Consider the following 111,812-nt stretch of genomic DNA (forward strand, 5'->3'; position numbering starts at 1 on the left):
GGGCGTGAGAAAGGGCGGAATATCCTCGCTCTTTCGGACAGTTTCGGTATCGAAGTCATATTTCCAGCCATAGGAGACGGTCCTGCGCTTGCCTTCGAAGCCGTGAAAATCAAAAGCCTTGAACGGCAGCTCTACCAACTTACTCTGAAGGGCCTGCTGCAGCTCGTCGGGGACGACATTCGGCTCGTAGCGAAATCCGCTCGGAAAAGGCGGCTCGATCGGACCGAAGAGATCATGCTGTTTCGTCACGTCCGTTCCCCGAGCTGGCTGTCCTCAAGGACCGCTGGGCGTTTTACCATTCTCGACCAATAACGCCAGAGCGCGACGGCGGTCAGGGTTGTTCCGGAGGACCCCTTTTAGGGCATCCGGAATCAGAGGTGCAGTAAAGGTTCAATGGCGTCTCTAAGTCGGAGATGGTTAGGCATTTTGTGGGCCTTCCTGCTGATGGAACTATCGCCCATTGTCGTGGTTTATAAAAATCAAAAATCAGCTGGGGGAGAAAGGTATGCGCTTTATACCGACTATGCTTCATGGCTTCGCCGATTATATCGTCGGCCTTTTAGTTATCGGTCTTCCGTTTTTCCTTGGTCTACAAGACACGCCTTGCACCGTCCTCGTCGTGCTGGGTGTCATTGTCATCCTTTACAGCCTTGCCACCGACTATGAGTTGGGGGCCGTGCGCTTTTTGAGAATCCGTTTTCACCTGCTGCTGGATGGCCTGTTCGGCGCGGCAATGCTGATCTCACCCTGGCTGTTTAACTTTCCTGTCGATAGCCGCTGGCCGGTCTACGTTATTGGCGTCCTAGCTCTCGTCTTGACGATGACCACCCAAATCCGCGCGGAAGGCACCGCGACGACAAACTGAACTACTGATACATCAGGAGAGATTCAATGAAGGCATTATGCTGGCATGGCAAAGGTGACATCCGGTGCGACAGCGTTCCGGATCCAAAGATCGAAGACGGGCGTGACGTTATCATCAAGATGACCGCTTGTGCGATTTGTGGTTCTGATCTGCACCTCATGGACGGTTACATCCCATTCATGGAAAAGGGCGATGTGCTCGGCCACGAGTTTATGGGCGAGGTTGTCGAGGTCGGTCGAGACAACAAGAAACTCAAGGTTGGCGACCGCGTTGTGGTGCCGTTCACCATCTGCTGCGGTGAATGCCAGCAATGCCTCAAGGGCAATTTGTCGGTCTGCGAGCGGACCAATCGCAATGCTGATAATGCAACGAAAGCGTTTGGTTACCCGACCGCCGGGCTCTTCGGATATTCGCACCTGACCGGTGCTTATGCCGGCGGACAGGCAGAATATGTGCGCGTTCCCTATGCCGACGTTTCGCCGATCGTGATCCCCAACGGCCTAACTGACGAGCAGGCGCTGTTCCTCGGCGACATTTTCCCGACTGGATGGATGGCGGCAGCCAATTGCGAGATCGAACCGACAGACATCGTCGCCATCTGGGGCTGCGGTCCGGTCGGACAGTTTTGTATCAAGAGCGCGCTGATGCAGGGTGCAGCTCGTGTGATTGCTATCGACAACGTGCCGGAGCGTCTGGCGTTAGCTCAGGCCGCAGGAGCCGAGGTCATCAACTTCGACGAAGTCGATGACAATATCCTGGACATTCTCAAGGACATGACTGGTGGCCACGGCGCCGACAAATGCATTGATGCCGTCGGCGCGGAGTCCCATGCAACAGCGTCTTTCGACGCCATCGTCGACAAGGTTAAGGCAGCAACCCTGCTTGGTACGGACAGACCCCACGCTTTGCGCACGGCGATCATGGCCTGCCGCCCTGGTGGGATCGTTTCCGTCCCCGGCGTCTATGGCGGCTTCCTCGACAAAATCCCGTTTGGCGCGGCGATGAACAAAGGCCTGACGATCCGAACCGGCCAGACCCACGTCAACCGTTACTCGCTCGATCTGCTTCGCCGCATCGAGGAAGGGGAAATCGATCCAAGTTTCATCATTACGCATCGTGCAAAGCTCGAAGATGGGCCTGCACTCTATGAGACCTTCCGTGACAAGAAGGACAACTGCATCAAGGTGGTCCTGACGGCGTAAAATGATGGACGCTGATGCCAAAGCCCTCAAGGAAGCATGTCGCCGCTTCGAAGCCAAGTATGGCATCGAGGCTTTCCTCGATGTCATTGCCGCGATCATGCAGGACCGCCTCGGCGACCACGGCCTGAAGATCGAATTCTTTGACGACGAAATCGGAGGTCATAATGAAGAACCGGGCAGAAGTGGTGGTGATCACCGGAGCGTCCAGCGGGATCGGGCAAGCCACCGCTGAAGCCTTCGCGCGGACCGGCGCCAGGCTCGTGATTGCCGCTCGTAATGCGGCAGCACTTCAAGCTGTTGCAAAGACGTGCCGCGGGTTGGGCGCCGATGTCCTCGTCGTACCAACTGATGTTATTAACGCCGATCAGGTCAAGGCACTCGCCGAGGCGGCGTTGAGCTTCGGGGCGATCGACGTCTGGGTCAGCAATGTCGGCGTCGGTGCTGTCGGTAAATTCCAGGATACGCCGATCGAAGCGCATGAGCAGGTGATCCGCGCCAATCTCATCGGACATATGAACGACGCCCACGCCGTGCTGCCGATCTTCCTAAAGCAGGATCGCGGGATATTCATCAATATGATTTCGCTCGGCGGATTTGCAGCGGCACCCTATGCCACTGCCTACAGCGCCAGCAAATTCGGGCTGAAAGGATTTTCCGAAGCGCTGAGGGGAGAGCTTGCGGAGCACCCGAACATTCATATCTGCGATATCTACCCCGCGTTCATCGATACGCCGGGGATCAGCCATGGGGCTAACTATACCGGCCGTCAGCTCTCGGCCCCACCGCCGGTTTACGATGCGCGTAAGGTCGCCGACGCTGTTATCAGGGTGTCCCGGCATCCAAGAGCGACAACCACAGTCGGCGCAACCGCCGACCTGATACGCTTCGGACATTTCTTCGCTCCGAGCTTGAGCGCGCGGTTCATGAACTGGTTCATGACGACCTACTTCAAGCAAGCCGAGACAATGCCTGTCACCGACGGAAATCTCTACGCTCCTTCGTTGCGGCCTGGCGGGATCGATGGCGGGTTGCGTTCTGGCAAACAGCGACTGGCACTAGGCGCGGTGGCTGCCACCGCAGCCGTAGCTCTCGGTCTCTTCACTCTGGCTAACGCATACAGTCGCAAACGCCGTCGTGACCGATGGCGATAGATACGGGTAGTCCCGCACGATCAAATTAACCCCCAGATCGCCTAAACGGCTGCTTACTCAAGGCGAATGCATGACGACCTACGCGCCTCTCGACATCCTGAAGCCCATCGATGACGGCATCTGGATCGTCGACAGCGGACCGCTCCATGCTGCCGGAGGCATACCCTTGCCCGTTCGCATGACGGTCATGCAGTTGGAAGACGGTGGTATCGTGCTCCATTCGCCGACCCGCTACGATCCCGGTCTGCGGGAAAAGATCGAGAGCCTTGGACCCATCCGGCATATTGTGGCGCCGAACAGTGCACACTGGAGTTTTGTCAAGGACTGGAAAACTCGCGTCCCCGACGCGCTGACTTGGGCAGCGCCCGGCTTGAGGCAGCGCCGCCAGGTCAAAAAAGCTCGCATTGCGTGGCATGGCGACCTCGGAGCCAAATCCCTGGCGCATTTTGCGCCGGACATCGATCAGATCGAGGTGCCGGGGATCGGTGGTTTTTGTGAGGTCTGTTTTTTCCACCGGAAAAGCCAGAGCCTCGTCGTGACGGATCTCATCCAGAATCTTGATGATCATCATCAGTCTTCCTTAATGCGCCTGTTTTCGAAGGTTATCGGTGCTCGCGACCGCGCGCCGATTTACTTGAGGGCGGTCGTGCGCCTGAAGGGCGAGCCGGCAAAGGCAGCAGCTCGGCAACTCGTGGCACTTGAACCGAAACGGGTGATTTTCAGTCATGGTCGATATTTCGATCGCGATGCTCCCACGCGCCTCCGCAAATCGCTTGACTGGTTGATCTAAGCGGCAGGAACCAGTTGTGGCCCTATCGCCACGATGTCACTGAGCAGGAGGCGGGGGCGCTTGCCGTCGCCACAGCGACTCAAGTCTCACAAACTACTTTTTCTGACTTTGGGGCATCCGCCATTGCAAGGTAGGCGCCACTCAGCATGACGATTATGCCGACGACGTCTAGTAGAGTCACTTTTTCGTCAAAGAACGCTGCTCCCAGCGCCACAGCGATTACAGGCGATACGAAGGCGTAGCTGCCCGCTCTTGACGCGCCGACATCTCGCAGAAGCCGCATGTAGGTTGTATATCCAATCAGCGAACCGAAGATAACCAGGAAAAACCAGCTCATCCAGGCGATCGGTCCCCAATTCCGTGAGAGCGCCGAAAGCGCGCCGGGCTCGAAGATCAGCGCGATGACGAACAGACCGAGACCTCCTATGAAGGTGGTCACCCCTGCCAGCAGCAGTGCTGGATATGCGCGAAGCAGGGGCCGAGCCAAAACCGATCCGTATCCATAGGTAAAGGCGGCTGACGCAACAGCCAGACCACCGGCCAGGCTTGCACCTCGAAAAGCTTCGGGCTGAGGTGCCACACCTGAGGGTGTCGCGGGCCAGAACAACACCACCAAGCCTGCGACCCCGAATGCTATTGCGAGGATACGGCGCATATCGAGCGTCTCTTCACGCAGCAACAAGGCGAAGCAAAGGAGAGCGATCGGTGTCAGCGACATCTCCAGGACGGCGGCGGTGCCGGTTTCGATATATTGCATGCCCCAAAACAGCGGACCGTAGCAAAGAGTTATCATCAGGATGCTGACAGCCCCAAGGCGGAACGCGTCCTTGATCTGGAAACGCGCTGTCTCTCCTTTTGCCAACGCATAAAGCAGGAGCAAGGCGCCCGCTGCCGTAAAGCGGGTCCCTGCGAACATCAAAGGCGGGACAATTTCGATACCCGCCTTCGTGCCAATCCACGTGCTTCCCCAAATGATGCACAGCATCAGGAAACGCAGCTGATTTCTGTTTGGAGCGTAGAGCATGTCGTATCCGATCGAGTAACGGGTAATATCACGTTATGCCGTTACAACTCGCTCTTGCCCAAAACGTTCCCCGATACGATATTGGGAACCATGGAGACCGAGAAGACGATCGACGACATCAACTTGCTGGGCGGCCACGTAGCCCTGGACTTTGTCAACACTGTCGACAGCCGCGGGGACAGGTGGGGGCCGGACTATCTGACCTCCTTTCGCGACCTAGCGGATTGGGCGCTCAGGGTCGATCTGATCGATCAGCGGGAACACGGCTTTCTGCTTCAGCAAACAAAGGCGAGCCCAGCAGCGGCTGAAGTCGAGCTTGAGAATGCTAAAGCCTTGAGAGAAACCCTACATCGGATCTTCAGCGCAGAGGAACGGGATAGTAGTCCTCGCGAGAGCGATCTCGACTTTCTCAGCGACGCGTTTGCCGATGCGGCTGCACGACGGAGACTGCGGAACGGGAGAGATGGCGTTATCTGGACCTATGGACCGTCGGCGGCCGTGGCCGACATCGCAGGCCGGATCGCGTTGGTGGCAGCAGAACTCCTCACGTCCCGGCATCAGCGTCGTCCCGTCCGGGTTTGCCAGGGGCGAAACTGCGGCTGGCTGTTCCTGGATCTTTCTCGCGGTGGCCACCGTCGATGGTGTTCGGACAAAACCTGCGGGTCGGCCGCCAGAGTGAGAAAGTTCAGGGCGGAGCGTGTCTAGCGAGCGAACTGGTTTGAGGACGTCTCCGTGATCAACGTCGCGGAGAGTTAAAGCCGGCCTAATGCGCTCGGTTGTATTGGTATTTAAAGATCGCACCGGACTGCGGTGCTTTACGTCGGGCCTCCGTTGACATCCCGTCAAATGCCGTGGTGACGAACAGTGTCCCGTCTTCTGAAAGATCGCAACTCGCCACATTCGGAACAGGCAGTTTCGATATCGCCCAAGCGCTCCCCACGGTGAGAGTAGATCTCGACGCGGGCGCCGCCGAAGACTGCGACCAGTAGGTTTCCACCCGGATCCATACAGAGGCCATCCGGATTCCAATCTTCGTGTCTGACGAATACCCGTTTGTTCGACGCCGTGCCAGTTTTGACATCGTAGTCATATTTCCAGATCGTCCTACGGCTTGTGTCGGCGTGATACATAGTGGTACCGTCGGAGTTCCAGGCCTTGCCATTGGCATTTGCGTAGCCACCCTCGACTTCCTCCAGACGATCGTTCCGAAGGACGTAAAGTGCCGCAGTCTCGCTCGGCTCGTCGGCGGTGTTGATGGTCCCGACCCATAGCCGCCCGGCCGGGTCCAGCTTCCCATCGTTCAAACGGTGGCCACTCGGAAGATCGAGAAGGGCGATCGGTATCTCCTTGTCGCTCTCTGGATCGTAGTCGTAAACTCCGTCACTAAGACCAACCAGGAGGTGGCCATCCTGCTGCGGAAAGGCGAAACTCACCTCCCTGGAAACCGGCCATGACGAATGGACCTCGTCAGGTAAGCGATAGGCGTGAACTGTCTGCCCGGCGATATCGACCCAGTAGAGTGTCAAGTTTCGGCTGCGCCAGTAGGCGCCTTCGCCGAGCTGGCTAAGCGGCAGGTCCGCGTCAAGAAGTTCGACGGTCATGTGCAGTTCTCCTGTATCGAGAATATTGCGTGGAGGAGTGCAAGGTGGCTCAGCCCCTGCGGCATGTTACCGAGGCCGGAGCCTGTCGCCGGATCAATCTGTTCGTTGAGGATCCCAAAATTGTTTCCGAGCGGTTTCAGGAGTTCGCCGAGTTTTTCCTTGGCGCGGTCCACCTCGCCGAGAAAAGCATAGGCCTCGACCAGCCAGCAAGAACAGGCGACGAACGCCCCCTCTTCCTGCGCCGCGCCCGAGTAGCGATAGACCAGCGGCCCGACCGCGAGTTCTTGCTCGATCGCCTGGCGAGTCAGAAGCATGCGGTCGTCGCGGTCAAACCCGAACCGTGTGGCAAGCAGCAAAGAGGCGTCCAGTCTGTCCGTGCCTGCATAGAATGAGTCGCCTGCTTCTCGTCCGACCAGCAGTTTTCGTCAATCCAATCGCGAATATCATCGCGCTCCTTCGACCAAGCGTCTTGATGCTGGCCCTCGATGTGCCCCTCCTCTGCCAGCTTTACCGCCCTGTCCAACGCCAGCCAGCACCCAATTTTTGAGATTGTGTAATGCTGCTGATCCTCCAGTTCCCAAATCCCGGAATCTTTCAAGTGCCACCGCTCGACCACCTGATCCGCCAGCCGCGCAAGCAGCTTCGATGCTGCCGGATCGAGAACATGACCCATCTTTGCGAACAGCGACGCCGTCTCCAGGAAATCGCCGTAACAACTCAGCTGGACCTGCTGCTTTGCGCGGTTGCCCCGCCTTACTGGGGTGGAGCCAAGATAGCCCGGAACTTGGATCGCCTCTTCATCCGGCACCTCGTTTCCGCGCAAGGTGTAGACGACCTTCGGTTCGGGGCCATCGGCCTCGATCGTCCGGACGAGCCAGCCGAATGCAGCGATCGGCTCGGACAGGGCGCCTGCGCGCAGCAACGCCTTGATCGTGTATGCAGCGTCCCTCACCCAGGCGAAGCGGTAGTCGTAATTCTTGTCGCCGCCGATCCGTTCGGGAAGGCCCGCGGTCGCAGCGGCAGCGATCGCTCCTGTTTCCGAGAACAGCAAAAATTTAAGCGAGAGAGCACATCGAACCAGATCCTTGGCGAAAGGTCCGTCGTAGGTAAGCTGTGCCGCCCACCGTCGCCATTCCTCGTCGCTGAGGTCAATACGGGCGTCGATGTCCGAAAGGCGCGGGATGGCGAGCGGTGCCTGATCGGCGACAAGCAGCGCAATGCATGTCCGTTCTCCGCTTCTTGAAACATATTTCGCTTCGGTCTTGTCGTCGCTGTCGAGCGTGATCTCTACCCAGTCGTCGTGACAGAGCGTTGTTGTCAGATCGCCGATGTAGCGGATTTTTGCATTCGGGTGGTCAGCCCGACTTACTTCGCCTCGGGCGCAGATTGGATTGAGCCTGATCTGAAACTCGACCGATCCCGACAGACCCTCTATCCGGCGCGCGAGCTCGCACCATGGAAGCCTCCCGGAAACACCGCTGTTCAGGGACTCCGTGACCCGGGCTCGCCCTTTTTCCGTGATGAATGTCGTCTCAAGAACGTTACTGTTCTCTCGGTACTGTCGCTCGATCTCAAATGGCTCCGCAGGGGTGATCGAGAAGCGTCCGCCGTCGCAGTCGTGCATCCGGTTGAAGAGCGGCGGTGAATCCATCTCCGGCGCACACCACCAGTCGATGGACCCGTCCGCTCCGATCAGCGCGACCGAGCGCCCATCACCGACAGCCGCATAATGTTCGAGGGGAAGAAAACCATGGGTGCGTTCGGGGACGAGGTGATGAAGCATTGACGACCAATTTGACTGCCCTCGCGAAACGAGAGGGGTGGAGGCGAGTAGATGTGTTGAGCAGAAAGCACAGCCGCCCACTGTTGTTCCTGGCCGAGCTAGAAAAACATCCGCGTGGAACCCGGAGCGCTCTTAACGGTTACTGCCCCGACCCCGAAAGGAGAGACATGATGGAAAACACTCGCCACCCTACTCCCCCATATCCTGAACAGCAGCAGGAGCCACCGGGCAAGACAGCCGAAATGAAGCCTGTGCCCGACCATGGCGAGAAGTCCTACAAGGGCGACGGCAAGCTCACCGGCAAAGTCGCCCTCATCACCGGCGCCGACTCCGGGATTGGCAAGGCCGTCGCCATTGCTTTTGCGCGCGAAGGAGCCGACATCGTCATCTCCTACCTCAGTGAGGACGATGACGCTCGCGACACCGCAAAATGGGTTGAGGATGCCGGGCGCAAGGCCCTGGTAGCTCCCGGTGACATCAAATCCGAAGAATACTGCAAGGATCTTGTACAGCGCGCCGTCGACGAGCTCGGCGGGATCGATATCCTCGTCAACAACGCGGCGTTCCAGCGGACCTACGCCGATATCGCCGACATCACGGCCGAGGAGTGGGACGAAACCTTCCGCACCAACATCTACGCACCGTTCTTCCTGTCAAAGGCAGCTGCTCCCCACATGAAGCCAGGCAGCTCGATCATCAACACGACCTCGATCCAGTCGCGGCAGCCCTCGCCGCAGCTTCTGGCTTATGCATCCACCAAGGGTGCAGTTTCAAACTTCACCGCAGGCTTGGCTGAGATGCTGGCGGAGAAAGGTATCCGCGTGAATGCCGTTGCGCCCGGGCCGATCTGGACGCCTCTCATACCTTCGACAATGCCCGCGGAAAAAGCTGCCAAGTTTGGGGAAAATACGCTCATAGGCCGGGCAGGACAACCAGCAGAACTGGCGGGTGCTTACGTCCTGCTCGCTTCCGATCTCGGGAGCTATATGACGGGAGCCGTCATCCCCGTGACCGGCGGAGAGATCATGATTTGACGCAAACGTGGCCGCCGATCTCTGGCGGCGGCCAGCGTAAATAGCGGTTCTGGAAGAGCGCGCCATGCTTTAGCAAATAATCATAAAGACATAAGAACCTCTATTCCACCGTGCACGATTGTTCGCGAGCGTGAACACCTTGAGTTGGTGATTTGCAATGGCGGTCCGCAAGACCTTGTTCGTCGTATCGACCGTCACCGCTCTAGTCACGAGATCGAATTTACCGAAGAATGTTACGGTCACGATCACTTCAGCGTTCTATTGCGTACTATGCCAGGCGAGTAAGAAGCCTTCACCAAGCAGGTGAAGGCATTCGGAATGTGATGGATCTATCGCAAAGAGCTGCCGGCGTGGTGGAATGATCCGCGTCGGCCCCTGTCGGCATGGAACTACTTGCCGAACCATCCGATTTGATCGCGTCGGTGTCAGATGAACTCGAAGGGCGGGTCACTTATAGCCCGATCTGCCTGAAATCGCACTGCGACGGCTTCTTGTCCGGGCGCCAGCGCAGAAGCTTGGTTCCGTGCCGGAAGCGGCGGCCGGTGATCTGATCGAATTTGACTTCAACCACCAGTTCGGGTCTGAGCGGTTCCCAGTCGGAAGATCGGTCTGTGGTCCAACGGCTCGGTCCGCCGGGAGCCTTGCCGCTGAACCCGGGGCCACCCCTCAGTGCTTCAAGTCTCGCCGTCAGATCAGGCTTTTCGGTATCCGCAATCGCGGACGTGAAACCGACGTGATCTAGTTGGCCGTCATCGGTGTAAAGGCCGAGCAACAGCGAACCAACCAGCCTACTGTCTCTCTCATACCGAAACCCGCCGACGACACAGTCCGCGGTTCGCAGCCGCTTGACCTTGATCATCGCCCGCTCTCCGGAACGATATGCTCCATCGATCAGTTTACAGACCACGCCATCGGTATCTCCGCCCGATCCGGATAGCCATGTCTCCGCCTCGCGCAGGTCCCTGGTCGCTGGCGATATGGTAAATTGCTTAGGATCGGCGTGGATCCTGTCAAAGAGGGCTTCCAGGCGCTCGCGGCGATAGGCGAGATCCTTGTCCAGGATTTGCGTGCCGTCCGTGTCGACGAGCATGTCGAACGCGATGAGTCTGCCTGGGGTCTCTCGCGACAGTTTGCGGATCCGACTTTCAGCTGGATGTAAGCGCATCTGCAGGGCGTCGAAAGAAAGCTTCCCCGCCACTTCGATGACCAATTCCCCGTCAATCACGAAGTCAGGCGCCGGAAGATCGGCGAGCAACGCCATCATTTCCGGGAAATAGCGGCCGAGCGGTTTTCCGGATTTGGCTCGAAGATCCACCGAAGAGCCGTTCCTGAACGCAATACACCTGAAGCCATCCCATTTCGGCTCGTACTGCCAGCCTTCTCCGGACGGCAGAGCGTTGGCCAATTTGGCTTCCATCGGCTCGGTCCCGATGGACAGGCCATATGATGCTGCAGGTGATTGATTGGGCGCGTTGGACACGGCCATTGCTACCAGAGCCTCTTGGAGTGGGCGTCCCGTGTGGCCACATGTACCAGCACCGCAGTCGACAGAAGGATGGTGGAGACCAGAGCGGCTATCGATAGCAGTCCGCCGTTAGTGATTCGAGCGCCCGCTTTCAAACCGGCAATTCCGCTGAATATCAGCGAAACCTTTGCACGCTGGCGTTGATTTAAAAAACGTGCTTTACGAGCGCCGTCCGGCACAGCAACCTCACGATGGCTCATCGTTTCTTTTCCAGATCGGCCTCGACTTTCTCTCTGCTCTTAGGGATTGCAGCGACGAAGGTGCTTGCGCGGCCCTTTGAAACTACAACGTCGCCTTGCACGCCATCTTTGGATAGGTCAGCTTCGTCAAGGTTGAGCGATTTCCTTTCCGCACGGTGATTCGCGACCATCGGGGTCGGAAACGCCGTTTCTGCATGGGGTTTACGATCATTCATAGCGAAATCTCCTTCCGCTCCGCTAACCCGGAATGGGCTCAAGAGTTCCTCGCCGCCTGTGTTCGCCAGAGATCCGATCGAGAAGCCGCAAACCGGTTAGGAAAAAAAAGCCCGAGCGCATCGCTCATTCCATTTTCCCAAGACGCGGGCCGCCAAGCAACAGGCGAGGCGGAGATGCCGTTCAGGAAGCACCGACGTTAAACGGCGGCGTGCGCAACGGGAAATATATTAGCTAGCCACCGGGGAAGGCGTCGCGTCAGGTTGATGGAAGGGTGACAGCAGCGCGTTCTTCGGAAATGGAACCAACGCCTCGTTCGGAAGTTCAAAAAGCTGGAAGGAACTGGATGGGAAAAACATGCGGCTCACAACGACCGTGCTCCGAGTAATTGCCGGCCCTGTCTTCGCCTCATCAGCGCTGGGTGTTCCGCTTTCCCTGGTACCGGCAGCATTACAGGAACAAGATGTGTAACCGCAGCAATTCTCTTTGACGGCTTAAGATCATGGAAGCTGATGCCAGAGCGCTCAAGGAAGCTTGTCGCGATTTCGGACCCCGGTATGGCGTTGAAACTTTCCTCGACGTGATGGCAGGCATAATGCAGGGTCGTCTACGCGATCACGGCCTTGCTGTACACTTCAATGGCACTGACGGAGGCGCGCCATCCCTCCGGCTGCCAGATGTCAACGAGTCGAAAGCTCTGATACCTGATAAAGGCGCATGAGGATGAGTTCTCGCGCCTGCGGCTCAGATCAACGCCTTGAAGCGAAACACATTACCAGGGCGCAACGCCTGAACGCGCTCCTGCGACTTCTTCCGCGCTACCACACCGATCGAAGATGGAATGCGAAAGCCGCCAACGCTATCGTAAGGGGGCTGCAGATCATGCTTCCAAAAGGCGCGGCGCACGGCTGCCGCGTTTTCAGCAGAACCATTGCATCCGGCGAACGTACCGTCGGCTTACGGTTCCTCCTGCCGGATGGAGCGCCAAGGGGTGCCTATGTGCACCTCCATGGCGGCGCATGGGTGCTCGGCAATGCCCGCCTCGATGACGGGATAACATCCCGTGTCGCTAAAGAATGCCAGGTCATCGCTGTCGCTGTCGATTTTCATAACGCCCTCGACGATCGCGTCGATCTCGCCATAGACGACTGTGAGGTAGCTCTGAATTGGGTGATCCGCAGCCTTTCAGATCTGGGTGTCGAACGGATCGTTCTGGGGGGCGAATCATCCGGCTCTCACCTTGCTGCCCAAGCCTTGCTCCGATTGCGCGACCGGGGGCTGGTTGATGCATTCTCGGGATTTATTTCTACCTGCGGTGCGTTTGATTTCAAAGGATCGGAAAGCTTGAGGAACGCGGATAGCCGCTCCCTCATCCTGGACGCGCCCGCTGCTCTTCGAAATCTTCAAAGGCTGCGTCCCAGCTTGTCCTGGAACGAGCGAGATGGGCCATTGTACGCGCAGTTGGAAGGCCTTCCGCCAGCTCTGTTTATTGCGGGCGAGCTTGATCCTATAGTCGATGACAGCATCCAGATGTTTCGCAGATGGGAAGATGCAAACGGAAACGCGTCGCTAAACATCGTTCCCGCCGGGCCGCATGGCTTCAATCGGCTTCCGACCGCCATCGCGAAGATCACCAATGCTTACGCAAGAGAATGGCTCATCGGCAGACTTTCAGCCTTGCATTGACGTTGCCGGGTTCGGCCTTCGTTCGAAACGTTCGGACGCCAACGCATGCGGAAAAACTTGAATGAAGGAACGTCTGGCTTGCAGGAAACTTTGAGGAGGTTGGAGCGATCATGACGGCACATCCGAAAGAAAAACCCTCGATCAAACCATACACCGGCCCGGCCGGTGGGTGGGGTTCGGCAAAATCAGTCGCCGGGATCCTGCTCCGGGAGCACATCCCGGCGAGGGGCGCCGCCTTGCTGGACAAGCAAAACAAGGCAGAAGGTTATATGTGCGTGAGTTGCGCGTGGGCGAAGCCCGCCAAGACGCATCCCCTCGAATTCTGTGAGAACGGCGCCAAGGCCACGGCCTGGGAAGTGACAAACCGCAGGGCGGATGCTGAATTCTTTGCCTCGCACACGTTGACGGAACTCGAAGCGTGGCGCGATCATGATCTTGAGGAACAGGGCCGGTTGACCCAGCCGATGCGATGGAACGCGGAAACGGACAAGTACGAGTCGGTCGAGTGGGACGCTGCTTTCGCCGAGATCGGTAAAGAACTTCAGGCCCTTACGCCACATCAAGTTGATTTTTATACGTCGGGTCGCGCCTCGCTCGAGGCAGCCTACATGTATCAGCTCTTTGCAAGACTGTACGGCACTAATAACCTACCCGACTGCTCGAACATGTGTCACGAAAGCACGTCGGTGGCTCTACCGGAAAGCATCGGTGCATCGGTGGGAACGGCCGTGCTTTCGGACTTTCAGAATACCGACTGCATATTTTATATCGCCCAGAATGTCGGTACCTCTTCGCCCCGGCTACTTCATGATCTGCAGGATGCGGTGAACCGCGGCGTCCCGATCGTAACGTTCAACCTCCTGCGCGAACGGGGCCTTGAACGGTTCAAGAACCCCCAGGCACCAACGGAAATGTTGTCCTCGAAGGAAACACTGATCTCGTCGGAATATTACCAGGTGAAGAATGGCGGCGATATCGCAGCGCTCTTCGGCGTGTGCAAGGCGTTGATCGAGGCGGACGACGCGCTCAAAGCGTCGGGTGCGAGCAAAGTCGCGGGAGACGACGGGGTACCGGATGACCCATCGGAGGCCGGAACGATTGCTTTTGCCGCATCGATTGCGGCGGCTGACAAGAAGCATGTCCTCGACCACGATTTCATCGAGGAGCATACCACTGGTTTCCAAGAGTTTGCCAATGCGGCCCGATCCTACAGCTGGGATGAGCTTGAGCGGGTTTCCGGTCTCACACGCGAGCAGATGAAGCAGGCGGCACAAACCTATGCGAAGGCTAAGGCTGTTCTGATTGCCTACGGCATGGGCGTCACACAGCATGTAATGGGTGTAGATAACATCCACATGATCGCCAACCTGGCGCTGCTTCGTGGAAATATCGGCAAACCCGGCGCCAATATCTGTTCGATCCGAGGGCATTCCAACGTGCAAGGCCAGCGAACGGTCGGAATAACCGAAAAGCCCGGCCTGGCACCGCTCGACAAGCTTTCTGAACTTTACAAGTTCGAACCGCCGCGCTGGACGGGCCGATCAACGGTTGATACCTGCAAGGCAGTACTAGAAGGCGAAGCGCGCGCCTTCATCGGCCTTGGCGGCAATTTTCTTCGTGCCGTGCCCGAGACAGAGGCAATGGAGGCTGCGTGGCGCAAGTTACGCTTGACGGTGCAGATCGCCACTAAACCGAACCGCAGCCATGTGCTCCACGGGGAGATCGCCTACCTTCTTCCCTGCCTGGGAAGACTGGAGATTGACAGTCAGGCTACCGGCCCACAGGCTGTATCGATCGAAAGCTCGGTCGCACATTTCCATGGCTCGCGCGGCAAAGCCACGCCAGCAAGCAACCATCTTAGATCCGAGCCTGCGATCATTGCCGGATTGGCGAAAGCCACCTTGAACCGGGGTGACGTCCCATGGGACGATTGGGTAGACGACTATAGCCGAATCAGAGACGCGATCGAGCGCACCTATCCGGAAACGTTCAGCGACTTCAACAGGCGCCTCTTCCAGCCAGGGGGATTCGCTCGCCCCCTGCCGGCACGAGAGCGGAAGTGGGTCACGCAGACGGGCAAAGCAAACTTCCTGACGCCGGATCGGCTGTTTCCGGAATTTGCGATCGACGGCACGCAGGAAGACGTCCTGCATTTGGCAACGCTACGGTCAAACGATCAGTTCAACACCACCATCTACGGCTACAGCGATCGCTTTCGCGGCGTCAACGGCACTCGCAAAGTCGTCTTCATGAACCGCGAAGACATCGCTCGCCTCGGCTTTGCCAACGGCGACAGCGTCGATCTGCGAACAGCCATCGATCAATCCACAGAACGTCAGATCGGCGCGCTCAGGATTATCGAATACGACATTCCAAAAGGCTGCTGTGCGGCCTACTATCCCGAAACCAATCCGCTGTTCCCGTTGGGTCATCACGATGCCAAGTCGAAGACGCCGTCCTACAAGCTCCTTCCGGTCTTCATCACAAGGTCACAGCGGCAGCCGAAGGACTGATCCGGCACGGGAAGCTTCGTATGGGCAGTGTTCAAGGTAACCTCTTGTCAGTTATGATCGTGGGCGGCGCCCTGGCGATCACGGTGGGCGCTCTCGTAGGTTGGTCGCGGGAAGGTCGCACGTACCGTCTTGACCCACCTCTGTCGGCCGAGTTCGAGAAGATCCGTTTGATGCCCAATGACATCAGCGGAGCGCCGCCAGAGGTTTATTTCAAACTCGGTAAGCCCTACGAAAACACGGCTTACGATCTGAGTCAGGGCAAGCGGCTGTATTCCTGGTTTGGATGTGCAGCATGCCATGGCGACGGTCGGGGTGGCGCCGGCCCGCCTTTTCTGGACGGATGGTGGCTTTATGGCCCTGAGATGGTCTCGGTCGTAGCCTCGATCCGTGATGGCAGGCCGCACGGAATGCCTGCCTTTCGAGACAAGATGACGATCGACGAGATCTGGCAGCTCGCCGGCTATGTGAGAACGATCGGCGCCTATTCGGCAAAAACGACTGCACCCAGTCGCAATGACGACAAGAACACCCGGCCGGCGGAGAACCGCGCACCGGCCGCCACTCTGTTCGATGAGGGACCCGCCGGCGCGCACCTTGATCAGGGGCCATCGCCTTGACGCGCCCTCCGATCATCGGCCTGTCTCTTGCGTCTCTCTGCCTCTCAGGCTGTACGGGTTCGCAATCTGCGCTTGACGCAGCCGGCGCATCGGCGTCCGCCCTGAAACAGCTCATCATTCTCATTGTCATTGTGTGCGCTGCTGTCTGGCTTCTGGTGATGCTGGTACTGGCATGGTCCCTGCTACGATCGCGTGACGGACGCGGAACTGCTGGCAACGATCGGACGGCGCGCAAGGTTGTCGCCGCAGCCGTGGCGGCCACCGTTTTCATCATCGCTGGTCTGACGATCGCAAGTTTTTATACGACGCGCCAGATCGGTCCATCCTCCAAGGCGGCACTGACTGTGAGTGTCCGTGGGCAGCAATGGTGGTGGCAGTTCGTCTATCCGGCCAGTGGGTCCGAGGCAGGGTTCCAGACGGCCAACGAGCTCCACATCCCTGTCGGAAAGGACGTGACGCTGCGGCTGGAAAGCGTGGACGTCATTCATTCGTTCTGGGTCCCCAGCCTGGCGGGAAAACTGGATCTGATCCCAGGTCGAACGAATGAACTGACGTTGCATGCTGACCGTCCGGGTGTCTATCGGGGCCAGTGCGCGGAATATTGCGGACTGCAGCATAGCCATATGGCCCTGCTGGTCGTAGCAGAAGATGAAGAAAATTATAAGCGTTGGTTGCAGGGGCAGCAACGTGAGCGGTTGCCGCCGCCGGATACGGAGATCGCAGCCGGCGAAGCAGTGTTCCTGAGCAAGCCCTGTGCGGCCTGTCATACAGTCCGCGGCACATCGGCGGCCGGGACAACCGGACCCGACCTGACACATGTCGGCAGCAGGGAAACCATTGGAGCAGGGCTGTTGCCGAACACTCGTGGGTCCCTCGCTGCCTGGATCGCCGACCCGCAGACCCTCAAGCCGGGAAATAACATGCCGGTCGTCCCGCTTTCCGCCGAAGAGCTGAAACAGGTCTCCGCCTATCTAGAAAGCCTCAAATGAGCGCCAGTCCTCGTCCACCGACCGATCTTGATTTAAGCGATGAGACGATCGACCTCAAGCTCGATCATATCTGGAAAACACCTGCTGGCCTGTGGGGCGCGCTTTCAACGGTCGATCACAAGATTATCGGCCGGCGTTACATCGCAACCGCTTTTGTTTTTCTTCTCCTGGGGGGCGTGCTGGCTTTGGCGATGCGCCTCCAGCTGTCGACGCCCGAAGCGCGCTATATCAGCCCCGATCGCTACAACCAGATCTTCACGATGCACGGCACTAATATGATGTTTCTGTTCGCCGTTCCGGTCATGGAGGCGATGGGAGTCTATCTGGTGCCGTTGATGCTCGGCACGCGCAACATCGCCTTTCCACGCTTGAATGCCTTTTCGTACTGGATGTTTCTGGCTGGGGGCGTGCTGTTATGGATTGCGTTTGCGCTGGATGTGGGCCCGGATGCTGGTTGGTTTGCTTATGTCCCGCTGGCCGGACCCCAATACGGTGCGGGCAAGCGGGCCGACATTTGGGCGCAGATGATTACGTTCACCGAGGTTTCGGCTCTCGCTGTCTCCGTCGAGATCGTGGTGACGGTTTTTAAGCAACGTGCGCCCGGGATGTCGCTCGATCGCATTCCGCTCTTCGTCTGGTCGATGCTGGTGACCTCCTTCCTCGTGATCATGGCGATGCCGGCAATCATGTTTGCCAGCAGCACCCTGATCCTCGACCGCCTCGTCGGCACCCACTTCTTCAATCCCGCCGAAGGGGGTGATGTCCTCTTGTGGCAGCACCTGTTCTGGTTTTTCGGCCATCCGGAGGTCTACATCATCTTTCTTCCGGCTGTGGGAATGGTGTCGACGATGATTTCGACTTTTGCCCGCAGGCCTGTCTTCGGTTACCTGGCTCTGGTAATGGCACTGATATCGACGGGCGTTCTCGCCTTTGGTCTCTGGGTGCATCACATGTTCGTCGTCGGCCTACCACGACTGGGCGAGAGCTTTTTTACTGCTTCCAGCATGGCGATTGCAGTCCCGGCCGGCATTCAGATTTTCTGCTGGCTTGCAACACTCTGGGGAGGAAAACCGGTCCTCAAGACTCCAATGCTTTTCATCATCGGCTTCATCATTACTTTCGTCCTGGGTGGCCTGACAGGTGTGATGGTGGCGTCGGTGCCATTCGATACGCAGGTGCACGACACCTACTTCGTCGTCGCCCACTTCCATTATGTTCTCGTCGGCGGCGCAGTGTTTCCGCTGCTGGCGGCGATCTATTACTGGTTCCCAAAGTTCTCCGGGCGGATGATGAGCGAGAGGGTCGGGCGCTGGGTATTCGGACTGATTTTCACCGGTTTCCACCTGACCTTTTTTCCAATGCATCTCCTCGGTCTCTTCGGTATGCCGCGTCGTATCTATACCTATCAGCCTGAGATGCCTTGGGCTGGCCTGAACCTGTTCGTGAGCTTTAGCTCCCTCATTCTCGCTGCAGGCTTTCTACTGTTTTTCATTGACGTTCTCCGCAGTGCGCGCTCCGGCGCTATCGCCGATGAGAACCCCTGGAGCGCATCGACGCTGGAATGGGCAACCACGTCGCCTCCCTGCTCGTATAATTTTCGGCGCATCCCGGTTGTGGTCGATCGCGAACCACTGTGGTCGGGTTCTTCAGATCTGCCGGTCGTGAGCGGAATGCGGCTCGACCGACGGGAGCTGATCGTTAGCAGCGTCGTTGAGGCGCAGCCCGAGGCGCGGGAGTCTTCGCCGACCAATTCGATCTGGCCGCTGATCGCAGCGATCGCGACGTCGGTTATGCTGATATGGTCGATGTTCTCGCCATGGGCGGTCGTTTGGGGTTCAATTCCGATCGCCATCGCCCTGACCGGTTGGTTTTGGCCCAAGGGCGACCCGGAGGATGAGTCATGAAAGAGCGCCTGGTCCTCGATGTTTCGCACCTGCCATTGCACGGCTCCGGCACCGCTAGCCCGACCTGGTGGGGAACACTGGCGTTTATGTTGATCGAGGGCACCGGCTTTGCTCTCGGAATTGTCGTCTATCTTTACCTGATGAGCATCGCCGGCATCTGGCCGATCAATGCGCCGGCGCCTGATCTGCTGCCTGGCACTCTTCTGACCGCTCTGCTCACTGTCAGTGTCATACCAAACGTGCTGGTGGCAGGCTGGGCTAAACGCAGAGAGCTAAAAAAGGTCCAGATCGGCCTGATCGTGATGGCGTTGTTCGGCATTGCGCCTTTGGTACTGCGGATTTTCGAATTCCCGGCCATGCACGTGATGTGGGACACTAATGCCTATGGTTCGATCACATGGGTTTTGCTGGGACTACATACCACCCACATCCTGACCGACCTGATCGACACCCTGGTCCTGATGTGTCTGATGTTCACGCGGCACGCCGACAATCCCAGGCGCTATGGCGACGTCGGGGACAACGCCATGTACTGGAACTTCGTCGTCGTAACGTGGGTTCCGCTCTATCTCTGTCTCTATTGGGTGCCGCGTCTATGAAATATTCGATCGCAGTCGCTGGGGGACTGGTTTTCGCGCCACTCGCTTGGGCCATCAGTACACAGCTTGGCCAAGTTCTTCCCTATGTCGATTGCCGGGCGGGAAGGCCATGGTCGGTGGCGGCCACTGTGCTTCTGGCGCTGTTGGCGATCGTCGGTGCTCTGGCGCCTTTGGCGGCACGTGGTAATGCGCAATCGAGAACAGATGGATTCATCAGAACGATCAGCCTTCTTGCGGGATCCGCATTTGCGTTTGCCTTGGCGATGCAGGCCACGGCCACCTTAATGATAAACCCTTGTCAACAATGATCCGAACGTCCGGTGGCGGAGACAAAAAATGAGCGGTGAAGGGTTTCCCATCAAAGTTGGAGTGCTGTCACTAATCACGACGCTCGGGCTCGCGGCAGGCATCCTCACCTATCAGGTTCGAGATCGCCATCAAAGGACAGAAGTCGCAAGTTTACTTGCTAGCGGCGATCCCGCCCGGGCACCGGACATTTTCCGGCGATACGGCTGCACGGGATGCCATACGATTCCTGGCATTGCCGGAGCCGATGGCAAAGTTGGCGGTCCGCTGGTCAATATGCGCGAGCGCGTCTACATAGCGGGAATCGCAAACAATGACGCGGAGGCACTTGTCCACTGGATTGTGTTGCCAAGTGCGTTCGATCCCAAAACAGCGATGCCTGACACAGGCATTTCCGAGGCGGAGGCCCGGGATCTGGTTGCCTTCCTATATCAGCAGTGACTACGGCTTGGGCGTGGCCCGAGCCGGAAGGGTTTTGATATAGGCCGCAATCGCCTCTCGGTCGCTTGCAGGGAGTTTGGCGGTATTGGTAGCAACATCCGCCATCGACGACCCGACGCGCCCGTGATCAGGGGTATTGCCGCTGGTCAAAACCTCGACAATGTCGGCCTGAGACCAATCCCCAAGACGGGCGGGCGTAATGTTCGGAACGAAGCCTGTTCCTTCAGGATCCTCACCACCGGCATATCGCGTTGCCTGCTTGATCGCTCCAAAGACATTGCGAGACGAATGACATTCCGCGCAATGCGCGACGCTCTCGGCGAGATAGGCGCCGCGATCGTGCACGGCATCGCCATCCAGCACGGCTTCGGACTTTCCCTCGTCAAAAAATAGCAGCTTCCAGAAGCCGACGAACCGCCGGATGCGGAAGAGTGCGACGAGGTCGTGGGGCGGCGCGCGGCCCGTCACTGCTGGTAGCGTCTTCAAATAGGCAAACAGGTCCCGAACATCATCCACGGTCATTCCGGTGTAGCTTGGATAGGGAAAGACCGGATAATAATGCTGTCCGTTGGGAGAGACGCCTCCGATCAGCGCGTTGCCGAGATCAGCGGCGGTCCACGAACCAATTCCGTCCTTCGCATCTTGCGAGATATTGGGCGGGCGGAACGTGCCGAACGGCGAGGCGAGCGCAAGGCCGCCGCCAAGTTGCAACCGATTCTTTTGCCCTGGGGTCGCATGGCACGATGAGCAATCTCCGGCGGCGAATACCAGCTCTCCTCGAGCAGGGTCTCCCGGGCTTTCAAATGCTGGATCGTTCGGCTGGAAAGGCATATTCGGCGTGGTCACAACCCAAGCACCAGCGGCTGCGAACGCCGAAAAGCCTAGCGCGATTCCGACCAACATCCTACGAGCCCGCATCAACCAATGTACCTCTGTTTTTGATTGAACCTCAAAGAACTACTAGTCGGACTGACTGTGCGATGCCCGAAAGCTTTCGATCTGCTCGGGCTCCTGCTCGTCAAGCTTTGTCAGTTCATTTCTCGCATCGCCATGCACGTGCAGCAACTCGTCGAGCTTCGCGTGGATGGCCTGCGTATCCCGATGTTCCGCGCGCTGGATGAAGAGCGTCATCATCCAGGTGATAAGCGTGGCGAGACCGTGCCATTCCAATGTCTCCGGACTGAAGACAAGCCAGGAGATGCCGTACAGCACGACAATGGCGAAGGCGACGGGGCTAGCTGTCCAGCTACCTAAATTTGTCAACCAGGCGCGCCATCCCATCCGTTGTTTCCTCTACAATAGCCTGAAAACCCTCGTTGACTGAGGTCGGTTCCCGTAGACGGCACATTTTGTCGAGGCCTTCTCTTTTTACTTCATGGGGCCTAGTCGGACTCTTGCCGACGACCAACCAGCGGTCTGGGCCGACAACTAGCCAATGGAACATTTTGGTCGAGCCCCAGTTCATCGTCATTATACGACGAGGGCTCCGTCATGACCTTCCAGCTAGAACCCTACTGCGGTAACGCTCCTACACCTGAAGCCCTGATGGCGGATTGGAACTTGGATCCGGTTTTGCTCTCCGGAATCGTTCTCGTGGCGGTCTGGACTTGGCCTCTGGCCAGGGCCGAGCGCCGGCTGGGCCAGTGGACATTGTTCATCGGTCTTTGTGCCGTCGCCTTCGTCTCGCCACTATGTGGCCTGAGCTCCGCCCTTTTCTCGGCGCGGGCCTTCCATCATATTGTCTTGATATCGTTTGCTGCGCCCCTTGGATGGCGCTTTTTCTTTAAGCCCTCTGGTGTTCTGGATCGGCTCCCTCCAACGGCCGCGTTCGTCCTACACACCTTGGTGATTTGGCTCTGGCACTTGCCTCTTACCTACAGCTGGGCTCTTTCCGGCAGCTTTGCTTACTGGACGATGGAGGTCCCTCTCCTTCTGTCTGCCCTATGGCTATGGCGGGAAATTCTCGACCCCAAGCGGGCCGCTGGCGGTGCGCTCGCGGTTTGCGGCGCCACGATATTGCAGATGACCATACTTGGGGCTTTCCTGACACTTGCTCCACGCCCTCTGTTCAGCCCGCATTTTCTGACCGCCGACATTTACGGTCTTTCGCCCCTCGAGGATCAACAGCTGGCGGGCCTCTTGATGTGGGTCCCGGCATCACTCCCCTATGTCGTAGCGTTCCTTCTCAGGATCGGTCAGACGATCACGGCCTCGTCTCGCGAGGCGGCTGGTTGAAAAGATGCTTTCTCAGGTTCCGCAACCGCCTTCTGATCCCTAACGCTCCGTGTGAAAGGTGGTCTTGAAAGGTCTGAACCGCAGTCACGCGTTTTTTTTCATAGATATAGCGCGGCGATCAGCATGAGACGCTCACTTAGATTGCCGCTACGCACATAGAACCAAGGATATATATTCGCGATCGTGGGGATCCTATTATGGAGCCAACGCCCGTCCACGGGCGTGTTATGACGGAAGCTCATTAGAGTGATCCGCTCGAGCGGTTAATCTCTATGGCCGGAATAATACATACGAAACAAGAATGGCGATCCCGAGGGCAACGTCTTGAGCGCAGCTAAGATACAAATGTCACACCAACGCATGCTGAGCGATAAGCTCCGCGCGGATTCGAGGAATCGTGTCCGCTTCGTCTCGGCGGAGAGCTGCCATGATGCCCGCTGCCTGACCGGTCGCGAAAGCCGTGCCCATCACCCGGATCGAACCGTAGGCCGCAGGATCCGCCCCAGCCACCCGGCCCGACAGGAAGAGGTTGCTAAACCCCGACGCCTTCAGCGCGCCGGGCGGGACATCGGCGAAGCCTTCGCCGCCGAGTTCAACGAACCGCGCCTTTCCCGGCGCCTCATGCACTTCCATCGTAAGCGCTGTTTTCAGGCCACGGCTTTGAGATCGTGCGTTGCGGCATAGGCCCAAGGCAGCAGGTCGTCGATCTGGCTATTTGGATGATTGTTGACGATCTTGGTGAGGACGTCTGAGAGATAGGCCAGTGGCTCGACATTGTTGAGCTTTGCCGTCTCGATGAGCGAGGCGATGGTCGCCCAGTGTTCGGCCGCGGCGTCAGAACCGGCAAATAGCGCATTCTTGCGATTGAGGGCAATTGGCCTGATTGACCGTTCGACGACGTTGGAATCGATCTCGATCCGGCCATCGTCGATAAAGCGGGTCAAGCCGTCCCAGCGTGACAAGGCATAGCGGATTGCTTCGGCGAGCTTTGTCTTCTGGCTGATGTAGCCGAGTTGTTCACGCAGCCAGGGAACGAGGCTGTCGGTAATCGGACGACTTTTTTCCTGACGGGCGACACGACGCTCCTCTTGGGTCCGGCCACGTATCCCTTCTTCGATCCTGTAAAGTTCGCCGATGCGTCGCAGCGCCTCGCTGGCGATGGGTGCCGGACCGGCCGCAGCCAGCTCATAGAAGCGGCGTCGAACGTGGGACCAGCAGAAGGCTAGCGACACGGTGTTCTTTGCCGCGAGCGGGCGATATCCACTGTAGCCGTCTACCTGCAGGATGCCGACGAAGCCGTCGAGATGGGTCATCGGTCGTTCGCCTTTGCGATCTGGCGCGTAGACATAGGTGACACCGGGCGGGTCATCGCCCAGCCACGGCCGGTCATCTCGTGCATAAGCCCAAAGCTGGCCGGTCTTGGTTTTGCCACGTCCCGGATCGAGCACCGGGGCCGTCGTCTCGTCGGCGAAGAGCTTGGACGATGACTTCAGATGATCGAGCAGCCGCTGATGGACCGGGCGTAGATGCCAGGCGGCGCGACCGACCCAGTCGGCGAGCGTCGAACGGTCGAGGTCGATGCCCTGACGCTTGTAGATTTGCGCCTGGCGATACAGCGGCAGGTGGTCAGCATATTTAGATACCAGCACCTGGGCGACGGTTGCCTCTGTCGGGATGCCGCCCTCGATCAGCCTTGCCGGGGCCGGAGTCTGGACTACGACTTCTTCACAGGCCCGGCAGGCATACTTCGGGCGGCGCAGCACGAGCACCCGGAATTGGGCGGGCACAAGATCGAGCTTCTCGCTGACATCCTCGCCGATCCGATGCAGGTCGTTGCGGCAGCAGGGGCAGGCATGGTCATCGATATCGACCACGATCTCGACGCGCGGCAGATGCGCTGGCAGTGAACCCCGGTTCGTACGTCGTTTAGCGACCTGCGCCTGGCGCAGAGCAGTCGAGCCTTGTTCCTTCTCTTCCAGCCCGGCAGCCTCGATCTGTTCGGCCTCTTCAAGCCCAAGCAGAAGCTGGTCCTCTGGAAGCGTCTCTGCCCGTCGACCAAAGCGGTGACGCTGTAATTCCTTGATGATCTGCCGCAGGCGGGCATTCTCCGCCTCACGCGAAAGCACCATTGCTTTCAGCGCGTTCAGGTCATCCGGAAGCTCGTCTGCCGTCATCGTCATGGATCGAGAACAGCATATTTTGCCGCTCGGAGCGAGACGATGAATGGCTCTGATTCAATTGGTCGCGCCCGTTATCCGGCCTTTATCGGCGTGCGCGTTTCGCTCGGCGCATGCACGCGTTTCCAGTCCAATCCTTCGAACAGAGCCGAGAACTGGGCGGCCGTCAGATGCATCACACCGTCTTGCATTCGAGGCCAATGGAACTCGCCATCCTCGATCCGCTTGGCGACCAGGCACACGCCGCTGCCGTCCCAGAAGACCAGCTTGATCCGGTCCGTTCGTTTGGCCCGGAACACGTAGATCGTGCCCGAGAACGGGTCGGCACCCATCTGGGCCTTTACCAGTGCCGCCAATCCTTCAGCACCTTTGCGGAAGTCGACAGGCTTGGTGGCGATCATCGCTTTTTCCGCACCGGACGGGCCAATCACGACTGAGCCTTCAACGCCTGGATGACGGCGGCAATGGTTGCAGCATCGGTGCCAGAGGCAATGCGCAGCCAGGCTCCATCAATCCGCAATTCAATGGCCGCCTCCGGAGAAGTTCTTCTTGGCAACGTGCTTGCCGCGCCTTCTTCGGCTCCGAATTCTCGGGCGACACGACGACTGCTGGTGCAAACATTGGTGCTTGCTCCGGCACCGACAACACATCAAGCGGCTTTCGGGCGAGCCGTCGCCATGTGAACAACTGCTGCGGCGTCAATCCATGCCGCCGCGCCACAGAGCACACCGTGACGCCGGGCTCGCAACTCTCCGCAATGATCTGCGCCTTCTGATCGTCGCTCCATTCGCGGCGACGGCCATTGCCTGTGAACACCTCAAACCGGCGTATCGGCTCATCCTTGGATTTAAGCGTAAGTTCTGAAATCGACATATGTCCAAGCCCTCTTTCGAGGTTGAACATCAATGATCAAGCGATGATCCGGAAGGTGGGGTCAGGACAGCGCTTACCTTCCATCGGCCGGGCGGCGCGGCCGATGCCGTCCGGACGGCGGCGGCCCGTTTCGAGTGCCGCGCCGGTCATGTCCTCAACGGATTTCGGGCGGCGTGTCTCGCGGATACCGATCTGCGGGCCGGTGGCGATTATATAGGCGTTCTCGAAACCCGGCATCTGCCTGAGCTGGCCGAGATTGCGCCAGGCCTCGCGCCGTGCCTGCTGTTCGGCCGCACCGAGAGGGGGCGGCCGTGTTCGCCGCCCGCGAGTTGAGTTAAGACCCTAGCTGTGCGGACAAATGACGACTTCACGCTGCCCCGTCTAAGGAAGAGCCGTCATTTGTTTTCAATTCGGCACCAGCGTTGTCACCTGCATTATCAATTCATGAGCCGTGGCGCAGCCATTCCGATACTCTTTCCCTGACCCGGACGCGTTGCGCTTCCCACCGTGGCATTAGAAAACCAGCATCGCGACAGCAGCAATCGCCATGACCGCGGTTGCACCCCAGCCGCAGACGCGCATGAGCATCGGCGCCGTGAACTCCTTCATCTGCTTTTTACTGCTGACGATCACCATCATCGCGACCATGATCGGCACCGCGACGAAGCCATTGACGAGCGCGCTCCAGAACAATGCTTTGACCGGGTCAAGCGGCACGAATTCGAGGCCAAGCCCGAATAAGGTAGCCGCTGATATGACAGCATAAAAGCCGATGGCCTCCCACGGTTTGTGACCGAGACCGACTTTCCAGTCCTGGGTTTCGGCAAAAGCGTAGGCGGCCGAGCCGGCCAGCACGGGAATGGAGAGCAATCCCGTCCCGACAATCCCGACGCTGAAGACCACGAAGGCGAAGTTGCCTGCGATCGGCTTCAATGCCTCCGCTACGTCCGCAGCTGAGTTGATGTCGGTCTTGCCGGAGGCGTGCAGGGTTGCGGCGGCGCACATCATGATCGCAATCGCCACCAGATTGGAGACCGCCATGCCGGCGAACGTGTCAAGCGAAATGCGGTTGAGTTCTTTCGGAGCTTGGCGGGGAGCGTCCTCCAATGGCTCAGCCGCGTCCTTCCGATCGATCTCCTCGACCTCCTGGCTCGACTGCCAGAAGAACAGGTACGGGCTGATCGTCGTTCCGAGAATGGCGACGACGACCGTAAAACTGTTGCCATCCAGCGAGAAGTTCGGCCAGACAAATCCCTTGAGGGCAGCGAGCCAGTCGATCTTGACGACGAACAGCACAGCCACATAGGCAAACAGTACCAGCGTCAACCATTTGAGGATATTGGCGTAGCGCTCGTAGGGCACGAACATCTGCAGGCCGAGAGAAACCACCGCGACGGAGATCGTGATCGGGAGGCTTGGAACACCGGTCGCCAATTCAACGGAGGCACCCATCGCTGCGAGATTGGCGCCGATGTTGATACAGTTGGCAACAAACAGGAAACACACCAGCAGCACGACGAGAGGCTTCGGCCAGATCGCGCCCATGTTGACCGCAAGGCCGGATCCCGTCACTCGTCCGATCCTGGCGCTCACCAGCTGGATTGCCGACATCAACGGATAGGTCAGCAGCATCGTCCAAAGCATGTTGAAGCCGAACTGGGCTCCGGCCTGCGAATAGGTCGCGATACCACTCGGATCGTCATCGGCGGCACCAGTGATCAAACCAGGTCCAAGTTGCTTGAGGACCGAGCCAGACGTCGGCCGTGGCGTTGGATGTTCAGAAGTGAGCGGGCTAATCGAACCGTCGAGAGGGGCACTCATCTCAATGACCTAACGGCTTGCGCCAAGGACCCACGCGATGGCAGCCGTCACCGCCACGGCAGTGAGCGGGTTTTCCCGGATCCAGCCGCGCACGCTGTTCGGAACGCTGACATTTGAGTGGCTTTCATGCGAGCTTGCTTTGACGCGCTCGGCCTCTTCGACGTCCGCTCGCCCTGCCGGAACTGATGTGATCGTATGGGAGACCGGGTCAGAGGCGGGAAACGTGTCCTCCAGCGCCTGATCGAGGTCGCCCTTTGCCTCTTCATCCCGTTGACGGGCTTTTTCCAGTTCGTATGCCTGCACTGCCGGAGACGATTTTGGATCAGGTGACATCGGGTCCTCCACTGGATGGCGAAAAGTAACGCCGTCCCTGGTCTTGTAGTTCCGTCTGCCCGAGCCGGCGTCCGGCGACGTACAATCATCCCCCTGGAATGCCGGTCGCGTTGGAGTGAATTTGGCTGCCGAGAGCGTTTTACTTGAGATAGTGCGTTATGCTGCGCAGATCGTCGACGAAGCGGGCTCGCTCGGCGTCGCGGTCCTGGTGATCGTGGATGCGCAGCAAGAAGGACGGATGGATTGTCACCAGCAGATGCAGGCCCGACGACGTTTTCAAGATATGGCCCCGCTCTTTATTAAGGCCGACCGAACGGCCCATCAGGGAATAAAGGGCGGTCGCGCCGAGAGCGACGACGAGATCGGGACGCAGTACGTCGAGTTCGCCGCCGAGCCACCAGGCGCATCGTTGCACCTCGCCGGCCGACGGCTTGGCGTGGATGCGCCGCTTTCCCCTGGGTTCGAACTTGAAGTGCTTCACCGCGTTCGTCACGTAGCACAGCGATCGATCGACGCCGGCCTCGTGAAGACACTCGTCCAGCAGCTTGCCGGCGGGGCCGACGAATGGCCTGCCGGCAATGTCCTCGCGGTCTCCCGGTTGCTCGCCGACGAGCATGACGCGCGCGGCTTGCGCGCCGTCACCGAATACAGTCTGAGTAGCATTCTTATAGAGGTCGCACCGCTCGCAGCTTTCTGACTCCTGCCGGAGAGCCGAAAGTCGGCGAGCTTCGGCATGTGGTTGAACAAAGGCGGGCGGGACGCGGGATGCTGCTTGAGCCGGTGCCATCATTCCTCCTCGCCGGGGTACTGCGAACCTTTGAGCAGACCGGCCAGATGGGCTGTGTTGCGCGCCAGCATGGAGATCATCGTCTCGACTTCCTCCGGCGTTTTCTTGAGGTCGACGAAGTTTGTCGATCCCATCGCTTCGCCGACCCAATAGGCGACTGCATTGGCAGGAATGGTGAAGCCGACGTCGTTGAGCGCCTGGTACACTTCCGCGGAGACGTGATGGGCGCCGTCCTCGTTGCCGACGACAGCGACGGCCGCGACCTTGCCGTACGACACCATGCGACCCTGGTCATCCGTCTCTTCCAGGAACGCATCCATGCGCTCCAAAGCGCGCTTGCAGACGCTCGACGGCTGGCCAAGCCAAATCGGCGTGCCAACCAAAAGAATATCGGCGGCCAGCACCTTCTCTCGGATTTCCGGCCAGGCATCCCCGTCGCCTTCATCCGACGTCACGCCTGCTTTGATGTCGTGGTCGGCCAGCCGGATGATTTCGGTCTCGACGCCATGCTTCTCGAACTCCTTCGAGATAAGGTCCAGCAGCTTTCCCGTCGAGGACACCTCCGACGACGAGGAGGATTTGAGGGTGCTGTTAAAGGCGAGTGCTTTGATGGCCATAGGTGTCTCCTGTCTGTGGGTCGCGGGTGAGGCTGCTTTTAGCGAAGAGCTTCACGGCTTGGTCTCGTGGGGATAAAGCCTCGGGTCGATTGTCCGTTCCTCAGGTGGTCGCTATCGACAAAAATTCCTCCGTCTTCATCAGATTCAGTTGAACTGAAAAGCGGTCGCCGAGCAGGTCTACGGCAGCGTCGTGCGTCTCATCGGCGCCGCTGCAGACGGCGTCGGTCAGGACGATCACATGAAAACCGAGATCGATCGCCCCGAGCACGGTTGCCAGCACGCAGACATCGGTCTCACCGCCTGTGACGACGACGGTTCCGACGCCTTCTTGCCGCAGGTGCGCGTTCAACACGCCGTTTACCCAAGGCGAGTAGGTCATCTTGTCGAAAACGCGGGCGGGTGGCACGAGGGCCTGCAACGCCGGCGAAAGATCAAGCATTTCCTGCGGCAGATGCTCGCCGGTCATCATCCACCATTTCTGATAGTAGTCCTTCCGGCGCCGACCACATCGTCGGGGCGTTTTGGCGGAATGAAGCGGGTGAAAATCGTCCGCTCGGCATGGCGGCCCGAAACCTCGAGAAGCTGAGGAAGGACCCGTGCCATCCAGGGAACATACCAAGGCGTGTCTTCCGCAAACATTCGTTGAGCATCGACACAGATATGTCGCCAGTTGCCAAGCTCCATCATATTTCCTCCGGTCGATATCGGCTCCCATGAGTTAACGTTCGCGCGTTGGTCAGTCGGGTACGTTTTCCTTGAGCTCCTTGAGCCAAACGCGCGAATTTCCGACCGACGGCGCCCGCCAGTCGCCTCGCGGCGAGAGCGAACCGCCCGAGGTGACCTTTGGTCCGTTCGGCGACGCAGAGCGTTTGAACTGGCTGATCGTAAAGAATCGGAAGAGGAAGACTTCCAGCCATGTCTTGATCGTCGGCAGATCGAAATCGCGCTTCTTGGCTTCCGGAAAATACGCCGGCCATTCGCCGGTCTCGCGAGCATGCCAGGCGTTGTGTGCGAGGTAGGCGACCTTTGAAGGCTTCAGGCCGAAACGGGTGATGTAGTAGAGAAAGAAGTCATGCAGATCATAGGGGCCGATCTTGTCCTCCGTGTTTTGGATCCGGCCCTGCTCATCGGCGGGGACAAGTTCGGGCGAAATCACCGTATCAAGAATGCTGCCGAGCGTCTTGCCCGTCTCCTGATCGAAGAGTTCCGACTTGATGACCCAGCGGACGAGATGCTGGATCAACGTCTTCGAGACCGACGCGTTGACATTGTAGTGGCTCATCTGATCGCCGACGCCGTAGGTCGACCAGCCAATGGCAATCTCCGAGAGATCACCTGTCCCGAGCACCAAAGCCCCGCGCTGGTTGGCGGCCCGGAACAGAAAATCGGTGCGAAGCCCTGCCTGGACGTTCTCGAAGGTGACATCGTAGACAGGCTCGCCTTCAGCGTAGGGATGCTTGAGATCCTTCAACAGCTGCGTGGCGAGCGGTTCGATGTCGATTTCTTCCGCGGTGATGCCGAGGCTGCGCATCAACGCCCAGGCGTTGGACTTTGTCGCATCGCCTGTCGCAAAACCTGGCATGGTGAAACCGAGAATGCCCGAGCGGGGCCATTCCAGCCGGTCGAAAGCACGCGCTGCAACGAGAAGGGCATGGGTCGAGTCCAGGCCGCCCGACACACCGATGCATAGCCGCTTGATGCCGGTGCTCTTCAGCCGTTTCATCAGACCCTGGACTTGAATATTAAAGGTCTCGTAGCAATCCTGATCGAGCCGCCAGGGGTCAGCCGGGACGAAGGGGTAACGGGCGACCGGGCGCGCAAGGTCCATTCGGCGGTGCGGTGTCTCGAACTCAAACGCGATCTGACGAAAGGTCTTCGTCGCGAGATTCAGCGTGGCGGCATCGTTGAAGGTGCCTGTGCGCATCCGTTCCAGCCGGAGCCGTTCGAGATCGATGTCGGCGATGCACATCTGTGAGCCGTTGGGGAAGCGCTCAGTCTCGGCCAGCAAATCGCCGAGCTCGTAAATGCAAGCCTGCCCGTCCCAGGCGAGATCGGTGGTCGATTCACCAGGGCCGGCGGCCGAATAGAGATAGGCTGACCACGTACGTGCCGACTGAGCCGAGCAGAGGAGCTTGCGGACATCGGCCTTTCCGACCGTGATGTTGCTCGCCGACAGATTGGCCAGGATGAGCGCGCCGGCCAGCGCGCCGAAATCGCTCGGCGGCGCTGGCGCCCAGAGATCCTCGCAGATCTCGACATGGAAGATGAAGTCGGCGACAGTCTTTGCAGCGAACTGTAGATCGATACCGAAAGGCACAACCTGACCCGCGACCGAAATCTCGGCGTCCTGCACGGTGCGGCCGGATGCAAACCAGCGCTTTTCGTAGAACTCGCGGTAATTGGGCAGATGCGTCTTAGGCACGACGCCGAGGACCCGTCCTGCGTGGATAACGACCGCGCAATTGAAGAGCCGACTTTCGTGCCGCAGCGGCGCGCCGACCAGCAGGACCGGGCTGACGTTTTTGCTGGCCGAGACGATCGAGTCGATGGCTGTCTCGACGGCGTCGAGCAAGACATCCTGACCGAGCAGATCGTCGATGGCGTAGCCCGAGATGCAAAGTTCAGGGAAAACCATAAGGGCAACATGCCGCTCGTGGCCCTCGCGAGCGAGCGTGAGGATCGCCGCAGCGTTGAACTCGGGATCGGCGACCTCGCACTCCGGCGTGCAGGTGGCGCAGCGAACGAAACCATGGCGGTACGGCGAGTGAAACTCCATGCGCTATCCTTCGAGCAGCAATACAAATCCGAATGTCGAGGCGAAACTTCTGACGTTACCAACAGTTCCCGGAACCCTACCTTGCCCGCGAAGTTAAGCTGCCCATATCCCAGAGGGAACCCCATGCCATATCTCATCGAAATCCTTCTGCCTGTGACAAAGACATTCGAGCGTAAAACGCTCGACGCTATCCGCGGGGAACTGACCGAGGCGTTCGGCGGCGTGACGACCCACGCGCACGCGCCTGCGGAAGGATTGTGGAAGGAAGGCGGCGACACAGAGCGCGACCGCATCGTGGTCGTCGAAGTCATGACGGAGGAGGTGGACCGTTCGTGGTGGGCCGACTATCGGAAAAGACTGGAAAAACAGCTTTCCCAAGAAGAGATCGTCGTGCGCTTGACGCATTTCCACCGTTTGTAGCAGTACGGGAGCGGCAACAGTGATCATCGGCTATCATGCATCTCATGAGCAGTTTCCGCCGAGCGAACTGCTGCTTTATGTGAGACAGGCGGAAGACGCAGGCTTTCAAGCAATCATGACGTCCGATCACATCACGCCGTGGAGCGAGCGGCAGGGAAACTCGGGAAACAACTGGGCCTGGCTCGGCGCTGCCCTGGCAACAACGTCCCTGCCCTTCGGCAGCCTCGCTATCCCCTGCGGATGGCGTTATCACCCCGTCGTGCTTGCGCATATGGTTGCGACGATCGCCGAGATGTTTCCCGACAGGCTACGGTGGATCGCCGCCGGAAGCGGCGAGGCCATGAATGAGCACGTTGTCGGAAGGGGCTGGCCCGTCAAGCCGGAGCGCAATGATCGCCTAATCGCAGGCTGCGAGATCATACGCCGACTGCTCAAAGGAGAAAGCGTTACGGACGCCAATCCGTGGTTTGCGACGGAAGCCGCTAGGCTGTGGACGCTTCCGTCTCGGCCACCGGCTATACTTGGCGCTGCTCTATCTCCGGAAACGGCCGGTTGGATGGGATCGTGGGCCGATGGCTTGATTACAGTGCACAAGCCGAAAGACGAACTGAGCGAGATGGTCGCCCGGTTCGAGTTTGGCGGCGGCTCGGACAAGCCGATAGCGGTTCAGCTTCAGATCAGCTGGGGACGAACAGAAGACGAAGCGCGTCACGCAGCATGGGACCAGTGGCGGGTCGCGGCTGCCGATCTCGACTGCCTCGCGAATCTGAGAACGCCAGCCGAATTCGATCGGGAGACTGCCGAGGTCGAGCCTCAGGAGATGGATAACGTCATCCCCCTGGTGACATCAGGGCAAACCCTCCTCGATCTTATCGCCGATTGTAGAGGCTGCGGCGTCGACGAAATATACATCCATAACGTCTCGCGTGATCAGACCGGCTTCATGCGCTTCATGGCGCGCGAAGTTCTGCCGGCAGCTGCCACGACGCAGTGACCATTGATGCGATGAAAAGAAGGATCGGCGAATGGATACTACCTTGCTGATTGGCTACCTAGCGTCTGTGTGTTCCGTGACCAGCTTCCTGCCGCAGGTCTGGAAAGTCATAAAAACAGGCGATACCGCCGCGATCTCGGCGCGGATGTACATGCTGACGGTGTTCGGCTTCGCCTTGTGGTCTGTCTTTGGCATCCTGCGCGGCGAGTGGCCAATCATTCTGACCAATTCGATCTGCTTTTGCCTGTCAGGTTACATCCTCATCCGAAAGCTCCGCGCGAATGCGGAGGGCTAGATTGCAAGTTGAATTCGATTTCGAGTATCTCAAGAGATGGAGCGGTCCATGAAACTGCTTGACATGCGGCTTGGAGATTTGCTTTCCCAAATCGGGCAGTCGAAGCCTTCTATCAGCGGCAGCACCGCGTCGCTAATCGCGGGCAGGTTGGGCATCGCCATGATAAGAATGGCTCTGGCGGTATCGAGCGAGCATGGCACCAACAACGACCTGGTCATTGAAAGGCTGGATTCGATCTCTGCTCGCTTGATCGAAGCGGCAGAACAGGACCGCGCAGCGGCACTGTCGTTCATCGAAGCTCTCCGGGAGGAGGCTACCCCTGTTGATCGTCGTCGCGCAATCACTGGTGCGACGCTTGAGCCGCTGTCCGCAGCTCATGTTCTGATCGAACTGCTCGAGCACGCAGTTGACGCAGTGAGTGGTGTCGAACCGTCGGTAGCCAGCGACTTTTTCGGCGGCGTCGAGTTGATCGGCGCGAGCTTTTCCGGCGCTATGATGGCGGTGGAGAGCAATCTGAAGCAAGACGCGGCTGAAGATCTCAGCAGCCGCACGCTTCAGAACCGGGCAGGCCTGCGAGCTCGGCAGAATGCTGCCATGGCCACCCTTCGGTTACGTAGAAGGGCGGCGGGCCTCTATTTGTCTTAAGGCAGGCAACCGAGCTGTCAGCGCGGCTTCGTTTCCATGACAGCCGTTGCCCCGTTCGCTTTGCCAATGGAGCTTCCCACCTCTGCCATCAAGTCGTCGGATCGAAGATTTGTGCTTACCCCTATTTTATTGCTCGGAGATCAGCATCTTGACGTGAGCGAGATGCGTCTCGAGACTCGGAAGAGTTTCCTTGGCAAAGCCTATCAGTGCCTGATCGTCGCCGGATCCGGCAAAGGTTCGAAACAGAGCGACGGCCTCGATATGCGCCTGGGCCTGCATGTCGAGATAAAGCGCGTCGAAATCCTTGCCTTTCGCGGCCTGGAGCTGATCCAGCATCTTCTGCTGTTTCGGGGCGAGTTTTATGGGCTCGGCGGGAGCCGCGTCCTTGGACGCAAGCGTCGCCTTCAGCTTCTCGCCGGCCTTTTTATGGTCAGAGATGATCATGTCGGCTGCCTGCTTGATGCCCTGTTGTTGGGCATTCTGCTTCGCGAGCTCGCTGGAGCGGATCTCGAATTCGTTGGCGCTTGAAACGACTTTGACGAAGGTGGGCCGGTCAACGACCATCATCGGCGAGGCATCGCCGGCGGGCTTGGGTTTGATCTCCTGCGCTGCAAGCGGCTGTGTGACGAGCAAGACCGACAAAGCGGTCATCATCAGTGTGCGGTGTTTCATGAGGGGCTCCATTTGGCCGCTGTTCATTTGCGTTTGGCGAAGGCTTTGGCGAGGTCCGCGTTGGCCGCATCGACGGCCTCCTTGGCCTTGTCGATCACCTTGGCCATGCCGAAGAACTCGTGGGTTACCCCCTCGTAATTGATGAGGTTTACCGAAACCCCAGCCGCCTTCATCTTGTCGGCATAGGCCTGGCCTTCCGAACGGAGGGGGTCGATCTGGGCGGTAATGACCGTCGCCGATGGAAGGCCCCTCAGATCGTCGCGGCCGACGAGGTTGATGCGAGGATCGGCGGTCTGGTCTTTCGACTTGAAGACATGTCCGACGAACCATTCCATGTCCGCTTTTCCGAGCGGCGCGGCATTGGCATTTTCCTGGTAGGATGGTGTATTCATATCGTTGCCGGCGATTGGATAGACCAGCAGCTGATGAACCGGCATTGTCGTCTTCTTTGCCTTCGCCATCAAAGCGACGTTCGCCGCGAGGTTAGCGCCAGCACTTTCTCCAGCGACGGCGATACGACTTGCATCTCCATTCAGCGTGTGAACGTTTTCGACAGTCCATGTGTAGGCCGCCCATGCGTCATCGTGCTGAGCCGGGAATTTGCTCTCCGGCGCATGGTGATAGTCTACCGATACCACGATCGCTTTCGTGCCGAGCACCAGCGCTCGCGGTGTCGCGTCATAGGTGTTGATGTCGGCAACGACCCAGCCACCGCCATGGAAATAGAGGACCACCGGGAAAGGACCGGATCCTTCAGGGATATAAACGCGTGCGGGCAGTGCGCCGCCGCCCGTCGGGATGGCAATGTCCTTGGTCGCGACTTTGCCCTCCGGCAGCGCCGAGATTTTCTTGTCGCGCTGCACGGTGCGTGCCGCGTCGGCAGCACTCGCTTGGGTGCGAGCCTCCGGAACGCTCAAGGTGTGCAGCGGCTTGGCGTCCAGCGCCTTCAGCGCGTCAAGCACGGCCTGCATCTGCGGGTCGGGCTGTGCTTGCTGAGCCTGCGCGACTGCTGCCGTGGAACCGATGATGATCGCAAGTCCCGCGACCCTGAGAGTGTTGAGTGAAACGAGCATGACATTTCCTGAACATGAGAGCGGGGAATGAGAGACGAAGATCGCGTCACTGTTTCGGTGGCTCGAACTTCTGCTGATAGACGCCGACCAGTTCACCCTTGGCCAACACGTGGCCAGCAGCGGCTGCAAGGAACGCATCGCGGTCGGAGGTCGGCGGAATATCCAGCACCGAGTCCAGCGCCAGGACCTGGAAGTGATAGTGATGGGCAGCGTCCCCGACCGGTGGCTTGGGTCCGAAATAACCATGCGTGCCGGAACTGTTGCGACCTTGCAGGACGCCTTCCGGTTCCACCAGGCGTAGCTGCTCTTGCAGCCCTTCGGGCAGGCTTGTGACGGAGGCGGGAATATTCCACGCCACCCAATGCACGAACGGCTTGATCGGGTGGGAGTCCGGGTCTTCCATGACAATCGCATAGGAGGCCGCACCCGGTACGCTCTCCCAGCGAAGAGCCGGAGAAACGCCGTCGGCATATTCACTGTGCTTCAAAGGGATTGCACCGTTCGTCGCGAAAGCCGCGGACGATACTTTGATCGCGCCCTTGCCATCGGTCTCGGGACGATCCTTGGAAAGCGGAACACCGACGCCCTTGTCAGCCTGTGCCTTCATTGCCTCGGCAGGGACTGCCTTACTCTCGGCGACCTTCTCAGCATTGCCGGTATAGGCGACGCGGTAGATCACACCGTTGGCGTCGTCGGCCATCAGCAGCGAACCATCTCTGGCGATGGCAAGACCGACTGGACGGGCGAAATGCGTCTTGCCGCCGTCGGTCAGAAAGCCGGTCAGAAACGGCTCGATCGACTTCGGCGCGCCGTTTTCGAAATGAATGCGGACGATTTCATAGCCGGACGCCGGATTGCGGTTCCATGAGCCACGCATCGTTGCGAAGGCGTCGCCAGCATACTCCGCCGGAAACGACGTGCCGCTGTAGAACTTCAATTGCATCGGCGCAGCGTGGGCGGCGTAGCCCATGACCATTGGCTGGCTTTGATCGCGCCATTGCTCCTTTGTCAGGCCGCCGACCGGCGTCGACTGCGGATAGATGTCGCCTTTTCCATAGACATGGGGCCAGCCATATTGCTTGCCCATCTCCAGCTTGTTCAGCTCTTCAGGCTGCACCTCGTCGCCGAGCAGATCGATGCCATGGTCAAGGCCCCAGAGTTCGCCGGTCTGCCGGTTCCAGTCGAAACCGATAGTGTTGCGAAGTCCGGAGGCAAAGATCGTGCGGCTCTTGCCGTCAGGCGACACCCGCAGCATCGTGGCGTTCTCGGCATTGCTTTCGTTGCAGGCGTTACAGGTCGAGCCGACGCTGATATAGAGCATCCCATCAGGACCGAAAGCCATCACCCGGTTTGGATGCTGGCCCGCATCTGGCAGATCGCCGATGATCATTTCCAGCGGCCCGAGGGTGCCGTCTTCCTCGATGTCGGCGACGAAGACCTCCTTGACGGTGACGAGATAAAGTTTGTTGTCCTTGATCGCCAGTCCGTGCGCCTGCGCACGCGCTACAACCTGAATAGGCGCCTTATCGGCCTTTCCGTCTCCGTCCTCGTCCTTGAGAAGCAGAACATCCCCTTCCTCCCGTCGGCTGACGTAGACAAAGCCCTCGTTGGAGACGGCGATGATGCGGCTGTTGCCCAAGCCTTGCGCGAACGGCTGGACGGAAAAGCCTTCGGGGACTTTGAGCTGGCCAATCCGCTCGCTCGTTGGAGCGACCTTGTTGGGTTTGAACACGTTGGTGGTGATCTGGACCTCGGTTCCGTCTCCCTGCTGCGCGTCGGCTACAGTGACTAGCCAGAGCGTCGCCGCCGCGAACGCCGCGACGCGTGTAAGTCCAGTGTTCATCAGAAGTTCTCCCATGAGTTTGGCTGCAAACTTCTGGAAGAGCCGATTGTTCCAAGCGCATGGAATTCCAAGAGCAACGTCACACCACAAGAGCGACCCGCCAACCCTCGGGGATGACCGAGCGTTTCAGTCGTGCTTTCCCGGCAAGATCGAACTTAGGACCTGCCGCACCGTGCCGCGAATGACGCCGCCCTGGTTGGGGTCGCCCCTCACCAGCGTCGATGTCAGGTTTTGCACCTGTTCGAAGGTCAGGTGCGGTGGCAGCGGCGGGACTTCGGGATCGGTCTTGACCTCGAGCAGTACGGGCCGATCGGCGGCAAGCGCCTCGTCCCAGGCTGGTCCGACGTTCTCCGGCCGATCGACAAAGATGCCCTTCAAGCCGATCAGCTCGGCGAAGCGGTGGTACGGCACATCCGGGATCTTTTGCGATGCCTCGAACTTGGGATCACCCTCCATCACCCTTTGCTCCCACGTCACCTGGTTGAGGTCTTCATTGTTGAAGACGCAGATAATGAAGCGCTGATCGGCCCAGGTCTGCCAGTATTTGGACACCGTGATCAGTTCGGCCATGTTGTTCATCTGCATGGCACCATCGCCAACCAGACCGATGATAGGCCGGTCCGGGTGAGCGTATTTCGCCGCGATGGCGTATGGAACGGCGGCGCCCATCGACGCCAGTCCGCCCGACAGCGATGCCATCATGCCCGGCCGCATTTTGATGTCACGGGCGTACCAGTTGGCGCACGAGCCGGAGTCACTGGTCAGGATGACATTGTCCGGCAGGCGGGCCGACAACTCCCACGCGACCAGTTGAGGATTGACGGGGTTGGCCTCCGCGTGAGCGCGCTTGTCCAGAAGCTCCCACCAATCAGTGACGCTCTTTTCGATTGTGCCGCGCCATTTGCTGTTTTTCTGATCGAGCAGCGGCAGAAGCGCCTTTAGCGTTTCGGCTGCGTCGCCGACGAGGTTGACATCCATCGGATAACGAAGTGACAGCATGCCGGCATCGATGTCGATCTGCACGGCTTTTGCCTGCCCCTCTTCCGGCAAGAATTCCGAATAGGGAAAGCCGGAGCCGATCATCAGCAGCGTGTCACAGTCACGCATCAGGTCCCAAGACGGTTCGGTGCCTAGCAGACCGATCGAGCCCGTGACCCACGGCAGTGTATCCGGTAGGGCCGCCTTTCCGAGCAGAGCCTTTGCGGCTCCGGCGCCCAGACGGTCCGATACGGCGATAACCTCGTCCGTTGCACCAAGTGCACCCGCTCCGACCAGGATTGCGACTTTCTCGCCGGCATTGAGAATATCGGCAGCTGCCTGCAAGTCCTCCTGATGTGGGATGATCCTTGGCGCCCGATAGCCGAAGCCGGAATGGACAGTACCGTGCGCACGCTCCGGCTCCTCATAAGGCATCTCTTGCAGGTCATTCGGCAGGATCAGCGCGGTCACCGTCCGCTTTGAAAGTGCCAGCCTCGCGGCGCGATCGACCAGATGTCGGACCTGTGCGGGGGTCGATGCCTGGTGAACGAAGTCGCGGGCGACATCCTTGAAGAGGGCTGCAAGATCCACCTCTTGCTGGTAATGCCCGCCGATGGCGCCCCGCGCCTGCTGTCCGACAATGGCAAGCAGCGGCTGATGGTCGGCGCGCGCATCGTACATGCCAGTGACCAGATGGGTCGCGCCCGGCCCAGAGGTTGCGATGCAGACGCCGAGCTCGCCGGAGAATTTCGCGTAGGCCGATGCCATGAAGGCGGCCATCTCCTCGTGCCGAGCCTGGATGAATTCGATTTTGTCGCTGGCGCGGTTCAAGGCCCCGAACACGCCGTTGATCCCGTCGCCCGGGTAGCCGAACATGCGACGTACACCCCACGAATAAAGGCGGGAAACGATGAAATCGCCGACAGTTTGCGCCATGAACTTACCTTTCTCTGTTCTCGGTATCGGCAGCTAACCTGCCTGGATTGAAGATGGTTCCGAGTGTTCCGCCATGGTGGGCACGATGTCCCAGATCGATCAGACTTAATTAGAGGATAAAGCAGCGCTGAACAGGCGGTCGCGGTTACGTTTGCCGGTCTCTATTTCGGCTTTCAGTCTACTTGCCTGTTTTTGAGTGCGGCGCAGAGACAGACTTGGATTCAGGTGAGCCTCGAAAGCGCAGGAAGATCGACAGGACGACAAGGGCGCCGGTGGACATGAATTCGCACTGCCAGTTCTGGAAGGATTCGAACCAGAACTCCGCTTCGCCCAGGTGCTCCCAGTAACCGACTTGCGGCTGGCCATGAAGCAGGGCCTCCGCGTTGGCCTTTTCCCAACTGAAGGTGAGATGCAGAAAAATCGTACCGAGGAAGATCAACACGAGGACGATCCCCAGCGAATAGGAGTAAAGCCAGCGCACGAGCTTGCCGCTGCGAACCGGCCAGGGTGAAGCCGGGTTTGATCCAGGCGCGTCGTCGTCCTGATCTTGTGGTTCGTCCGGGTCCCTCGACTCGGCCGACCCTCGCTGGATCAGAAAGGCGGTAAACATGACGTAAGCCGCCTTTTCCGGAAATTCGCTCTCCCAGTTCTCGAACAGTGTCGAGAGGAAATGGCCCGAAGTCAGGTAGTAGACGGCGCCGATCGCGGCGCGGCCGCGCTCGGCCAATTCCCGATCGTAGACCTGCCATCCCGTCAGAAACATCGCGGCGATGAGCACAACTGTGATGAGAAAAGCACTATCGACAGGCTGTTGTTCTTCCAGATCACCGATATTCCTCCCATAGTTCACTGCAGACTCGAAATAGGCTCAATCGGCGACGGTTCCGGTTTGAGCGGAAAGAACATTCTAGAGCAAATCGCGTTCTCTTACGGAACTGCGACAGGAGTATTCCTATGGTGCCGGAAGACAACCCTACCAACTTCGATCCGATCCTCTCACCGCGAAAGGGGATGCCCAGTCCCAGACTCGATGAAGGTGAATTCAAGGCGCGCTACCTCAAGCAGTTCGAGGATCCCGGCTTCGAGCCACTTCAGGCACAGCTGGCCGACATCGCGAACGCTGCCTGGGACGCTTACAAGCATTCCCGCAAGAGCCCGCATACGCAGAAGGCTGGGCCTGGATATTCCGACCCGGATTACGATGTCTCGGTCGACTGGATCGCCGCGAAACAGGCAATCGACGACGCCAAGGCGCGACACGACGACAAAGCGCTGGCACCGCGCATCCTGCTCATCAACGGCTCCGCGCGCAGCGAGCACACCTGTCCTGGTGAGGAATCGAAATCCTATCGGATGGTCGAGATCGCCAAAGCATCGATCGAAGAGAAGGGCGGAGTCTACGTCGATATCCTTTCGCTCGACCGGCTCGCCTCCGAGTACGGACGGCACATACATCCCTGCAAGGCATGTTTCTCAACCTCGCCGGCGCTCTGTCATTGGCCCTGCTCGTGCTACCCCAACCACAGTCTTGGACAGGTCCAGGACTGGATGAACGATATCTATCCGCTTTGGATCGCAGCGCACGGCATCATGATCATCACCCCCGTCAACTGGTATAGCCCAACCTCGCCTCTGAAACTGATGATGGATCGTCTCGTCTGCGCCGACGGCGGTAATCCTGATCCGACGAGCACTCAGGGCAAGGACGCGGCAGTCGCCAAAAAGATGGAGATGGAAGGCTGGGACTATCCCCGCCATCTTGAGGGGCGCCTCTTCTCCGTCGTCGTCCATGGCGACACAGAGGGTGTTGAGAATACGCGGCGAGGCCTCGTCGACTGGCTTCGATCCATGGATCTGGAGTCGGCCGGTGCGCGAGCGGAGATCGACCGTTACATCGGTTACTGGAAGAACTACGCCGAAGGCCATGCCGACTTCGACAAGGACGAGGGGATGCAGGGTGAGGTCGAGAACGCCGCGCTCACCTTGAGAGAGGCCGTGCTCGCAAAACGCGAGGGGCGAATGATCGCCGCCGGATCGCAACTGCAGCAGCCTCGCGAGAAGTAAGAGAACCACACTACTTTATGGACTGAATGATGTTTGCGCATATTCAGCTGGGCGCCCGTGACGTCGATCGCTTGGTTCCCTTCTATGATGCGGTACTCGCGGAACTGGATATCGGCCGGACAAGCCATTCGCCCGAGGCGGGCTTCGTCTGGTCGAAAGGCGGCAGGTGGCCACAGTTCGTCATCCGCGAACCCTATGACGGGCTTCCTGCAAGCTCCGGGAACGGAACGCAAGTCAGCTTTCTGGCAGACAGCAGGAACGCGGTCGAAAGAGCGTGGGATACTGCTGTTCGCTCCGGCGGATCCGATGAGGGCGGACCGGGCCTGCGCACACGCTATGCTCCCGACTTCTTTGCGGCATACTGCCGGGATCCGGAGGGCAACAAGCTGTGCTTCGTGTTCACCGATACCGCATGAACAATTCGCGAGGTCACGCGACATCGGTGCTCGTCTTACTGGGCTTACTTTTCGCCGGAGCCGGGCTCCGCCTATTTCGCATGCTAGTGGGCAAGGACACTCGCGGGCGTGACATTGGCAACGGCTGCCTGCAGTTTGTTCTTCCAGCCGCTGACAACATCGCCTTCCCCGTCCATCATGGTGTCGAAGCCAATCCGGGCAACTTCTGCAGGATCGTCCTTCTTCGCCTGGCCGATCGACGTGTCCATCAGGTCGGCGCGCTTGAAGAATTCGGTCTCCGTCGCCCCCGGCATCAGGCAGCTGACAGTGATGCCGCTGTCCTTCAATTCCTCGCGAAGGGCAAACGAGAAGCTGTTTATGAACGCCTTGCTGCCATTGTAGACCGCCTGATGGGATCCCGGCATAAAGCCGGCGATCGATCCCGTCAGCAGAATGCGCCCCTCTCCGCGACTGCGCATGAGATTGCCCACTTGCTGTACGAGATAGATCGTGCCGACGATGTTGGTGTCGACTACCTTTGGTGCAGCGGCGAAGTCCTGGTCGAGAACCCCTTGCCGAGGCCGCGGCCGGCATTGGCCTGTTTTACCCTCTCGCTGGGAGGCACCTTCCGCAACGCTTGGGCAGGCCATACCCTACAGACGTATTCGGACGGGGCACCGATGTCGGCACCGTGCTGACTGCAGTGAGCGTATTTGGCATCGCGACCTCGTTCATCTTCCCCTTCGCGCTATTGATGGCAGGGCCGCACGATTGTTACCGCAACTTACATCGTCGGCGCTCTTAGCGCGGCTCTCCTCGCCTGTTGGCCGGACGCGAGCATCGCCGCAGCATCTGCTGGACTGGCTATCCTATATGCGATGGGCAACGTTCATCCGGTGGTGATGACCGAAGCACAGGCGATACCGCCCGGCCGAATGCGCGGCATAGGACTTGGCGGGCTCAACACTCTCGTGTTCCTGGGCGTGTCATCATCGTCTTCAATATTCGGCGGCGTTGCGGATTTCTCTCTTAGCGCAGCGGTGACATATGGTTTGATCTTCGGCTCAACGGCAGCAGCGCTAGCGATCGCCCTTGCGATCTACGCGGCATGTCGTCAGCGGGCGGTCGGGGCAGCAGACGTCGCCGCCGCTGTGGACTGATCTTAGATCATGCACGGGTTTGCCACTGCTCCGTACGAAACTGTCAATCGGGATCGAGGGCAACGTTGGACGAGTTTCGATCTGCGGGTCCAGGAGACACCAGCGACGTCGAAAAACGAAGCTATCGCCCTTTTGGGCATCACAGGGCAAAGCTGTCGCCACGCACTGGCGTATTCGTGCCGAAGCAGCCAGTCATTGACGGGCTCAAGCTCACTGCTTCCCGGGCAGGCATGAACCCGTGCAGTGTCCTCGATGTCGAGGTCATCCTCGACGTATCGGCACGCGTCAGGCAACAGCGTGAAATCGAAAGCGCACTGAAGGCGTCCGCGCGCATGGACGCGCTGACCGGCCTCCCCAATAGGGCGGCGTTCGACGAGTTCCTCGCTGATGCCGTCGATCGCAATCTGAAGAACGACCGGAAACTCGCTCTGGCGTTCATCGACCTCAACAAGTTCAAGACCGTCAATGACGCGCTCGGGCATTCAGCCGGCGGCGAGGTCCTCAGGATCGTTGCCAGCCGCCTGCGAGACAGCTTCCGGGCCACGGACTTCATAGCCAGGATCGGCGGAGACGAATTCGTGATCATGCTTGACATGGACCGCAGGATTGCCGGCGATCTGCAGTCTCACCTGAAGGAGACAATGGAGCGGGTGTTCAAGCCCATCCCAATTGGTGGAGAACTTACTTTCACGGGCGCGGCTGGTCGGGGTCACGTTCCTGCAGGCCGGCGACACGGCGCAGTCCTATGTCGAGCGTGCGGACGAATATATGTACATCGCCAAGAACACCGGGGATCGCGTTGCCGTCGTGTGTTTCGGCCAGATCCTCGATAGTCAACCTAAACCGAAATTTGAGAAAAGGGCGGCCAACAACATCTGACGCCGGCGACGGAAGTGGACTGCGGTCGAGTTGCTACGTCGCTCGACGAAGCGACGCTAAGCCGAAAGTCGTGAGGAACGCAGTGGACGCTTACATGTTCTCGACGTACCACGCCGGCGTTCGGGCCCTACCTCTTCGTTCTTGATCAGAACGCTTCCAAGCCGGGTCATCCGATGGAAAATCGTGGGTTTCTTGTAAGGCCGTGACATTGGACAGGCCCATACTAGGCGTCGACGCCGGGGCTGTCGTCAAGGCAATCGAAACGGATGGATATTACTTGGTCTCGAGATGAGCCGGCGCTATTGTAAGGCTTCTGCTCAAATACTGCCCGCGATCGCTGGCCGTCAACTGTGTGCCGCTGCTTGCCGGAGGCGACGATGATTTCGATCGGCGGCCAGCGGTTACGCAACGTTTCTGCCATGTTCAAACCATTCACGCTGCCCGGCATGTCGATGTCGGTCACGTCAACCCGTATAACGGAAATCACGGCGAGACGGAGGATAGCCTCGTCGGCGTTCGACGCTTTTAACGCTTCAAACCCCGCATCCGCGAAGAGGTCGACCGCCGAAGCAGCCGCGAATTATTTCATATGGAGTTGAAAGGTTTGCGTTGAGCGCGTCTTTGCGCCATAGACAGAATATCAAGAGCAATTTCTTGCGTTGCAAGCTCAGCTCACACGATCACGAGGTTGAACGCATGGCACTGGTAAAAACCTCTCAATTGGGCGCCAAGACAAATTCCTCGAAGGTCGATCCGAAAGTAGCTGTGGCAGAGCCAAATACCAAATTGGTCAACAGACGTTCGCAGGATCGTTCGCGCGTGCGACAGCAGCAGGCCGCCGAGCGCATTGGTGCTGCGACAGAACAGCTCGCGACGGGCGTGGCGGAAGCGGCCGCAGCCGCAGAAGAGTTGCGCCGGGCGCTGGAGCAGATCGCCAGTGGGGCTGAAGAAGCGGCAGGTGCGGCGCATGAGTCATTGTCCGCCACCACACACCTTTCGGCGCGGTTCTCGGAAGCTCGAACAGAGGCCGAAGCCGCACGGCGTCGAACCGACGAACTACAGACCTCAGTCTTCGAATCCGCCGCACAGATCGATGCTTCCATTTCCGCGATTGACGCCAATGCGGCACGACAGATCGCATCCGTCGCAGTCATCGACAGGCTGCAGTCCCACGCGGAAAGCATTGGGACAACAACCGTCGCAGTGGCCGATATCGCGGACCGGACGAATCTTCTAGCGCTCAATGCCGCGATCGAGGCAGCGCGGGCCGGTGATGAAGGTCGAGGTTTTGCCGTAGTTGCAGACGAGGTGCGAGCGCTGGCGGAAATTGCCGAGCGAAGCTCCCGCGATGTCAACCAACATGCCGAGACGATCGTCGATGGCGTTCGCCGCATTGCCAACGGTATCAAGTCGGCGGCCTCCAAGGCGCAGGAACAGACGCTGGCCGGCCGCGGGGTCGCCGCCGAACTGCAAGACATCCGCTCGGGCCTTTCAGTCCTTTCGCAAAACAGCCAGATGATCCTCATTGCCGCCGTCGAGGCCGAGGTAGCGACACGGGAGGCGCAGAAAGGCGCGGAGGCTGTGGCGGCCGCGGCCGAAGAACAGTCGGCCGCGGCGGCGGAAGCACAGCGTGCGGTCCAGCAACAGAGCGCAGCCCTTGAAGAGAGCCAACAGACGGCACAGTCGCTGGCAACGCTTGCCGACGACCTGATGAACGAAAGCGGTAGGGCGTCACGAACCGAGGAACTGAGTTCGGCGGCAGAGGAGCTGTCCGCAACAGTCCAGGAGCTTTCCGGGGCGGCCGGCGAAATTCTCATTGCGATCGAGCAGATCAGCCGAGGGGCGGAAGCGCAGGCGGCTGCCACGCAGCAGGCCAATGCGGCCATGACACAGATCGAGAAGAGCGCTTCCCAGACGCAGGGGAGCGCCGAGCAGGCAAGCCAGCGCTCCGAGGAAATCAAGACGTTCCTAGCAAGAAACAAGGCCGGCCTGAACGGTATCGCGGCCGGCGTTTCCGATGCGTTGGGCGAAACGCGGAATGCCTTGAAGGAATTGAATTCGCTCGGTGAGATCGGTTTCCAGATCGAGCGCACGGTGGACCGGATCGTGCTCGTCGCGGTGCAGACCAGCATGCTGGCGGTCAGCGGTTCGGTGGAAGCGGCAAGAGCCGGCGAGGCGGGTCGCGGTTTTGCGATCGTCTCCACGGATATCCGCAAGCTCGCCCAGGATGCCGCCGAGAATATCGATGGTGTCAAGGATGTCGTGCGGCAGATCCAGATGCAGATCGCCGCCGTGCAGCGGGAACTGGAAATGATTGTCGTGGCCTCCGAGGCCGAGATCGCCAAGAACAAGCAGATCGTCGACCGGCTGGTCGCGGCGGAAGCCGATGTGAACCTGATGGTGCGCGGCAACGCATCAATCCTCGATGCGACGCAGGCGATCCTCGTCGCCGCCAAGCAGGTTCAGGCCGGAACACAGCAGATCGCTTCTGTGGCGCAGGAGGCGAGTGCCACCTCCGAACAGGCGGCGACGGCAGCCCGGCAGCAATCTCGCGGGGCAGAGGATCTGGCGGCAGCCGTCGAGGAAATCGCATCGCTGGCGGACGAACTCCAGATGTCCGGAAACTGAGCCATGGCAGGGTCATCCTCCCCGGCGGATATCGATCGGCGGCGGCTGGTATTCCGGGTCGGAGAGCAGAGCCACGAGATCGACGCGGGCCATGTGATGGAGGTCGTGAGGGTGCCGCATATCACCCGGGTGCCGCATGGCCCCGAGGCGCTGGCGGGTATTGCCAATCTACGCGGCAAGCCGGTCCCGGTCCTGTCGATGGGTAAGGTCCTGAACGGCAGCCATAGTGTCCGCGGCGACGGCAAGATCATTGTTTACGATCACGGCGGCGCCGTCGGCCTTCTCGTCGATGACGTGCTGCGGCTTTCAGCCGATGCGACAGCCGCACCGCTTCAGGATCTGAATGGCCTGCTGGACGCCGCGTTCAAGATGACGAGGCGCGCGCCGTCTGAACGGACCGCCCTTGGCGACCATGGTAAAGAGTTGGAGGCGAGCGCTCAGCTCATCGCCTTGCTCTCGTTCCGCGTCGCCGGGCAGCTCTACGGCCTGCCGCTTGACGATATCCGCGAGGTCGCGACGTTGACCGGCGATATCGCTGTCATTCCGAATGCCGCGGCGGCGACGATCGGTCTTATTCCGATGCGAGACAACCTTCTGCCGCTAATTTCACTGGCATCGCTTCTCGGCCTTGATGGCGCGCATTCGGTGGTCGGGGGCTCCCGAATCATCGTCGTCGAGCATGAGGGTGATCTGGTCGGTCTGGTCGTCGATGGCATGGATGTCATTCGTCGTCTTCCGGAGGATGCCATCGATACGGTCCCGGCCGTGCTACAGCGCGGGCGCGGCGATGCGCAGATCGAGGCGATCGGCCGGATTGCCGATGGCGGATTGCTGATCTCCATCCTGTCGCCGGAAAAACTGTTCGGCCACCATGCCGTCACCCAGGCGATCGGCCAGAATACAGGAGCCAAACCGATGGGAACGACACGGGAGAGGCAGGACACGTTTGAGCAGTTCCTGATCTTCCAGCTCGGTGACGAGAATTACGGCCTGCCGATCGGATCGGTCGACGAGGTCGTGCGGGTTCCGAACGAGGTCACCCGCATGCCCGGCGCGCCGGCCTTCGTGATGGGCGTCATCAACCTGCGCGGCAAGGCCATTCCGCTGATCGACCAGCGCACCCGTTTCGGCACACCGGCCCAGGCGCAGACGGCCAAGGCACGCGCCATCATCGTGACGCTCGGCACGCTGCAGGCCGGTTTCGTGGTGGATGGCGTATCGGAAGTGAAGGCCGTTTCCTCGGCCGCATTGTCGGCAGCGCCCGAATTTTCATCGGACCAGACGGATGTCTTCGATCGTATCGCCCATATCGAATCCGACGGCCGCATGATTCTGCTGATCGATCCGCAGGAGCTTTTGAGCCGGGCGGAGCGGGATATCGTGGCGGCGATCGCCGATGACAAGACGGCGGTGGCCGGTCCGTGATCCGTCTTCTCATCGTCGAGGATTCCGCGCTGATGCGGAAACTGCTTGGCCAGATCTTCACTGCCGAAGGGGATTTCGAGATCGCATTTGCCCGCGACGGTACTGAAGCCCTGAAGGTCATTTCGAGCGTCCGGCCCGACGTGGTGACCCTTGATATCCATATGCCGCTCATGGATGGGCTCGCCTGTCTCGATCGTATCATGCTCGAACATCCATGCCCGGTGGTGATGGTCTCGTCGCTGACGGAGGAAGGTGCGGAAGAGACCCTGGCGGCGCTGGAGATCGGCGCGGTCGATTTCATTGCCAAGCCCGGCGGCGCGATTTCGCTGTCGATCGACGAACTGACCCCGCGTCTCGTCGAGAAGGTCCGGATCGCCGCAAGCGTACGTATCCGGCGCAGCCGCCGGCTTGCAGAACGCGTCCGTCTTGCGCAATCAGGCCCGGTAAGGCCGGCGGTCACACCCCTCACCCGCCATATCGCGTCTCCCCGGCCAAGTCGTGACCCGAGGCGCGATTCCACACGTGCCGGCCTCGTACTGATCGGCACGTCGACAGGCGGTCCTCCGGCACTCGATGCCGTGCTTGCCGATCTGCCGGCCGATTTCGCCTGGCCGATCGTGGTCGCACAGCACATGCCTGCTTCGTTTACAGGGCCACTCGCCCGGCGTCTCGACAAGCTGTGTGAGCTGACCGTCAGCGAGGTGGCCCAGCAGATTAAGCTTGAGCCGGGCAATATCTATATCGCCAAGGGGGATGCGGATATCGTCATTTCCTCGCGCGCCGGGTCGCTGGTGGCAATAGCTGCGCCGAGCGACCCAGCCTATCGGTGGCATCCGAGCGTCGACCGGATGGTGCGCTCGGCGATGAAACATGTACCGGCAACCGATCTCGTCGGCATCCTCATGACCGGCATGGGAAATGACGGCGCCGCCGCCATGGCCGATCTACAGGCGGCCGGCGGTTACACAATTGCCGAATCCGAAGAGACGGCGGTCGTCTGGGGCATGCCGGGAGAGCTGGTGCGCCTCAATGGCGCGAGCGACGTCAGGCGCGTCGAAGACATCGGGGCCTCATTGCTGGATCGGGTCTGCTGATGGTGACCCCTCCGACCAACTCGAGAAATTTTGGTGCCGACCCGCTTTCTGGGGCCGATCTCGAGGAAATCTGCGCCATCATCTACCAGCGCAGCGGCATGGTGTTCGGCGAAACCAAACGTTATTATATCGAACGCCGGGTCACCGATCTTATCAGCCAGCGCAAGGCCCAGTCGGCCAGGAACTACATTTCCATATTGCGCGGCGACCTGCGCGAGACCGAGCTGCTGATCAACAGCTTCACCGTCAACGAGACCTATTTCTATCGTGAGCAGCACCAGCTTGCGTGCCTCAGCAATTCCGTCCTGCCGGATTTGATCAGAGCGAAAGGGCCGGGCGATCGTATCCGCATCTGGTCCATGCCCTGTTCGAGCGGCGAGGAACCCTATTCGATCGCCATCTGGCTGCTCGAAAACTGGCCGCTGGTGGACGCCTATAATATCGAGATCATCGGCTCGGATATCGACACCGCCATCCTGCGGCAGGCGGTGGACGGCTATTACGGGCAGCGGTCGCTTTCCAGGATTCCGAAGGATATCCTCGACCGGTATTTCGAGCCGGAAAAAGATCAGCAGCGCCGGCTGATCGGCGATTTGCGGGAATCCGTCACCTTCGCCAAGGGCAATATCGTCGATCGGCCAAGCCTTGCGGCACTCGGGCGTTTCGATGTCATATTCTGCCGCAACCTGCTGATCTATTTCGACGAGGCGGCACGTGAAATCGCCGCCAGCAATATCCATGAACTGCTCTATCCCGGCGGCTATATCTGCCTCGGCCATACGGAATCCATGTCGCGCATTTCGGAGACTTTCGAGCCGGTCCGCTTTCCCGACGCCATCGTCTATCGAGAGGCGGGAGACAAATGAATGGATGAATTGATCGCCCAATTCGCCATCGAGGCGCGCGAACTGGTCCAGCAGGCCTCGGAAGATCTCCTGTCGCTGGAGGCCAATCCGCGCCAACGCGAAAGTCTGGAAAGCGCCTTCCGGGCGATCCACACGCTGAAGGGTTCGGTCGGCCTTTTCGATTTCGGCCCGATGCTCGGAATATTGCACCAAGCGGAAGATCTTCTGTCGCAAGCGCGCGCCGGCAAGATCGTCGTGGACGCGACGCTGATCGATCCGCTTCTTGCGGTGATCGAATGGGTCGACAGCAGCATAGAAGGCATTTCCGAGACCGGGCGTCTTTCCGAAGCGCAGGAGAAGCAGGCACCAAGGCTTCTGAGGCTTGTGAGCGGCGAAATGACCGAGCGCGACGCCGGGGAGACTGCCCTCGCGCCTACGGCAATTCCAGACTGGGCGCTAACACTGCGACAACAGGTTCCCGGAGCGGATGCGGGGACAACTCTCATCGCCATTCGCTACGAACCGCATCCCGAATGTTTCTTTAACGGCGACGATCCGCTGGCGACGATATCGCGGCTTTCCGACCTCAGGCATCTGGCTCTTTCGCTCAGGGAACCTCGACCGGCGCCGCAGGATTACGATCCGTTCCGTTGCAATCTGCTGATCGAGGCCGTTTCGGGCGGTTCGCTGGCGGAGGCGGAAGGCGTGTTCCGGCTGATCCCCGATCAGGTCAAGCTTTTCACCTTGCCCGGAGCACCTGGCGAACAGGCAACCGCTCAGCCGGAAGCATCGCCCGACCGCGCCGCGGATCGTCAATCGACAACTATGCGGGTCGATTCCGCGCGCATCGACAAGCTGGTGGAGATCGCCGGCGAGCTGATCACCGCCAAAAACGGCCTCGTGCCGCTGGCGGATGAAGCGCGCAGCCACGGCAATGGCCAGCTCGCGAGACGCATCCTCGCCAACCACCACGAGTTCGAGCGTCTGGTCGCCTCGCTTTACAGCGCCGTTACCCAGGCGCGGATGATCCCGCTTGAACACACGTTCCGACGTTTTCCGCGGCTGGTGCGGGAAACATCGGCAAGGCTCGGGAAAGCGCTCGACCTGATCATCGAGGGCGAGTCTGTGGAGGCGGACCGGGAAATCGTCGAAAACCTGTTCGAACCCCTACTGCATCTCATTAGAAACGGTCTCGACCATGGCATCGAGCCGGAAGCCGACCGGCTGAAGCAGTCCAAACCCGCCAGGGCTCGCCTCCTGCTGCGCGCCCGTCAGCGCGGCGACCAGATCGAGATCGACGTGGCCGACGATGGCCGCGGCATGGATCCACAGCGGGTTCGGGCGACGGCGATCGATCGCGGTCTAATTTCGGAAGGCCAGGCATCAGCTCTCTCCGACCGGGACGTTCTGCAATTCGTCTTCGCGCCCGGCTTTTCCACCGCGTCCTCGGTCTCCGATCTGTCGGGACGCGGGGTCGGCCTCGATGCGGTTCAGAGTTCCGTGAGGAGGCTTGGCGGAACCCTCGAGCTGCAAAGTACGGTCGGTGCGGGCACGTCCTTCGTTCTGAAGCTGCCGGTCAGTTTTTCGATGACGCAGTTGATGGTCGTTCAGGTCGGCGATGAACGTTATGGCATCCCCATTTCGGATGTCATCGAGACTCAAAAGCTGCCGGCGAGCGCTGTTCAATCCGTTCGGGCGGGCAAGGCCTTTGTGCTGCGCAACCGGACGATACCCCTGCTGCATCTCGGCGAACTCCTGCAATCGCAATTGCCTAGCGCGCATTCGAACGACCTCAAGGTACTGATCGTGCAGGCCGGGGAAGACCAGATCGGTGTCGCCGTCGATGCGATTGCCGAGCGTGCCGAGACATTGACCCGGCCGCTCGCCGGCCTGCTGCAGGGCGTGCCCGGAATTGCAGGGACGACGCTGCTCGGGGATGGCAAGGTTTTGCTTGTGCTGAACATGGAGGAGTTGGTGAAATGACCACAAGTTTTAGTGATGGCGTTATCAACCTCTCCGGAAAATGCGGTATCGACGAAGCGGAGGCGCTCGTCAGCTATCTCAGCAGTCATCCGGAGGCCGTTGTTGATGTGGCGGCAGCGACTGAAATTCACACAGCGCTATGGCAAACGCTTATGATGTTCATGCCAACGGTCTCGGGTTCTCCCGTATCACCTTCAGCGGCCGCCAACCTATTGCCTTGCCTGCTTGATTTTTTGAAGCAAGGCTCGAAAGCCACGGTGGCAAACTTGCAGAGCTAGGCGCGGCCTCGTACAGATGGTATCTCTGGCTTACAAAGCCTGCGAAATGGATGGAGCATCGAATGGCAGTCACTGTCCTCATGGTGGACGACAGCAAATTAGCCCGGATCGTGGCTGGCAAGGCGATTGCGGCATTGCAGCCTGACTGGACACGCGTTGAGGCAGGAAACGCCGCCGATGCCCTGGAAATTGTAGGCTCTCGCCGGATTGATGTTGCGGTATTGGACTTCAATATGCCGGACAAGGATGGTCTTGAGTTGGCAAAAGAACTTCGCGCCTTGCATCCGAACATGCCGATTGCCGTCATCACAGCAAACGTTCAGGACGAAATCATTGCCGCTGTTCGGGCGCTGAATGGCACCTTCGTAGCCAAGCCAGTTACCGAAGAGGCTCTAAGCGGCTTCATTTCCGGTGCAGCGCTCCGGTTTAGGAACGCCGATCTATGAGCGATGCTACACTAACCCTCGACGATCTTGAACGTGATGCGCTGACCGAGCTCGTCAACATCGGCGTCAGCCGTGCGGCGGCAAGTTTGCGCAAAATGGTCAACAAGCACGTCATCCTGTCCGTCCCGTCCGTCGAGATTGTCACTCGGAAATCTGCAGCCTCTCTGATTGGTCAACGGGAAAACGAAGGTCTCATTGCGGTTCACCAACAATTTGAAGGCCCTTTTTCCGGCCGCGCTCTTCTGATCTTTCCTGAAAGCAACGGGCTCTCCCTCGTTCGTGCCATTGTCGGCGATGAGATGGGAGAAGCCGACCTTGCCGATATGGAAGAAGAAGCACTTGCGGAGACCGGCAACGTCATCCTGAATGGTTGTCTTGGCTCGATGGCGAACATGCTGCAGCACACGCTGAAGATGTCGTTACCCGGCGTTCGCCGCGGGAACAGTACGATTTTGTTCGACGTCCTTGACAACACCAGCGACCAAAGCTTCGTGTTGTTTCTCTACATCAACTTTTCCGTCCAGGACCGACAAATTCGCGGGTACATCGCGATGCTGATGGACCTTCCGTCTCTGGAGAAGCTTAAGAAACTTATCGCGGATTTCATCGATCGGGTAATGGCGTGAACGGGGAAATCGTTGTCGATCATCAAAAACCCTGGCGGTAGCGGCCAGTCCGAGCTTGAGCGCATGCGTGATGATATTGTCGTCGCGCGTCGGCAACTGGAACTCGCTCTCGATGTTGCCGGAGCGCCGTGTGCCTGGGAATGGGATATTCGACGCGACAGGCTGGTGGCTGATGCTCGGTTCGCGGCAATCACCAGACAGGACTCTGCCGCGCTTGCGGGCGGCACATCGACAAACTGCTTCTTCAACTCGATCCATCCTGATGACCTGAAGCGGGTAAAGCTTGCCGTTGCAGGGATGATGGCGGGCTCTGAAATTTTCTCCAAAGACTACAGGCTGTTGAAAGACGATGGCGGGTACAGGTGGGTCCACGCCAATGGCCGCGCGATATTCGATGAGGATGACAACCCGACGATGTTCGTCGGTAATCTGGTCGACGTTACGGAACAAAAGCGGATCACCGAGGAGCTTCGTGTTGCTCAGACTGCTGGAGGTATCGGCACGTTTGAACACAGGGTGGGATGGGCGACGATCACCGTCTCAGAACAATTTTGCCGTTTGTTTGGGCTCCACCCCGCTCGGGTGATCCCGGTTGCCACCTTGAATGAGCTCATTCATCTCGACGATAGAAGGATAATCGACCTTAGCTTTCCCGATGACCACCAGGACGTCAGCAGCCGTGAATTTCGAATAAGACGCGCCGATAACAATCAGGAGCGATGGCTAACGCGTCGCGGCGAATACGTCGATGACGTTGATTCTGCAGGCCAGCGCTACGTCGGGGTCGTGTACGACGTCACCGACGCCAGGCAGGTGCGCGACAAGTTGCAACAAGTCAACGACGAGTTAGCCGGTGTTGCGCACGAACGGGAACAGTTCATTGCTGTGCTCGGCCACGACCTGCGGAACCCGCTCGCGTCCATGTCGGCCGGTTTGCGGGTGATTTCAAAAGACGTGACCGACCAGCGTACGACACGGGTCTTGCGCCTTATGGGCGAAAGCGTACAGCGCATGAGCAGCCTGATAGACGATCTGCTGGATCTCGCTCGCGGGCGTCTTGGAGACGGTATTTCCCTTAATATAACGAAGGGTGGTCGGGTCGAGCCGCTCCTCGCGAGGATCGTCAACGAAATACTGGTCGCGCATCCTGAGCGGATCATCGAAACCGACTTTGATGTGCATCGGACTGTTGATGTGGATCACGCTCGGTTGGAGCAAATGGTTTCCAATCTCCTGGGGAATGCCATCACGCATGGCGCGAGCGGTAAGCCCATCACGCTTTCTGCCAAGACGGAAGGCGACCTGTTCGAGCTTGTAATACGCAACGGCGGCACGAGAATCCCAGAGGCCATCATGAAGCGGCTGTTTCAGCCATTCTCTCGCGGAGAAGAGAACTCGAACAAGCAGGGCCTGGGGCTCGGACTCTACATTGCGAGCGAAATCGCAAAGGCGCATGGTGGGTCCCTCAGCGCAACTTCCGACGACGCGTCAACCTGCTTTATCTTCAGAATGCCCTTAGACTGCTAATGAAACCCGACGATCATGGAGGCAGGCCGCATAGCACGGCTTTTTGACATTATCCTCTTGAGGGATGCCGCAAGATTGCCTGCCAGCTCGTCGAGAACGCAATAATTCGGACCGATTGGAGACTTCTTACAAAACACCATGGTCTTGAGATCCCATCAGGGGTGAGTAGCGGCCTGCACCGTGGCAGAGTGAGGTCGCTAGAGAACTCTCTGGAGGCTAATCATGCCGATAACAGCAGATCAAACTCAAGCGCAGACCACTACCCCCGTCGATCTTGGCGCAATATTCGTCTCGTTGGAATTGAGCAAATCGACATGGCTGATAACAGCTCTGTCACCTGGCAGCGAGAAGATGTCGCGCCACACCGTCACTGGAGGGGATATCGCTGGCCTGTTCACGTGCTTTGCAGCGCTTCGCCAGAAAGCCCAGCGACGCAAGGACAAGCTTTATCCGCTGGTGGTGATCCAAGAGGCCGGACTTGATGGCTTCTGGCTGGGGCGAGTTCTCAGCAAGGAAGCCTGGATCGAGAGCCACATTGTAGAGGCGGCATCCATTGCCATGCCACGTCGACATCGTCGGGCGAAGACCGATCGTATTGACGGCGAAACGCTGATCCGCGCCTTAATGGCATGGAAACGTGGCGAGCCCCGTGCGTGCTCAATGGTCAAGCTCCTTACACCGGAGGAAGACGACAACCGACGGCTTGGACGGGAGCGGAAAACGCTAATTGCCGAACGTGTCTTCCACGTCAATCGCATAAAGGGGCTGCTCTTCACGCAAGGAATTCGGGATTACCAACCTGTCAATCGAGATCGCCGTCAGCGTCTGGAGGAGCTTCAGACTGGCGATGGTCGGCCCGCTCTCAAAACATTTGAAAGCAGAAATCTGCAGAGAACTCGATCGCCTCGAATTGTTGATCACCCAAATCAAGGCTGTTGAAGCCGAGCGAGAAGCCTTGATCGTTCAGGAGACGCCGGAAACGCCGAAAGGAGCGACCGCGCTTTTAGGCATCAAAGGAATAGGCCCAGAGTTCGCTACGATACTCTACACCGAAGGGCTGTTCCGACACTTCGACAATCGACGGCAAATCGCGTCCTATGCGGGCCTTGCGCCCTCCCCCTGGCAAAGCGGTAACGTCAATCGCGAACAGGGCGTGTCTAAGGCGGGTAATCCGCGTTTGCGAGCCACCATGGTCGAGCTCGCCTGGCTATGGTTACGGCATCAACCGAAATCGGCGCTAGCAATATGGTTCAAAGAGCGCATCGCTCAGAACGCCGGCCGCTTAAAGACGCCAATGATTGTTGCACTCGCGCGTAAGCTGCTCGTGGCCCTTTGGAAGTATGTGAGCTCCGGCGTCGTGATCGAAGGTGCGATCATGAAAACCGCCTGAAACACAAACTGCTGCGAAACACAGTTTCTAATCCTCAGGGCCTGATCAGCCCTGACGGATCCAGGTGAACGGACCGGGAATCCTTTTGGCCTATAAATGCCGATCTTGAGTTTGGTCCCGTTCTCCTGAGCCCGTGCCCGTCGAATGTGGGATAATGGTGCAGCCGCGTGAGAGCGGCGACCGGATGTGAGGTTGTATAGGCCCGAGAACCGGGCCGGTAATTGCTATGGGCTCAGACCGTGGATCCGCGTACGAACGAGAAATCCGATGCCACTCGAATGAACAATTGACAAAAATCCTGATGTGAAGGGATTCGAACCGGCGACCACGTCGTTCAGTGGCTACCTTGGATAAAACTTCTCAATCGGGCCAGCTACTTGCTCTCGGGAACGTCTAGTCGGAGCGGGCCGCCGACAGGTAGCTTTCAAACGGGGTGAGGCGAAAAGCTAACCTCTGTTCAAGATGCGTCAAGAGCTAAATTAGCCATGGCTGCTTCGCCGGAGCCGTTCCCGCCTCGTTTCGCTCAGGCCATGTTACGCAATCGAATGGAGTTGGCATTCGCGGAATTTGACGTATGTCGAGACATGCGCACCACGGCAAGCGAATGACGGCTAGCGCCTAGCACCGATCCGGTTGTAAAGCCTATTAGAATCTTGCCGTGCCCTCTCTTCCCTCATATAAATTATTGCGCCGGTTGCAATGCCGAAGCAACTGGAGGGGGAAAAGATTGCCAAATTTATGTGCCATAGCTCAGTTCACGGTCATGGTGTTGCAACAGAGCACGCGAGCGACAGCGGGGGTGCGCGTCGTTGGCTGATGCTTTGCTTGCCCAGGATATACTTGACGGTGCAGCTGTTCGCGACCGGCCGAACTTATTCGTGATCGGCAGTTTCGACCGGCGCATCACCTTCTATTCCCAACAGGTCCGGGCGCTGTCCCTGGTCCACGCGCTCAAAGAGCTTGGCTATCTCCATGCCAATCCGAGGATAGCGGTCGTTGGCGGCGGGGCGGCAGGCGTCACTGCAGCCGCAGCTGCCGCGCTGGTCACCGGGTCACAGATCGTGTTGTTCGAATCCGCCGATGCCCTCTTGCCCCTTCAGTCGACGACCGATCGGCGGCGGCTCGATCCGCATATTTACGATTGGCCGGCGCACTACACGACCGATCCTATAGCCGACCTGCCAATCCTTGACTGGGAATCTGGGACATGCCGCACCGTCCGCGACGATGTACTGCTCGGGTTCGAGGACATCGTTGTCAGGCTCGCACCGCGGCTCGAACGACGGCTGCGCCATCAGGTTACCGCGCTTACACGAACTGCGGACGGTTATCAGCTCCACTTCACTGATCTCAATGCACCGCCGCCACGCGCGGAAATGCGCGAACAGTTTCACATGGTGTTTCTCGCCGTCGGGTTCGGGCTCGAGCCGGGCGAACCGTTGCCGTCGATACAGAGCGCCAGCTATTGGACCGATGCCGGCGTTCCCGTTGCCGAGTTTGCAGGTCGGCCCACCCCGCGGTTCTTTGTCAGTGGCGCGGGCGATGGCGGACTGATCGATTTCGTGGCCGCCGGCGCCCGCGATTTCGATCATGCCGGGATGATCCGGCTGATCTCCGAACACCCCGGCATCGCGGCGTTAAAGCCGGTTCTTGCCGCGATCGATGTGCGAGCTCGCGCTGAGGATGCCACGGGCTCCCGCTTCGATTTCATGGCGGCCTATGACGCTGAGCTTCTTCAATCGCTCACAGACATCGGCCTCGTCGCTGCGGTCGCGCAGCAACTCCGCCCCGGCGTGCAGTTAACGTTTCAGACCCAGCATACCGAGCTGTTCGACGTCTCAACGGCAACGCTCAACCGGCTCGCCGCCTATCTAACTATCAAAGCATGCGCTGGCGATGCCCAGCGCTCCTTCCGGCATTTGCAATGCGGCGTCGTCACCCGGATCGACGCGCCGGATTCGGCGCCGATCATCGCCCCCTTCTGGCTCGATTGCGCAGGGGAAACGGTCGCTGCGGATGCAGTGATCGTGCGGCGCGGTCCCCGCCGCGAAGTTGTGCGGGCTCCCTTTGCCCCACACTTGGCCAGTTTCGATGTGACGCACAGGGAATGGCTTGCCCGCCATGGCGACGCGACGCTTGTACCGAAGTTGTCAGGACCGGCACGTTCTCTATTCCGGGAGGCAGCGCGCAGCGCGAATATCCTCGCTCCGCGGCTGCAGCGACAGGCAGCCAACCAGCTCCCCATATCGGTGCAACTACTACGCGAAGGCGCCAACATCCGCTGGTCTGGCGCAGTCCCGGCGGAGCAGCTTATCCGATCGTGGAGCGAGCAGCTGCCCTTTGAGATAATCTTGCCCGATGCTCCCGATGCTCTTGGCGCCATCGCAGGGGCAGTACTGCGGGTCGCCTGCCACAGCAACAATTGCCGGCTCCACGCCGCGCCCGGCCTGTGGAGCCGGCTGGTCCGCGAGCTCAGCCTAGAATCGCCGCACGCTGAAGGCATGGCGATGCCAGCGATCGTGGCCGGCAATCCCGGCGGGGCCGCCCAGAATCCGGTGGCGCTGCCGCTCGATATTCTAGCACGTCGGGTTCACCGGTCGCTCGATAGCTGGCTGCTCGAGCGCCTGGACGCACACCTCCAGCCATTTTTCGCGAGCAATGCTGATCCCGGCCGCCCGATCAACGTCAAGATCGCACAGGATCTTCGGGCGGCCATGGCCGCGACCTGGGCGATCTGGCATGCATCGTTTACCGATGACCCGGCACTGCTGAACCATTTCCTGCGCCTGATGATCTGTGCGGTCGACGAGGACGAACATCGCGACGCGGCACAGATTCTCGTCGGCCCCAGCAAATGGCCAGTGATCCTGCGCGGGACCGCTGTCGCGCTTGCCATCGCCGCGGCCTGGGACGGCACATCGCCCAAAAGCGCCAGGCCGGGCAATCTGGTTCGCCTACGCGACGGTGATAGCGAATGGGCCGGTCATGGATGCGCGGCTGACATGATCAACGGTGACGAGATGTCATTGTGTGCCGCCTCCTTCATGTGGCAGACTCAGTTCGTCATCCTCGTGGTCAAAAGTGCCATCGAGGTCACCCGAATCGCCGAACGGCCGTTTGCGCAGATCGACACCGATCAGCCGGGGCTCAGCGATACGGATGGCTCTGGTCCGGTGATCATGTCGATCAGTCGCGATTTCATCGACGCGGCGGCCGCGGGTCTGGCCGAGCTCCGCGCCCTACTGGCGACGGTTGAGGCGCGGCACTTTGAGGGGCTTGAAAAGACGATCATGAAAGGTGCGGCATGACGGATAGTGCGACTCTGTCACCCCGACTGGCCGATTTCGCTGACCGGCTGCGCAACGCGGCGCTGAAGCTCGAGCTCAAGGTTCAGGATCGGCCCGAACTAGCGAGCGCAACCTTCAACGGCGGATCGACCAAGTCGACGACGCTTAGTCCGACCGATCTGCCGGCGGAAAGCCATGCGATCCGGATTGATCGCTTCAATATCGTGCTGGGCATCCTCCCCGACGTTGCCGCCATGGAAGCGGTGCTCGAGACGCTGCGGCGCTACCGCAATCAATGTGTCGTCGCGCGCTCGTTCCTTGGGGCTAACGAGACACTGGACTTGCAGCTGATGCTACTGGGACCACGAGCGAGTGAGGGGCAGGAAGCCTGGCGGGCGATGGCGTTGATGGTCGAGCGCGACGACCGCGTCGCTCGCAAGCTGGCGTGGCTGCGCCCCGAAGATCCGCTGAATGACGAAGAGAGTTTCGCCGACTTCCTCAAGCGAACCTTCCTTGCCCGGCCATGGGTCCATGCCGAGGGCCAGTTCGAGGATGTGGCGCTCGATGAGCTCAGCGGCACCGGTGCAACCACACCGGGTCTACCGCGGACGACGGCGGACGAATGGGAGCGGATAGCGCTCGACGAGAAGAAGACGCCGGATGATATCGTCGCAGCGTTGGTCAAATCCTGGGGTCGGAGGGGTCAGGCATGAGCGAGATTTTCCTTTCCCGCATCGCGATCAAGGATTTCCGGACCTTCGGCGACTTCGCGATCGACATTCCGGCGGCGCCCGGTCTTGTTCTGCTCACCGGCACCAACGGACTGGGAAAAAGCAGCTTCTTCGATGCGATCGAATGGGGACTGACCAATAAAATCCGCCGGTTCGAACCCTATATCAACAAAGGCCGCAAGAAACTTGTCGAGAAGGATTATCTCACGCGCCGGGGCGCTGAGCCGGGGTCACATAGCGTCGCGCTGACCTTCTCGGACGGCGACGCTGTCGAGCGCACCGCAACCGGCGGCTCGGCGATGGCGGACATCGTCGCGCAACTTGCGCGGCCAGACCGCCGCACGATTAACGATCTTGGGACATATCTCGCCCTCACTCATTTCCTCGGCCAGGCAGCGCAGCAACGGTTCACCAGCCGCGACCCGCAGGATCAGTGGCAAGCGCTCAAGGGGCCGAGCGGCATCGATCGGCTGGAGCGTGTCCGCGCGGGCCTGCGCGGGCGGGCGACCATCGCTGCATTCACGCGCCGGCTCGACGCTGAACAGGGCGTCGTCGCCGCGCTCGATCGGGAGATCGCGGACTGGCAAGGATGGATGGGCCGCCTTGAGCGGCTTCGCGCTGCCGCCCGCGCTACCGGCGTGCTGACTGCCGACGAAGTTGCTGCGCGGATCGACCAGCTTGAGAATGACCTTCAGCAGCTCGCATCGAGCCAGCCGCTTTCCGTCACGAGCGAGGGCCTCGGACAGCGCCTCGCGGCGCTCGGCGATCGGATCGGCGAAGCCCTGCGGGTGACCGGCGAACGAAAGGCTACGCTGGAGGGACTCTCGGCGCTTCCAATGCAGTATCTAATTAGCCAGGCCGAAGGTCGGCTCGATCATCCAAGTCTCGTGCGGCTGCGCAGCGAGATTAGCGATGCGCGGGCGCGGCTCGATCTGACGTCACCGCTGGTCGGCTCGACCGGCGCCGCAGTGACCGCGCAGACCGCAGCAATCGCCACGATCAACCAGAACATCGCCGTACTTGATGCCGCGCGTACTGATCTTGCCCGTCGTGCCCAGCTGGCCGAGCTGATCTTGACTGAGCAGCATGATCGGACGTCGCTGACTGAGGCGATCGCGGCGCGCCGCATGACGATCGTGGACGCCGACGCGAAGATAAGCCAACATGGCAAGGCGAGTGCTGAAGTCGCGAGCCTGCGGAGTCTCGCCGCATCGGCGCGTGCGCTAAACGAGGCGATGGCGGATTGCCAAGAACTCGAACGCGGGTCCGGGGCTGCTGAGTCCGCACTGGCGCAGGGACGCGAGGCCGCCGTACGCGCCGCTTCCGAACTTGTCCCGCTTGAGACGCGGCTAGCCGATCTGAACAGCAAGATTTCAGATGCCGAACGAGAACGCGCCGAGGCCGATCGCCATGCGTCAGCGGTCAGTGCGGCCTTGTCGCAGCTTGCCAGCCATATCCATGAGGACGAAACCAACTGCCCGGTGTGTCAAACACCGTTTGAGCCGGGCGCGCTCAAGGCGCTTGCCGATGCTGCGGCGTCGGGAAGTGACCATCGCCTTGCGCAAGCCGATGACGCGTTGGAGGCCTTGCGGAGCACCCGACCCGCGCTCAGCGATGAAATACGTCGCCTTCGCGGGGTCGTGGCGGCGGTCGACGGGCTCGAACGGGTCGCCAGGGCAGCCGCTGATGCGGTGACAAATGCCCGTGTCAGCATTGCCCAAACCCTCGCTACCGCTCCGGAGAACGACCTGGCCGCACTTGCGGCAACCCGGGCACGCGATGCGGATGCTGCACTTGCAGCGGCAGAGGCAGCGCTGGAACCACTGTCGGCAAACGCGGCGGCGGCAACCGAACAGCGATCGAGCGTAGCGGCTGATCTCGACGAACTGATCGCGCGTGACAATCAGCTTGGCGCACGGCTGGAACAGTATCAGGCAGAGGATCGAGCCTGCGCCGATCGCATCGCCGCACGCAATCTATCGAACGCTACGATCGGTGACATTGAAGCGAGATTGACGGCTGAGCGGGAGCGCGGCGAAGACGCGCGGACTCGTCTAGCACAGTTGAGTGAGGCGGCGACCAGCGCGTATGCGGACGTCCAGCGCGAGCAGGCGGCGCTCGACCTCGCGCAGCGCGACCTTGCCGCAGCCGAGGCGGCCCGCACAACCTCGGAACAGGCGGCGCAGCAGATGCAGCAGCGCTGGACGCGTGTTGGTCTTAACGACATTCCGAGCCAGTCTGAATATGACCGCGGGCTCTCCACCATCGAGGCCGTGCTGGCGAGTTTGCGGTCACTGGCCGAACGCCAACTCGTCCTTGGCCGCGAAAATGAGGACGCGCTTCTCCAGAGCGAAATAGACGAGATCGCCGCTTCGATGCGAGCGGCCGGAGGGGACGACGGTGTTCGGGATCCGGCGGCCTATCTGGCTGCGCTAAAGACCAAGCTAGAGGCTGCGCGTGCGGCGGTCAAACTCACCAACACGGCACGCAGTGCGGTAAATCGCTACTCGGAAGACCTTCAGAAGCAGGCTGACGATTTCTCAGCGCGCGTGCTCGACCCGCTCAATACGGTGATCGACGATTTTAACGAGGCGATGCTAAGCACCCCTGGTGAAAGCATCCAGTTCAAGGCTGACACGAGGGTCGATGCTACCAGTTTCGGCATGGCGCTGCGCTACCGCGAGAAGGTCGCCAATGCGATCGAGACGAAGAAGGATTTGCCGCCTCAGATCGTTCTGAGCGAGGGCCAGCTTGCCGCCAATGGTTTCAGCATCCTTTGCGCGGCGAGTACCGCCTATCCTTGGTCTCGCTGGCGCGCCCTACTGCTCGACGATCCGCTGCAGCATAATGACATCATTCACACCGCCGCCTTTGTCGACGTTATGCGCAATATGGTCGAATTGAATGGTTATCAGCTGATCATGTCGAGCCATGACCGCGGCGAAAGTGAGTTCATCGCACGCAAATTCGATGCGGCCGGTCTGCCCTGCTCTACGGTCCTGTTAACAGCGCCGTCGGACAAAGGTGTGGTCTGGAACGCGCCAGAACATAACAAAGCCGCGACACGGATACTGCGCAAGGATGCACAGCCTCCGAGCGCCAGCAGCGCCTGAAGTGGCTTAATTTAAGGTTGCTGCGCTTGTGGTTAAGTGCGATCAGTTCGCCGAAGATGATCGGCAATCTCGCCTGACGCAAATCCGCATCAATCCCGGCAACAATAGCGGTCATGGGGTCGCCGTTGCGCTGCGTACGCTAAACGTCTGATCCAATGCGATATGATGCACCGACCCAAGGCGCATAATAATCCTGATAGAATACCATCGATACACATTGGCTTGCGACAATTTTCCCGCTGGACCGGAAGATTGAAAATAAGAACAAATAGTAGACAAAAATTCATCGATATAGGATAGCTGAAGGGGTAAGACCGCGAACCCATGCGTACACGATTCGGGAGCTAACCGTGACCTTTGTTACCCCTCGCGACCCTATCGACACTCCCCTCCTACGCAAGGAAAGAGGCGCATTCTTCACGCCTGCAGCGATTACTCGTTTCATTTCCAAGTGGGCTATACGGGGGCCCGAGGATCGCGTGCTCGAACCCGCCGCTGGCGACGCTGCATTCTTGGTTTCCGCGGTCGATCGCCTTCGTGAACTCGCTCCGCGGGGAACATTTTACCCTATAGTACATGGTGTGGAGATACATACCCAAAGCGCAGATGTTGCTCGCAGGCGGATCTCTGATGCCGGGGGCGAGGCCGACATCCTAGTGTCCGACTTCTTTGCCGTCACGCCGGATCCCAGGTTCGACGCCGTCATCGGAAATCCTCCCTTTATCCGATACCAGGACTTTACCGGGGAGGCCCGTGCCCGTGCGCGGGAGGCGGCCATCAGAGGCGGAATTTCGCTGACGGGGCTCGCTTCAAGTTGGGCTGCATTCACAGTGCACTCGGCGTTGTTCTTGAAAAAGGGTGGCCGCCTTGCCTTCGTTTTGCCTGCCGAGCTGCTCTCGGTGAACTATGCCGCTCCTGTCCGCAAGTTCCTATTCAGTCGATTCCGCGACGTGCAACTTGTTCTGTTTGATGAGCAAGTGTTTCCGGAAGCGGAGGCGGATGTCGTGCTTCTCCTCGCTGAAGGTTACCTCGAGGGGCCAGCGGATTTCGCAACGATCCGGCAGACAAAGAATGCTGCGACGCTCGACACTTTGGGCCCGGGACTGAGCTGGACACCGTCCGATCCAGCGGGCAAGTGGACTAGCAGTCTCGTCGATGTCGATGCGGTGCATCTTTTGCACGCTCTCTCGGCAGCTGGCCTCTACACGAACCTGGAAACCTGGGGCGACACGACGCTCGGAATGGTAACCGGAAACAACAAATACTTCACGCTTTCTCCACAGCGCGTGGCCGAGCTCGGGCTACGCCCGGATGAGTTGCTCAGCCTTTCGCCACCCGGAAGCTCTCATTTACGGGGACTTTCGCTTTCGAAAGCCCAGTTGAAGAAGCTCGGTGAAGATGGCAACGCAATCCACCTGTTCTATCCAAATGACCCGCCTTCCAAAGCTGCAGCGGCATATATTGCCGACGGCCACCGGACAGGCGTAGGCACTGCCTACAAATGCCGGGTACGCAAGACCTGGTACCGGGTGCCACTCGTTTCACCCGCGGACCTCTTGCTGACATGCATGAATGCGGACACGCCCCGCATCACGGAAAACGCGGCCAAGGCCCGTCACCTTAATTCGGTGCATGGCGTTTACCTGAACGAGGCATATACGGCCCTGGGCCGCGAGCTCCTCCCAGTCGCCAGCTTGAACTCAATTACACTGTTGCATGCCGAAATGGTCGGCCGCGCCTACGGAGGCGGAATCCTGAAGATCGAGCCAAAGGAGGCGGACGTTTGGGCCATGCCGTCCCCGACGCTGGTTGCCTCTCGCGCAGATGAGCTTCGCAAGGTCAAGCGAGATGTTGGAAAGCTCCTGGACAAAGGGTGGCTGCTCGATGCCGTCAAGCTCGTTGATAAGGCGCTGCTGGGCGACGGCGAGGTTTCGGCGACGCAAATGGCAGCCGTCCGGAATGCGCGCGCGGAACTGGCGAACCGTCGCAATGTGAGGTCAGCAAGTGGCCGCTAAACCGAGTTCGAAAGCAGAAGCCTGGGAAATTTTCGATCACATCGTCGAAGCTGCCGCACCTAGCGGGGAACACAGCAACCCATGGGTTCTTGGAATTGACGGCCAGCCGTTCATCCAACCCGATTACGACACTCTTGCGCTTTTGCTCGGCGTTCCGCTCCACCTGAAAGTGGGGACGCAAACGGGGGTGCCTGCCCTCGCCCTCGATGTCTGGCTCAGCTATGAACTTCGGAGGGCCGGTTTCGGGACGGATCAGGTTTGGCCGAGGCCTGCCAATCCGCGGGTTCTTCCCGCGCCTGTCTCGGCTTTCGTCAAATCGCTTCCCACTGCGATACGGGCAAAGGCCCAATCCCATTTGACGTCGAACTCGTCCATTCCCGGCGTGACCTCCTCGTCTGCTTCAATCCTGGGAAAAAACTATCTGAAGCAAGTCGACGTTATCATCACGGATTGGGTCACCGGCCCAGAATTACTGATATCTACGAAGCGAATGGACTCCTCATATGGAAAGAATGCGCCGAACCGCATCGAGGAGTCTTACGGCGACGCAAAGAATCTTCGCTTGCGCCACCCCCTTGCGGCACTGGGGTTCTTGTTCGGTCTACGGTCTGACATCTTGGAAAAGGAACCTAAGACGGCAGAATGGTTATTCGACCTTTTGTCCAAGCTTGGCCGTGAGGACGATGCGTATCACTCCACCTGCCTGGTGTTGATGGAATACTCCACTGATCCAGTACCGCCGGCGCCCGACGAAGAAGAACCCGCCGAAGGCATATTAGAGCCGGGCCCACAGCCGATAACGGATCCTGCCGAGGGTGAAATCGCGCACCTTGCTGAAAGCACGGTCGAGAGCATCGTCAAGGCCCTGCCGAAGGTATTGATCCTCGACGAGCGAACCCCAGATGACCTCTCACCGGCCCGTTTTCTGACGTCTTTAGTTACGCGCGTTCTCGCAGCTACACCCGTGAATATGCACGAGGACGCGAGAAGGCGCCGGGCTTGCGTTTTACCGAAGAAGTAGAAGTTCAGCCTGTTGAATATCGCCCGAAGCAGCCGAATAGGCGTGAAGTACGTGCCCAGGCTCTTGACAGGGTTCAGAACCCAATACCGCTCTTCATAGCGCCTTATACAGAAGCCGACGAGCCGGATATTTTAGCCACGGCAGCTCGCAGACCTGCCTTTCGCGCATCTATAACGTCCGGATTTGTCTTGGATGACAAATCGTTGCGTTTCTTCTTTTCAAGAAAGTACGCAATTCTCTCCGCGTTCGCCCCGCTCGCGTGCGGAAAGCCTCGTAGGATTGCGCCATTCTCCAGTAACCCTGCTCCTTCTGCCATTTGAAGCGCGATCTCGGCAGATGCGCCTAGCGGAACCCACAGCGCCGAGCTGAGCTGACGAACTTCATCGAAAAAGCTAGTCCGGGCGACCTGTTCTAGTATTGGAACCGTGTTGATTTTGGGCTGGCCCGAATAATTTGCTCCATCCCAAAAGACGGGATTGCGTAATGCCGACGTAAAATGAACTAGGGAACGCGCCGTTTCAAAAAGCTCGGCGCACGATGAAATTTCTAAGATCGAATGGAGACCAACATGGTCGAACATTCTTGCCAAGTTCGACCGCATAGCCCCTGCAAAACTGGCAGTGGATTTCGCCACGGCAAGCGCGGTTTTTTCGTCACCTGTTTGCATGCTACGGCGGTATGCCAGAAGAGCATCAGTTGCCTGACGTCGCCCAGGCGTAATTCCGACAAGTACGATCCTGGCCTTCTCATTAACGAACTCGAAGGGCGCGTAACTGCATAAGAGACGACCGGTCTGGAAGAGAGTTAGCTTGCCACCGAGTGTGCAATCGTTGATGAGATCGGCTTCAGAAGAGGCTAAGATAGCTGCCGAGAAGCGTTTAGAAAGGTCGAGGTTTGTCATGAAGGCACCAAGCGGTATTCGGATAAAAGGTGGTCTCCAGAGAGACTTCCCATGATTTTTGTTGCTGGTCTCTCAAAATCGGGAAAGACACATACGTTGAAAGCCGCCATTGATGGCGATACCGGTGTTCAACATGTGATTGCTAGCGATCTCCTCAAATCTTCGGGCATGACTCTTCATCCGAAGGATATCAATCAGATCGACGAAAATCAGAAGGTTTTACTTGATCGATTGTTGTGTATCCAGGCTCATCCAAATATTCGGATAATAATCGATGGACATTTCATTATTGAGAACGAGAGCGACGTTGTCGACGTCCCCGAATGGTTTTTTGACCGGCTGCGCCCATCAAGCATTATAGTTGTTGATGACCCCAGCGAGGCCTTCATCTTGCGGAGACGTGACACCCGCTTCGTATCAAGCCCGGACGCTCTCGTGGAACTCCGACTACGTGAACTCAACCGGGGTTCGCATATCGCTCGCAGGATAGGGGTGCCGCTTGCGCGAGTGAATTCCGGAGATACAGCAGCTATGCGTTCAGCGATCGCGAGTGTCCGCTAGGGGGTAGCCATCCATTAAATACGAACTCGGCTTCACCGTGTCGATAATAGGAGTCGAGCGCCTGCGTTTGCACAAAACGCCCTGACCGCAAAATGCCCGCGAATGATGCCAACCGGCTGCGCGGAATAGTAATCATTGGGTGATCTGTAGCGAGCCACTCACACGCTTCGTTGATGAGGCACGAAGCGATCCCACGGTCTCGATAACGCTCGTCGACCCAGACTGTGCAAAGCTTACGCTCATTGTACGATCTCTTGGCAATAATCACGCCGGTTATGCCTCCGGCATGCCAGTCCAAGAATATCGAACGTGCGCCGCTTAGGTCTGGAACAACTTTGCCCCAGAACCAGCGCTCAAAGCCAGGATACATAGAATGAACCGATGAGAGCGCCGTATACACGTCGTCATGCACAACTCGTTGTGCACCCAGAGCGTTCTGACCTAGTGACTCGTTGCGACTCATTCCTATCCTCATAGTTCCACCATACGGGCGGTCTGTGACACGATCAATCGGCTTTCGATTTTGACCCGCGGAAAAATCGGTCTTTAGGCGCCCTAAGTCGTCTGAAAGCGATCTTAATATTCGTAAGTAACGCCCATAGTGCCCCGAAGAAGACAACTAGGCTCGCTAGAATGATAATCGAGTTGGTCAGCCCGCTTGGTGAGGAAATATCTTGAGTTCTGAAGAGATCGGGGTAGGCCCAACGCCACAGTTCCACGGCAAGTGTGTAAAACGCACTTCCGACCGCGCCGATTATTGTGGCCATGTAAGCATAAGTCAGAAGATTTGGACGATACATACGAAATTTAGCGAACGCGTTGAAATCCTCGACGCGTTCGATAAGCTCCCCGTCTTGAAACTTGCCGCTTTCCTTCCAGTGGTAGATTACGAACCCGCTGTCGGTGAAACCAGGATATGGTTCGAGGTCAATCTTTGTTTCCGGTGGGCGCCCCCTTAGATAGTGGCGCCATAGGCTCGGTTCGAGCACCCGAATCTTTCGAAAATCTCGGTGCTGCACCATAAGTTCATGACGAAGGTCGCGAATGAGAAAATAGTGAACTGTAGATATATTTATTGGGCCGTTTTCAAACCACTGAATAAGTGATGGTGGGATCGTCCTACGTTCATTCAACCTAAACTCGGTCAACTCCGTGTTTTGAAACGATGGTAGCAGGAACCACTCGTTTGGAATGATCTCCGAGCTGAACAAATGTCGGGTTGCTGCGGTAAGATATATTCGGAAGCGAATATAATGGTCGTGTTCGCCTTCGAAGCGCTCGCAGAATTGTCTATTGAAACTTATTACAGTGCCTATCTCGAGGACATCAATCTCAACAGGTTCAAGGATAATGTCCTCTTTAAGGTCAATGGTGTGAATGCGAGTAATAACTTTTCCAAGACGCGTATCGAAGTACTGTTCAGACCGATCCGTGATTTCCACGAGGTCGTTGAAAACCGCATTCAGACTTGTCCCGTGTTTCAAAACAGAACTAAGATCAAGTAACTGGTCAGTTTGGATTTGTGCTGGGACGAACAACAGAAGCCGCTTGAGCCTCGGTCCCTTTTTGATCTTGATTCCGACATCTACAAAATCCGCATGGAGTCCGCTGTCACGCCAAAGGTTGATATGCAATTCTATCGTCGGGCAATCGGCTGCAACTTCGCCAGGAGCAAGGTTCCCTCGCCTTACTAATGGCTCTTCGATGGGCTCATGCCAAATTGCTAAAGTTCCGGTCAAGTCACCCCCTCCAGTAAATCAACCTTTTAGCGAGCCGTTAGGTTCGATGCAAATTCGAGATGTTATCGTGGTAAATTCGAACGGGAACTGAGCTATCTTTCCGATTGATGTTCGATGTCTATTTCGTGTCCGAATATCGAGCGTCCCCCCAACCTTCGCGTTTGGTTGTATTCGCCCGCGATGATTTCTTTCAAATCTGGCCCGGTGACGTAGCGCTCAAGCCGCCTCGCCTGTTCGTCCAATCGATACAAGGCTAAAAGCTCTTCTTGATGCCCCAATCTTCCTTTTTGGACCGCCGACTTCATCACACGTATCGTCTCGTCGTAGACCTTAATAGGGACAGGATACGGATGACGGTCTTTGCCTCCGTGAGCCACAGAAAATCGCGCTGGATCGGAAAATCTGGAAGGCGCTCCGTGAACCACTTCAGCCACCATTGCCAGGGCACTGACAGTACGCGGCCCGACACCCGGTACAAGGAGCAATTCCTGAAAGTCTTTTGGCCCGCGTTCGGCTGCCGCGGCTAGGTTTCCATGGAGACGACGCATATTCACGTCCACTTCTTGAACCTCATGACGCATCGGCATGATAAGGTGGGGAAGATCCATTTGGGCAGCGAATGGCTCGGCGTTTACGCGAGGGTTAATCTTATTTAGTTCGTGAATGATGCCATCAGGTCCGATATTATCAAGGAGCTCAAGCTGCGCGTCTCGCGACGGCCGTGCCCTGGCGTCGGCTAGGTTCATTATTAAGCCTTGGCCACGCCCTTCGATGGCTGCATGAGGTGAATCCAGAAAGCTCTTCAGTCCTTCTGACAACCAGTGATAGCGGCGCGCCTGTCGCCGCTCGCCGTTCATTCCTTGCTGCACGACAACCCAATTTCCATCCTGTGTGGTGATGAACCCATGGAGATACAGGTCGAACCCGTCCTGCACGGCCGCACTGTCCACCTTTGCAACGAGGCGGCTCGTTGACGCGAGATGGTGACCGTCGAAGCCTGTGCGCTCGGCTACAGCGATCAATTCCGATGGCGTCTTACGCGACTGCGCGCCACGTCCGCCGCACACATAGATGCCCAGTTCGTGGGCGCGCGGCGAAAGACCACGCTTCAAGGCTCCAAGAACACTGGTCGTAATGCCCGAAGAGTGCCAGTCCATCCCCATGACGGCGCCGAATGATTGAAACCAGAATGGGTGGGCAAGGCGCCTCAAAAACTCATCGCGCCCATAGTGAAGTACAATCGCTTCCGTGATGATCGTCCCGAGACGCGTCATGCGTTCACCGAGCCACGCTGGAACACGCCCGCCGTGAAGGGGTAGATCTGCGCTACCGGCCCTATGAGCCATAGCTTAGCTTCCGATATCGGCCCATGAAGCGGTTTTGCTTAGGGGTCATTTTTTCATCCAAGATTGGATCGTGTGGACGCAAGACGCTACGACGTCGTCTAAGGGCTGATCTGCATCGATGTTGGCGTCCGCCCGCTGGGGCAAACTCTCCGCAAGATCCAATTCGACAGTGTGCCCGACAGCCCGAACAAGATCATCACTGTCTGAGCGGGTTGTCACTCGCGACCGTTGGAGGTCATCGCTTACAGACAGAAAAATTAACCTCACGTCGGCCGGCGCGGCAATTCGTTTGAGGATGGCGAAAATATCGACATGTCTCACACCATCGACGAACAGGTTATCGCCAGCCTGATAGTCGCCGTAGGCCAGAACGGCCCTGCAAAAGCCGTCAGGATCGGATTCGACCAAACGCTTACCCATGTCTTGCAACGCCTCTCGAGAGGACGGGTCGCCACCAGCTTTTACGATTTCCGCTCTGAGGTAGTCACCGAACCCAGTGCGTTTCCAATGCAACTGGTCACTAAGCGCTGTAAGCACTGAGGATTTTCCGCTACCGATCTTTCCTGAAAAGCACACAATCAGCGACATCAAAATAGCTCCATCTGGCGCGGTCGGAGCGATACCCAGCCGCGCCGATCTCGCTTGTCAAACGCGAGCGGCTCTATCGAGGTCGGGTTCGTTAGCTCGATGAGCGTAGCAAATGAGGACTCTTCCTTCTGCAACCAGAATTCGTCCCCCGCCAGAATTGCCCCACCATATTGCTGCCGGATGGCCTCGATGGGTTCATTATCAAGATCGAAAAACCAGATACGACTAGCGAGGGCAATACCGCAAACCGGGCCGGAAACCTCCTTCAGCAGAATGATATCACCCTTGCGGATCTCGTCGAATGGCGCGCACCGATTTCGACTGAATCTGGATTCAATCTTCTTTTCACCGGTAAGCACCAGATCAAGGTAGGGTTGGGAAAACACGGCTAGATGGACCCCACAGAGAAAGGGATCCTGGCAGGCCGACGTCATGTAGTCGCTCCAGAAAGAATTTCCCGACGTTCTCTTGAGGAGTTGATCGAATCGTATTTCCAAGCCTGGCCCCCTGTAATAGGCGACAAAGGCAAGGTTGCACGCTCCTCGGCGGCCTCCCGCTCTGAAAGACGCGTCAATTCATCCGCAATGCGTTCCACCTCTGCAGCCTCACTGGTGTTACCCCATAATGGCTGCCGCGAGCGACTGTTAAAATCGGTTTTGCACAGTGACAACGCCGCTTCCACGACAAGCTCGGGATTGTTCGACGCGAAGATCCTGTTGCCCGAAGTCACGACAGCGGCCTGACGCCGGCGCCGATCGCGGCGGCTGACGGTTGGCAGAATGTCGCCCTCAACCAGTGAGCTAAGGGCGGTAGGGCAAGCGGACTGCCCCTCGCGTCGCACGAAAAGTCGCATACGGCCGATGACGAACTCACACCATTCGCGCTTGCGCGCCACAAATAGGTTGGAATCGGGAGCGGCAACGCTGATTTTTTCGAAAATAAGAAGATCGCCTCGACGCCAACGTTGCGAACAACCGATTCCTGCTGCGGCCAACGCGTTCTGCTCGAAGAACGGTGTCTCATAATGCAGCGCCAACGGTTGGACTGAATGAAGTCGCAGCCCCAACCTGCCAGCACGGCGGATAAGTTTTGCCTGGTCGTCTATTGCCGATGATCGAACGCCTTCCGGAGGTAGGCTCACGAAGACGAAACCGCCGACGCAGACAGTGTGAGCGGCGATGGCAAGCATCGGCTTGACGAAATCCATGTACCAGGGCGGATCCACAATCACTGCGCCGGCTCCCATCTGGGGGTACGCCATCGTGCAGAATTGCAAGGTCAGCGATTGCTCCGCTGCATCGTTCAGGGCTCTGAGACGCTGGGTGACGGAATTATTCTCGCCGATGAAGGTAAGCCTGCGCGCGCTAGGCAAATGAAGGGCTTCGACCGCGACGCCAGGCGTGCCAAACAACACGATCGGGGTTCTTGCGGGAGCCATCTCGTTGGCCAGTTCCAGCAGATGCTGAGAAGTATCTGGGCAAAACCGCCACTCAAACTCGACCGGGTGTGGCAGCGGAAGTAAGGTTCTGGTTGAGCGCAAGGCGTCGTCCCGCCGACCTATTTGAGCGCGAAGCTCCTCGGTGCGGCTACGATCGGCTAACCCGGTAGCGGCGAGCCTCGCCAGCGACTCAATCACGTTCGTCGGATAGACGCTGGGAAGCGCTCCGAGCATTGCATGAAAGCTCAAGGACGATCGGCTTAGGAGCCCGAGAACCTGCTCGTCGATACGCCTTTCGAAATCTGCTTGAGCCAAGACGCGTGACATAAGTTATCCCCGAGTTCTCAACGGCACCGCCGAAATTGGGCGAACCCTCATCGCAGGCTCGAAACGCTTTTCGATCTCTTCGTTCCATGCTGCGATTGCGTCTTGCTGGACTCCCATGCTGATCTGACGCTCGTCATTGGCCGCGAGGCGCGCGCCGACGGGCGAGAATATTCGGATCTCGAGTGGAACAGTCCGAAGTGGCAAATTGGGATCGAGGTCCTGAAGACGGTCGACAAAGGTGCGGACGCCGGCCGCGGCACCTTCACTGCGCGGGGAGGTCAGGGTCACATATCCGTAGAGATCGAGGCCAAGGTCGAGTAGGCGCCGCATGATTTTAAATTGCTGCTCGTAATCGCTTTCGGCGGCCTTCGTGTTGAACGCAAAAGAATAGGAGTCGAATCCTTTAAAGCAGCACACCCGGCCATAATTCTGATAGCTACGGAGAAGCATCAGTTCGTCCTTCGTCAGTTTGTCGAATAGATAGGTGGTACTGAGATTGTCGTCCGTCCAAAGGTAGGTCGATCGATCCAGGCCGCGAGATTGTAGCGCCTCCATCATCCATGGCGTCCATTCTGGAACCAGGTCCGGCGATCCTCCAGAAAGGTCAATAATCGATGGTCGGTCGGAGAGATCGGCGTAAAATGCAACAAGCTCTTCAGCAGAAAACCAGGACGACCGTGTAATATCCGCCTTGAGCAACGCGTCTGGTACAAAGCAGTACCAACAGCGCCAGGCGCACGCTGCATTTTGGAAGACTTGAGCCATCATCATTGCCGGCGGCTCGGATATTCCGAGAGCCTTACAAGCTGGCACAATGGGCAGAGGATTTGCCGGCCACCCGTCCGAAGTTTTGATTTTGAAATGACGGATCCGGCCAAAGCCGTCGCAATTGGTTGGAGACGACAGGTCGACCTCCTGTTCCGACCCAGACAGACGGGAGATCAGAATTTTGCGTTCGGTCGCATTTATCGCACGAGCGCGAAGACGCTCGGCGAACTTCTCCGTGTCTATCGGTTTGACAGGAAGTCCAGTGTTCATAGCAGTGCCGCTGCCTCCCCTACCCCATGTCGACGTGCCGGCACTCTTGTCGGTGACTCGCTAAGACCCGGAAGGCGCTTGTTCAGGAAGAGCTCGATTAGCGCTTGGCAGTAGCCGAGTTCCTCTGCGGTCAGTGGTCGGCCCTTCGGGATTGCGTGCCAGTATTCGAGGCAGGTCCGGCAACAGGTTGCCGTTGCATGCTGAGCATAGAAGATGGCGTTTCCGCTCAGCGGAGTTTGATAGCCGTCCCTCGGGGGCTCGGCAGGAGCGAGGTACTTTGAGAGACGAGTCTCAACTGCTTCGAACAAGGCCAATCTACCTTTGCGGCGAGCATGGCGGTCGGCGCCTTCGTCAATCTCTTTATGGAAGAAATGGTGGCGTATGAGCTCATGCTGCAGCGCTTCGAAAGTGTGGGCCGCATCGTTCAGATCGCGCTGCTTAAGGCGCGACCAGTCGATAAGGTCCGCTTCGCACGCGCGGCACTTTCCGCGCTGATCGCTCGTCATCTTTTTCAGTTGCTTAAAACAGTGAAGATCGTTGTCACAGTCCACAGCTGTGCAGGTGATTTTCAGGGGTTCTGGTTTTTTGAATTCGGTCATCGGGATCCTCAATGCAGAACGCGTTCGAGCAAATTGCGGTCGATTTCACTCTCAAATATCGCCGGAAATCGCTCGAGGAACACATCTCGAGCAATTCTCCAGGGGTCGGCGTCACCAGTCTGCAGATTGGCGGCTGCTCCCCACCAATTGACACCCTGCCAGGAAAGGCGGAAAGCCATATAATTTGCTAAAGCTCCGACACTGACATCATAGTCTTCAGCAATTTGGGGAACCACCATTTTAAGTCGCTGCACGGAACCGCGGGCCGCCTCTACACAGGCTTGCGCCAGTTCTTCGGCTCGACCATCAAGACTGGCGTCACCCGCAAACTGGCTCGCAGCAATTTCTTCGTCCGAGTTCCGACGTTCTGCTGAGGTTTCGTCGCCTTCGATAATCTCGAGAGTTGCTGCTTCCGGTTCCTGACCTGCGTGAAAAAGCTCGTGCAAAAGGTCGAACAGCCACCGGGCCTCGAAAGCCGAAGTCTGCTTGAGAACTACAATGTTTCTATGATTGTAACGCCAGCACGCACCGTGGAATGTTCCACGATCACGCAATGGCAAGACAGGGACGCCGAGATCCCAAGCGTAATGCAGGGCCGAGCGCAGCTCAAACTCACCGTACGCGTCAATAACGCCTTGCCGGAAGACCGTAGGATCTATCGGGATCGGCCGCCGTGGCATCTCGGCAGACGCACGAAGCACAGTGAGGGCTAGATAGTGGGCGTATGCAGCATATGCCGTGGTGGTTTTTTGCGACCGATTGGCTGGCATTTTGAACCGAGCGTGAGCGGCGGCAAGCTGGGGCGATTGCAGTACGCTGGGTCCAAACAGATTTTCACGGGTCCACCCGAAAATGCGCTGAAGAATTTCACCTGTCCGCTGTAAGATCTGGCTTTGATCCTCGACGTCAGCCTCCCCAGACAATCGCGCGCGATCAGACGAAGGGAGAAGACGCGTAAGTACGAAATCACGATCAAGACCGACTTGGCGCAGTTTGGCGACGAGGCTATCGAACGAAACCGCTGGTATGGGCAACATTATTTCGTTCTGGATTCGCACTCCTATTGCTTGAGCGATTTCTTGCACTCTCTGGAGACTTGCCGAACCGTACCTATCCGCTTCGTAGCGTTGTATTTGCTGCTCTTTTAACCCAAGCCGATCAGCCAAGTCTCTTTGGCTTAGCCCTGACGCTATGCGCGCTTTGATCAAACCTTCCGCCAATCCATCGAAGGAATCGAGGCTGATCATCGCCAGATCTTGTGATTTCAGACTATCAAAATTAGCGAGTTCAAGTTCTAGATCTGAGATCTGGCTCTCGAGGGCTTCTCGTTCAGCCTGAACGAGGCGCGGGTGTACGCCTTCTCTCTTTTGAAGGGAGAACTCTGTCAACGCCTTCTTGAACCGGTCGGCTTGAGAGCGCGTGATTCTGTACTGTCGCTCGTTGGTGATCATGGCAGACTCCTTAGGTTCAGTTCCACCACGCCCTTGGGCACGCCGTTACGGTCACTCTGAAAAAACTCCCTATATGTAACCCCGGGGGCGGCCAGACCTGACGCTGGGAAAAGCTCGCCGCCATACTTCATTTTCATTGCAGATCGCTGATTTGAGAAATCCAAGAGCACCGGATCTAGCAAGCCGGGGTCCACCCCAAGGGTGTCCCACGCGCCATCGTAATCACTCGGAAGTTGCTTTTGTGAAATGAAGCTGCCGTCGAGCAACACGGTCTGGCAACCTGCTGTAGCCAAGTTGTCTAATGCGGCAGCAAGACCTTCCAGCAGCCACAGACGGTGGCCGTTTCCCGAAAAAATCGACGACACCTCGCCCCAGGACGCCTGGTAGACGCCCTGAGGCAAATATCCGGTACTGGGGTCGAGCAGTGGAATCATGACACAACAATATCGTTGTGTTAGAGATTTGTCAAACTCCCCACGTATCGAATTCAGCATCAGGCGCAGGCGAGGCTGCCAGTTGCTCATCCGTAAGTTTCAGGCTTAATCGGTCGGCATTGGCTCCGCTGGATTCTCTTTCGACATCGGGCTACTCTCCCCGGAGAGGCTTCAGCACATTTCAAGCATGGTCAGCGCGTTTTCGATCGCTGCGCTTGAGGCTGTATTGTCGAACACGCACCAGCCATCGCGCGCCAGCAGTTTCGAGAACGCACTGATCTCATCGTCGCTATAGCTCGAGTAGTAGATTTTTGGCTTGCCATGCAGACGAACGTATTTCGGCGGTGTGTTGAAATCCTCCGCCAGCCACACCGGCGCCGGATCGGCCAGAACCCGGTCGATCCTATAGGTCTTCAGCAGATCCAGCGCTTCGGCCGATGCCCAGCTCTTGTGGCGTACCTCGATGACGATCGACCGTCATCGGCATGGCGCACCACCTTGAACGCGGTTTGGAGCACGTCAGCATCGAAGGCCAGCGATGGCGGCAGCTGACAGAGCAGTGGTCCACGCTTCTCTCCAAGAGGCGCGGTGTCTTCGAGGAACGTGTCGAACGGCTCGGCGATGTCTTTCATCGCCCTGGTGTGGGAGATCTCCTTGGGGATTTTGACTGCAAACCGAAAGCTGTCCGGAACGGACTCCGCCCACCGCGCGAATGTCGACGTCTTGTGCCGACGGTAGAAGGTCGAATTGATCTCGACGCCATCGAACACCGATACATATCGGGTGAGGCTGCTTCCTTCCTACGCAAACCGGTCGGCCACCTTTTTCAGGATGAACCAGGTGGCGGTGGCAACGATCGGCAATCGTCTTCTCCTCGGCTTGTAAACGCGTGAGCGGAACGAAGGGCCGGCAGCCGAGTTCCTTACGCCGATCAAGCACAAACCGGAACCATCCACCAGCCAAGAACGTTTGGAGAACGAATTCAGGAGATCGTTATGAGTGACAACCCGAAGGCTGATACATCATCCAACACGCAGAAAGACCTGGACGACTGGGTCAGCGGTGACGAGCCGATGACCGGCGCCCAACGCTCCTATCTGAAGACCTTGTCGGAGCAGGCGCATCAACCCGATGCCTATGCCGAGGATCTGACCAAGGCGGAAGCGTCAAAACGGATCGATGAACTGAAGCAGTCCCTCGATCTGGAGTGACGTGATGTCTCTGATGGCAGATGAACCGCCTGGAGGTCGATGCTGCACGGAACTTTTGTGCGCTGCAGCACTTAGGGATCGTCAACCGTGAAAGGACGTGACCGTGTCAGACCTGAAGCTTGGTGAACCGATCCCGACAGGCATTCCCGGTATTGAACCGGTCAGCACGGAAGTACAAGATGCCGCCAAGGCGGTCGTCCGGCCGTTCGAGCGGACGATTGACAGCGCGGTAGGCGCCTATCCAGATACAGCATTGTTCGACCAGTTGCTGCTTCTTCCAATGAAGCTCGGCCTGTGGATGGCGCTCGCTTCGACGGCAATGCTCGTCAGCCCGATCGCGATGACGAAGCGGCCGCAGACGACCGGTATCATTCAATAAAGGACGCTTCTTCGTCCGCGTCATTTTCGCCGCCTTCCGAGGCGGCGATTTCGTTTTGAACCGCATGTCGGCTCAGCAGGCCGGCGTCTTCGAGCGCTTCGATATTCGGCAGGTCGCGCAGCGTCTCCATACCGAACGCCGACAGAAAGTGCGGCGTCGTCACATAGGTATAGGGTGCGCCGGGCGTCGGGCTGCGCGGCCCAGAGCCGATGAATCCAGCGCCACGCAAATTGCCGACGGTATCGCGGCTGACTTCCTTGCCAAAAATCTTCGACAGTTCGCCACGGGTCACCGGCTGGAAATATCCGACCGCCATCAGCACCATCGCCTCGAACTCCGACAACATTGTTGCCGCGCCGCGCGTTGGAGCAGCTGAGGCCCGGATCGTTTCTGCGAACCGTGGCCGGGTCCGATGCTGCCAGCCGCCGGCAACCGACACCAGTTCATAGGGCCGGGCGCTGAGTTCCCCGCGCAGATCGTCGATCAGCAGATCGATGCTGCAGTTTTTTCCGACGACGCGCGCCAGCGTCTCGCGGGTGACCGGCTCGGCCGAGGCAAAGATCACGGCCTCGACCCGCATCATCCATTCCCGCCAGCGCATTTCTGGCGGCAGGTCCTCCAGCTCACGATCAAACAGACGTTCGTCTGCGGCGTTCGCTTTCCGGCGGGCTTTGGCTGCGCTTGCTCCCACCATCATCACAACCCAAAGATCCGAAAGGAGGATCGGCCGGAGAACTCGCGCACCGCGTCGAGACTTTCGAGCCGATCGAACAGCCGGTTGGCCGCCCAGCGCGACAGTTTTGAGCCCGGCACGGACGCGGACACCGCATCTTCCATCAGCAGCCTTCGGATCACCGGCTCGGCGCCCTTGGTCCGGAGCTTCGGTGCCACCGCCAATATCCGCGACGCCCGGCGATCGATCTCGATAGCTAACCGTAGCGCCAGTTCAACGCCATCGACCAGCGCCAGGCAGATCGCTTTCGGATAAGTCGGCTCCCCCGGCCGCACGCGACCGCGGCCACCAATGGTGCGGAAGGCGGGGCCAAAGCGCTCAGGCAACAGTAGGGGCACCGGCTTTGGCCAATTCAGCTTGCGCGCCAGAATGACGTCGGCCAGACCGAGCGCCATCACCTCGGCGTCCGGGCGAACGGCAGAGATCGCCGTTATCAGGTCCGCCACCGCGAAGGGTGCTGCTCGCCCGGACTGATTTGCAGACTCGACGATATCGGGAATTGAGGCAAGTTCGTCGTCCCACCGAAAGCCAGAAAGGTCGGCAATATCTTTGACGAATGAGGTGGTGACCGGTCCGGATCGGCGCGTCAGCATTCGTGTCGCCAGAAACAGCTTTCCAGCCGGGCCGGGATCGTCGCCGGTAACGGTCAGCAGAACGGCGTCGCGGAGCGCGCTTTCCACTTCATTGCGGCCGAGCATCTTGGCAGCGACGGCGGCTGATTTGAGGGCGAGCCGATCGCGCCAGCAACCAAGCCATGGAGGGTCGGCCCGAATCAGATCATCCAGCGATTTCAGAGCGATACCAGCGGCGAAGGCGGCGTCTGTCTCATTGGCGTCGCGACCACGGGCCAGCGTCCAGCCCGGGGGGCGGGGCGGCCAGGCGGGGCCGGTTGGAGCGGCGGGCGCAAGCGAATCCATGCGGCAGAGCATAAACCGCCTGTGCAGTTTTTGCCAGAAATATTGCACTTAACCGCACGCCATGTCGTTACATAAATATGTCCGATAATGTTGCATTATCGGACGTTATGGTCATTATAAAGAAATGCCCCAAATCATTGTCAGCTGACCGGAATTGATGAGATTCTGCAGTGGTTTTCCTAACGCGCCATATCTGCGTCAACCATCCGCTGCACTTGACCATTGATCTTATTCCCTTTTCCTTCGCTGGCGCGGCTAAGCGTTTTGTCACTTAGTCTCACGATTTCCGTCCTCGATGCGGCTAGCTCAACAATTCCATGCCCGAGCGAACGAGAGGACCTTAATTGGGCGGTCCACGTCTTTCTTGGCGCCCCTCCCCCGCGCCTCCCAGGGTGGAAAAACGCGACCGGCTCGCTTTCGGCCACAGATGACTCAGGACGCGTTCCGATATTTTTCCATCTCTGCGGTCATCCTCACCCTTGAAAAGCGCTGTACGGCCATCTGTGAGGGTCGAAAAATTTCACTTTCCTATTTTTTGAGGGGCCAGGCCGATTCTCCGCTGGACCGATAGTCAGGCGACCAACGGTCGAGCAGTCCCGCTTGATCTTCCTTCGGCAATGCTCGTCAGCGGCCTTTTCGATGCGAGCGATCATATCCGCCGGATCGCTCAGCAATCGGGCGACACCGATGGCAAGCGCGTACCGTTCCGCAGATGGTGCAGACGAGAGCTGCGCGATGTCCGTTGGCAGCTGCTGATCATAGATCGGGACTGCGACCGCGAATTCCGGCACCACAATTGTCAGCGCAGGGCGTCGGAAGCGTTTCGATTGGAGGGCGGGCTCGTGCTGTTGCGGCAACGACAATCTGGCCAATTCCCACGGAGCCGGAGGAGACGCTTTGCGGATCGGCGATAGCAGCAGCGACAAAGCCGGCTCAACTGGTACTGCGTCGGCACCCTTTCCCATTCCCCATCGATTGAGTATTGCCCCTCCCCTGCGCGCTGCCCAATAATCGCCGAGGGCACTGACCCCGCGGGTGTCGCGGCTGAACAGGGGTTGACGATGTCGCTCGCACCAGAAGGAAAAGGCAAACGACCAGGGTTTGAGCCGTGGCGGTCGTTGCATGCCCTGCGAGCACGCGGGGCAAATCTCCCATGCTTTCCACCGGAGGAGATTGCGATAGCGCGATGGCAAACCATGGAAGGTCATCGCGAATAGTCGTTCTACCGAACTGCTTGTTGCTGCGGCGATGCACTCCACATCACTAAGCGCGGGTTCCCTCTCCAGCTCCAGCGCAGGTCGAGCCCAGCCTACGTGCGATTGAAGCTCGCAGCACGCTCCTCAGTCCTGAACCGCTTCAGCCAGCGGAACAGGGTCGCACGGCTGACTGCAAGCTCCGCCATCGCATCGGCGACATCCCCGGCCGTGGGGCGCTGCGGTAGACGCCGCAGAACGTCCGCATGCCGAAGCACTTTCTGCCATTCGACTTCGTTGAGCTGATCACGTCGCATAGCCTTCACGCGCCTGGCATATCGAGGTAATCTCACCATATCTGAATCGCGTGACAGTTCAGTCTCAACGAAACCGAAACGGTCTCACGAAATCTGAATCGGCTAATCCTTTGGAACCAAATGAACTCCAGTCTCGCGAAAAACGGTCAACTGACAAAAACAGCGAAAATCACGTCGAGGAGACCACAGCACCGTCTCTCAGCACAGCGACTGGGCATGATGTTTCCGCGCCGGAGGTGTCGAGCGATAGCCACCTCCCCTCACTTATCGGCGAGGACGAAACACCAGCTCATCTCGCCAACCTTGCCGATCGTGCCCGGGGCTACGTCGCAGCGGCCAGTTCCGCCAACACCCGCAAAGCCTACGCAGCAGACTGGAAGCATTTCTCAGCTTGGTGCCGGCGGTCAAACCTCACTCCCCTCCCCCCGCATCCGCAAACCGTTGGGCTTTATATTACCGCCTGCGCTTCCGGCACGGCTGAACGGGGTGCAAAGGCGAACTCAGTCTCGACCATTGAACGCCGCCTCTCTTCGCTCTCCTGGAACTATGCCCAGCGTGGCGTCTCGCTTGACCGCAAAGACCGGCATATCGCCACCGTGATGGCCGGCATCCGCAACAGCCATGCCAAGCCACCAGTCCAGAAAGAAGCGATCATGGCGGAAGACATCATCACCATGGTCGAGACGCTCGATCGCGGCTCTCTGCGTGGCCTGCGGGATCGGGCGATGTTGCTTATCGGCTTTGCTGGCGGTCTCCGACGCTCCGAGATCGTGGGCCTCGATCTGAAAGCCGACCAGACAGAAGACGGCCGGGGTTGGATCGAGATCCTCGACAAGGGCATGCTTATTACCCTGCGCGGTAAAACCGGATGGCGAGAGGTCGAGGTGGGTCGCGGCTCATCGGACGCCACCTGTCCAGTCGTGGCGCTCGAGACCTGGATCAAGTTCGCTAAACTGGCTCATGGCCCTCTTTTTCGCCGGGTGACGGGGCAAGGAAAGGCTGTCGGGTCGGAGCGGTTGAACGACAAGGAGGTCGCTCGGCTTGTGAAAAGGGCCGCAATGGCTGCAGGCGTTCGCGGCGATCTCAGCGAGATCGAGCGAGCCTTGAAGTTCTCCGGCCATCCCCTTCGTGCAGGGCTTGCCTCCTCGGCCGAGGTTGACGAACGCTATGTCCAGAAACAGCTTGGCCATGCTTCCGCGGAGATGACCCGCAGATATCAACGCCGGCGCGACCGCTTCCGCGTGAATCTGACCAAAGCTGCTGGGCTTTAACTTGCTCCCGCCTGATAGTGACCGTAAGGGAAAATTTCGGTGTCGGAAGTCATGCTGAGCGCTTCAGCTGCTTGATATTGGTGCCCAGGGAGCTCGGCTTCGAGATCGCGAGCGCCAAGCATGACATAGCGACATCAGAACTGCCTTCCCGTCGATGCCCGCAGGATCTCCATTTCGTAGCGATATTTCGCCGGGTCCGAGCCACTCCGCTCGGCCTGCCAGAGGTTGTCCTCAAGATCAGCCTGCTTCACGGGAACAGCCAGCCGGTTCATCGCCGCGCGCCTGACAAATGCTGCAGTCTCCTCGTCCGGCCGTTTTGTCAGAGCATCAACAGCGGAAACGACCTCCGGCGGGAATCCCGCCTCATCCAGCTTGCTTAACGACCATCCCCTCCCCTTCTCGACGACATCATGAAGATAAGCGACTGTTCGAGCTTGGTCACCCGGAACGAGAAGCGCCACGCGCTGGCAGTGCTCGAAGTACGGCCGGCCGATCTTGTCAGTCTGGCCGTCGTGCGCTTTAAGGGCGACTTCGATTGCACGGTCTAAAAAGTCCACGAGCGTCACGGCCCCTCGGTCTTCTTGACCTTGCGCCGCGCCGGCTTTTCGCCCGTGGTTATTTCGACATCGAGGACCGGCCGCGTTGGCTCCGGCGAACTTTGTTTTTCAGCCGCGAAGGGTGTGTGCGTTGGTGGGTCAGCGTCCGGGCGTTCGCCAGCGGCCTTAAGCATGGCTGCTTCGTTCCTGTCATCGGAATTTAGCTCTTCGGAAGCTTGTTGCCAGTGGCGCAGTTCGGCGCCCTCTGGCCGACCCTCGCTCTCCCAGATTTCATGGGCGCGCTGGCGGATCATTTCCTGCTTTTGGGTAGACACGGCCGTCTCCTCCTAACCATGCAACTGACTAGGGTGATCTAGGGTGCTTCAGTGAGCCGTCGAGGCCGGAAAGATGCCCTCATAGAGCACGATCGCTCGAACGTATGACGAAAAAGCCCGGCGCCAATCTGAACGGAGTGTTCACGTCTAGATCTGAGCGGGCGCAGCAAAGGCTGTGCGAGGTACCGAAAGTTTGATCAAGAGGCCCTGCGGCTGCCACTCTCTTGAAACTTCTGCATTGAGGGTGCGAACGATCATCTGTTCCAGTCTCGTACCGAACCCCGCATTTGCTGGTTCGGTGTTGCCGGAGGGTTGTCCGCCCGATTCAAGCCATGAGATCTCGACACTTTCCCCGCGTGCGTCCACCGTCACGTCCAGTCGCCCTTCCACATTTGACAGTGATCCGTATTTCACAGAATTGGTCGCATACTCATGAAAGAGCAGTGCGAGGCTCGTTACACGCTCGGCGCTGATCGGTGTGTCTTCACCATGAAGGTGCCACTGCTGTTCCCTCCCCTCGCCATACGGTGAAAGCAGACTCGCCAGCAGCTGAAACAAGGTTGTTGAACGCTCTTGAAACGCTTCGTCCCCTGTAAAGCTTGGAAGTGTCATCTCATGGGCTTGCGAGAGCGCGACAAGGCGGTCTTTCATTGTCGAGGCAAGCTCACCCGGAGTCTGCGCGGTGCGGGCCGCAAGCGTGATAATGCTGCCGGTGATGGCAAACAGGTTCTTGACCCGGTGATGCATCTCCCGAAGCAGAAGGTCCTGGCGTTCGGCCGCACGCTTTCGCTCCGAGATGTCCCGGGCGATCTTCGAGGCTCCGATAATCTTGCCGTCGCTGTTGCGGATCGGCGAAATCGTCAGCGATATGTCAAGCAGGGCACCGTCCTTACGTCGCCTGATTGTCTCGAAATGGTCGACACGCTCCCCGGCGTGGATCCGCGCAAGGATTGCCGGCTCTTCGTCAAGCCGATCCTCGGGGATGAGCATGGTGATATGCTTTCCGACAGCTTCTTCGGCGCTATATCCGAAGAGCCGCTCGGCGCCCTTGTTCCAGGTGGTGATGAAGCCCTGAAGCGACTTGCTGACGATGGCGTCCTCGGACGATTCGATGATAGCCGCCAGGAAGGCGGCTGCGTCGTGTGCCGGCTTAGCCGCTACGATGGCCGTTTCCTGCGCCTGCAAGCCTCCGTCGGCCCCGTCGATATCGCCGCTATCAGTTCTATCTGTCATCGGCGCTACGTGTCCTGTCATGTCATTAGAAAATAGCAAGGCGGTCTTTCCTCGCAGGAACCTTAGCTCCCCTCGGCGAGAAATAAAGCCTTTTGTGTGGCCCAACTGTTGCAAAATCGCGTGACGGATTTACGGTGCGGCCGACCCCTAATACTGGACGACCATCGCGATGAACGAACTTCCAAGACTATTGACCGGCATTTCCGGTCTCGACACCATTCTTGGAGGCGGCCTGGTCGAGGGCGCGTCCTACATCATTCAGGGCCACCCGGGTGCGGGCAAAACCATCTTCGCAAACCAGGTCGCTTTCGCCAACCTTTCGCGGGGCGGCAAGGTGCTTTACGTCACCCTCCTCGCGGAAACCCACGATCGGCTGTTCCAGTCCCTGGGGACGCTTGAGTTTTTCGACAACGCGCACCTGGGGAGTTCCATCACCTATGTCAGCGTTTTCCAGACGCTCAGAGATGAAGGTCTGTCTGCTGTTGTGAGCCTGATCCGCCAGGAGATCGCCCGGCAGGAAGCAACGTTGTTGGTCTTCGACGGCCTCCTGAATGCTCGTGATCGCGCCGACACGCAACTTGACGTCAAGACATTCGTCGCTGAAGTCCAAAGTCAGGCGGCATTCGTCGGATGCACCGTACTTTTCCTCACCAGCACCCGGATTGCCGAAGACAGTCCTGAGCACACCATGGTTGATGGTGTCATAGAGCTTCACAACGAGCTCGTCGGTGTGCGATCAGTCCGGCGCCTGCAAATTAGGAAATCAAGAGGAAGCGCTGCTCTCGGCGGCTACCATCAGTTCGAAATTACCTCGACAGGCATGACGGTGTATCCGCGCATGGAGGCCATGCTGATGTCGGCTCTTGCTGCTGATGATAAGGCTACCCCTCCCCTCACTAGCGGAACAGATGGGTTCGATCGGTTGATGGGTGGCGGGCTGCCTCGGAGCTCGGTGACGCTGTTGTTCGGCCCTTCCGGCTGTGGGAAAACCGCAATGGGTCTCAACTTCTTAAGCCAATCAGCCAAGGAAGAACCTGGTTTACACTTCGGCTTCTACGAAACGCCAGCTCGGCTCTTGGCCAAAGCGCGCGCCTTACGCGTCGACCTGGATACGCCACTCGAATCCGGCGCCCTGGAGGCGATCTGGAACCCGATGACCGAAAACCTGCTCGACAAGCTCGGGCATCGTCTTCTCGACGCTATCCGCACACGCGGCGTCAAGCGACTCTTGATCGATGGTTTGGGCGGTTTCGAGCGAGCCGCCGTCCACCCGCCTCGGCTGGTTGAATTTTTCGCGACGCTGATGAACGAGATACGTCGGCTTGGAGTTACCACAATTGCGACCTGGGAACTTCGGGACCTTTTCGGCCCGACTGTGACGGCTCCGGGGTCGGAGATCTCGAGCCTGCTGGATAATCTGGTGATGCTGCGCCATGTAGAGATCGACTCGCGGTACAAGCGCACCATATCGGTGCTCAAGGTCAGGGACAGCGCCTATGAGCCGGTCATTCGGGAGATCGAGTTTGGGCCACATGGACTAGCAATTTCCGCGCCGCTCCAGGCCGTGACTGGCGCAGCCACCGGGGTGGCGACACCCGCACGGAATTGATCTTGATGTTTGGCTGAGAGAGCATGAGCAGCAACAGATGCCGTTGATCGTAATCGCCGAGGATGAGTTTCTAATCGCTGACGTTCTGGCCATCATGCTGGAAGATGCGGGTTACGAAGTTGCATCGGCATCGCACGGCAAAGCCGCCCTCGCTCTCGTGCGCGAAAAACGTCCCTCGCTCGTTATTACAGATTTCATGATGCCGTTGATGACCGGGCTTGAGCTGGCTCAGGCGATGCGCGGGGACGGCGATCTATCCCACATTCCGATCATCCTGACCAGTGGAGCACAGGGAAGCATCGGTCGCGCCAATCCAGACGTTTTCGATGCGGTTCTGGACAAGCCCTACAACGAGAAGAAGTTGATCGCCGCGGTGAAAGCGCTCCTGACGGAACTAGATTGAATCAGCGAGCAAGATGTGGATTTTGCATCACAAGGCGGAACAGGTTCTCCTGCCGGTTGTTCTGAGCCTATGACCCAGGAAAACGAAAAAGACTTAGCAAAGATCATCGGGCGCTACGCACGCGATCCTGTCGCCGCACGGCAACTGCAAAGGCTCACCGTCTTCTCGCTTCCCGCGGACTCGGCGGAGATGTTCCAAGGATTGCTGGAGAAGTTGGAGCAGAGGGAGCGAGCGCACTCAACAGCTTCTGCCTGACGCCATGCGCTCTTCGGCCTCCACGCAACTGAAGAGACAGAGCGCTTCGCCATCAGGGCTGGCTGTCAGCGGGGACAGATTGAGAGTCATGTACCCCGGTCCGTCACACTAAACTTCTGATCGGAAACATGTCCTCGCCGTAATGATGAAGCCGCGTATGATGGCGCCGGCATAACCACCGTACTCTCAATGGCTCGTCGTATTGATCGTGATGGGCATCAACCGCCTCGACGCCGCAAACCTCGCAGGTTTCCTTGTCGAGTTCGCCTGCCTTGACGGCCCGCTGGACAGCGAGATGCGCTTCGTACTTGCCAGGGTTGGCACGGCGCCAGTTCGCCTGCCGGGTGTCGGTTTTTAGCATCGTCGCAACGGCCCCATATCAGTCCCTGCCTTGTACCACAAAGGGCCCGTTTCAGAAAGCGGCACGGGCAAGCCGAGCTAGGGACGCCGCCGTTAGCAGGCACGGCTGAGAAAGTCCTCCGTCAATGCGATTTCCAATTGGACCGAAAATCGATCACCGAGCAACTCAAGTGAAGCATCGTGTGTTTCATCCGCACCGCTACAGACGGCATCTTTCAGGAGGATGACGCGATAACCAAGGTCGATGGCTCCGATCGCTGCAGCCAGGACACAGACGTCTGTCTCGCCGCCTGAGATCGCGAGGGTCTCAACCCCCTCCCCCGCCAGGACGCGGTGAAGCTCACCGGTGGTCCATGGCGAATAGGTCATTTTGTCGAAGATCCTCGCCGGCGGGACCAAAGCCTTCAAAGACGGAACGAGATCGACCATCTCCGGCCCGAGCTGTTCGAGGGTCATCGTGTCCCACTTCTCGTAGTAACTCCGCCACATACCGCGCATGTCCGCTGCCCGCTTGGGCGGCACGAAGCGCGTAAACACCGTCCTCTGCGGATAATGCTCTGCAAATTCCTGGATCTGAGGCGAGACCTCTTGCATCCATGGCACATGCCAAGGCGTGTCTTCGGCAAACATCCGCTGCATATCGATGCACAAGTGGATCCAGTTCGTATCGCTCATCGCGTCCTCCGTCCGCAGCGAACCAGAATAGCAGGCAGGAGTTCCTTCTGGCTAAAGTCACTGGAATGCCTGCGGTCTCGCATAATGGATTCATGCTCAGTTAGTTGATCGGTGCTACGGGCAAGGATCGCTTGTGCCCACTCGCCCGATACGTCCGAAGGATCCGCAGTCGTGCAGCCTCCGCGACCACCTTGCCTTCAAGAAAATCGTCGATCTCCTCATACGTGACACCATAGACCTCTTCATCAGGACGAAGGGGCGCGTCCGATTCGAGATCCGCGGTCGGCACTTTGAAGACCAGCTCCGATGGAGCTCCCATATGCTCGGCTATGGCCCTCACCCGACGTTTGGTGAGGCCAGCAAGTGGCAATATATCGGCTGCTCCATCGCCAAATTTGGTGAAGAAACCCATCAGGGCTTCCGCAGCCTGATCCGTCCCGATGACAAGACCGCCGGTCGCGCCAGCCAAAGCGTATTGCGCGATCATCCGCTGACGCGCCTTGATGTTGCCGAGATGGAAGTGTTTGCGGGCCGGCTCTACCAGATCGCCGCCTTCCACCATGACTGCATCGAGCATGGCGTCGGCGGCCGGCTTGATATCGATCGTGACGACACGATCGGGTCTGATCACGGCGAGGGACTTCTGCGCGTCCGACTCGTCGGCCTGAACCCCGTAGGGCAATCTGACAGCGATGAATTTGGCATCGTATCCATCAGCGCGGAGTTCCGAGACTGCCTTTTGTGCAAGTAAGCCAGCAGCGAGAGAGTCGACACCACCGCTAATGCCCAGGACGAGGCTCCGGCATGATGAGTGGCGCAGGTAGTCGCTCAGAAACTGGGTGCGTTGTTGGACCTCGCGCTCCGCGTCAAAATCGACGCTGACCCCGAGAGCTGCTGATATCGATTGCTGTTCTTCGTCCAATGGATTCCCCCGTAGTCTATGGCTATTGATCTCGGACAGAGCCTCTATGACAGCAACGGCTGGTCCTGTTTCCAATCGCGATAGGGCGCCAGCTTCTGGCCTGGAAACCGTCGTTCGATTTCCTCTTCCACCAGAGCAATTCGGGAGAGAGTTTCGTCACGATCGCTGACATCGTTCTCGCTATGTTGTTCCAGCAGGCTCATGGCGTCGAAAACCTCGTCCATCGTCATAGCCTCAAGTCGAGATGCGAAATCTGGGATGTCTTCACGCAAGATATCTTTGCCGTTCATCGCTGGCGTCCTCCATTCCGTGAGAAAACCTTAAGAGGTTGAATTTGTTCCCTGTCCTGGAACCAAGGGGCGTCGCGTTGGTTATCGGGACACTGTCAACAGGAGACTCCTCATGAAAAAAGCCCTCATTCTCGCGTCCATCCTTCTCGCTACCGCCGGTTCTGCGGCGATGGCACAGTCCACCGCTGAAAAGACCGGCGTCAATTCTGTCATCGGTGTAGCCCCCAAGACCGAAGATTTTGTCCTTGAGGCGGCCAGCAGCGACATGTTCGAGATCGAGTCCAGCAGGCTTGCTTTGGAGCGTTCGGACGAAAAGACAAAGGCGTTCGCCCAGCAGATGCTGACCGACCATCAGAAGACATCTGACGAGCTGAAGGCCATGGTCACATCCGGCAAGGTCAAGGCGACAATCCCGACCGCGATGTCGTCCGCTCACCAGGGCATGCTCGACGACCTGAAGAAGCTTCAGGGTGCCGATTTCACCAAGCAATATCACTCCGATCAGGAAGACGTGCATGAGGACGCGGTCGATCTGTTCAAGCGCTACGGCGACGAAGGCGAGAACGCCGAGCTAAAGGCCTGGGCTGCAAAGACCCGGCCGGCATTGGAACACCATCTTCAGATGGCCACGGACATGAACAAGTAACAGAAGCTTGCCGCCCCCGCTGAGATTCACGCGGGGGCCTTTCTTTGAGGACGCCAATGCTGATCGGCTACCATGCCTCTCACGAACAATTCTCGCCAAGCGAGTTGCTGGAATACGTCCAAGCGGCTGAACGAGCCGGCTTCCAAGCGGTCATGACGTTCGATCACCTGGCGCCGTGGAGCGAGCGACAGGGTAACTCCGGCAACAACTGGGCCTGGCTCGGCGCTGCCATGGCGAAGACCAGCTTGTCATTCGGGAGTCTGTCGATACCGGGTGGGTGGCGATACCATCCCGTCGTGCTGGCGCATCTGGTCGCGACTCTAAGCGAGATGTTTCCAGATAGGCTGCGGTGGATTGCAATGGGCAGCGGCGAGGCCCTGAATGAATATGCCGTCGGTCGCGGTTGGCAGGCCAAAACGGTACGAAACGCAAGACTGGTAGCTGCATCAGAAATCGTCCGAGCGCTGCTTGCCGGTGAGACGGTGACGTCTGACGAGCCAGGCCTCAAGACAGAAGGCGCAAAGCTGTGGTCGCTTCCCGAGAAGCCACCTTTGTTGTTGGGTGCGGCACTCAAAAAGCAGACCGCAGCCTGGATTGGCGAATGGGCAGATGGGCTGGTCACGGTTCGCAAGCCGATGAACGAAATGAAGGAGATGGTGGAGGCATTCCGATCGAGCGGTGGGGCCAAAAAACCTGTTGCCCTGCAGGTTCAGGTGTCCTGGGCTCCCACCATAGATGAGGCTCGAATGGCTGCCTGGCATGAGTGGCGCAATGCGGCAGTTTCGCCTGATCTGTTGGCCGAGCTTAAGACCCCGGTAGAATTCGATGCCGCGTCACGAGATGTTTCACCTGAAGAGCTAGCTGAGTTCATCCCCTCGTAACGAATGGCCGTGACCTGCTTGATCTTATCGAGGAAAGCACGGCGTGTGGCTTCGATGAGTATAGGTTATCGATGGTTGTTGATTTCGGAGTGTAACGCAGACTCAGAGCAAACCGTCCGTTGACGGACGCTGGGGCCGATGATTCTGGAGCGATAGTGATCAAAGTCAAGGCATCACTAATAGTCGTAGAGAAGGCTCGACACCATTGGCGCGCCCTGCCGATGGAACGGCGGGAGGAGCTCGCGGAGCTACTCACTGACAAGGAATGTCGAAGAGCTCAAGCATCTCGTCAACCAGGGGGGTGGGCGACACTACGCTTCGGGAACTCACCTGAGACCTCAGCCTGGGGACCGGCAGCAACCGGATCTTCCCTCCCCTGACCTGCGCCGGAGGCGCTGCTGCTCAAGTTCTTCGCCCAATGCGACGGATCCCGGTCGGGCATACCTGATGATGTGGACAAAAACCTCCGGCTCCAGAATGCATTGGACACGGTGCACCGGCGGCGGCCAGCTGGTCGACCCTCACGAAATGGCACAGTCTTAGCGGCGCTTTCGAGGGGGCAATGGCGGACTGGAGTCTGGGGAGTTTTCCGCTCACGGACTTCGGTCGGGATACCTGACGGAGGCGGCCGGTCGCGGTATTCCCCTCCCCGAGGCAATGGAGCAGTCGCGCCATCGATCGCTTCAGCAGACGAGCAGCTACTACAACAACGCAACGAGGTGGAGCGGCCGAGCTGCACCCACGGGGGCACGTCAGGACCACCCGCTGCTAATGTCGGAAACGGGTTGTTCGAAGAGGGCCAGAGTTGCGCTTCTATTGACCGATTTGGAGTAAAGCTCGTAGGGCCTCATGTTCAGGCCCGTTAGGTTTCAGACTGAGGAATGCGTCGATCGACCTGCTTGTCTCCTGTCCGCCCGATGCTGGATTGGCACGATGCAGGACAAAGGCACCTTCACCCTTGCTCTGATCGCATACGAACCAGCGGTCGCCGTTGGAGCTGGTGGCGAATTCCATCTGCTTTTCAGGTCCGCAGCTTTCCTCGATAAAAATCATCTCGTCTAGGGGCTGAGCCTGCTCGCGAGACATCGTTTCTTGATCTGCCAGCTCGCCCGCCCTTTGCGCGACTTCTGTCGAGGCGGGATAGTCATCCGGCGCAATCATCGCAGCTCGGATCTGCTCGATGAGGGTGGTCTCCGCCGCATGGTCCGCTCCCGCTTCGGGCTTCAGATCAAGCGTCGCATAGTCTGCTCTTTTGAGTAGCCTATAAAGAAGAGACTGCTTCACGACGGATATGTTCACCACAGCCAGCCCTCCGCGATCAAGAACAGGACAAAGACGAAGCTCGCTACAGCAACCGCTGCTGGAGCAGCGTTGGAAGGGCTTGGCAAATAAAATCTATAGGTGGGAGGCATATCCTCTCCTTCAGTTAGAGTGTCGGCGCGACCGCCGATCCCGCTGATATTCCCTCCTCACGCTGCCGCGGACGCCATCTTCCGGCGCCGAGTGGGACGAGTTGATTTCAGCTCGTTCGCGTGCGCTTTTCGTAATAGGCGCAAGCGCTCGGTTTTGCGGATTCGCTCGGCCGCTTCCGTGTCAATGATCTGCCGCGCGACTTGGCTGGTGGTCGCCGCCTTCTCTCGTGCAGAGACCTTCTCCGGCTTGAATAACTCCTGCTTCGTCATGCTGATAATCCTCTTTCGGTCTGTAGCTCGGACGCATCCAAGACGTCGACGGTTGGAGCGAAGCCGGAGACGAGGCCGGCCAAAAACAAAAAGGCCGGGCGCTAACCCGACCTCTCACAGTCACTCAGCTCTGCTGCCAGTACATCCGTGGTCAGCGGGGCGAATGAAAACTTAAGCTGCCTGAAGACTTTCGGCCGAGCTTTTGCCGGACTTGCGATCTTGAACAACCTCGTAGGATATCTTCTGGCCATCCGAGAGCGACTGCATTCCGGCACGCTCGACAGCAGACGCATGGACGAAGACGTCCGTGCTACCGTTATCCGGTTGAATGAAGCCGAAGCCCTTGGTGGAGTTGAACCATTTTACGGTACCAGTCGTCATGACGATTTCCTTTCAGAACAATCGTTGTGGTCCCCGCGATGCCTTGCGGGATAAGATCGATGATTTGAGAGGAAATCCGACGGGAGCGAAGCTCCGGACCAACATCACAAGCAATGGTCGATAAGCACTATATGGGCACAAGTTCTGATTTTACAAGGGCGCGTTGGATTTATGTTCGGCTGTCGCTCGCATCATCAGTCGATCAAAGCGATGTCCACGGCGACATCCAACGACACGAAGGCGTCCGCAGGACCGATGAACGTTCCCGACACTGGCATGAGCTGGGTAATGTCACGTCCGATGGCCACCGGGATCAGGTTGGCGCTTCCCATGCTCCTGTTTGTCGGATCGAACGCGATCCATCCTGCACCCGGGAGGAACACTTCAACCCATGCATGGGTCGATCCGCCCGACGACGACCCGACCAGGGTGCTCGCCGGGTCATAGAGATATCCGGACACGATCCTCGCCCCGATGCCAAGAACCCGGACAGTTTCGGCAAGGAGTGTCGCAATGTCCCGGCAGCTCCCGGACCGTAGACGAAGGGTTTCCAGGGGAGCCTGCGTCCCTTCGGTATCTCGCGCCTGATAGGCAACGCTGTTCGAAACGCCGATACTGAGGTCCTTCAGCAGCGACAGTGTGTCGGTCTTCTCTCCCATGACGAAGCCCTTGGCCCACTGCTGCAATTCGCCGGAGGGGTCAGGATACTGAGCATCCCTGAGAGAGCCAAGGTCCTTCCAATCCTGGTCGTCGTAGAGGAAGGGGTAGGTTGCGCCCGACGCTGCGATGTCAAACACCGGCCAGGCCTGCGATTTTAGGTCGACGTCGGCATGGCTTATGATCTCCAGCCGGCTTGTCGCCTCCGAAAACATCAGGGTCGCAATTGCGTTTCCGAATACATCCGTGGTCCACGCGACTTTGCCTTCCGGCGAGACCGTGATCTGATGATGTTGCAGCAGAAGATCCGGTCCTTCGCGCGGTCGCAGCAATAGCCGATAGGGCGTGAGTTGGACGGGACACCGGTAGCTGTAGGTCGTTTGGTGCTTTATGGAAAGCTTTGTCATTTCCGCTCCTCGCGCAGAAGAAACCCTGAGCGCGCCTATGTTCAGGGCCGGTTCCTCCCTCGGGGCACCGAAGGACAACTCATCTCATAAGGCCGGCGGATCGCAGCGCGTTCTCGATGACGTCCTGGACATAGTTCGTCACCTCCTTGCGATCATCGCTTCCTGTTTCGTTTGAGGCCGTCGGCCTCGCATCGGGTTGGACGCGACGCTCGAAGGAGGGCGTGAGACCCCAACTGCGGGCAATGTGTTCCGTCGAGGAGACGCCGACGTCGAGCATATAGGGGGCTTGCACGCCATAGCCGCTCGACGTGTCGATCGGGGTGCCGTGTCCCATGCCGCCAATGCGGTGAAGCTCAATGGCGTCCGCGCCTGCCCTGTTTGTCCAAGTGTAGTGTTCATGTCCATCGATAGCGTCAGACCGCGCCGGTCGATCGGCAACCTCGTGCATGACCTTCCATTGCTCAATGATGGCCCGTGCGTTCAACTCATCGACTGTCTTGTCGGCCGTACCGTGCCAGACCGATATCGTGGGCCACGGTCCAACATGCGGCGATGCCGATCGGAGACGCTCTTGGAGCCGTTGGTGGGACGGCAGGCCGTGGCCCCGCATCCGGTCAAACGCGTCCGGGACCGTGGATGCAACACCATAGGGCAGACCTGCAATAATCGCTCCCCCGGAAAACACCTCCGGATAGGCGGCAAGCATGGCGTTTGCCATCGCGCCGCCGGCTGAGAGCCCCGTAATGAACACTCTAGTGGGGTCGATACCATGGTCAGAAACCATCGTATCGATCATCTCTCGGATCGAGCGAACCTCTCCGCGACCGCGTTCAATGTCGTTGTCGGAAAACCAGTTAAAACAAAGGTTGGGGTTGTTCTGGCGGGACTGTTCCGGAAACAGAACTGCGAAACCGAATTCGTCCGCCAATTTCGACCACCCCGATCCGGCATCGTAGCCGGCCGCGGTCTGGGTGCAGCCATGCAGGACGACAACAAGCGCAAGCAGGCCAGATCGATCGCCCGATTCGGGAGCATAGTACCAGCCGAACAGGTTGCCGGGATTAGCATTAGCGATCTCCAACCGCGTTAGTCTGGCTGGACCCGCATCCATCACCGGACTGGTGCGGTATCGTTGTAGCCGCTGCAATGTATCCGAAAGACTTCTCATGGAGCATCCTCGCTATTTGCGGAATGCCAATCGACGTCCCGGATACTCTAGGTAATGCTGCACTGCACAATTGCAAGTACGGAAAAGAGATCGGCCGAGTTCACTGCAAATACCGCGTGAGACCGGCAGATAAGGCAATCATTGGGCTTCCTTCTCGGCCTGGCTGAAGGAAATCAGTCGCTGCGTTTTCTCGTTCCAAAGCACGAGCCGGACTGACGCCAGACTATCGCGAATTCCAATGCGGCCGATATTCGCGAGCTCAGGATGGTCACGAAGCACTTCAGGCAGCCGGTAAAACGGTACCCGGCTGGAGAGATGATGAAGATGGTGCATTCCGATATTGCCGGTAATCCACCGCAAGGGGCGAGGCAGATCGTAATGGGAGGCTCCATGCATCGCTGCATAAGGGAATGCCCATTCTGGCGGCCTTGACCAGTGGGTCTCCTCGAACTGATGCTGGACATAGAACAGCCAGACGCCCGCGGATCCGGCAATGAGGACGATCGGCAGATGGATCAATAGGAAAGGAATGATGCCCACGCTCCAAATCAACACTGCCGCTAACAGGGCAACGGCCAGGTTCGTCGCCATGGTGGAAATCCACGGCAGTGCGCCCGATCGCATCATTCCGAACGGCAGCCGTTGCTTGATGAGAAACAGAAAAGCAGGGCCGATCCCGAACATCACAAATGGATTCCGATACAACCGATAGCCAAGCTTACCCACCAGCGGCAGATTGCGATACTCCGATACCGTGAGTGTCGTTATGTCCCCGACACCGCGTTCATCGAGATTGCCGGCCGACGCATGATGGTCATTATGCGCACGCCGCCAGTAATCGTAAGGCGTTAGCGTCAGGACACCGAGGGCGCGACCGGTCCAATCATCCAAACGCCGATTTGCGAATAAGGACCCGTGCCCGCAGTCATGCTGCAGCATGAACAGCCGTAGCAAAAAAGCCGCAGCCGGGATGACCAACACCAGGCCCACCCAGTAACCGGACTGCAGCGCGATTGCCGCGGCGGTCCATAAAAGCACAAACGGGATCAAAGTGACAGCGAGTTCGAGAAAGCTTCGCGCCCGCACGGGATTACGGTAGCTAGCAATGATCTTGAGCCAGACTAGTTCGGAGCACACGTCGAGGCTGAGAGGCTGTTTAGTCGTGGTCAATTTTCATCTTTCGCATCATGAGATCCAACGCTTGCGGCGGAACAAGCTATCTCGTTTCAAATCACAAACGGTTCCATCATTCGACGCGTCGGTGGAGAGGATACGATGGGGCGTCGTAAAGCGCACGGATCTGTCGATGATCGAAACGGGCCTCATCGACTTCGAGAAGACAGCCCAACTGTTGTGCGCCAGGCATTTCTTCCACCGCAAAACGAAGGGCCTCGGCCGCTGTCTCAAAACGCCGGTAGCGAGGCCCGTTGTGACCTCGAACCGCTTTCCCAGCATACAACCCCGCCGAACTTGCATAATCGAACTGGGTCAGGTGGTTGCCCTCCAGCTCATAGAGCGACGCTGAGCTTCGAGACGGGAGGCTTCCCTAAGAGTTCGCTCCGTTTGTCTCCGCTCGAGCAATCGCTTCTGCATCTCCCGTCGCAGGTCCTGGAGCTTTTCGGCATTCGAGCCTTGCTCGACATTTGCAACGCGAAAGAGCTTGTCCGCCGATTTGCGGAATATGTGGTTCATTATGAATTCCTTGAATGGTGATAGTGGTCGATGACGCTAAAAAGCTTGGCCCGGGTCTCGGTCCGCTTATCTGATCATCCGCTATATATGGACGAGGGCCCCGCGTGCGCGGGACGGCGCAGCCGCCGCTATGAGGCTGGCGGCAGATCCCTATGCCACTGCGATGCGGACCGTGAGAGCGCCCTCATTACCACCAACGGTAGCGATTTGAGGCTGCTTGTGCTTAATACATGTCTGAGGGGACTTGTTCGTTCTCTGTACCCGAAAGAACTCGTTCGCACCAGGTTTTGCGAGACGCATGCTGCATATTCATTGGAAGACATTTTGCCCTCCTTCTGTTTGGGGTAAAGCCGTCAGCAGAAACTTTGACGCCCACGGGAACGGCTAAACCCGCCTGGTCCCGGCGACACCCGCCGGAAAGAACGACCGCCCGGTAGAGACGCCGGAGTCCCGCGGAGCTCAAAATCACAAGCATTGGTCGATAACACATATGTGGGTACAGTTTCGGATTTAACAAGTGCAAGATTGGATCTTAGGGCTACCCTTCGCCATTGAGCGGATCGTCCTCACTCGCCCCGCCCCGATGCGGTCGAAAAAGCTGCCGAGCCAGGGCGGGGTCAGGCGCCGATCAGCAGGGCGGCCGAAAGCGCGCCGGAGATTCATTCGGCCGACCACGCAAAATACGCAGCCATGTCGGGCGCCAGGATGCTGAAGCTGTAATAGGGGGGTGTCATAGCCGATGTTCTGCGTGAGAAGGAGCGCAAGGATCGCGGCGACAGGAACGCGCTCATTCATATGGATTTCAGGCTCACGCGCTGCTCCAACTTTTCGGTTTCTTCCTTTCGCTCGCTGTAGCGATCGGTGAGGTAGGCAGACGCATCACGGGTCAGGAGCGTGAACTTGACCAGTTCCTCACAGACGTCGACGATCCGATCATAGTAGGACGACAGCTTCATGCGGCCGTCAGTGTTGAATTCCTGGAAAGCCTTGGCGACCGACGACTGGTTCGGGATGGTGATCATCCGCATCAAGCGGCCGAGCACACGAAGCTTATTGATTGCATTGAACGACTGCGAGCCGCGGGAGACCTGCATAACGGCGAGTGTCTTGCGCTGCGTCGGCCGCACGGAACCGACCGAAAGCGGGATCCAGTCGATCTGCGCCTTCATGATGCCGGTCATGGAGCCGTGGCGTTCCGGACTGATCCAGACCTGGCCCTCCGACCACGCCGACAGCTCACGCAGCTCCTGCACCTTCGGATGACTGGCGGGTTCCGCATCGGGAAGCGGCAGGTCAGCCGGATCGGAGATCTGCACCTCGCAGCCGAAATGCTTCAGCAAGCGCGCCACCTCTTGTGCCAAATGCCGACTATAGGCCACGGTGCGCAGGGAACCGTAGAGGATCAGAATGCGCGGCTTGTGCGAGGAGAACGGAGTACGCAGAGCTTTAGGTCTGTCAGCTACTGGATGGATAGCTTTGACTGGCGTGCTCAGGAGCGACGCCAATTCGCGGCCGAGATCGAAGCCAGCGGTCGTGCACATGACAGGCGATAGCACCAAGCCCCCGCTCCTGCTCCTGCACGGCTGGCCCGGCTCGTTTATCGAGTTTGAAGACCCGACCGCGCCACTGGTCACAGCATAGATCCGCAGATCGAGGCGATAATTTGAGGCTCCGGGCTGCGATACACGAAAAATAAAAGCCGGTGTCAGCCTTGCTGAATGTAATTTTATGACCATATATGAACTATCGAATTTGCTTTTTGAGCTTTGCTTTGCGGTAAGCCGCAGCTGGCGAACCTTTTCTTTCAGACATCGATCAAATGACTGCCGGCGGTTCGCGCCGGGCAGCGACTAATCGTGCGATTGGAAGGATAATCGTCATGAATACAGGTATCGTAAAGTTTTTCAACACCACCAAAGGCTTTGGCTTTATCCAGCCGACCGACGGTTCCAAAGACATCTTTGTTCACATCTCGGCCGTCGAACGCTCCGGGATGAGCTACATCTCCGAGGGTCAGAAGTTGAGCTACGACATCGTGGCTGACGGCCGCTCGGGTAAGAGCGCAGCCGAAAATCTTCAGGCAGCCTGACACATCGCCGGTCTTTGACCACGGATGTACTGGCATTGACCGCATGTCACAAGGTCGGGGAATGTCCTCGGCCTATTTTTGTTAAAAGGAACCTCACATGAAAAAAACCAACGCCGAACAGCAGATCCAGAGAGCGGTGCGCCAGGTGAAAAACACCAGCGGCGGCGGCCATCTCGGTGGCACGAATTTTGGTCAGGGTTATGATGCAAAGACATCATCGGCGAAAGGCAAGGCCGATAGCAGCCGTCGAAGCTCCCGAAAAGGCTGATAGCCCGCTCATCGCAGTGACACCTGGAGGTCAACATGGAACGAGCTGAATTCGCATCGAGCAGCAACGAGGATCGATGGTTCCTGCAACGGGAGACGCGGAAGGCATGGATCATGTCCTGCACCGCGCCAACAAAGCTCGTGGGCATTAAACCCGATACGAATCGAGCGCTTTCTGTACCTGCATCCTCAAGGTACCGAGCACGCTGCGCTTCGCATGGTGCTCGAAGATAAAAGCCCATCAGGAGAAACAACATGACCGCTACGAAAGACCACTTTTTTAAGCCCGAAAAATTGTCGGCGGATGCCAAGGCAGTTCTATTCAACGCCACGGTCCGCACTAATCTTGAGGCAGAATCCGCGGCTAGGAGTAAGAAAACGCAGGCTCTGCGAGCACTCCGGCTCTCGCAGCCCACAGCTGAGCTGCCTCTACCCGCCCGCAAAAGATCTGCACCGCTACGCAAAGCGGCTTGATCACGCCCGCCTTATCTTCGGGGTAGACGATCGCTTTGCCCGCTAATCCTATGGAGCCAGCCGCGTTGATCAGGTTGTACCCGCATGACCGAACCCGCTGAAGCACTCGCTAAGTTGATATCCCGCTACGCCACGGATCCCGAATCTGGTTTGGCGCGAAACGCTTTAGACCGCGTTGGTCGTGAGCTCGTCGAAATCATGCTTGTGGCAAGGATTTTGGAGGGTCCGGGCTGAACGGCAAGGCCTTCTCCGCTCGCTCCATGCGTTGCCTGCTTGCTGAACCAGGTCCCACAGGTCGGCCCGTCATTGCGCGCGGCGATTTCCTGTGCCCGCAGCGTGACCTCGAGGCGACCAAGGAGAATGTCTGACGGTACTCAGCGCCGCCTGCGCCCTCCACCTCCGTCTGCAGAACAAGGGACCGACCAACGGCGACATATTCTTCATGCGGTGGCGGCTTTCAGACAGAATGAAATGATGCCTCTCAGCATCATGCGGTTGACGCTTGGTGACGTCGTCGAGAACACCAGGATGTTAGTGCTGTTGTCATCAGGGTGGACGAGACGGTGGGCATCGACCAGGAAGGTACGCTGCCCGATCCCTAACTCTCGGCATAACGTTGACGATCACGAAGTTCGCGAATGTCCTACAGTCCGTTGCCCAGCTCGAACAGGCTCTCTTCGAGGAGATCGTCGCGCTCCACCTGGAAGGTTTTAATTGAAAGCGTTATTGGCGGTGGTCAAACATAGCCGCTGATCGAGGACGACGTTCGGCTGCGTCATCGTATCGACCACGCCCTGGGGCTCGAACGTGCCCGCTTCTGAACAGGCGGTAAATTCTGCCAGCATCATCGGTCGCGTTCTTTTCGCATAAGAGGTGTCTCGACTTGGTCATTTCAGATTAAAACACAATGCGACCCCATCTGTTTGGGCGCGCCTGCACCGGACGTCGCCTCGTATGTTACGAAGAACGGCCAACAAGCATGGCGTTCTGCCGTTTCCCAGCTATGAGGAAACGCGAAGGGATCAGGTGGAACCCTGAACCTGATCACAAGGCCATCAAGCTGCCAGTCCCGCGACACCTGCACACTCAAAGTCCGAACAACCATCTGCTCGAGCGCTGTCCCGAACCCCGTGTTGTGATCTAACGCGTTTCAGGAACGCAAAGTTATCGAAAGCTTCCGAGCAAAACCAAGCGACTGAGCACTGGGCACGCGCCGCACCGCCCGTCGAGACCTCAAATTGCGAGAGCGTTGACGCAACGCTCTCGTTATTATCATTGGAAACGCCTCCAACGAGCCCCAGCAAGCGGGCGGCGTCCATAACCCAGGCGATGCCCTAGGACACTGGGTATTCTAGACCTCGAGCATCCCATCAAAGTTCCGCCCCTGCTATGCGTTGGTGCACGATGATCAGTGCTGGCCGATTGCCCGGCTGAACAGACGGGCCTGCCGGCCGGCGAAAGCGCGGGGATCTCCGGGTTTGTCACCATCGAGAATTCGAGCCTCATCCAGTAGGAGGCGAACGGCGTCCTCTCGGAACGCGTGATCAGCGACTGAGGCAATATTCTGCACAAGTTCACTCTGCGCGTTTATCTCGAGAATCGGTTTTGACGCGGCCTGCAGCCGCCCGGCCCCCTGAAGTATCTTTTCCAACTGTCGGTCCAGCCCATCATCCGGCGCGACCAAGCAAACCGAACTTTGGGTTAGCCGTTGAGAAATACGCACGTCGGCCACTTCCTCGCCAAGCACTCCACGAGCGAACTCGATGAACGCGGTCACATCCGATGATATCGAAGGCTTATTGTCGTCGGAATCCTTATTACTCGGTATCGCATCTAGATCGGAATGACCCTGCGTAACCGATCTGAACGGCTTTCCATCAAAGTCACGAGCATTGGTCGGCCAGAAGCTGTCGACCTGGTCCGTAAGCAGAAGAACTTCGATGCCTTTGGCGCGGAAACCTTCGAGATGCGGAGAAGAGTTGAGTTGTTCGACACTGGAGCCGGTTATGTAATAGATCGCCGACTGCCCTTCCTTCATGGCGCCAACGTAGTCGGCAAGGGTCCGCGTCGCTTCGCTGGACGCGGTCGTGCGGAATCGCGCCAGTTTCAATAGCTGTTCTCGGCGTTCGTAATCCTCGTAAATGCCTTCCTTGACGATCGTGCCGAACAGATCCCAGAATCTCGTAAAGGTTTCGGGCTCCCCTTCCGCCATCTTTTCGAGCGCCGAAAGTATACGGCTGGCTACACCCTTGCGGATCGCCGAAAGAACTGGGCTTTCCTGGATCATCTCGCGCGAGATATTCAGTGGCAGATCCGGCGTATCGACGACACCGCGTACGAACCTCAGGTAGCGCGGCAGCAGTTCAGCGTCGTCGGTGATGAAGACGCGCTTGACGTAGAGCTTCATGCGACCCTGTCGGTCCGGTTCAAACAGATCGAAGGGCTGAGAACCAGGAACGAACGCAAGCGTAGTATATTCGTGACGACCCTCGGCGTGAAAGTGAACGTTGGTCAATGGCTCGTCGTACTGACCGGAGACATTACGATAGAAATCGTCATAATCTTGTTTTGAAACCTCGCCCTTCGGTTTCGTCCAGAGTGCGGCGCCGTCTGTGATTTGAGTCGGCTCGGCGCCGAGCTTCTCGATCAGCTTGATCGGCACGGGCACATGCCCGGACTGATCGCGAATGATTTTTTCCACGGCCCACTTGGTGGTGTACTTCTTGGCGTCCTCCAAAAGATGCAGAACGACGCGAGTTCCTCTGGTCGGTGCATCTGCGAGATCGATAGCCACAACGTCGTAGCTGCCCTTGCCATCCGAAGACCACTTCCAGGCATCCTCGCTTCCGGCCAGCCGGGAGATCACGTCGACCTTGCCCGCGACCATGAAGGATGAATAGAAGCCGACTCCGAATTGGCCGATCAGCTCGGCTCTCTCGCCGCCCTTGGCGGCCTCGATACGCTCCATGAAGGCCTTTGTACCCGACCGAGCGATTGTGCCGAGCGCGTCTATCAGGTCATCGCGGCTCATGCCAATTCCGTTGTCCTCGACGACGAGGAGGGGCGCCTCTTCGTCGAGCGTCACCAGAATCTGAGGGTTCCATCCGCTGCCTGCGAGTTCCGGCCGGGCGATCGCCTCATAACGGAGTTTTTCGCAGGCATCGGCTGCGTTGGAAATCAGTTCCCTGAGAAAGACATCTTTATCCGAATAGACCGAATGCACCATCATGTGCAAAAGTCGGCTGACGTCGGCTTCGAATGCATGCTGTTCTGGCTGTTTCTGTGTTGTTGTCATCGGCAACCCCCACTGCAAATAATCCGCGCGTGAGATGGATTTTTCGATGAGAATTTTCAAGCCCTAAGACTACGATACATATGGCGCCTGCAGGAGCATGTAGGCTTATGCGGGTTGCGGTCAGCTGCGAGCGTCAGTACAGGCCGCGAAGCTCAGACCATGCGAGCGCCCTCTGAAAACATCGAGCATGCGGAGCATGATTATCGCCTCAACAAGTCCAGTGGCCGAATCCAGAAGCCTTTTCTTGGTGTCCCGCTGCAGTCGAGGAGCTCGAATCGCGACGTTTCCACCTCACGCTTAGTCCCAGCTTAGTGTCGCCAAAATAAATGGTTTTCACTAAGCCGCCGCGAGCCGGTGCCCGCGGCCTGGCGCTATCCTCTACTCTGGCCGAGCATCATGATCGAGAGCACTGAGCCACACGGTCACGGCGGCTGCACCGGCGTCCGGGCTTCCAATCGCTCGCGTGCCTAGGTAGCTGGCTCGGCCTAGTTTTGGATGCATCAAGCTCGTCATCTCAGCTCCCTTTCTCGCTGCATTGATTGAGTCCCGCAAGGCGATCTCAGGCGGCTTCCCACCGGCGATTGCATCGTGTAACGCGCGGGCGGCTGGCTCCAAAGCATCAATCATCGTACGATCGCCCGGCTTTGCGCCACCTAGGTCCATGATCGCTTGAACCGCATCCGAAAACGCGGCGGCTATGTCGCTGGCGGAGGGAGACGGGTGCTCGGATAGCCGGCGTCCCGCTCGCAGGAACGCAGTTGCGTAGAACGGTCCAGAGCTTCCAGCAATCGCCCTCCTGATCCGATCTCCAGCCATTATGAGAGCGTTACCCGGCGTGACAAATGCGGCCTCAGGAAGCGAGAGAAGCGCTTCCGCGCCTCGCCGCATACTGGCACCGAGGTCGCCGTCTCCCGAGAAACCATCAAGACGCGCCAGCTCGTCCTCTGCGAGAATGAGAGCCTTGGCTGCGCGTTCAAAGAGGTGGCGCAGCTGGTGTCCACTCTCGCCAATGGAGACCGCTTCTTCCTCATTAGGCGCCGTCCGGGGCGCAGGGTTGGTCGTTAATGTCTTTCCGCCAATCACGCCACCGCCCCGCCAGGCGAGCGCTGTCGTTGGTTGGTCGAGGAGCTCCAACTGATTTGACGATACCGGTAAAACAGACAAGGAGAAACCCGGCATGTCGAGCGCCGATAGAAGCGTACCGGTCCATGCCCGAGCGACCTCCACGCCTTCACGTGACAGACGGTGCAGTGCCGAGCGCGCCAAGATCGCAAGTTCAAGCGGTGGAGTTGCGCCGAGGCCGTTTACGAGGAGGGCGATGCGATCGCCTTTCTTCATCTTTCCATCCGCGAGGAGAGCGTCGAGGATGATCTGTACAAGATCATCTGCCGGAACAAGCTGCATTTTGCGGATGCCGTGTTCACCATGGATACCAAGACCGATTTCGATTTCGTCTACACCAAGTTCAAAATTTGGTCTGCCTACAGATGGAAGTGTGCATGGACCAAGGGACACACCCATACTCCCGACAGACGCAGCCGCCTCCCTGGCGATGGCGGCCACCTCTTCAAGAGACAGCCCCTTTGCGGCCGCTGCGCCCGCTATCTTATGCACCAGAATCGTACCTGCGATGCCGCGGCGCCGATCTGCTGAGACGGTTTCCCGAAGTGCAACATCGTCCGCAACGACAACGATCTCGACAGGATATCCTTCCGCTCGGGCCATTTCGGCAGCCAGGCCGAAATTCAATCGATCTCCCGTATAATTCTTAACAATCAACAGGGCACCGGCGGCGCCGCTTGCCGCTCGAATGCCAGCAAGAACGGCATCAGCGCTCGGAGACGTAAAGACGTCGCCAGCGATTGCTGCGGTCAGCATTCCAGAACCCACGTACCCTGCATGGGCAGGTTCATGCCCGCTCCCGCCGCCTGAGATCACGGCGACTTTACGTTGGGAGGGAGCCGGCAGGTCGGCTTCGACAACAACGTTTTCATCGCTGAGAAGACTGGCAGCGGCGCTGAGAAGAACGGTGCCCTCCAACATTTCCCTGACCACGCTGTCTGGATGATTGATAAGCTTTTTCATGTAGACTCCAGAGGTTCTTGTCTATCTAGGCCTGTGAAACGCCAGCACGGGAGCCTTCGCTCGTGAGGCTTGCTGTCGTTACTGAAAGGCGCTCGCCAGGCGCGTGCAAGCGCTCCTCAACATACCGGGCGAGTACAGACGCCGGCCACGCCAGTGCGAAGTAGAGCCCTGCCGTGAGGGCGAACACATGCAGGGGCAAGAAACTCTCTGCCATGATCTCTTCGATGTGTTGTTCCAGAAGCATCGTCGTCTCCTTGACGTTTGTGAAAGACGACGTGCGCGGTCATGGGGACCTGGCGGGGTCAGGGATCGCGGAACGCGACCGCCAGCGGCGGCGAGCGGGGGTGCCAAGTTTGCCGGAGCGCAGGGTACCGGAGCGGAGGCAAAATTGGGGGGACCGCTCGTCCTTGAGGCCGGCATGGCGCCATGGCATCCTGGGACAAACTGAGCAGATATCTCCTCTCCGTATCGCACCCGAACGCGAGGGCGGGCTCGATGCCCGGCTTCGGGTTATCGATGCGTGATCGGTTGAATAACTGTGGAGATCCTGGGCTGTCGAACGATTTTCTGCAGTGCAGCGATGACAGGTCCAACCAGCAATGGCAGGGATTCTAAATCTAACATAATGCGGAGAACAGAATGACCACCACCAACGAGATCGCCGACAAGATTGCAGGCGAGCATGGCCTCACCAAGGTTCAGGGCAAAGCCATCGTCGAGGCCGTCATCGCTTCAATCACCGAGGCAGCGGTCGCCGGCAACGAGACCTCGCTCCCGGGCTTTGGCAAGTTCAAAGTGAAGGCGACGCCGGAGCGCGAAGCGCGCAATCCTGCGACGGGCGCGACGATCAAGGTTGCCGCGGCAAAGAAGCTGGCGTTCACGCCGGCAAAGGCGCTCAAGGACGCGCTGAACAAGTAATTCTGCAGTCCTGGTAAAAATAGCCCGGCCGTGGCCGGGCTATTTTTTTGTTTTCGGCGCTTCAGCGAAGAGCGGCCTGTTGATGAGATCCCGGACGATCGTATCGCTGACCGCGGGTTGACCCCTCGCGAGCATGGTCATCCAGGAGCTTGTGAAGGATGCCGGATGGGAGCCGTATGAAGTCGAGACCGCGGGCGATCGCAGCGATCCTCAATTGCGACAGTGTTTCGAATTCTTGGTCATTCGTGCCCAGCCAAAGCTCCAGGTTATCGCCTTCGGGTTCAAGAAATGCCTGGGGGAAGAAGGTCTGGAGCGGGCGGTCGTAGCCGATGATGGCATCCGGTCTGAGTGCTAGGATGCGGTGCGGGTGACCGTAATCGTGCAGCGGCTCATGGCGATCTCCTTGAAAAAAGGGATGCCGGCCCCCGTTTCGGGGCCGGCATCCGGCTCAGGCGGGGTTGTTCCAGAGGATGACCTTCTTGCCGGCTTCGCCTCCGGGCGCCGGGGCGACGTTGCCGAAGATCACGCCGATCTCGGGCGCTTCGATCTTTGTCGAGATGTATTCCTCGCCGGTCTGGCGGGAGATGCGGTTCCAGCCGGCGCCGATCTCAAAGCCGGTCTTGCGATGGATAATGCGGTAATCGGGGGCTTCTTCGCTCACCTTGCTGGCGTTCGGGACGAGGGCGATCGGGGCATTGACCCGGATGGTGGCGAAGACGCCTTCGAAAGTGCCGTCGGTCTTTTCGGTGAGGGTTGCGATCGTGGTAGCCATGGAATTGTCTCCTTCGTTGCATCGGGACCATTCCCGATGGCGCCCGAAGAAGGGGCTGCGCCGCAAGCGTCACCGAAGCTTTAGCGAAGGGAAACCCCCTTGCGGGGTTGACGCTGAACGCGGCCGGTCCCTTAGAAAGGCGACACAAAGAACGGGAATGGTCCTTGATTGCGACGTCGGCAGGAGACCTCGCCGTGGCTGCCCTTTGCGGACCCGCCGAGTGCCGCGCTTGTCGGTTGCTTCGATCGGTGTTCAGGTCAACGGATGCTGCCCACCACTCATCTGACGCGACGCCAGAGATCAGCACCGTCCTGATCTTATCGTCATTGGAAGAGATGGCTTCAGTCGGTGTGGCGCGCGGATTGCTGCTCGCTCTCGCGCGACTGCAGCTCCGGTGCAGTGAGATCACAACACCGGTTTGATTGCCCGGCGTCGCTCCCGCGCCGGTGATGATCAGGAAAAGCAGACCAGCCGAAAACACCCGGCAGTCGGAGACTTATCTCGTGAGGACGGCCTCCGACTTGATAGCCCGACGATGCAGTCGCGGGAGATGTGTTGGATGATGACCGTATCGGCGCCGCTTAATTGAGGCTATTCACCCGGCCAGAGCGTCCGCGCGTCCCGGCAACAGTCTTGCGATCTTCACCATGAGGAATTTGGGGAAGGCCGAGTGCGTCCTGACCGGGCTCGAAGTACCGGGAGCGTTTGACGATATCATAAATGTATTCATCGGCCATGATCCAGCACTGCTTTAGATCGCTCAAGTCAGCGCGCTTGCGCTCGATCTCCGGGATCTCCAGAGCGGCCCGACCCGTCTGCGGTGGCTGCGTGGTGATAGCGAAAAGCGGGTAATCCAATCGGAGGCGCTTCGGATGACGATGACGACACAGACCGGGCCCAGCTTGCGCCCCTCGGCCTCGCTGCGCTGCTGCCGGGCGCAGAGGTACGGACAAGATGTGACCTCGCCGGGGCGGAATTCATGGCTCATCATTGTAGCCTTCGCCACGCCCCAGCCGATCGAGCGCCTCGTCGAAAAGGGCGGCATGCTCGTCGGGCATTTCCGAGATAGAATAGGCGCGGCGTGGATTGCCGCCTGCGCGCATGTGCTCATAGTGCTCATAGCTCATCAGCACGAAACACGGCTTCTTGTGCCGCGTCAGCATGACCGGCTCGCGGCTCGCGGCATCGGTGATGTCGCCAATTTGTTTACTCAGATCACCCGTGGTGAACTGCTTCATAGCTTTGGTCTCCTGTATGGTTCTCCATATATCGAATTTTTACATGCTTTCCGTCTTTTCCGTCGTTCGAGGAATCGGCGCTCACGCGCCGCCTCCTGTCGCCTGCCAGACCGGAATACCAAGGCGACGCGCCTTGTCGGCGAGGTTGCCGGTGATGCCGTTTCCGGGAAAGACGATCAATCCGGCCGGCATGACGGACAACATCTCGTCGTTGCGCCGGAATGGCGCGGCCTTCGCATGCTTGGTCCAGTTGGGCTTGAAGGTGATCTGCGTGACCTTGCGGGCCTCTGCCCAGCAGGCGGCGATGCGTTCGGCGCCCTTCGGCGAGCCGCCATGCAGCAGTACCATGTCGGGATGCTTGGCATGCGCCTGATCGAGCTTGGCCCAGATCCGCTCATGATCGTTATAGTCCATGCCGCCGGCAAACGCGATCTTGGTGCCCGCCGGTATCAGCACCTCGGTTTCGGCGCGGCGGCGGGCGGAGAGGAAGTCGCGGCTGTCGATCATCGCCGCCGTCACGGTGGCGTGGTTGACCTTGGAGCCGGTGCGCGGCCGCCAGGACGAACCGGTCTGCGCCTCGAAGAGGTCGGCCGCGTAGTCGCGCATGAATTCAAAGGCATTGCGGCGCTCGAGGAGCGTAATGCCTTCGGCGACGAGGCGTTCGAGTTCGACACTCTTCACCTCCGAACCGTCCTGCTCGCGCTGGCCGGTGCGCTGCGCTTCCTCGTTGCGGTGGAGCTCGCGCTGGATGCGCTCGCCAGCGCGATGGAAGAGATTGGGGATCGACCAGAACAGATCTTCGAGATCAGGCTCCAGCCGGGTGTCGCCGAGCATGTCGGCGAAGGCATCGAAGATCGCAGTGATTGATGACTGGACCTGCGGTTCCTCCGGCAACGGCCGGGGATCCGGCTCGTCCTGGAAGGGGCGATAGCCCAGGACCTGCATCTCGTAGATGAAGCGATCGGTCGGGGAGGAAGAATGGTTGGGCTCGAAGCTGTCGTCGGCGTCAAGGATCGGGTCCATGATGATCTCCGTTATTTTGGGCCGCGCCTCTCGCGGCCTGACGGCGAACCCGGTCATGCGGATCGAGACCGGAACCGCAAGCGGAGCGCGGGCGGCCCAGCGAAGCGCCGGGCGGCGGAGGGAGGGTTTCTTGACGCGAGAGGAATGACAGGCCGCGCCCGCGGACTGTCAGGGGAAGAAACCTGACCGACCCGCTGAAGGTCGAGCTCCGCGTGATACCGGTCGCCTCTCGGCAGGCCCGCAGGCGCGCCAAGGGAAACCGGAAATCGGGCGATCCTTCCGCCCACGCCGCCTGCGACCCAACCTGCGGCTCCGTCCCACCACCCGGCGTCAGGCCATGAAGGTCATCGCGTCTTCCGGCGTGAGTTGCGACCTCAGGCTTGCGGCCAACCGATCGGGTCCCAGCCAGCGCAGATCTTCGTTCAAATCACTGAGCTCGGGCGACACCACCAGCGGCAGGATCCCGCAGATCTGCGCACGCCGGCTCAATCGCTCGATTGCGTGGCGGCCGGCGGCATCCGCGTCGGCGGCAATATAGATGCGCCGGCATCCGGGCGGGAAGCGGAAGGCAGCAAGGTGACTGGCCGAGAGAGCCGCAACCATAGGCATGCGGGGCATCACCTGTGAGAGGGACAGCACGGTTTCGAGACCTTCGCCCGCGGCCACGACCGGGATCGATGCGTTGAGCGGCAAGCAGAAGCGCACGCCATTGCCGAGCAACGCACCAAGCGCTCGGCGAGGATTATCGACCCTCGCCTTGCCCCCGCCGGCCGGCTCGAGAAAGCAGCGGTGTATCCCGGTGATCTCGCCCCCAGGGCCTGTCACCGCGGCAATCAGCGCTGGATAGCTGCTCGTCTGGCCGGTGACGAGATCGCGGTAGTAGCAGGCCGCATGGAAGCGCAATGCCGCATGGTCAGAACCGCGCAGGATCCCGCGCCCCCGGAGATAGGCGTCGGCAAGTGTGCCGGCAAGAGGCTGCGTCGCCCGAAACAGACGCCTGGCACGCTCGGAAGCCGGCAGTACGACCGCCGCGGAATCATGGCTGCCGCTTCGAGAGGGCGATCGCGGCTGCGGATCCGGGAGGCTGAGGAACCGGCGGGCCTCAAAGGCAACGTCCCGGAAATCGACGAGACCGCAGGTCTCGCGTATGAGATCGAGCAGATCGCCAAACTGGCCGGTCGCTGCATCTGTCCATCGGCCGGCGCGCGGACCGGCGAGATGCACGTAGAGCGAAGCGCCCCTGGTGTTGTCGACATCGCCGACGAGCCAGTAGTGACCGGCCCGGCGGCCGGCGGAGAGATAGTGGCGGCAGACGGCCTCCGCGTCTTGTGCGAGACGCTCCGCCAGTTCGGCTGGGGAGAGCATGGCGGACCTCCGTCATGACCAGCACGCGACATCGACCGGCCTGACCCGGAAGGTCCGGGTCACGGCCAACATGGCGGTCACGTTCGCGCCAAGACTGTCTCCAGCAACAACGCGACTCCGCTGCAGAAACGACCTGGTTTCTTCAGCCGCGAGAGGCGCGTGAAGGCCGGACCTGACAACCCGCGGAACGGGGGAAAGGGGGGTGTGGGTGCGAGAGGATTGTCATCGAAGTTTCTCCTGAAGCGAGAAAGAGCGACCTGGCTCAGCGCCCGGCCGGATGGGCTGGAAAAGCGTCACCAGGCAGCCAAGGAGCGCCGATGATCACCGGCGCTTAGCGTGTCTGGCTGCCCATAAAGCCGATGGGATCATCGGCGTTGGGCGGTGGAGGTCAGAGGGGTGGGCATCGAGAAGATGGCCAAAGACGCAAAGACGTGTCTGCCGTAACTGCGGCCGACGCCGCAAAGCACCTAAGGCGTGTCGACCCATCGAGGCGTTCCAGAAGATCGAAATTCCCATCGGCTGCGAAGCGCACAGCGGGGTGCCGAAGATTGCACCGGCATGATCGGGGATAGCCCATCACGCACAGGGTGGCCCAGACAAAGAGGCCCGGCGCCTGACCGGGCTCTAAGATGACGAGGGGTTGGCAGGCGCACCGGATCTGTGGGCCAGGCGCGCCAACCTGTCAGGCAGCGCTTTCGAGCAGCTTCCTGGCCTTGCCTTCGAGTTCGAGACGCGTGTCCTGATTGGTCCTGGTGCGAGCAAGCGCGGTGATGCCCTGGACGAAATCGAAGATCGATTCCGGCGGCCTGCCCTCCTCAGACAGCACCATTTCGATCACCTTACCGGTCTCGGCTTTGGAAAATCCGCGGCGGCGCAGAAAGGTCTC

The 111,812-nt window shown here is 58.8% G+C and carries 113 protein-coding genes and 7 pseudogenes (2 of these 120 running past the window's edge); 51 read left to right on the forward strand and 69 right to left on the reverse strand.

The annotated features are described in order from the left end of the window. On the reverse strand, positions 1-249 hold the 5' end (the start) of the coding sequence (locus ABIE40_RS28470; protein WP_199628557.1) for an alpha-ketoglutarate-dependent dioxygenase AlkB. 330 nt of this gene lie to the left of the window's left edge; only the first 249 of its 579 coding nucleotides appear in the window; its start codon is at positions 247-249; its stop codon lies off the left edge, out of view. A gap of 256 nt (positions 250-505) precedes the next feature. Between ABIE40_RS28470 and ABIE40_RS28475 the strand changes: the two genes are divergently transcribed. Next, positions 506-865, forward strand: coding sequence for an SPW repeat domain-containing protein (locus ABIE40_RS28475; RefSeq protein ID WP_199628556.1), 360 nt, complete (start codon positions 506-508; stop codon positions 863-865). A gap of 26 nt (positions 866-891) precedes the next feature. Continuing rightward, on the forward strand, positions 892-2,067 hold the full coding sequence (locus ABIE40_RS28480; RefSeq protein WP_199628555.1) for a zinc-dependent alcohol dehydrogenase: 1,176 nt from the start codon (positions 892-894) through the stop codon (positions 2,065-2,067). On the opposite strand, the gene ABIE40_RS28485 is transcribed toward ABIE40_RS28480, so the two are convergent. Then, a complete protein-coding gene (locus ABIE40_RS28485) occupies positions 2,045-2,263 on the reverse strand; it encodes a hypothetical protein (RefSeq protein WP_354541211.1) in 219 nt (72 codons plus the stop codon). The two genes, ABIE40_RS28480 and ABIE40_RS28485, sit on opposite strands and share 23 nt — an antisense overlap. On the opposite strand from ABIE40_RS28485, the gene ABIE40_RS28490 reads away from it, so the two are divergent. Further along, the gene (locus tag ABIE40_RS28490) at positions 2,232-3,218 is read left to right on the forward strand and encodes an SDR family oxidoreductase (protein WP_199628553.1); all 987 of its coding nucleotides are present in this window, start codon (positions 2,232-2,234) and stop codon (positions 3,216-3,218) included. The two genes, ABIE40_RS28485 and ABIE40_RS28490, sit on opposite strands and share 32 nt — an antisense overlap. Before the next feature lie 70 nt (positions 3,219-3,288). Further along, on the forward strand, positions 3,289-4,008 hold the full coding sequence (locus ABIE40_RS28495) for a DUF4336 domain-containing protein (RefSeq protein ID WP_199628552.1): 720 nt from the start codon (positions 3,289-3,291) through the stop codon (positions 4,006-4,008). A 79-nt stretch (positions 4,009-4,087) separates the two neighbouring features. Here the strand turns inward: ABIE40_RS28495 and ABIE40_RS28500 are convergent, their stop codons facing one another. Further along, positions 4,088-5,032: a DMT family transporter gene (locus ABIE40_RS28500; protein ID WP_199628551.1), complete on the reverse strand. Its 945-nt coding sequence runs from the start codon at positions 5,030-5,032 to the stop codon at positions 4,088-4,090. Between the two features lie 90 nt (positions 5,033-5,122). On the opposite strand from ABIE40_RS28500, the gene ABIE40_RS28505 reads away from it, so the two are divergent. Then, positions 5,123-5,737, forward strand: a complete 615-nt coding sequence (locus ABIE40_RS28505) for a CGNR zinc finger domain-containing protein (RefSeq protein ID WP_199628550.1) — start codon at positions 5,123-5,125, stop codon at positions 5,735-5,737. A gap of 137 nt (positions 5,738-5,874) precedes the next feature. Here ABIE40_RS28505 and ABIE40_RS28510 read toward each other — a convergent pair whose 3' ends face one another. From ABIE40_RS28510 to ABIE40_RS28520, 3 genes are read right to left on the reverse strand one after another with little or no spacing between them, the layout of a single operon-like run. Further along, complete coding sequence (locus ABIE40_RS28510) at positions 5,875-6,633, reverse strand: SMP-30/gluconolactonase/LRE family protein (protein WP_199628549.1); 759 nt, start codon at positions 6,631-6,633, stop codon at positions 5,875-5,877. Then, positions 6,630-6,989, reverse strand: a complete 360-nt coding sequence (locus ABIE40_RS28515) for a hypothetical protein (protein ID WP_354541212.1) — start codon at positions 6,987-6,989, stop codon at positions 6,630-6,632. The genes ABIE40_RS28510 and ABIE40_RS28515 overlap by 4 nt, the downstream gene beginning before the upstream one ends. Next, a complete protein-coding gene (locus ABIE40_RS28520) occupies positions 6,938-8,416 on the reverse strand; it encodes a glycoside hydrolase family 15 protein (RefSeq protein ID WP_354541213.1) in 1,479 nt (492 codons plus the stop codon). Before ABIE40_RS28520 ends, ABIE40_RS28515 begins: the two co-directional genes overlap by 52 nt. 167 nt (positions 8,417-8,583) lie before the next feature. Between ABIE40_RS28520 and ABIE40_RS28525 the strand changes: the two genes are divergently transcribed. Further along, complete coding sequence (locus tag ABIE40_RS28525) at positions 8,584-9,450, forward strand: SDR family oxidoreductase (protein ID WP_199628664.1); 867 nt, start codon at positions 8,584-8,586, stop codon at positions 9,448-9,450. Positions 9,451-9,901: 451 nt separating this feature from the next. On the opposite strand, the gene ABIE40_RS28530 is transcribed toward ABIE40_RS28525, so the two are convergent. Genes ABIE40_RS28530 through ABIE40_RS28540 form a run of 3 tightly spaced genes read right to left on the reverse strand, consistent with a single transcriptional unit; the run spans position 9,902 to position 11,390 of the window. Continuing rightward, a complete protein-coding gene (locus ABIE40_RS28530) occupies positions 9,902-10,936 on the reverse strand; it encodes an ATP-dependent DNA ligase (RefSeq protein WP_199628548.1) in 1,035 nt (344 codons plus the stop codon). Positions 10,937-10,938: 2 nt separating this feature from the next. Next, on the reverse strand, positions 10,939-11,175 hold the full coding sequence (locus ABIE40_RS28535) for a hypothetical protein (RefSeq protein WP_199628547.1): 237 nt from the start codon (positions 11,173-11,175) through the stop codon (positions 10,939-10,941). After that, positions 11,172-11,390, reverse strand: coding sequence for a hypothetical protein (locus ABIE40_RS28540; RefSeq protein ID WP_199628546.1), 219 nt, complete (start codon positions 11,388-11,390; stop codon positions 11,172-11,174). Before ABIE40_RS28540 ends, ABIE40_RS28535 begins: the two co-directional genes overlap by 4 nt. 721 nt (positions 11,391-12,111) lie before the next feature. Here ABIE40_RS28540 and ABIE40_RS28545 point away from each other — a divergent pair. The 8 genes from ABIE40_RS28545 (at position 12,112) to ABIE40_RS28580 (ending at position 20,443) form a co-directional block, all read left to right on the forward strand. Further along, positions 12,112-13,074 carry an alpha/beta hydrolase gene (locus ABIE40_RS28545; protein WP_199628545.1) on the forward strand — a complete coding sequence of 321 codons (963 nt, stop codon included), beginning with the start codon at positions 12,112-12,114 and terminating at the stop codon, positions 13,072-13,074. A 110-nt stretch (positions 13,075-13,184) separates the two neighbouring features. Then, a complete protein-coding gene (locus ABIE40_RS28550) occupies positions 13,185-15,587 on the forward strand; it encodes an FdhF/YdeP family oxidoreductase (protein ID WP_199628544.1) in 2,403 nt (800 codons plus the stop codon). Positions 15,588-15,607: 20 nt separating this feature from the next. After that, entirely contained in the window at positions 15,608-16,204 is a 597-nt protein-coding gene (locus tag ABIE40_RS28555) for a c-type cytochrome (RefSeq protein ID WP_199628543.1), read from the forward strand. Then, entirely contained in the window at positions 16,201-17,193 is a 993-nt protein-coding gene (coxB, locus tag ABIE40_RS28560) for a cytochrome c oxidase subunit II (protein WP_199628542.1), read from the forward strand. Before ABIE40_RS28555 ends, coxB begins: the two co-directional genes overlap by 4 nt. Beyond that, entirely contained in the window at positions 17,190-19,097 is a 1,908-nt protein-coding gene (gene ctaD / locus ABIE40_RS28565) for a cytochrome c oxidase subunit I (protein ID WP_199628541.1), read from the forward strand. Before coxB ends, ctaD begins: the two co-directional genes overlap by 4 nt. Beyond that, a complete protein-coding gene (locus ABIE40_RS28570) occupies positions 19,094-19,696 on the forward strand; it encodes a cytochrome c oxidase subunit 3 (RefSeq protein ID WP_199628540.1) in 603 nt (200 codons plus the stop codon). The genes ctaD and ABIE40_RS28570 overlap by 4 nt, the downstream gene beginning before the upstream one ends. Next, entirely contained in the window at positions 19,693-20,004 is a 312-nt protein-coding gene (locus ABIE40_RS28575; RefSeq protein ID WP_199628539.1) for a hypothetical protein, read from the forward strand. Before ABIE40_RS28570 ends, ABIE40_RS28575 begins: the two co-directional genes overlap by 4 nt. Positions 20,005-20,032: 28 nt before the next feature. After that, complete coding sequence (locus ABIE40_RS28580; protein ID WP_199628538.1) at positions 20,033-20,443, forward strand: c-type cytochrome; 411 nt, start codon at positions 20,033-20,035, stop codon at positions 20,441-20,443. Here ABIE40_RS28580 and ABIE40_RS28585 read toward each other — a convergent pair whose 3' ends face one another. Both ABIE40_RS28585 and ABIE40_RS28590 read right to left on the reverse strand, forming a co-directional pair. Continuing rightward, a complete protein-coding gene (locus ABIE40_RS28585; RefSeq protein WP_199628663.1) occupies positions 20,444-21,361 on the reverse strand; it encodes a cytochrome c in 918 nt (305 codons plus the stop codon). A 42-nt stretch (positions 21,362-21,403) separates the two neighbouring features. Next, positions 21,404-21,724 (reverse strand): low affinity iron permease family protein, encoded by a 321-nt coding sequence (locus ABIE40_RS28590; RefSeq protein ID WP_199628537.1) that lies wholly within the window; start codon positions 21,722-21,724, stop codon positions 21,404-21,406. Positions 21,725-21,934: 210 nt separating this feature from the next. On the opposite strand from ABIE40_RS28590, the gene ABIE40_RS28595 reads away from it, so the two are divergent. Then, positions 21,935-22,678 carry a cytochrome c oxidase assembly protein gene (locus tag ABIE40_RS28595; protein WP_199628536.1) on the forward strand — a complete coding sequence of 248 codons (744 nt, stop codon included), beginning with the start codon at positions 21,935-21,937 and terminating at the stop codon, positions 22,676-22,678. A 348-nt stretch (positions 22,679-23,026) separates the two neighbouring features. On the opposite strand, the gene ABIE40_RS28600 is transcribed toward ABIE40_RS28595, so the two are convergent. The 11 genes and pseudogenes from ABIE40_RS28600 to ABIE40_RS28650 all read right to left on the reverse strand — a co-directional run bounded on the left by ABIE40_RS28600 (position 23,027) and on the right by ABIE40_RS28650 (position 32,062). Beyond that, positions 23,027-23,311 carry an FAD-dependent oxidoreductase gene (locus tag ABIE40_RS28600; RefSeq protein WP_199628535.1) on the reverse strand — a complete coding sequence of 95 codons (285 nt, stop codon included), beginning with the start codon at positions 23,309-23,311 and terminating at the stop codon, positions 23,027-23,029. A 14-nt stretch (positions 23,312-23,325) separates the two neighbouring features. Next, complete coding sequence (gene tnpC / locus ABIE40_RS28605) at positions 23,326-24,858, reverse strand: IS66 family transposase (RefSeq protein ID WP_199628534.1); 1,533 nt, start codon at positions 24,856-24,858, stop codon at positions 23,326-23,328. A gap of 71 nt (positions 24,859-24,929) precedes the next feature. Next, complete coding sequence (gene tnpB / locus ABIE40_RS28610) at positions 24,930-25,286, reverse strand: IS66 family insertion sequence element accessory protein TnpB (protein ID WP_199628533.1); 357 nt, start codon at positions 25,284-25,286, stop codon at positions 24,930-24,932. Positions 25,287-25,296: 10 nt separating this feature from the next. Beyond that, entirely contained in the window at positions 25,297-25,758 is a 462-nt protein-coding gene (gene tnpA, locus ABIE40_RS28615) for an IS66-like element accessory protein TnpA (protein ID WP_199628532.1), read from the reverse strand. Between the two features lie 6 nt (positions 25,759-25,764). Then, positions 25,765-26,019: pseudogene (locus ABIE40_RS28620) on the reverse strand (FAD-dependent oxidoreductase); the annotation flags it as partial. A 222-nt stretch (positions 26,020-26,241) separates the two neighbouring features. Next, positions 26,242-27,549 carry an Nramp family divalent metal transporter gene (locus tag ABIE40_RS28625; RefSeq protein ID WP_199628531.1) on the reverse strand — a complete coding sequence of 436 codons (1,308 nt, stop codon included), beginning with the start codon at positions 27,547-27,549 and terminating at the stop codon, positions 26,242-26,244. Between the two features lie 138 nt (positions 27,550-27,687). Further along, positions 27,688-27,882, reverse strand: a pseudogene (locus tag ABIE40_RS28630) (hypothetical protein); the annotation flags it as partial. Between the two features lie 139 nt (positions 27,883-28,021). Continuing rightward, the gene (locus tag ABIE40_RS28635; protein ID WP_199628529.1) at positions 28,022-28,669 is read right to left on the reverse strand and encodes a UdgX family uracil-DNA binding protein; all 648 of its coding nucleotides are present in this window, start codon (positions 28,667-28,669) and stop codon (positions 28,022-28,024) included. After that, complete coding sequence (locus tag ABIE40_RS28640; protein WP_199628528.1) at positions 28,669-29,286, reverse strand: flavodoxin family protein; 618 nt, start codon at positions 29,284-29,286, stop codon at positions 28,669-28,671. Before ABIE40_RS28640 ends, ABIE40_RS28635 begins: the two co-directional genes overlap by 1 nt. Before the next feature lie 100 nt (positions 29,287-29,386). Continuing rightward, positions 29,387-29,973 (reverse strand): annotated as a pseudogene (locus tag ABIE40_RS28645) (cysteine hydrolase family protein). Positions 29,974-30,022: 49 nt separating this feature from the next. After that, positions 30,023-32,062, reverse strand: coding sequence for an NAD(+) synthase (locus ABIE40_RS28650; RefSeq protein WP_199628527.1), 2,040 nt, complete (start codon positions 32,060-32,062; stop codon positions 30,023-30,025). A gap of 123 nt (positions 32,063-32,185) precedes the next feature. On the opposite strand from ABIE40_RS28650, the gene ABIE40_RS28655 reads away from it, so the two are divergent. From ABIE40_RS28655 to ABIE40_RS28670, 4 genes are read left to right on the forward strand one after another with little or no spacing between them, the layout of a single operon-like run. Beyond that, positions 32,186-32,482, forward strand: coding sequence for a hypothetical protein (locus tag ABIE40_RS28655; RefSeq protein WP_199628526.1), 297 nt, complete (start codon positions 32,186-32,188; stop codon positions 32,480-32,482). A gap of 19 nt (positions 32,483-32,501) precedes the next feature. Continuing rightward, positions 32,502-33,476, forward strand: a complete 975-nt coding sequence (locus ABIE40_RS28660) for a TIGR03885 family FMN-dependent LLM class oxidoreductase (RefSeq protein WP_199628525.1) — start codon at positions 32,502-32,504, stop codon at positions 33,474-33,476. A 31-nt stretch (positions 33,477-33,507) separates the two neighbouring features. Continuing rightward, positions 33,508-33,771: a SemiSWEET family sugar transporter gene (locus ABIE40_RS28665; RefSeq protein ID WP_199628524.1), complete on the forward strand. Its 264-nt coding sequence runs from the start codon at positions 33,508-33,510 to the stop codon at positions 33,769-33,771. 48 nt (positions 33,772-33,819) lie between these two features. Continuing rightward, positions 33,820-34,416 (forward strand): cyclodeaminase/cyclohydrolase family protein, encoded by a 597-nt coding sequence (locus tag ABIE40_RS28670; RefSeq protein WP_183795994.1) that lies wholly within the window; start codon positions 33,820-33,822, stop codon positions 34,414-34,416. Positions 34,417-34,542: 126 nt separating this feature from the next. Here the strand turns inward: ABIE40_RS28670 and ABIE40_RS28675 are convergent, their stop codons facing one another. The 5 genes from ABIE40_RS28675 to ABIE40_RS28695 all read right to left on the reverse strand — a co-directional run bounded on the left by ABIE40_RS28675 (position 34,543) and on the right by ABIE40_RS28695 (position 40,768). Continuing rightward, positions 34,543-35,088, reverse strand: coding sequence for a DUF4142 domain-containing protein (locus ABIE40_RS28675; protein ID WP_199628523.1), 546 nt, complete (start codon positions 35,086-35,088; stop codon positions 34,543-34,545). 23 nt (positions 35,089-35,111) lie between these two features. Further along, on the reverse strand, positions 35,112-36,290 hold the full coding sequence (locus ABIE40_RS28680) for an alpha/beta hydrolase (protein ID WP_354541216.1): 1,179 nt from the start codon (positions 36,288-36,290) through the stop codon (positions 35,112-35,114). Next, entirely contained in the window at positions 36,208-38,004 is a 1,797-nt protein-coding gene (locus ABIE40_RS28685) for a YbhB/YbcL family Raf kinase inhibitor-like protein (protein ID WP_199628521.1), read from the reverse strand. Before ABIE40_RS28685 ends, ABIE40_RS28680 begins: the two co-directional genes overlap by 83 nt. A gap of 126 nt (positions 38,005-38,130) precedes the next feature. Then, positions 38,131-39,918, reverse strand: coding sequence for a thiamine pyrophosphate-requiring protein (locus tag ABIE40_RS28690; RefSeq protein ID WP_199628520.1), 1,788 nt, complete (start codon positions 39,916-39,918; stop codon positions 38,131-38,133). A 178-nt stretch (positions 39,919-40,096) separates the two neighbouring features. Continuing rightward, entirely contained in the window at positions 40,097-40,768 is a 672-nt protein-coding gene (locus ABIE40_RS28695) for a DUF6766 family protein (RefSeq protein WP_354541217.1), read from the reverse strand. A gap of 104 nt (positions 40,769-40,872) precedes the next feature. On the opposite strand from ABIE40_RS28695, the gene ABIE40_RS28700 reads away from it, so the two are divergent. Together ABIE40_RS28700 and ABIE40_RS28705 are read left to right on the forward strand one after the other, a co-directional pair. Beyond that, positions 40,873-41,982: a flavodoxin family protein gene (locus ABIE40_RS28700; protein WP_199628519.1), complete on the forward strand. Its 1,110-nt coding sequence runs from the start codon at positions 40,873-40,875 to the stop codon at positions 41,980-41,982. A 29-nt stretch (positions 41,983-42,011) separates the two neighbouring features. Beyond that, entirely contained in the window at positions 42,012-42,398 is a 387-nt protein-coding gene (locus tag ABIE40_RS28705; protein WP_199628518.1) for a VOC family protein, read from the forward strand. Positions 42,399-42,481: 83 nt separating this feature from the next. On the opposite strand, the pseudogene ABIE40_RS28710 reads toward ABIE40_RS28705, so the two are convergent. Beyond that, a pseudogene (locus tag ABIE40_RS28710) lies at positions 42,482-42,975 on the reverse strand (SDR family NAD(P)-dependent oxidoreductase); the annotation flags it as partial. Positions 42,976-43,279: 304 nt separating this feature from the next. Between ABIE40_RS28710 and ABIE40_RS28715 the strand changes: the two are divergent. Together ABIE40_RS28715 and ABIE40_RS28720 are read left to right on the forward strand one after the other, a co-directional pair. Next, complete coding sequence (locus tag ABIE40_RS28715; protein WP_354541218.1) at positions 43,280-43,537, forward strand: hypothetical protein; 258 nt, start codon at positions 43,280-43,282, stop codon at positions 43,535-43,537. A gap of 65 nt (positions 43,538-43,602) precedes the next feature. After that, positions 43,603-44,370, forward strand: coding sequence for a GGDEF domain-containing protein (locus ABIE40_RS28720; RefSeq protein ID WP_199628517.1), 768 nt, complete (start codon positions 43,603-43,605; stop codon positions 44,368-44,370). Positions 44,371-44,639: 269 nt separating this feature from the next. Here the strand turns inward: ABIE40_RS28720 and ABIE40_RS28725 are convergent, their stop codons facing one another. After that, positions 44,640-44,879: a response regulator gene (locus ABIE40_RS28725; protein WP_199628516.1), complete on the reverse strand. Its 240-nt coding sequence runs from the start codon at positions 44,877-44,879 to the stop codon at positions 44,640-44,642. Positions 44,880-45,235: 356 nt separating this feature from the next. Here ABIE40_RS28725 and ABIE40_RS28730 point away from each other — a divergent pair, with 356 nt between their 5' ends. From ABIE40_RS28730 to ABIE40_RS28800, 15 genes and pseudogenes are all read left to right on the forward strand, one after another. Continuing rightward, positions 45,236-47,044 carry a methyl-accepting chemotaxis protein gene (locus ABIE40_RS28730; protein WP_354541219.1) on the forward strand — a complete coding sequence of 603 codons (1,809 nt, stop codon included), beginning with the start codon at positions 45,236-45,238 and terminating at the stop codon, positions 47,042-47,044. Positions 47,045-47,047: 3 nt separating this feature from the next. After that, positions 47,048-48,469: a chemotaxis protein CheW gene (locus tag ABIE40_RS28735; RefSeq protein ID WP_199628514.1), complete on the forward strand. Its 1,422-nt coding sequence runs from the start codon at positions 47,048-47,050 to the stop codon at positions 48,467-48,469. After that, complete coding sequence (cheB, locus tag ABIE40_RS28740; RefSeq protein WP_199628513.1) at positions 48,466-49,563, forward strand: chemotaxis-specific protein-glutamate methyltransferase CheB; 1,098 nt, start codon at positions 48,466-48,468, stop codon at positions 49,561-49,563. The genes ABIE40_RS28735 and cheB overlap by 4 nt, the downstream gene beginning before the upstream one ends. Next, positions 49,563-50,429, forward strand: a complete 867-nt coding sequence (locus ABIE40_RS28745; RefSeq protein ID WP_199628512.1) for a CheR family methyltransferase — start codon at positions 49,563-49,565, stop codon at positions 50,427-50,429. Before cheB ends, ABIE40_RS28745 begins: the two co-directional genes overlap by 1 nt. Next, positions 50,430-52,391 (forward strand): chemotaxis protein CheA, encoded by a 1,962-nt coding sequence (locus ABIE40_RS28750; protein WP_199628511.1) that lies wholly within the window; start codon positions 50,430-50,432, stop codon positions 52,389-52,391. Then, positions 52,388-52,669, forward strand: a complete 282-nt coding sequence (locus tag ABIE40_RS28755) for a hypothetical protein (RefSeq protein ID WP_199628510.1) — start codon at positions 52,388-52,390, stop codon at positions 52,667-52,669. Before ABIE40_RS28750 ends, ABIE40_RS28755 begins: the two co-directional genes overlap by 4 nt. 62 nt (positions 52,670-52,731) lie before the next feature. Continuing rightward, entirely contained in the window at positions 52,732-53,115 is a 384-nt protein-coding gene (locus tag ABIE40_RS28760; RefSeq protein WP_199628509.1) for a response regulator, read from the forward strand. Then, complete coding sequence (locus tag ABIE40_RS28765; protein WP_199628508.1) at positions 53,112-53,741, forward strand: chemotaxis protein CheC; 630 nt, start codon at positions 53,112-53,114, stop codon at positions 53,739-53,741. The genes ABIE40_RS28760 and ABIE40_RS28765 overlap by 4 nt, the downstream gene beginning before the upstream one ends. 12 nt (positions 53,742-53,753) lie before the next feature. Beyond that, positions 53,754-55,268: a sensor histidine kinase gene (locus tag ABIE40_RS28770; RefSeq protein WP_199628507.1), complete on the forward strand. Its 1,515-nt coding sequence runs from the start codon at positions 53,754-53,756 to the stop codon at positions 55,266-55,268. Positions 55,269-55,490: 222 nt separating this feature from the next. Then, positions 55,491-56,658, forward strand: a pseudogene (locus ABIE40_RS28775) (IS110 family RNA-guided transposase). An 809-nt stretch (positions 56,659-57,467) separates the two neighbouring features. Beyond that, positions 57,468-59,966, forward strand: coding sequence for an ABC-three component system protein (locus ABIE40_RS28780; protein ID WP_199628505.1), 2,499 nt, complete (start codon positions 57,468-57,470; stop codon positions 59,964-59,966). Further along, positions 59,963-60,658, forward strand: a complete 696-nt coding sequence (locus ABIE40_RS28785; RefSeq protein WP_199628504.1) for an ABC-three component system middle component 1 — start codon at positions 59,963-59,965, stop codon at positions 60,656-60,658. Before ABIE40_RS28780 ends, ABIE40_RS28785 begins: the two co-directional genes overlap by 4 nt. Then, positions 60,655-63,789, forward strand: a complete 3,135-nt coding sequence (locus ABIE40_RS28790; RefSeq protein ID WP_199628503.1) for an AAA family ATPase — start codon at positions 60,655-60,657, stop codon at positions 63,787-63,789. Before ABIE40_RS28785 ends, ABIE40_RS28790 begins: the two co-directional genes overlap by 4 nt. Positions 63,790-64,139: 350 nt before the next feature. Beyond that, positions 64,140-65,804 carry an HsdM family class I SAM-dependent methyltransferase gene (locus ABIE40_RS28795; RefSeq protein WP_199628502.1) on the forward strand — a complete coding sequence of 555 codons (1,665 nt, stop codon included), beginning with the start codon at positions 64,140-64,142 and terminating at the stop codon, positions 65,802-65,804. Beyond that, positions 65,794-66,825, forward strand: coding sequence for a hypothetical protein (locus tag ABIE40_RS28800; RefSeq protein WP_199628501.1), 1,032 nt, complete (start codon positions 65,794-65,796; stop codon positions 66,823-66,825). The genes ABIE40_RS28795 and ABIE40_RS28800 overlap by 11 nt, the downstream gene beginning before the upstream one ends. Before the next feature lie 103 nt (positions 66,826-66,928). Here the strand turns inward: ABIE40_RS28800 and ABIE40_RS28805 are convergent, their stop codons facing one another. Continuing rightward, positions 66,929-67,726: a hypothetical protein gene (locus ABIE40_RS28805; RefSeq protein WP_199628500.1), complete on the reverse strand. Its 798-nt coding sequence runs from the start codon at positions 67,724-67,726 to the stop codon at positions 66,929-66,931. Positions 67,727-67,777: 51 nt separating this feature from the next. Between ABIE40_RS28805 and ABIE40_RS28810 the strand changes: the two genes are divergently transcribed. Then, on the forward strand, positions 67,778-68,287 hold the full coding sequence (locus ABIE40_RS28810; protein ID WP_199628499.1) for an ATP-binding protein: 510 nt from the start codon (positions 67,778-67,780) through the stop codon (positions 68,285-68,287). On the opposite strand, the gene ABIE40_RS28815 is transcribed toward ABIE40_RS28810, so the two are convergent. The 12 genes from ABIE40_RS28815 to ABIE40_RS31080 all read right to left on the reverse strand — a co-directional run bounded on the left by ABIE40_RS28815 (position 68,256) and on the right by ABIE40_RS31080 (position 78,017). Further along, positions 68,256-68,762 (reverse strand): GNAT family N-acetyltransferase, encoded by a 507-nt coding sequence (locus tag ABIE40_RS28815; RefSeq protein ID WP_354541220.1) that lies wholly within the window; start codon positions 68,760-68,762, stop codon positions 68,256-68,258. The two genes, ABIE40_RS28810 and ABIE40_RS28815, sit on opposite strands and share 32 nt — an antisense overlap. 31 nt (positions 68,763-68,793) lie before the next feature. Further along, complete coding sequence (locus tag ABIE40_RS28820) at positions 68,794-70,026, reverse strand: hypothetical protein (RefSeq protein WP_199628497.1); 1,233 nt, start codon at positions 70,024-70,026, stop codon at positions 68,794-68,796. Positions 70,027-70,118: 92 nt separating this feature from the next. Further along, a complete protein-coding gene (locus tag ABIE40_RS28825) occupies positions 70,119-71,372 on the reverse strand; it encodes a DUF763 domain-containing protein (protein WP_199628496.1) in 1,254 nt (417 codons plus the stop codon). Between the two features lie 45 nt (positions 71,373-71,417). Beyond that, the gene (locus ABIE40_RS28830; protein ID WP_199628495.1) at positions 71,418-71,960 is read right to left on the reverse strand and encodes an ATP-binding protein; all 543 of its coding nucleotides are present in this window, start codon (positions 71,958-71,960) and stop codon (positions 71,418-71,420) included. Next, the gene (locus ABIE40_RS28835; protein ID WP_199628494.1) at positions 71,960-72,394 is read right to left on the reverse strand and encodes an ASCH domain-containing protein; all 435 of its coding nucleotides are present in this window, start codon (positions 72,392-72,394) and stop codon (positions 71,960-71,962) included. Before ABIE40_RS28835 ends, ABIE40_RS28830 begins: the two co-directional genes overlap by 1 nt. After that, positions 72,391-73,725, reverse strand: coding sequence for a hypothetical protein (locus tag ABIE40_RS28840; RefSeq protein ID WP_199628493.1), 1,335 nt, complete (start codon positions 73,723-73,725; stop codon positions 72,391-72,393). The genes ABIE40_RS28835 and ABIE40_RS28840 overlap by 4 nt, the downstream gene beginning before the upstream one ends. 3 nt (positions 73,726-73,728) lie before the next feature. Further along, positions 73,729-74,763: a hypothetical protein gene (locus ABIE40_RS28845; protein WP_199628492.1), complete on the reverse strand. Its 1,035-nt coding sequence runs from the start codon at positions 74,761-74,763 to the stop codon at positions 73,729-73,731. Beyond that, complete coding sequence (locus tag ABIE40_RS28850) at positions 74,760-75,362, reverse strand: DUF4186 family protein (RefSeq protein ID WP_199628491.1); 603 nt, start codon at positions 75,360-75,362, stop codon at positions 74,760-74,762. The genes ABIE40_RS28845 and ABIE40_RS28850 overlap by 4 nt, the downstream gene beginning before the upstream one ends. Before the next feature lie 8 nt (positions 75,363-75,370). Continuing rightward, on the reverse strand, positions 75,371-76,813 hold the full coding sequence (locus tag ABIE40_RS28855; RefSeq protein WP_199628490.1) for a helix-turn-helix domain-containing protein: 1,443 nt from the start codon (positions 76,811-76,813) through the stop codon (positions 75,371-75,373). Continuing rightward, positions 76,810-77,337, reverse strand: coding sequence for a DUF6932 family protein (locus ABIE40_RS28860; RefSeq protein WP_210341170.1), 528 nt, complete (start codon positions 77,335-77,337; stop codon positions 76,810-76,812). The genes ABIE40_RS28855 and ABIE40_RS28860 overlap by 4 nt, the downstream gene beginning before the upstream one ends. An 81-nt stretch (positions 77,338-77,418) precedes the next feature. Next, positions 77,419-77,718 carry a DUF72 domain-containing protein gene (locus tag ABIE40_RS31075; RefSeq protein ID WP_502944842.1) on the reverse strand — a complete coding sequence of 100 codons (300 nt, stop codon included), beginning with the start codon at positions 77,716-77,718 and terminating at the stop codon, positions 77,419-77,421. Next, positions 77,661-78,017, reverse strand: coding sequence for a DUF72 domain-containing protein (locus ABIE40_RS31080; protein WP_502944834.1), 357 nt, complete (start codon positions 78,015-78,017; stop codon positions 77,661-77,663). Before ABIE40_RS31080 ends, ABIE40_RS31075 begins: the two co-directional genes overlap by 58 nt. Before the next feature lie 225 nt (positions 78,018-78,242). Between ABIE40_RS31080 and ABIE40_RS28870 the strand changes: the two genes are divergently transcribed. Then, the gene (locus ABIE40_RS28870; protein WP_199628489.1) at positions 78,243-78,458 is read left to right on the forward strand and encodes a DUF3072 domain-containing protein; all 216 of its coding nucleotides are present in this window, start codon (positions 78,243-78,245) and stop codon (positions 78,456-78,458) included. Between the two features lie 103 nt (positions 78,459-78,561). Then, positions 78,562-78,837 (forward strand): hypothetical protein, encoded by a 276-nt coding sequence (locus ABIE40_RS28875; protein ID WP_199628488.1) that lies wholly within the window; start codon positions 78,562-78,564, stop codon positions 78,835-78,837. Here the strand turns inward: ABIE40_RS28875 and scpB are convergent. The 3 genes from scpB to ABIE40_RS28890 form a co-directional block, all read right to left on the reverse strand. After that, complete coding sequence (scpB, locus tag ABIE40_RS28880) at positions 78,827-79,531, reverse strand: SMC-Scp complex subunit ScpB (RefSeq protein ID WP_199628660.1); 705 nt, start codon at positions 79,529-79,531, stop codon at positions 78,827-78,829. The two genes, ABIE40_RS28875 and scpB, sit on opposite strands and share 11 nt — an antisense overlap. A gap of 2 nt (positions 79,532-79,533) precedes the next feature. Further along, positions 79,534-80,499 (reverse strand): DUF1403 family protein, encoded by a 966-nt coding sequence (locus ABIE40_RS28885; RefSeq protein ID WP_199628659.1) that lies wholly within the window; start codon positions 80,497-80,499, stop codon positions 79,534-79,536. Positions 80,500-81,796: 1,297 nt separating this feature from the next. Next, the gene (locus tag ABIE40_RS28890) at positions 81,797-81,997 is read right to left on the reverse strand and encodes a helix-turn-helix domain-containing protein (RefSeq protein ID WP_199628487.1); all 201 of its coding nucleotides are present in this window, start codon (positions 81,995-81,997) and stop codon (positions 81,797-81,799) included. 110 nt (positions 81,998-82,107) lie between these two features. Between ABIE40_RS28890 and ABIE40_RS28895 the strand changes: the two genes are divergently transcribed. Further along, complete coding sequence (locus ABIE40_RS28895; protein WP_199628486.1) at positions 82,108-83,268, forward strand: site-specific integrase; 1,161 nt, start codon at positions 82,108-82,110, stop codon at positions 83,266-83,268. 134 nt (positions 83,269-83,402) lie between these two features. Here ABIE40_RS28895 and ABIE40_RS28900 read toward each other — a convergent pair whose 3' ends face one another. The 3 genes from ABIE40_RS28900 to ABIE40_RS28910 form a co-directional block, all read right to left on the reverse strand. Further along, positions 83,403-83,825 carry an HD domain-containing protein gene (locus ABIE40_RS28900; RefSeq protein ID WP_199628658.1) on the reverse strand — a complete coding sequence of 141 codons (423 nt, stop codon included), beginning with the start codon at positions 83,823-83,825 and terminating at the stop codon, positions 83,403-83,405. Positions 83,826-83,830: 5 nt separating this feature from the next. Then, the gene (locus tag ABIE40_RS28905; RefSeq protein WP_199628485.1) at positions 83,831-84,139 is read right to left on the reverse strand and encodes a DUF2934 domain-containing protein; all 309 of its coding nucleotides are present in this window, start codon (positions 84,137-84,139) and stop codon (positions 83,831-83,833) included. Positions 84,140-84,286: 147 nt separating this feature from the next. Next, complete coding sequence (locus ABIE40_RS28910; RefSeq protein ID WP_199628484.1) at positions 84,287-85,372, reverse strand: sensor histidine kinase; 1,086 nt, start codon at positions 85,370-85,372, stop codon at positions 84,287-84,289. A gap of 169 nt (positions 85,373-85,541) precedes the next feature. Here ABIE40_RS28910 and ABIE40_RS28915 point away from each other — a divergent pair, with 169 nt between their 5' ends. Both ABIE40_RS28915 and ABIE40_RS28920 read left to right on the forward strand, forming a co-directional pair. After that, positions 85,542-86,981, forward strand: a complete 1,440-nt coding sequence (locus ABIE40_RS28915; protein WP_210341155.1) for a DUF7125 family protein — start codon at positions 85,542-85,544, stop codon at positions 86,979-86,981. Positions 86,982-87,018: 37 nt separating this feature from the next. Then, positions 87,019-87,384: a response regulator gene (locus tag ABIE40_RS28920; protein WP_199628483.1), complete on the forward strand. Its 366-nt coding sequence runs from the start codon at positions 87,019-87,021 to the stop codon at positions 87,382-87,384. A gap of 358 nt (positions 87,385-87,742) precedes the next feature. Here the strand turns inward: ABIE40_RS28920 and ABIE40_RS28925 are convergent, their stop codons facing one another. The 4 genes from ABIE40_RS28925 to ABIE40_RS28940 all read right to left on the reverse strand — a co-directional run bounded on the left by ABIE40_RS28925 (position 87,743) and on the right by ABIE40_RS28940 (position 89,886). Continuing rightward, positions 87,743-88,000 (reverse strand): hypothetical protein, encoded by a 258-nt coding sequence (locus tag ABIE40_RS28925; protein WP_174166677.1) that lies wholly within the window; start codon positions 87,998-88,000, stop codon positions 87,743-87,745. 92 nt (positions 88,001-88,092) lie between these two features. Further along, a complete protein-coding gene (locus ABIE40_RS28930) occupies positions 88,093-88,674 on the reverse strand; it encodes a cysteine hydrolase family protein (protein WP_199628482.1) in 582 nt (193 codons plus the stop codon). Positions 88,675-88,774: 100 nt separating this feature from the next. Continuing rightward, complete coding sequence (gene nadE / locus ABIE40_RS28935; protein WP_199628481.1) at positions 88,775-89,596, reverse strand: NAD(+) synthase; 822 nt, start codon at positions 89,594-89,596, stop codon at positions 88,775-88,777. A gap of 44 nt (positions 89,597-89,640) precedes the next feature. Next, positions 89,641-89,886: a hypothetical protein gene (locus ABIE40_RS28940; RefSeq protein ID WP_199628480.1), complete on the reverse strand. Its 246-nt coding sequence runs from the start codon at positions 89,884-89,886 to the stop codon at positions 89,641-89,643. Between the two features lie 112 nt (positions 89,887-89,998). Here ABIE40_RS28940 and ABIE40_RS28945 point away from each other — a divergent pair, with 112 nt between their 5' ends. From ABIE40_RS28945 to ABIE40_RS28955, 3 genes and pseudogenes are all read left to right on the forward strand, one after another. Next, the gene (locus ABIE40_RS28945) at positions 89,999-90,532 is read left to right on the forward strand and encodes a DUF4142 domain-containing protein (protein WP_199628479.1); all 534 of its coding nucleotides are present in this window, start codon (positions 89,999-90,001) and stop codon (positions 90,530-90,532) included. A 56-nt stretch (positions 90,533-90,588) separates the two neighbouring features. Further along, positions 90,589-91,413 carry a TIGR03885 family FMN-dependent LLM class oxidoreductase gene (locus tag ABIE40_RS28950; protein WP_354541221.1) on the forward strand — a complete coding sequence of 275 codons (825 nt, stop codon included), beginning with the start codon at positions 90,589-90,591 and terminating at the stop codon, positions 91,411-91,413. A 155-nt stretch (positions 91,414-91,568) separates the two neighbouring features. Next, positions 91,569-92,151, forward strand: a pseudogene (locus tag ABIE40_RS28955) (hypothetical protein); the annotation flags it as partial. 75 nt (positions 92,152-92,226) lie between these two features. On the opposite strand, the gene ABIE40_RS28960 reads toward ABIE40_RS28955, so the two are convergent. The 7 genes from ABIE40_RS28960 to arsH form a co-directional block, all read right to left on the reverse strand. Continuing rightward, a complete protein-coding gene (locus ABIE40_RS28960; protein ID WP_199628478.1) occupies positions 92,227-92,712 on the reverse strand; it encodes a hypothetical protein in 486 nt (161 codons plus the stop codon). 170 nt (positions 92,713-92,882) lie between these two features. Then, the gene (locus ABIE40_RS28965; protein WP_199628477.1) at positions 92,883-93,095 is read right to left on the reverse strand and encodes a hypothetical protein; all 213 of its coding nucleotides are present in this window, start codon (positions 93,093-93,095) and stop codon (positions 92,883-92,885) included. 171 nt (positions 93,096-93,266) lie between these two features. Further along, positions 93,267-93,476, reverse strand: coding sequence for a cold-shock protein (locus ABIE40_RS28970; RefSeq protein WP_199628476.1), 210 nt, complete (start codon positions 93,474-93,476; stop codon positions 93,267-93,269). Positions 93,477-93,670: 194 nt separating this feature from the next. Continuing rightward, on the reverse strand, positions 93,671-94,540 hold the full coding sequence (locus ABIE40_RS28975) for a transglutaminase family protein (protein WP_199628475.1): 870 nt from the start codon (positions 94,538-94,540) through the stop codon (positions 93,671-93,673). 79 nt (positions 94,541-94,619) lie between these two features. Beyond that, complete coding sequence (locus ABIE40_RS28980) at positions 94,620-95,708, reverse strand: extracellular catalytic domain type 1 short-chain-length polyhydroxyalkanoate depolymerase (RefSeq protein WP_199628474.1); 1,089 nt, start codon at positions 95,706-95,708, stop codon at positions 94,620-94,622. 138 nt (positions 95,709-95,846) lie between these two features. Continuing rightward, positions 95,847-96,878: a fatty acid desaturase gene (locus ABIE40_RS28985; protein ID WP_199628473.1), complete on the reverse strand. Its 1,032-nt coding sequence runs from the start codon at positions 96,876-96,878 to the stop codon at positions 95,847-95,849. A gap of 1,313 nt (positions 96,879-98,191) precedes the next feature. After that, complete coding sequence (gene arsH / locus ABIE40_RS28990; protein WP_502944835.1) at positions 98,192-98,959, reverse strand: arsenical resistance protein ArsH; 768 nt, start codon at positions 98,957-98,959, stop codon at positions 98,192-98,194. On the opposite strand from arsH, the gene ABIE40_RS28995 reads away from it, so the two are divergent. From ABIE40_RS28995 to ABIE40_RS29005, 3 genes are all read left to right on the forward strand, one after another. Further along, a complete protein-coding gene (locus ABIE40_RS28995; RefSeq protein ID WP_199628471.1) occupies positions 98,940-99,041 on the forward strand; it encodes an epoxide hydrolase N-terminal domain-containing protein in 102 nt (33 codons plus the stop codon). The two genes, arsH and ABIE40_RS28995, sit on opposite strands and share 20 nt — an antisense overlap. Positions 99,042-99,279: 238 nt before the next feature. Beyond that, positions 99,280-99,489, forward strand: a complete 210-nt coding sequence (locus ABIE40_RS29000; RefSeq protein WP_025555398.1) for a cold-shock protein — start codon at positions 99,280-99,282, stop codon at positions 99,487-99,489. A gap of 97 nt (positions 99,490-99,586) precedes the next feature. After that, positions 99,587-99,757, forward strand: coding sequence for a hypothetical protein (locus tag ABIE40_RS29005; protein WP_165402667.1), 171 nt, complete (start codon positions 99,587-99,589; stop codon positions 99,755-99,757). 1,183 nt (positions 99,758-100,940) lie between these two features. On the opposite strand, the gene ABIE40_RS29010 is transcribed toward ABIE40_RS29005, so the two are convergent. From ABIE40_RS29010 to ABIE40_RS29025, 4 genes are all read right to left on the reverse strand, one after another. Further along, on the reverse strand, positions 100,941-101,078 hold the full coding sequence (locus tag ABIE40_RS29010) for a hypothetical protein (RefSeq protein ID WP_199628470.1): 138 nt from the start codon (positions 101,076-101,078) through the stop codon (positions 100,941-100,943). A 560-nt stretch (positions 101,079-101,638) separates the two neighbouring features. Continuing rightward, positions 101,639-103,525, reverse strand: coding sequence for a molecular chaperone HtpG (gene htpG, locus ABIE40_RS29015; RefSeq protein WP_199628656.1), 1,887 nt, complete (start codon positions 103,523-103,525; stop codon positions 101,639-101,641). 378 nt (positions 103,526-103,903) lie between these two features. Beyond that, positions 103,904-105,610: a dihydroxyacetone kinase family protein gene (locus ABIE40_RS29020; protein WP_199628469.1), complete on the reverse strand. Its 1,707-nt coding sequence runs from the start codon at positions 105,608-105,610 to the stop codon at positions 103,904-103,906. A 25-nt stretch (positions 105,611-105,635) separates the two neighbouring features. Further along, positions 105,636-105,854 carry a hypothetical protein gene (locus ABIE40_RS29025; RefSeq protein WP_354541222.1) on the reverse strand — a complete coding sequence of 73 codons (219 nt, stop codon included), beginning with the start codon at positions 105,852-105,854 and terminating at the stop codon, positions 105,636-105,638. Between the two features lie 395 nt (positions 105,855-106,249). Here ABIE40_RS29025 and ABIE40_RS29030 point away from each other — a divergent pair, with 395 nt between their 5' ends. Beyond that, entirely contained in the window at positions 106,250-106,528 is a 279-nt protein-coding gene (locus tag ABIE40_RS29030; protein WP_049730551.1) for an HU family DNA-binding protein, read from the forward strand. 448 nt (positions 106,529-106,976) lie between these two features. On the opposite strand, the gene ABIE40_RS29035 is transcribed toward ABIE40_RS29030, so the two are convergent. The 6 genes and pseudogenes from ABIE40_RS29035 to ABIE40_RS29060 form a co-directional block, all read right to left on the reverse strand. After that, the gene (locus ABIE40_RS29035) at positions 106,977-107,300 is read right to left on the reverse strand and encodes a DUF736 domain-containing protein (RefSeq protein ID WP_199628468.1); all 324 of its coding nucleotides are present in this window, start codon (positions 107,298-107,300) and stop codon (positions 106,977-106,979) included. Positions 107,301-107,881: 581 nt separating this feature from the next. Next, positions 107,882-108,288 (reverse strand): annotated as a pseudogene (locus ABIE40_RS29040) (hypothetical protein). Continuing rightward, on the reverse strand, positions 108,278-108,538 hold the full coding sequence (locus tag ABIE40_RS29045) for a type II toxin-antitoxin system prevent-host-death family antitoxin (protein WP_199628467.1): 261 nt from the start codon (positions 108,536-108,538) through the stop codon (positions 108,278-108,280). Before ABIE40_RS29045 ends, ABIE40_RS29040 begins: the two are co-directional and overlap by 11 nt. 81 nt (positions 108,539-108,619) lie before the next feature. Next, entirely contained in the window at positions 108,620-109,561 is a 942-nt protein-coding gene (locus tag ABIE40_RS29050) for a DUF2493 domain-containing protein (protein ID WP_199628466.1), read from the reverse strand. 330 nt (positions 109,562-109,891) lie between these two features. Continuing rightward, positions 109,892-110,926 (reverse strand): DUF7146 domain-containing protein, encoded by a 1,035-nt coding sequence (locus ABIE40_RS29055; protein WP_199628465.1) that lies wholly within the window; start codon positions 110,924-110,926, stop codon positions 109,892-109,894. Between the two features lie 682 nt (positions 110,927-111,608). Continuing rightward, a protein-coding gene (locus ABIE40_RS29060) for a DUF932 domain-containing protein (protein ID WP_199628464.1) crosses the window boundary here: on the reverse strand, positions 111,609-111,812 show its end. It continues 987 nt past the right edge of the window; the window shows 204 of its 1,191 coding nt (coding positions 988-1,191); the start codon falls outside the window, past its right edge; it ends in the stop codon at positions 111,609-111,611.

The organism is Rhizobium sp. OAE497 (assembly GCF_040546565.1).
Classification (GTDB): Bacteria; Pseudomonadota; Alphaproteobacteria; order Rhizobiales; family Rhizobiaceae; genus Rhizobium.

Excerpts from the sequence above, each read along its gene's own strand:
- ABIE40_RS28475 (WP_199628556.1), top strand. The coding sequence starts at position 506 with ATGCGCTTTATACCGACTATGCTTCATGGCTTCGCCGATTATATCGTC.
- ABIE40_RS28480 (WP_199628555.1), top strand. The coding sequence starts at position 892 with ATGAAGGCATTATGCTGGCATGGCAAAGGTGACATCCGGTGCGACAGC.
- ABIE40_RS28490 (WP_199628553.1), top strand. The coding sequence starts at position 2,232 with ATGAAGAACCGGGCAGAAGTGGTGGTGATCACCGGAGCGTCCAGCGGG.
- ABIE40_RS28495 (WP_199628552.1), top strand. The coding sequence starts at position 3,289 with ATGACGACCTACGCGCCTCTCGACATCCTGAAGCCCATCGATGACGGC.
- ABIE40_RS28500 (WP_199628551.1), bottom strand. The coding sequence starts at position 5,032 with ATGCTCTACGCTCCAAACAGAAATCAGCTGCGTTTCCTGATGCTGTGC.
- ABIE40_RS28505 (WP_199628550.1), top strand. The coding sequence starts at position 5,123 with ATGGAGACCGAGAAGACGATCGACGACATCAACTTGCTGGGCGGCCAC.
- ABIE40_RS28510 (WP_199628549.1), bottom strand. The coding sequence starts at position 6,633 with ATGACCGTCGAACTTCTTGACGCGGACCTGCCGCTTAGCCAGCTCGGC.
- ABIE40_RS28520 (WP_354541213.1), bottom strand. The coding sequence starts at position 8,416 with ATGCTTCATCACCTCGTCCCCGAACGCACCCATGGTTTTCTTCCCCTC.
- ABIE40_RS28525 (WP_199628664.1), top strand. The coding sequence starts at position 8,584 with ATGATGGAAAACACTCGCCACCCTACTCCCCCATATCCTGAACAGCAG.
- ABIE40_RS28530 (WP_199628548.1), bottom strand. The coding sequence starts at position 10,936 with ATGGCCGTGTCCAACGCGCCCAATCAATCACCTGCAGCATCATATGGC.
- ABIE40_RS28535 (WP_199628547.1), bottom strand. The coding sequence starts at position 11,175 with ATGAGCCATCGTGAGGTTGCTGTGCCGGACGGCGCTCGTAAAGCACGT.
- ABIE40_RS28540 (WP_199628546.1), bottom strand. The coding sequence starts at position 11,390 with ATGAATGATCGTAAACCCCATGCAGAAACGGCGTTTCCGACCCCGATG.
- ABIE40_RS28545 (WP_199628545.1), top strand. The coding sequence starts at position 12,112 with ATGAGTTCTCGCGCCTGCGGCTCAGATCAACGCCTTGAAGCGAAACAC.
- ABIE40_RS28550 (WP_199628544.1), top strand. The coding sequence starts at position 13,185 with ATGACGGCACATCCGAAAGAAAAACCCTCGATCAAACCATACACCGGC.
- ABIE40_RS28555 (WP_199628543.1), top strand. The coding sequence starts at position 15,608 with ATGGGCAGTGTTCAAGGTAACCTCTTGTCAGTTATGATCGTGGGCGGC.
- ctaD (WP_199628541.1), top strand. The coding sequence starts at position 17,190 with ATGAGCGCCAGTCCTCGTCCACCGACCGATCTTGATTTAAGCGATGAG.
- ABIE40_RS28570 (WP_199628540.1), top strand. The coding sequence starts at position 19,094 with ATGAAAGAGCGCCTGGTCCTCGATGTTTCGCACCTGCCATTGCACGGC.
- ABIE40_RS28575 (WP_199628539.1), top strand. The coding sequence starts at position 19,693 with ATGAAATATTCGATCGCAGTCGCTGGGGGACTGGTTTTCGCGCCACTC.
- ABIE40_RS28580 (WP_199628538.1), top strand. The coding sequence starts at position 20,033 with ATGAGCGGTGAAGGGTTTCCCATCAAAGTTGGAGTGCTGTCACTAATC.
- ABIE40_RS28585 (WP_199628663.1), bottom strand. The coding sequence starts at position 21,361 with ATGCGGGCTCGTAGGATGTTGGTCGGAATCGCGCTAGGCTTTTCGGCG.
- ABIE40_RS28590 (WP_199628537.1), bottom strand. The coding sequence starts at position 21,724 with ATGGGATGGCGCGCCTGGTTGACAAATTTAGGTAGCTGGACAGCTAGC.
- ABIE40_RS28595 (WP_199628536.1), top strand. The coding sequence starts at position 21,935 with ATGACCTTCCAGCTAGAACCCTACTGCGGTAACGCTCCTACACCTGAA.
- ABIE40_RS28600 (WP_199628535.1), bottom strand. The coding sequence starts at position 23,311 with ATGGAAGTGCATGAGGCGCCGGGAAAGGCGCGGTTCGTTGAACTCGGC.
- tnpC (WP_199628534.1), bottom strand. The coding sequence starts at position 24,858 with ATGACGATGACGGCAGACGAGCTTCCGGATGACCTGAACGCGCTGAAA.
- tnpA (WP_199628532.1), bottom strand. The coding sequence starts at position 25,758 with ATGTTCAACCTCGAAAGAGGGCTTGGACATATGTCGATTTCAGAACTT.
- ABIE40_RS28625 (WP_199628531.1), bottom strand. The coding sequence starts at position 27,549 with ATGAGTGCCCCTCTCGACGGTTCGATTAGCCCGCTCACTTCTGAACAT.
- ABIE40_RS28635 (WP_199628529.1), bottom strand. The coding sequence starts at position 28,669 with ATGGCACCGGCTCAAGCAGCATCCCGCGTCCCGCCCGCCTTTGTTCAA.
- ABIE40_RS28640 (WP_199628528.1), bottom strand. The coding sequence starts at position 29,286 with ATGGCCATCAAAGCACTCGCCTTTAACAGCACCCTCAAATCCTCCTCG.
- ABIE40_RS28650 (WP_199628527.1), bottom strand. The coding sequence starts at position 32,062 with ATGGAGTTTCACTCGCCGTACCGCCATGGTTTCGTTCGCTGCGCCACC.
- ABIE40_RS28655 (WP_199628526.1), top strand. The coding sequence starts at position 32,186 with ATGCCATATCTCATCGAAATCCTTCTGCCTGTGACAAAGACATTCGAG.
- ABIE40_RS28665 (WP_199628524.1), top strand. The coding sequence starts at position 33,508 with ATGGATACTACCTTGCTGATTGGCTACCTAGCGTCTGTGTGTTCCGTG.
- ABIE40_RS28670 (WP_183795994.1), top strand. The coding sequence starts at position 33,820 with ATGAAACTGCTTGACATGCGGCTTGGAGATTTGCTTTCCCAAATCGGG.
- ABIE40_RS28675 (WP_199628523.1), bottom strand. The coding sequence starts at position 35,088 with ATGAAACACCGCACACTGATGATGACCGCTTTGTCGGTCTTGCTCGTC.
- ABIE40_RS28685 (WP_199628521.1), bottom strand. The coding sequence starts at position 38,004 with ATGAACACTGGACTTACACGCGTCGCGGCGTTCGCGGCGGCGACGCTC.
- ABIE40_RS28690 (WP_199628520.1), bottom strand. The coding sequence starts at position 39,918 with ATGGCGCAAACTGTCGGCGATTTCATCGTTTCCCGCCTTTATTCGTGG.
- ABIE40_RS28700 (WP_199628519.1), top strand. The coding sequence starts at position 40,873 with ATGGTGCCGGAAGACAACCCTACCAACTTCGATCCGATCCTCTCACCG.
- ABIE40_RS28705 (WP_199628518.1), top strand. The coding sequence starts at position 42,012 with ATGTTTGCGCATATTCAGCTGGGCGCCCGTGACGTCGATCGCTTGGTT.
- ABIE40_RS28715 (WP_354541218.1), top strand. The coding sequence starts at position 43,280 with ATGACCGAAGCACAGGCGATACCGCCCGGCCGAATGCGCGGCATAGGA.
- ABIE40_RS28735 (WP_199628514.1), top strand. The coding sequence starts at position 47,048 with ATGGCAGGGTCATCCTCCCCGGCGGATATCGATCGGCGGCGGCTGGTA.
- ABIE40_RS28745 (WP_199628512.1), top strand. The coding sequence starts at position 49,563 with ATGGTGACCCCTCCGACCAACTCGAGAAATTTTGGTGCCGACCCGCTT.
- ABIE40_RS28750 (WP_199628511.1), top strand. The coding sequence starts at position 50,430 with ATGGATGAATTGATCGCCCAATTCGCCATCGAGGCGCGCGAACTGGTC.
- ABIE40_RS28755 (WP_199628510.1), top strand. The coding sequence starts at position 52,388 with ATGACCACAAGTTTTAGTGATGGCGTTATCAACCTCTCCGGAAAATGC.
- ABIE40_RS28760 (WP_199628509.1), top strand. The coding sequence starts at position 52,732 with ATGGCAGTCACTGTCCTCATGGTGGACGACAGCAAATTAGCCCGGATC.
- ABIE40_RS28765 (WP_199628508.1), top strand. The coding sequence starts at position 53,112 with ATGAGCGATGCTACACTAACCCTCGACGATCTTGAACGTGATGCGCTG.
- ABIE40_RS28785 (WP_199628504.1), top strand. The coding sequence starts at position 59,963 with ATGACGGATAGTGCGACTCTGTCACCCCGACTGGCCGATTTCGCTGAC.
- ABIE40_RS28790 (WP_199628503.1), top strand. The coding sequence starts at position 60,655 with ATGAGCGAGATTTTCCTTTCCCGCATCGCGATCAAGGATTTCCGGACC.
- ABIE40_RS28805 (WP_199628500.1), bottom strand. The coding sequence starts at position 67,726 with ATGACAAACCTCGACCTTTCTAAACGCTTCTCGGCAGCTATCTTAGCC.
- ABIE40_RS28810 (WP_199628499.1), top strand. The coding sequence starts at position 67,778 with ATGATTTTTGTTGCTGGTCTCTCAAAATCGGGAAAGACACATACGTTG.
- ABIE40_RS28815 (WP_354541220.1), bottom strand. The coding sequence starts at position 68,762 with ATGAGGATAGGAATGAGTCGCAACGAGTCACTAGGTCAGAACGCTCTG.
- ABIE40_RS28825 (WP_199628496.1), bottom strand. The coding sequence starts at position 71,372 with ATGGCTCATAGGGCCGGTAGCGCAGATCTACCCCTTCACGGCGGGCGT.
- ABIE40_RS28830 (WP_199628495.1), bottom strand. The coding sequence starts at position 71,960 with ATGTCGCTGATTGTGTGCTTTTCAGGAAAGATCGGTAGCGGAAAATCC.
- ABIE40_RS28835 (WP_199628494.1), bottom strand. The coding sequence starts at position 72,394 with ATGACGTCGGCCTGCCAGGATCCCTTTCTCTGTGGGGTCCATCTAGCC.
- ABIE40_RS28840 (WP_199628493.1), bottom strand. The coding sequence starts at position 73,725 with ATGTCACGCGTCTTGGCTCAAGCAGATTTCGAAAGGCGTATCGACGAG.
- ABIE40_RS28845 (WP_199628492.1), bottom strand. The coding sequence starts at position 74,763 with ATGAACACTGGACTTCCTGTCAAACCGATAGACACGGAGAAGTTCGCC.
- ABIE40_RS28850 (WP_199628491.1), bottom strand. The coding sequence starts at position 75,362 with ATGACCGAATTCAAAAAACCAGAACCCCTGAAAATCACCTGCACAGCT.
- ABIE40_RS28855 (WP_199628490.1), bottom strand. The coding sequence starts at position 76,813 with ATGATCACCAACGAGCGACAGTACAGAATCACGCGCTCTCAAGCCGAC.
- ABIE40_RS28860 (WP_210341170.1), bottom strand. The coding sequence starts at position 77,337 with ATGAGCAACTGGCAGCCTCGCCTGCGCCTGATGCTGAATTCGATACGT.
- ABIE40_RS28870 (WP_199628489.1), top strand. The coding sequence starts at position 78,243 with ATGAGTGACAACCCGAAGGCTGATACATCATCCAACACGCAGAAAGAC.
- scpB (WP_199628660.1), bottom strand. The coding sequence starts at position 79,531 with ATGGTGGGAGCAAGCGCAGCCAAAGCCCGCCGGAAAGCGAACGCCGCA.
- ABIE40_RS28885 (WP_199628659.1), bottom strand. The coding sequence starts at position 80,499 with ATGCTCTGCCGCATGGATTCGCTTGCGCCCGCCGCTCCAACCGGCCCC.
- ABIE40_RS28890 (WP_199628487.1), bottom strand. The coding sequence starts at position 81,997 with ATGCGACGTGATCAGCTCAACGAAGTCGAATGGCAGAAAGTGCTTCGG.
- ABIE40_RS28910 (WP_199628484.1), bottom strand. The coding sequence starts at position 85,372 with ATGACAGATAGAACTGATAGCGGCGATATCGACGGGGCCGACGGAGGC.
- ABIE40_RS28915 (WP_210341155.1), top strand. The coding sequence starts at position 85,542 with ATGAACGAACTTCCAAGACTATTGACCGGCATTTCCGGTCTCGACACC.
- ABIE40_RS28920 (WP_199628483.1), top strand. The coding sequence starts at position 87,019 with ATGCCGTTGATCGTAATCGCCGAGGATGAGTTTCTAATCGCTGACGTT.
- ABIE40_RS28925 (WP_174166677.1), bottom strand. The coding sequence starts at position 88,000 with ATGCTAAAAACCGACACCCGGCAGGCGAACTGGCGCCGTGCCAACCCT.
- ABIE40_RS28930 (WP_199628482.1), bottom strand. The coding sequence starts at position 88,674 with ATGAGCGATACGAACTGGATCCACTTGTGCATCGATATGCAGCGGATG.
- ABIE40_RS28940 (WP_199628480.1), bottom strand. The coding sequence starts at position 89,886 with ATGAACGGCAAAGATATCTTGCGTGAAGACATCCCAGATTTCGCATCT.
- ABIE40_RS28945 (WP_199628479.1), top strand. The coding sequence starts at position 89,999 with ATGAAAAAAGCCCTCATTCTCGCGTCCATCCTTCTCGCTACCGCCGGT.
- ABIE40_RS28950 (WP_354541221.1), top strand. The coding sequence starts at position 90,589 with ATGCTGATCGGCTACCATGCCTCTCACGAACAATTCTCGCCAAGCGAG.
- ABIE40_RS28965 (WP_199628477.1), bottom strand. The coding sequence starts at position 93,095 with ATGACGAAGCAGGAGTTATTCAAGCCGGAGAAGGTCTCTGCACGAGAG.
- ABIE40_RS28970 (WP_199628476.1), bottom strand. The coding sequence starts at position 93,476 with ATGACGACTGGTACCGTAAAATGGTTCAACTCCACCAAGGGCTTCGGC.
- ABIE40_RS28975 (WP_199628475.1), bottom strand. The coding sequence starts at position 94,540 with ATGACAAAGCTTTCCATAAAGCACCAAACGACCTACAGCTACCGGTGT.
- ABIE40_RS28980 (WP_199628474.1), bottom strand. The coding sequence starts at position 95,708 with ATGAGAAGTCTTTCGGATACATTGCAGCGGCTACAACGATACCGCACC.
- ABIE40_RS28995 (WP_199628471.1), top strand. The coding sequence starts at position 98,940 with ATGACAGGCGATAGCACCAAGCCCCCGCTCCTGCTCCTGCACGGCTGG.
- ABIE40_RS29000 (WP_025555398.1), top strand. The coding sequence starts at position 99,280 with ATGAATACAGGTATCGTAAAGTTTTTCAACACCACCAAAGGCTTTGGC.
- ABIE40_RS29005 (WP_165402667.1), top strand. The coding sequence starts at position 99,587 with ATGAAAAAAACCAACGCCGAACAGCAGATCCAGAGAGCGGTGCGCCAG.
- ABIE40_RS29010 (WP_199628470.1), bottom strand. The coding sequence starts at position 101,078 with ATGATGCTGGCAGAATTTACCGCCTGTTCAGAAGCGGGCACGTTCGAG.
- htpG (WP_199628656.1), bottom strand. The coding sequence starts at position 103,525 with ATGACAACAACACAGAAACAGCCAGAACAGCATGCATTCGAAGCCGAC.
- ABIE40_RS29020 (WP_199628469.1), bottom strand. The coding sequence starts at position 105,610 with ATGAAAAAGCTTATCAATCATCCAGACAGCGTGGTCAGGGAAATGTTG.
- ABIE40_RS29025 (WP_354541222.1), bottom strand. The coding sequence starts at position 105,854 with ATGCTTCTGGAACAACACATCGAAGAGATCATGGCAGAGAGTTTCTTG.
- ABIE40_RS29030 (WP_049730551.1), top strand. The coding sequence starts at position 106,250 with ATGACCACCACCAACGAGATCGCCGACAAGATTGCAGGCGAGCATGGC.
- ABIE40_RS29035 (WP_199628468.1), bottom strand. The coding sequence starts at position 107,300 with ATGGCTACCACGATCGCAACCCTCACCGAAAAGACCGACGGCACTTTC.
- ABIE40_RS29045 (WP_199628467.1), bottom strand. The coding sequence starts at position 108,538 with ATGAAGCAGTTCACCACGGGTGATCTGAGTAAACAAATTGGCGACATC.
- ABIE40_RS29050 (WP_199628466.1), bottom strand. The coding sequence starts at position 109,561 with ATGGACCCGATCCTTGACGCCGACGACAGCTTCGAGCCCAACCATTCT.
- ABIE40_RS29055 (WP_199628465.1), bottom strand. The coding sequence starts at position 110,926 with ATGCTCTCCCCAGCCGAACTGGCGGAGCGTCTCGCACAAGACGCGGAG.